The sequence below is a fragment of the Labrys okinawensis genome, from assembly GCF_002982075.1.
GTDB classification, from domain to species: domain Bacteria; phylum Pseudomonadota; class Alphaproteobacteria; order Rhizobiales; family Labraceae; genus Labrys; species Labrys okinawensis_A.
On record NZ_PUEJ01000003.1, the window covers coordinates 393,476 to 508,818 of the forward strand.

At 63.6% G+C, this 115,343-nt stretch carries 101 protein-coding genes (1 of these 101 cut by a window edge); 71 read left to right on the forward strand and 30 right to left on the reverse strand.

Features of this window, described 5'->3' with window-relative positions; translation table 11 throughout:
* The 10 genes from tssI to C5L14_RS08950 form a co-directional block, all read left to right on the forward strand.
* On the forward strand, window positions 1–316 hold the end of the coding sequence (tssI, locus tag C5L14_RS08915; RefSeq protein WP_105861677.1) for a type VI secretion system tip protein TssI/VgrG. The gene continues 2,042 nt to the left of window position 1, outside the view; the window shows 316 of its 2,358 coding nt (coding positions 2,043–2,358); its start codon lies off the left edge, out of view; the stop codon is at window positions 314–316.
* A 5-nt stretch (window positions 317–321) separates the two neighbouring features.
* On the forward strand, window positions 322–1,443 hold the full coding sequence (locus tag C5L14_RS08920; RefSeq protein WP_105861678.1) for a DUF2169 family type VI secretion system accessory protein: 1,122 nt from the start codon (window positions 322–324) through the stop codon (window positions 1,441–1,443).
* Window positions 1,440–2,879 (forward strand): PAAR-like domain-containing protein, encoded by a 1,440-nt coding sequence (locus tag C5L14_RS08925; protein WP_105861679.1) that lies wholly within the window; start codon window positions 1,440–1,442, stop codon window positions 2,877–2,879. The genes C5L14_RS08920 and C5L14_RS08925 overlap by 4 nt, the downstream gene beginning before the upstream one ends.
* A 19-nt stretch (window positions 2,880–2,898) precedes the next feature.
* Window positions 2,899–3,597 (forward strand): GAD-like domain-containing protein, encoded by a 699-nt coding sequence (locus C5L14_RS08930; RefSeq protein WP_105861680.1) that lies wholly within the window; start codon window positions 2,899–2,901, stop codon window positions 3,595–3,597.
* A gap of 229 nt (window positions 3,598–3,826) precedes the next feature.
* Window positions 3,827–3,982 (forward strand): hypothetical protein, encoded by a 156-nt coding sequence (locus C5L14_RS30610; RefSeq protein ID WP_245443314.1) that lies wholly within the window; start codon window positions 3,827–3,829, stop codon window positions 3,980–3,982.
* A 228-nt stretch (window positions 3,983–4,210) separates the two neighbouring features.
* Window positions 4,211–4,483, forward strand: coding sequence for a hypothetical protein (locus C5L14_RS30615; RefSeq protein WP_245443315.1), 273 nt, complete (start codon window positions 4,211–4,213; stop codon window positions 4,481–4,483).
* Window positions 4,484–4,560: 77 nt separating this feature from the next.
* Window positions 4,561–5,640, forward strand: coding sequence for a hypothetical protein (locus tag C5L14_RS29940; RefSeq protein ID WP_146126868.1), 1,080 nt, complete (start codon window positions 4,561–4,563; stop codon window positions 5,638–5,640).
* Between the two features lie 431 nt (window positions 5,641–6,071).
* Window positions 6,072–6,344 (forward strand): hypothetical protein, encoded by a 273-nt coding sequence (locus C5L14_RS30620; RefSeq protein ID WP_245443316.1) that lies wholly within the window; start codon window positions 6,072–6,074, stop codon window positions 6,342–6,344.
* A 407-nt stretch (window positions 6,345–6,751) separates the two neighbouring features.
* The gene (locus C5L14_RS08945; RefSeq protein ID WP_105861681.1) at window positions 6,752–7,126 is read left to right on the forward strand and encodes a hypothetical protein; all 375 of its coding nucleotides are present in this window, start codon (window positions 6,752–6,754) and stop codon (window positions 7,124–7,126) included.
* Between the two features lie 206 nt (window positions 7,127–7,332).
* Window positions 7,333–8,997: a flavin monoamine oxidase family protein gene (locus C5L14_RS08950; RefSeq protein WP_105861682.1), complete on the forward strand. Its 1,665-nt coding sequence runs from the start codon at window positions 7,333–7,335 to the stop codon at window positions 8,995–8,997.
* A 282-nt stretch (window positions 8,998–9,279) separates the two neighbouring features.
* On the opposite strand, the gene C5L14_RS08955 is transcribed toward C5L14_RS08950, so the two are convergent.
* Window positions 9,280–10,185 carry a LysR family transcriptional regulator gene (locus tag C5L14_RS08955; protein ID WP_105861683.1) on the reverse strand — a complete coding sequence of 302 codons (906 nt, stop codon included), beginning with the start codon at window positions 10,183–10,185 and terminating at the stop codon, window positions 9,280–9,282.
* Between the two features lie 84 nt (window positions 10,186–10,269).
* Here C5L14_RS08955 and C5L14_RS08960 point away from each other — a divergent pair, with 84 nt between their 5' ends.
* On the forward strand, window positions 10,270–10,758 hold the full coding sequence (locus C5L14_RS08960) for a DMT family transporter (protein WP_105861684.1): 489 nt from the start codon (window positions 10,270–10,272) through the stop codon (window positions 10,756–10,758).
* Window positions 10,759–10,920: 162 nt separating this feature from the next.
* On the opposite strand, the gene C5L14_RS08965 is transcribed toward C5L14_RS08960, so the two are convergent.
* Complete coding sequence (locus C5L14_RS08965; protein WP_105861971.1) at window positions 10,921–12,195, reverse strand: hemolysin family protein; 1,275 nt, start codon at window positions 12,193–12,195, stop codon at window positions 10,921–10,923.
* Between the two features lie 387 nt (window positions 12,196–12,582).
* Here C5L14_RS08965 and C5L14_RS08970 point away from each other — a divergent pair, with 387 nt between their 5' ends.
* Entirely contained in the window at window positions 12,583–12,717 is a 135-nt protein-coding gene (locus tag C5L14_RS08970; RefSeq protein ID WP_068288645.1) for an entericidin A/B family lipoprotein, read from the forward strand.
* Window positions 12,718–12,846: 129 nt separating this feature from the next.
* On the opposite strand, the gene C5L14_RS08975 is transcribed toward C5L14_RS08970, so the two are convergent.
* The 4 genes from C5L14_RS08975 to hutI form a co-directional block, all read right to left on the reverse strand.
* Entirely contained in the window at window positions 12,847–13,419 is a 573-nt protein-coding gene (locus tag C5L14_RS08975) for a HutD/Ves family protein (RefSeq protein ID WP_105861685.1), read from the reverse strand.
* Between the two features lie 99 nt (window positions 13,420–13,518).
* Window positions 13,519–14,346 carry an N-formylglutamate deformylase gene (gene hutG, locus C5L14_RS08980; protein WP_105861686.1) on the reverse strand — a complete coding sequence of 276 codons (828 nt, stop codon included), beginning with the start codon at window positions 14,344–14,346 and terminating at the stop codon, window positions 13,519–13,521.
* A complete protein-coding gene (gene hutH / locus C5L14_RS08985) occupies window positions 14,343–15,890 on the reverse strand; it encodes a histidine ammonia-lyase (RefSeq protein WP_105861687.1) in 1,548 nt (515 codons plus the stop codon). Before hutH ends, hutG begins: the two co-directional genes overlap by 4 nt.
* Complete coding sequence (gene hutI / locus C5L14_RS08990) at window positions 15,887–17,104, reverse strand: imidazolonepropionase (RefSeq protein WP_105861688.1); 1,218 nt, start codon at window positions 17,102–17,104, stop codon at window positions 15,887–15,889. The genes hutH and hutI overlap by 4 nt, the downstream gene beginning before the upstream one ends.
* 182 nt (window positions 17,105–17,286) lie before the next feature.
* Here hutI and hutC point away from each other — a divergent pair, with 182 nt between their 5' ends.
* The 9 genes from hutC to C5L14_RS09035 all read left to right on the forward strand — a co-directional run bounded on the left by hutC (window position 17,287) and on the right by C5L14_RS09035 (window position 25,523).
* On the forward strand, window positions 17,287–18,024 hold the full coding sequence (gene hutC, locus C5L14_RS08995) for a histidine utilization repressor (protein ID WP_105861689.1): 738 nt from the start codon (window positions 17,287–17,289) through the stop codon (window positions 18,022–18,024).
* Window positions 18,025–18,158: 134 nt separating this feature from the next.
* Complete coding sequence (locus tag C5L14_RS09000; RefSeq protein WP_105861690.1) at window positions 18,159–18,947, forward strand: ABC transporter ATP-binding protein; 789 nt, start codon at window positions 18,159–18,161, stop codon at window positions 18,945–18,947.
* 93 nt (window positions 18,948–19,040) lie between these two features.
* On the forward strand, window positions 19,041–19,811 hold the full coding sequence (locus tag C5L14_RS09005) for an ABC transporter permease (protein ID WP_105861691.1): 771 nt from the start codon (window positions 19,041–19,043) through the stop codon (window positions 19,809–19,811).
* A 32-nt stretch (window positions 19,812–19,843) separates the two neighbouring features.
* Entirely contained in the window at window positions 19,844–20,875 is a 1,032-nt protein-coding gene (locus C5L14_RS09010) for an ABC transporter substrate-binding protein (RefSeq protein ID WP_105861692.1), read from the forward strand.
* Between the two features lie 250 nt (window positions 20,876–21,125).
* Window positions 21,126–21,293: a DUF3311 domain-containing protein gene (locus C5L14_RS09015; protein ID WP_082979752.1), complete on the forward strand. Its 168-nt coding sequence runs from the start codon at window positions 21,126–21,128 to the stop codon at window positions 21,291–21,293.
* Window positions 21,293–22,843 (forward strand): monocarboxylate uptake permease MctP, encoded by a 1,551-nt coding sequence (gene mctP / locus C5L14_RS09020; protein WP_105861693.1) that lies wholly within the window; start codon window positions 21,293–21,295, stop codon window positions 22,841–22,843. Before C5L14_RS09015 ends, mctP begins: the two co-directional genes overlap by 1 nt.
* A gap of 162 nt (window positions 22,844–23,005) precedes the next feature.
* Window positions 23,006–24,040 carry an L-glyceraldehyde 3-phosphate reductase gene (gene mgrA / locus C5L14_RS09025; RefSeq protein ID WP_105861694.1) on the forward strand — a complete coding sequence of 345 codons (1,035 nt, stop codon included), beginning with the start codon at window positions 23,006–23,008 and terminating at the stop codon, window positions 24,038–24,040.
* A 354-nt stretch (window positions 24,041–24,394) separates the two neighbouring features.
* On the forward strand, window positions 24,395–25,084 hold the full coding sequence (locus C5L14_RS09030) for an outer membrane protein (protein ID WP_105861695.1): 690 nt from the start codon (window positions 24,395–24,397) through the stop codon (window positions 25,082–25,084).
* 109 nt (window positions 25,085–25,193) lie between these two features.
* Window positions 25,194–25,523 carry a YnfA family protein gene (locus C5L14_RS09035; protein ID WP_105861696.1) on the forward strand — a complete coding sequence of 110 codons (330 nt, stop codon included), beginning with the start codon at window positions 25,194–25,196 and terminating at the stop codon, window positions 25,521–25,523.
* 8 nt (window positions 25,524–25,531) lie between these two features.
* Here C5L14_RS09035 and nagA read toward each other — a convergent pair whose 3' ends face one another.
* Together nagA and C5L14_RS09045 are read right to left on the reverse strand one after the other, a co-directional pair.
* Window positions 25,532–26,683 carry an N-acetylglucosamine-6-phosphate deacetylase gene (gene nagA, locus C5L14_RS09040; RefSeq protein ID WP_105861697.1) on the reverse strand — a complete coding sequence of 384 codons (1,152 nt, stop codon included), beginning with the start codon at window positions 26,681–26,683 and terminating at the stop codon, window positions 25,532–25,534.
* On the reverse strand, window positions 26,683–27,546 hold the full coding sequence (locus C5L14_RS09045; protein ID WP_105861698.1) for a BadF/BadG/BcrA/BcrD ATPase family protein: 864 nt from the start codon (window positions 27,544–27,546) through the stop codon (window positions 26,683–26,685). Before C5L14_RS09045 ends, nagA begins: the two co-directional genes overlap by 1 nt.
* A gap of 387 nt (window positions 27,547–27,933) precedes the next feature.
* On the opposite strand from C5L14_RS09045, the gene C5L14_RS09050 reads away from it, so the two are divergent.
* The 5 genes from C5L14_RS09050 (at window position 27,934) to C5L14_RS09070 (ending at window position 37,713) form a co-directional block, all read left to right on the forward strand.
* Complete coding sequence (locus C5L14_RS09050; RefSeq protein WP_105861699.1) at window positions 27,934–30,447, forward strand: glycogen/starch/alpha-glucan phosphorylase; 2,514 nt, start codon at window positions 27,934–27,936, stop codon at window positions 30,445–30,447.
* Window positions 30,448–30,872: 425 nt separating this feature from the next.
* The gene (gene glgB / locus C5L14_RS09055; protein ID WP_105861972.1) at window positions 30,873–33,089 is read left to right on the forward strand and encodes a 1,4-alpha-glucan branching protein GlgB; all 2,217 of its coding nucleotides are present in this window, start codon (window positions 30,873–30,875) and stop codon (window positions 33,087–33,089) included.
* A 110-nt stretch (window positions 33,090–33,199) separates the two neighbouring features.
* The gene (glgC, locus tag C5L14_RS09060; RefSeq protein WP_105861700.1) at window positions 33,200–34,471 is read left to right on the forward strand and encodes a glucose-1-phosphate adenylyltransferase; all 1,272 of its coding nucleotides are present in this window, start codon (window positions 33,200–33,202) and stop codon (window positions 34,469–34,471) included.
* Window positions 34,472–34,555: 84 nt separating this feature from the next.
* Entirely contained in the window at window positions 34,556–35,989 is a 1,434-nt protein-coding gene (glgA, locus tag C5L14_RS09065; protein WP_105861973.1) for a glycogen synthase GlgA, read from the forward strand.
* Between the two features lie 95 nt (window positions 35,990–36,084).
* Window positions 36,085–37,713, forward strand: coding sequence for an alpha-D-glucose phosphate-specific phosphoglucomutase (locus C5L14_RS09070; protein WP_105861701.1), 1,629 nt, complete (start codon window positions 36,085–36,087; stop codon window positions 37,711–37,713).
* A 39-nt stretch (window positions 37,714–37,752) separates the two neighbouring features.
* Here C5L14_RS09070 and C5L14_RS09075 read toward each other — a convergent pair whose 3' ends face one another.
* Window positions 37,753–38,688, reverse strand: a complete 936-nt coding sequence (locus C5L14_RS09075) for a lysophospholipid acyltransferase family protein (RefSeq protein WP_181161092.1) — start codon at window positions 38,686–38,688, stop codon at window positions 37,753–37,755.
* Window positions 38,689–38,982: 294 nt separating this feature from the next.
* Between C5L14_RS09075 and glgX the strand changes: the two genes are divergently transcribed.
* Window positions 38,983–42,819: a glycogen debranching protein GlgX gene (gene glgX, locus C5L14_RS09080; RefSeq protein ID WP_245443317.1), complete on the forward strand. Its 3,837-nt coding sequence runs from the start codon at window positions 38,983–38,985 to the stop codon at window positions 42,817–42,819.
* A 192-nt stretch (window positions 42,820–43,011) separates the two neighbouring features.
* Window positions 43,012–43,962, forward strand: a complete 951-nt coding sequence (locus C5L14_RS09085) for a LysR family transcriptional regulator (RefSeq protein WP_105861704.1) — start codon at window positions 43,012–43,014, stop codon at window positions 43,960–43,962.
* Here C5L14_RS09085 and C5L14_RS09090 read toward each other — a convergent pair.
* A complete protein-coding gene (locus C5L14_RS09090; RefSeq protein ID WP_105861974.1) occupies window positions 43,913–44,641 on the reverse strand; it encodes an SDR family oxidoreductase in 729 nt (242 codons plus the stop codon). The two genes, C5L14_RS09085 and C5L14_RS09090, sit on opposite strands and share 50 nt — an antisense overlap.
* 266 nt (window positions 44,642–44,907) lie before the next feature.
* On the opposite strand from C5L14_RS09090, the gene C5L14_RS09095 reads away from it, so the two are divergent.
* The 8 genes from C5L14_RS09095 to C5L14_RS09130 all read left to right on the forward strand — a co-directional run bounded on the left by C5L14_RS09095 (window position 44,908) and on the right by C5L14_RS09130 (window position 52,533).
* Entirely contained in the window at window positions 44,908–45,540 is a 633-nt protein-coding gene (locus C5L14_RS09095) for a CDP-alcohol phosphatidyltransferase family protein (protein ID WP_105861975.1), read from the forward strand.
* Complete coding sequence (locus C5L14_RS09100) at window positions 45,537–47,297, forward strand: bifunctional alpha/beta hydrolase/class I SAM-dependent methyltransferase (protein ID WP_428832612.1); 1,761 nt, start codon at window positions 45,537–45,539, stop codon at window positions 47,295–47,297. The genes C5L14_RS09095 and C5L14_RS09100 overlap by 4 nt, the downstream gene beginning before the upstream one ends.
* The gene (locus tag C5L14_RS09105) at window positions 47,294–48,706 is read left to right on the forward strand and encodes a phosphatase PAP2/dual specificity phosphatase family protein (RefSeq protein ID WP_105861976.1); all 1,413 of its coding nucleotides are present in this window, start codon (window positions 47,294–47,296) and stop codon (window positions 48,704–48,706) included. Before C5L14_RS09100 ends, C5L14_RS09105 begins: the two co-directional genes overlap by 4 nt.
* The gene (locus C5L14_RS09110; protein ID WP_105861706.1) at window positions 48,699–49,142 is read left to right on the forward strand and encodes a hypothetical protein; all 444 of its coding nucleotides are present in this window, start codon (window positions 48,699–48,701) and stop codon (window positions 49,140–49,142) included. The genes C5L14_RS09105 and C5L14_RS09110 overlap by 8 nt, the downstream gene beginning before the upstream one ends.
* A 5-nt stretch (window positions 49,143–49,147) precedes the next feature.
* Window positions 49,148–49,798 (forward strand): lysophospholipid acyltransferase family protein, encoded by a 651-nt coding sequence (locus C5L14_RS09115; protein ID WP_281062569.1) that lies wholly within the window; start codon window positions 49,148–49,150, stop codon window positions 49,796–49,798.
* Between the two features lie 6 nt (window positions 49,799–49,804).
* On the forward strand, window positions 49,805–50,743 hold the full coding sequence (locus C5L14_RS09120) for a phosphatidate cytidylyltransferase (RefSeq protein WP_105861707.1): 939 nt from the start codon (window positions 49,805–49,807) through the stop codon (window positions 50,741–50,743).
* Window positions 50,744–50,895: 152 nt separating this feature from the next.
* On the forward strand, window positions 50,896–51,912 hold the full coding sequence (locus tag C5L14_RS09125; RefSeq protein WP_105861708.1) for an aldose epimerase family protein: 1,017 nt from the start codon (window positions 50,896–50,898) through the stop codon (window positions 51,910–51,912).
* A 123-nt stretch (window positions 51,913–52,035) separates the two neighbouring features.
* Window positions 52,036–52,533: a hypothetical protein gene (locus tag C5L14_RS09130; RefSeq protein WP_105861709.1), complete on the forward strand. Its 498-nt coding sequence runs from the start codon at window positions 52,036–52,038 to the stop codon at window positions 52,531–52,533.
* A gap of 95 nt (window positions 52,534–52,628) precedes the next feature.
* On the opposite strand, the gene C5L14_RS09135 is transcribed toward C5L14_RS09130, so the two are convergent.
* A complete protein-coding gene (locus tag C5L14_RS09135; protein WP_105861710.1) occupies window positions 52,629–53,633 on the reverse strand; it encodes an asparaginase in 1,005 nt (334 codons plus the stop codon).
* A 151-nt stretch (window positions 53,634–53,784) separates the two neighbouring features.
* Here C5L14_RS09135 and C5L14_RS09140 point away from each other — a divergent pair, with 151 nt between their 5' ends.
* Both C5L14_RS09140 and C5L14_RS09145 read left to right on the forward strand, forming a co-directional pair.
* Window positions 53,785–55,248, forward strand: a complete 1,464-nt coding sequence (locus C5L14_RS09140; protein WP_105861711.1) for an NAD-dependent succinate-semialdehyde dehydrogenase — start codon at window positions 53,785–53,787, stop codon at window positions 55,246–55,248.
* 593 nt (window positions 55,249–55,841) lie between these two features.
* A complete protein-coding gene (locus C5L14_RS09145; RefSeq protein WP_105861712.1) occupies window positions 55,842–56,882 on the forward strand; it encodes an alpha/beta hydrolase in 1,041 nt (346 codons plus the stop codon).
* 37 nt (window positions 56,883–56,919) lie between these two features.
* Here C5L14_RS09145 and C5L14_RS09150 read toward each other — a convergent pair whose 3' ends face one another.
* Window positions 56,920–57,261 (reverse strand): cupin domain-containing protein, encoded by a 342-nt coding sequence (locus C5L14_RS09150; protein WP_105861713.1) that lies wholly within the window; start codon window positions 57,259–57,261, stop codon window positions 56,920–56,922.
* Between the two features lie 90 nt (window positions 57,262–57,351).
* Window positions 57,352–58,185, reverse strand: coding sequence for a FadR/GntR family transcriptional regulator (locus C5L14_RS09155; protein WP_245443318.1), 834 nt, complete (start codon window positions 58,183–58,185; stop codon window positions 57,352–57,354).
* 170 nt (window positions 58,186–58,355) lie between these two features.
* Between C5L14_RS09155 and C5L14_RS09160 the strand changes: the two genes are divergently transcribed.
* The 6 genes from C5L14_RS09160 to C5L14_RS09185 all read left to right on the forward strand — a co-directional run bounded on the left by C5L14_RS09160 (window position 58,356) and on the right by C5L14_RS09185 (window position 66,050).
* A complete protein-coding gene (locus tag C5L14_RS09160) occupies window positions 58,356–59,435 on the forward strand; it encodes an ABC transporter ATP-binding protein (protein ID WP_105861714.1) in 1,080 nt (359 codons plus the stop codon).
* Between the two features lie 9 nt (window positions 59,436–59,444).
* Window positions 59,445–60,374 carry a carbohydrate ABC transporter permease gene (locus C5L14_RS09165; RefSeq protein ID WP_105861715.1) on the forward strand — a complete coding sequence of 310 codons (930 nt, stop codon included), beginning with the start codon at window positions 59,445–59,447 and terminating at the stop codon, window positions 60,372–60,374.
* Window positions 60,375–60,376: 2 nt separating this feature from the next.
* Window positions 60,377–61,222 (forward strand): carbohydrate ABC transporter permease, encoded by an 846-nt coding sequence (locus C5L14_RS09170; protein WP_105861716.1) that lies wholly within the window; start codon window positions 60,377–60,379, stop codon window positions 61,220–61,222.
* A 78-nt stretch (window positions 61,223–61,300) separates the two neighbouring features.
* On the forward strand, window positions 61,301–62,623 hold the full coding sequence (locus C5L14_RS09175; protein ID WP_105861717.1) for an extracellular solute-binding protein: 1,323 nt from the start codon (window positions 61,301–61,303) through the stop codon (window positions 62,621–62,623).
* A 197-nt stretch (window positions 62,624–62,820) separates the two neighbouring features.
* Window positions 62,821–64,332: an alpha-N-arabinofuranosidase gene (locus C5L14_RS09180; RefSeq protein ID WP_105861718.1), complete on the forward strand. Its 1,512-nt coding sequence runs from the start codon at window positions 62,821–62,823 to the stop codon at window positions 64,330–64,332.
* A 134-nt stretch (window positions 64,333–64,466) separates the two neighbouring features.
* Window positions 64,467–66,050, forward strand: a complete 1,584-nt coding sequence (locus tag C5L14_RS09185) for a Na+/H+ antiporter (RefSeq protein ID WP_105861719.1) — start codon at window positions 64,467–64,469, stop codon at window positions 66,048–66,050.
* Window positions 66,051–66,054: 4 nt separating this feature from the next.
* Here the strand turns inward: C5L14_RS09185 and C5L14_RS09190 are convergent, their stop codons facing one another.
* Genes C5L14_RS09190 through C5L14_RS09205 form a run of 4 tightly spaced genes read right to left on the reverse strand, consistent with a single transcriptional unit; the run spans window position 66,055 to window position 70,599 of the window.
* Complete coding sequence (locus C5L14_RS09190) at window positions 66,055–66,690, reverse strand: demethoxyubiquinone hydroxylase family protein (RefSeq protein ID WP_105861720.1); 636 nt, start codon at window positions 66,688–66,690, stop codon at window positions 66,055–66,057.
* A gap of 4 nt (window positions 66,691–66,694) precedes the next feature.
* Window positions 66,695–68,842 carry a methylmalonyl-CoA mutase gene (scpA, locus tag C5L14_RS09195; RefSeq protein ID WP_105861721.1) on the reverse strand — a complete coding sequence of 716 codons (2,148 nt, stop codon included), beginning with the start codon at window positions 68,840–68,842 and terminating at the stop codon, window positions 66,695–66,697.
* A complete protein-coding gene (locus tag C5L14_RS09200; RefSeq protein ID WP_105861722.1) occupies window positions 68,839–70,203 on the reverse strand; it encodes a methylmalonyl-CoA mutase family protein in 1,365 nt (454 codons plus the stop codon). Before C5L14_RS09200 ends, scpA begins: the two co-directional genes overlap by 4 nt.
* 3 nt (window positions 70,204–70,206) lie before the next feature.
* Window positions 70,207–70,599: a DUF2780 domain-containing protein gene (locus tag C5L14_RS09205; RefSeq protein ID WP_105861723.1), complete on the reverse strand. Its 393-nt coding sequence runs from the start codon at window positions 70,597–70,599 to the stop codon at window positions 70,207–70,209.
* 201 nt (window positions 70,600–70,800) lie between these two features.
* Between C5L14_RS09205 and C5L14_RS09210 the strand changes: the two genes are divergently transcribed.
* From C5L14_RS09210 to C5L14_RS09225, 4 genes are all read left to right on the forward strand, one after another.
* On the forward strand, window positions 70,801–72,303 hold the full coding sequence (locus tag C5L14_RS09210; RefSeq protein WP_105861724.1) for a helicase HerA-like domain-containing protein: 1,503 nt from the start codon (window positions 70,801–70,803) through the stop codon (window positions 72,301–72,303).
* A 320-nt stretch (window positions 72,304–72,623) separates the two neighbouring features.
* A complete protein-coding gene (locus tag C5L14_RS09215; RefSeq protein ID WP_146126869.1) occupies window positions 72,624–72,956 on the forward strand; it encodes a response regulator transcription factor in 333 nt (110 codons plus the stop codon).
* Between the two features lie 140 nt (window positions 72,957–73,096).
* On the forward strand, window positions 73,097–74,482 hold the full coding sequence (locus C5L14_RS09220; RefSeq protein ID WP_105861726.1) for a M20/M25/M40 family metallo-hydrolase: 1,386 nt from the start codon (window positions 73,097–73,099) through the stop codon (window positions 74,480–74,482).
* A 66-nt stretch (window positions 74,483–74,548) separates the two neighbouring features.
* On the forward strand, window positions 74,549–75,589 hold the full coding sequence (locus tag C5L14_RS09225; RefSeq protein WP_105861727.1) for a zinc-dependent alcohol dehydrogenase family protein: 1,041 nt from the start codon (window positions 74,549–74,551) through the stop codon (window positions 75,587–75,589).
* Here C5L14_RS09225 and murJ read toward each other — a convergent pair.
* The 4 genes from murJ to msrB all read right to left on the reverse strand — a co-directional run bounded on the left by murJ (window position 75,567) and on the right by msrB (window position 81,245).
* Entirely contained in the window at window positions 75,567–77,096 is a 1,530-nt protein-coding gene (gene murJ, locus C5L14_RS09230; protein WP_105861728.1) for a murein biosynthesis integral membrane protein MurJ, read from the reverse strand. The genes C5L14_RS09225 and murJ overlap by 23 nt on opposite strands.
* Before the next feature lie 702 nt (window positions 77,097–77,798).
* Window positions 77,799–78,398: a superoxide dismutase gene (locus C5L14_RS09235; protein ID WP_105861729.1), complete on the reverse strand. Its 600-nt coding sequence runs from the start codon at window positions 78,396–78,398 to the stop codon at window positions 77,799–77,801.
* A gap of 317 nt (window positions 78,399–78,715) precedes the next feature.
* Window positions 78,716–80,833: a S9 family peptidase gene (locus C5L14_RS09240; RefSeq protein ID WP_105861730.1), complete on the reverse strand. Its 2,118-nt coding sequence runs from the start codon at window positions 80,831–80,833 to the stop codon at window positions 78,716–78,718.
* Between the two features lie 4 nt (window positions 80,834–80,837).
* On the reverse strand, window positions 80,838–81,245 hold the full coding sequence (gene msrB, locus C5L14_RS09245) for a peptide-methionine (R)-S-oxide reductase MsrB (RefSeq protein ID WP_245443319.1): 408 nt from the start codon (window positions 81,243–81,245) through the stop codon (window positions 80,838–80,840).
* A 656-nt stretch (window positions 81,246–81,901) separates the two neighbouring features.
* Here msrB and C5L14_RS09250 point away from each other — a divergent pair.
* The gene (locus tag C5L14_RS09250) at window positions 81,902–82,321 is read left to right on the forward strand and encodes a MucR family transcriptional regulator (RefSeq protein ID WP_068288823.1); all 420 of its coding nucleotides are present in this window, start codon (window positions 81,902–81,904) and stop codon (window positions 82,319–82,321) included.
* A 123-nt stretch (window positions 82,322–82,444) separates the two neighbouring features.
* Here C5L14_RS09250 and C5L14_RS09255 read toward each other — a convergent pair whose 3' ends face one another.
* Together C5L14_RS09255 and C5L14_RS09260 are read right to left on the reverse strand one after the other, a co-directional pair.
* Complete coding sequence (locus tag C5L14_RS09255) at window positions 82,445–82,864, reverse strand: SufE family protein (RefSeq protein WP_105861732.1); 420 nt, start codon at window positions 82,862–82,864, stop codon at window positions 82,445–82,447.
* A gap of 41 nt (window positions 82,865–82,905) precedes the next feature.
* Entirely contained in the window at window positions 82,906–83,205 is a 300-nt protein-coding gene (locus C5L14_RS09260; RefSeq protein ID WP_105861733.1) for a hypothetical protein, read from the reverse strand.
* A 353-nt stretch (window positions 83,206–83,558) separates the two neighbouring features.
* Here C5L14_RS09260 and C5L14_RS09265 point away from each other — a divergent pair, with 353 nt between their 5' ends.
* The 5 genes from C5L14_RS09265 to C5L14_RS09285 all read left to right on the forward strand — a co-directional run bounded on the left by C5L14_RS09265 (window position 83,559) and on the right by C5L14_RS09285 (window position 87,231).
* Window positions 83,559–85,307, forward strand: coding sequence for a PAS domain-containing sensor histidine kinase (locus tag C5L14_RS09265; RefSeq protein WP_105861734.1), 1,749 nt, complete (start codon window positions 83,559–83,561; stop codon window positions 85,305–85,307).
* On the forward strand, window positions 85,300–86,088 hold the full coding sequence (locus C5L14_RS09270; RefSeq protein WP_105861735.1) for a peptidoglycan-binding domain-containing protein: 789 nt from the start codon (window positions 85,300–85,302) through the stop codon (window positions 86,086–86,088). The genes C5L14_RS09265 and C5L14_RS09270 overlap by 8 nt, the downstream gene beginning before the upstream one ends.
* Window positions 86,085–86,435 carry a DUF1491 family protein gene (locus C5L14_RS09275; RefSeq protein WP_105861736.1) on the forward strand — a complete coding sequence of 117 codons (351 nt, stop codon included), beginning with the start codon at window positions 86,085–86,087 and terminating at the stop codon, window positions 86,433–86,435. Before C5L14_RS09270 ends, C5L14_RS09275 begins: the two co-directional genes overlap by 4 nt.
* A gap of 342 nt (window positions 86,436–86,777) precedes the next feature.
* Window positions 86,778–86,969 carry a hypothetical protein gene (locus C5L14_RS09280; RefSeq protein ID WP_105861737.1) on the forward strand — a complete coding sequence of 64 codons (192 nt, stop codon included), beginning with the start codon at window positions 86,778–86,780 and terminating at the stop codon, window positions 86,967–86,969.
* Window positions 86,970–87,084: 115 nt separating this feature from the next.
* Window positions 87,085–87,231, forward strand: coding sequence for an ADP-ribosylglycohydrolase family protein (locus C5L14_RS09285; protein WP_245443337.1), 147 nt, complete (start codon window positions 87,085–87,087; stop codon window positions 87,229–87,231).
* A gap of 109 nt (window positions 87,232–87,340) precedes the next feature.
* Here the strand turns inward: C5L14_RS09285 and C5L14_RS09290 are convergent, their stop codons facing one another.
* Genes C5L14_RS09290 through C5L14_RS09300 form a run of 3 tightly spaced genes read right to left on the reverse strand, consistent with a single transcriptional unit; the run spans window position 87,341 to window position 90,665 of the window.
* The gene (locus C5L14_RS09290) at window positions 87,341–87,868 is read right to left on the reverse strand and encodes a DUF1254 domain-containing protein (protein ID WP_181161093.1); all 528 of its coding nucleotides are present in this window, start codon (window positions 87,866–87,868) and stop codon (window positions 87,341–87,343) included.
* A complete protein-coding gene (locus C5L14_RS09295) occupies window positions 87,865–88,476 on the reverse strand; it encodes a DUF1214 domain-containing protein (RefSeq protein WP_105861739.1) in 612 nt (203 codons plus the stop codon). Before C5L14_RS09295 ends, C5L14_RS09290 begins: the two co-directional genes overlap by 4 nt.
* On the reverse strand, window positions 88,473–90,665 hold the full coding sequence (locus tag C5L14_RS09300) for a transglycosylase domain-containing protein (protein WP_105861740.1): 2,193 nt from the start codon (window positions 90,663–90,665) through the stop codon (window positions 88,473–88,475). Before C5L14_RS09300 ends, C5L14_RS09295 begins: the two co-directional genes overlap by 4 nt.
* A gap of 215 nt (window positions 90,666–90,880) precedes the next feature.
* Here C5L14_RS09300 and C5L14_RS09305 point away from each other — a divergent pair, with 215 nt between their 5' ends.
* The 3 genes from C5L14_RS09305 to C5L14_RS30310 all read left to right on the forward strand — a co-directional run bounded on the left by C5L14_RS09305 (window position 90,881) and on the right by C5L14_RS30310 (window position 92,463).
* Window positions 90,881–91,336, forward strand: coding sequence for a VOC family protein (locus C5L14_RS09305; RefSeq protein WP_105861741.1), 456 nt, complete (start codon window positions 90,881–90,883; stop codon window positions 91,334–91,336).
* A gap of 72 nt (window positions 91,337–91,408) precedes the next feature.
* Entirely contained in the window at window positions 91,409–91,888 is a 480-nt protein-coding gene (locus C5L14_RS09310; RefSeq protein WP_105861742.1) for a YcgN family cysteine cluster protein, read from the forward strand.
* Between the two features lie 416 nt (window positions 91,889–92,304).
* Window positions 92,305–92,463 carry a hypothetical protein gene (locus tag C5L14_RS30310; RefSeq protein WP_181161094.1) on the forward strand — a complete coding sequence of 53 codons (159 nt, stop codon included), beginning with the start codon at window positions 92,305–92,307 and terminating at the stop codon, window positions 92,461–92,463.
* Window positions 92,464–92,677: 214 nt separating this feature from the next.
* Here the strand turns inward: C5L14_RS30310 and C5L14_RS09315 are convergent, their stop codons facing one another.
* Both C5L14_RS09315 and C5L14_RS09320 read right to left on the reverse strand, forming a co-directional pair.
* Window positions 92,678–93,466 (reverse strand): S1 family peptidase, encoded by a 789-nt coding sequence (locus C5L14_RS09315; RefSeq protein WP_181161095.1) that lies wholly within the window; start codon window positions 93,464–93,466, stop codon window positions 92,678–92,680.
* A 102-nt stretch (window positions 93,467–93,568) separates the two neighbouring features.
* Window positions 93,569–94,423 (reverse strand): S1 family peptidase, encoded by an 855-nt coding sequence (locus C5L14_RS09320; RefSeq protein ID WP_105861744.1) that lies wholly within the window; start codon window positions 94,421–94,423, stop codon window positions 93,569–93,571.
* A 195-nt stretch (window positions 94,424–94,618) separates the two neighbouring features.
* Between C5L14_RS09320 and C5L14_RS09325 the strand changes: the two genes are divergently transcribed.
* The 14 genes from C5L14_RS09325 to C5L14_RS09390 all read left to right on the forward strand — a co-directional run bounded on the left by C5L14_RS09325 (window position 94,619) and on the right by C5L14_RS09390 (window position 109,915).
* Window positions 94,619–94,909, forward strand: coding sequence for a PepSY domain-containing protein (locus C5L14_RS09325; protein WP_146126870.1), 291 nt, complete (start codon window positions 94,619–94,621; stop codon window positions 94,907–94,909).
* Between the two features lie 10 nt (window positions 94,910–94,919).
* The gene (locus C5L14_RS09330) at window positions 94,920–95,594 is read left to right on the forward strand and encodes a response regulator transcription factor (protein ID WP_105861746.1); all 675 of its coding nucleotides are present in this window, start codon (window positions 94,920–94,922) and stop codon (window positions 95,592–95,594) included.
* Window positions 95,591–97,015, forward strand: a complete 1,425-nt coding sequence (locus C5L14_RS09335; protein ID WP_105861747.1) for a sensor histidine kinase — start codon at window positions 95,591–95,593, stop codon at window positions 97,013–97,015. The genes C5L14_RS09330 and C5L14_RS09335 overlap by 4 nt, the downstream gene beginning before the upstream one ends.
* A 272-nt stretch (window positions 97,016–97,287) precedes the next feature.
* Window positions 97,288–97,686, forward strand: a complete 399-nt coding sequence (locus tag C5L14_RS09340; RefSeq protein WP_105861748.1) for a hypothetical protein — start codon at window positions 97,288–97,290, stop codon at window positions 97,684–97,686.
* A gap of 209 nt (window positions 97,687–97,895) precedes the next feature.
* The gene (gene ccmI / locus C5L14_RS09345; protein ID WP_105861749.1) at window positions 97,896–99,023 is read left to right on the forward strand and encodes a c-type cytochrome biogenesis protein CcmI; all 1,128 of its coding nucleotides are present in this window, start codon (window positions 97,896–97,898) and stop codon (window positions 99,021–99,023) included.
* Window positions 99,020–99,475 (forward strand): cytochrome c maturation protein CcmE, encoded by a 456-nt coding sequence (ccmE, locus tag C5L14_RS09350; protein ID WP_105861750.1) that lies wholly within the window; start codon window positions 99,020–99,022, stop codon window positions 99,473–99,475. Before ccmI ends, ccmE begins: the two co-directional genes overlap by 4 nt.
* Window positions 99,472–101,457, forward strand: coding sequence for a heme lyase CcmF/NrfE family subunit (locus C5L14_RS09355; protein ID WP_105861751.1), 1,986 nt, complete (start codon window positions 99,472–99,474; stop codon window positions 101,455–101,457). Before ccmE ends, C5L14_RS09355 begins: the two co-directional genes overlap by 4 nt.
* 3 nt (window positions 101,458–101,460) lie before the next feature.
* Window positions 101,461–101,919: a cytochrome c-type biogenesis protein gene (locus C5L14_RS09360; RefSeq protein WP_105861752.1), complete on the forward strand. Its 459-nt coding sequence runs from the start codon at window positions 101,461–101,463 to the stop codon at window positions 101,917–101,919.
* A 237-nt stretch (window positions 101,920–102,156) separates the two neighbouring features.
* Window positions 102,157–103,677, forward strand: a complete 1,521-nt coding sequence (locus C5L14_RS09365) for a Do family serine endopeptidase (RefSeq protein WP_245196629.1) — start codon at window positions 102,157–102,159, stop codon at window positions 103,675–103,677.
* A gap of 245 nt (window positions 103,678–103,922) precedes the next feature.
* Window positions 103,923–104,603: a response regulator transcription factor gene (locus tag C5L14_RS09370; protein ID WP_105861754.1), complete on the forward strand. Its 681-nt coding sequence runs from the start codon at window positions 103,923–103,925 to the stop codon at window positions 104,601–104,603.
* 174 nt (window positions 104,604–104,777) lie between these two features.
* Window positions 104,778–106,226: a HAMP domain-containing sensor histidine kinase gene (locus C5L14_RS09375; protein WP_105861979.1), complete on the forward strand. Its 1,449-nt coding sequence runs from the start codon at window positions 104,778–104,780 to the stop codon at window positions 106,224–106,226.
* 138 nt (window positions 106,227–106,364) lie between these two features.
* On the forward strand, window positions 106,365–109,262 hold the full coding sequence (locus tag C5L14_RS09380) for a bifunctional [glutamine synthetase] adenylyltransferase/[glutamine synthetase]-adenylyl-L-tyrosine phosphorylase (protein ID WP_105861755.1): 2,898 nt from the start codon (window positions 106,365–106,367) through the stop codon (window positions 109,260–109,262).
* Between the two features lie 132 nt (window positions 109,263–109,394).
* Entirely contained in the window at window positions 109,395–109,700 is a 306-nt protein-coding gene (gene clpS / locus C5L14_RS09385; protein WP_105861756.1) for an ATP-dependent Clp protease adapter ClpS, read from the forward strand.
* Window positions 109,697–109,915, forward strand: a complete 219-nt coding sequence (locus C5L14_RS09390) for a hypothetical protein (RefSeq protein ID WP_105861757.1) — start codon at window positions 109,697–109,699, stop codon at window positions 109,913–109,915. The genes clpS and C5L14_RS09390 overlap by 4 nt, the downstream gene beginning before the upstream one ends.
* 37 nt (window positions 109,916–109,952) lie before the next feature.
* On the opposite strand, the gene C5L14_RS09395 is transcribed toward C5L14_RS09390, so the two are convergent.
* Together C5L14_RS09395 and pepN are read right to left on the reverse strand one after the other, a co-directional pair.
* Window positions 109,953–112,154 (reverse strand): PAS domain-containing sensor histidine kinase, encoded by a 2,202-nt coding sequence (locus C5L14_RS09395; protein WP_342588403.1) that lies wholly within the window; start codon window positions 112,152–112,154, stop codon window positions 109,953–109,955.
* A 450-nt stretch (window positions 112,155–112,604) separates the two neighbouring features.
* A complete protein-coding gene (pepN, locus tag C5L14_RS09400) occupies window positions 112,605–115,226 on the reverse strand; it encodes an aminopeptidase N (RefSeq protein WP_105861758.1) in 2,622 nt (873 codons plus the stop codon).
* Window positions 115,227–115,343 lie beyond the last annotated feature (117 nt).

The window sequence follows — 115,343 nt, forward strand, 5'->3', positions numbered from 1 at the left end:
GCTCGGCACGCTCGGCTCGCTCGTCCCCGGCGGAGTTTACAGCCAGCTCGTCGGAGCGATCAAAAACACCAACGTTGGGGCGGTGGCTACCGAGCAGGTGGGAATGGCCAAAGTTACAACGGTTGGTAAGGTCGCCATGGAGAAGGTCGGACACACCAAGACTATCGAGGTGGGTGAGCAGTTCATCATCCAGTGCGGGGCGTCAAAGCTTGTAATGAACAAGAATGGTCATGTCGTTATTCTGGGCACGCAGTTTCATTTTGAAGCGAGCGGGCACGTGCAGGTGATAGGCCATCCGATCGACCATAATCGGTGAACCTCATGCTCGGAGAAAATAATAGCCCCTTTGCGGCAATCGCTTTTGAGCAAATCCACCGAGATGGCGATCCCATGGCAGTAATCGCTATCCGTGGCTCATTTAAGCTCGATAGCGACGGCTCGCTGCACATTGCCGACAAACAAGCCATCGTACTGGCGGATGAATATGAGGGGCCGGCCCAGACGTCCCAACTTGTGAAAGTCTCCGACCTCGTTCCGTTCAAACCGGCGACCGATATCACAGTTCTCGGGCATGCCTATGCCCCCGAGCAATATGATACGGCTTGGCAATTTGGCGTGACAATAGCCAACAAGAGTTATTTGCTGCACTGCCATGGAGAACGCGAATGGATTGCGACAAAGCGGGATTGGCAGGGGATTTCTCGCGGTGCCGATCCTCACGCCGCATCAGGCCATCACTGGCAATTGACGACGACAGCTTCTCTCGCGCAGGTCCCGCTTGATTATGCATTGGCCGCTGGCGGCGAAGTGATCGGGGCACGGCGGCATGAGGTGGATTTACGCAATCCACGTGGGTGTGGCCTGCTGCATCCGGATCTGCGCACCCATGGTGAGAGTTTTCCTGCTCCCGCGATTGACAGCGAGAGTGCCCCTGTCGAATCTCCTTTCAAAGCGCCCGAACCTCAGGGCACTGCTCCTGTGCCACCCTGGTGGGCCTGGCGCCAGCGTTATGTGGGGACTTACGACGAGATCTGGAAGCGAGAGAGACACCCCCGCTTGCCTGAGGACTTTGACTATCATTTCTATCAATGTGCCCATCCGAACCTGATCTGGGATGGATATCTCAACGGCGCGGAACGAGTGCAATTGCATAGACTCACGGCGGATCAGCCTTCACTCACATTCGTCTTGCCAGATGTCGTTCCGGTGGCACGCTTCCTATGGCGCGATGAACGAGAGGTTGTCGCACGGCTTAATCTCGATGGCGTCTATATCGACATGCGTGGGGAGCCTCCCTGGCAAGTCGACCTCACTTGGCGGGGTTGGATTGTCACCTGTCCCCAATTCTTGAGGATCGACATCAAACTGGTGCGCCTTGGTCACCCGGTGCTGCCTGATTTGCCGTCGATTGGCGAGGCCGGCTTGGAAGAGGCCTCAACATGAGCATTGATCCATCTTCGGAGAAGCCTCAGAAGGCCATCCAGGGTCTGGAAGCCCTGCACCTCAAGACAGCAGACATTCCTCTAGAAGGCAGTCGGGTTACGGGCGAGGGGCTCCTCATCTCGATCTATCCGGATGTCTGTTTGACGCCGGTCGGAAGCGCCTCAGTTCCGGTTCCCTACAACATCTACGCGTATCAGTCCGACGACGCCAACACCACCACCAGCGTCTTCCAAACCAGCATGCGTTCCCACACCGCCAAATCGCTCATCACCAAGTGTTACGGGGACGAAAAGGGCACCGACGGAGGCATTCTCTCCCGAACACACAATAGTATTTGTGAACCCAAGACCTGGTCAGAAACTGTTCGTTTCGAAGGGCATGGCGTGGTCCGCCATACTGACGAATGGTGGATGAACAAGCGCAATACCATCGGTAAGCTCAGCTATGTCGACGATCCCAATGCGTACCGACCGGCCAGCGCTTCGGTACTGCCGCCAACGCCAACCGACACGCCGGGTGTCTACAGTGATGCGCTGCCAGACCCCGTTCGACCAGGTCAGCAATATGCACAGGCGGTGACTCCCTTCCTGTTCGGCCAAAGCGGAACGATGGTGCTGCCGGGCGGTGGAGGCGGTATGGGAACACTCGGTCGGGTTGCGCCTCTTGGTGAGAGCCTTGGTAACATGGGACGCCGGATTGGTCCGGGGCCTGTTGATATTGCTCCTTTTCAACCTCTAAATCCGGAAGACGTCGAGAACATGTTACCGGATTACCTACGGCCCCTTCGCCCCTCGGGAACCGTAGTGCCGGAACACGACAACCCCCCCGAACCGGATCCGGATCCCAGACCCCAACCGGATCCGCGCCCTCCTTTTCCAACGCCAAACGTCAGAACTAGCAGGAAATGCTATACTAAGAGAATATGCTTCGATCGGAAGCATTATGACTGGGAAGAATACAATCACCAATTAAAATTGCAGCAAGATGCTCTCAATGGGAAGACTGCCGCTGACGCTTATAATGATATCGACCGGTTCGATCAGCTGAGTGCCGCTGACAAAAAAGCATTGCGGGCGAGCGCGAAGTCGTATCAAGCGGCGGCCAAGTTGGCCTATATCAGAGCAAATCAGGCTCGTTACACGCAACAATATGGCGCTACGAAATGGATTGAGCACATTAATAGTTTGGCCGCACTTCACCGTTTGGATATGGTAGCTGGTGGTGATCCCACCGACATTGCAGATATGGGAAATACCAATATCAACTCATCTATTGGGTCCGCCTGGAACCAAAGTGATAGTTGGATGCCATTTTCGTCCAGTCGTCAGCAGGAGCTAAAGGCTTACGCAGCGGAGATGAGAGAAAATCGTTGTAAGATGGACGTGCGTTTGTCGACGTGCGATGGTAATCCTGCCCTGAACTCGAACTATACATAAAGAAAAATTGGAGATTTAGATGTCGAAATCAGATATGCTCTCCTACCTATTAGATAATTTCGGGAGCCCCGAGCAGGCTACAAAAGTCTCTGATAAAGAAATTTCTAAGTTTGTTGATAAAGTTCCGGAAACAATTCTTAAATTTTGGCGCGATCACGGTAGAGGATCCTATTTGAATGGCTTCTTTTGGTTCTGCGACCCAGCGCTCTTACAGCCTATACTAAGAACGCTCTTTGAGGGAGATCCAGAGTATAATGCAGAAGATATGACCACAGTTGGTTATTCCGCGTTCGGCTCTCTGGAGGTATGGGATAAGACAAGGCGGATTATAGGAATAGATTTTCTTACTTCCACAATTTATTCTCCTCCAGATGAATATTATTTGGATTTAAGTACAGGAGAGAGGTTGGATGATAATATACTTGTGCAAACCCCGATGACATCTTTTATAAATTCGGATAGAGATGATTTTGATGAAGCGCTCGCGACTCTGGGTAAGTTAGAGCCTGGCGAGATTTATGGTTACGCTCCGGTCCTTCAATTAGGTGGATCTCAAGACGTAGAGCACTTACATCGGACCAAGATCGTCGAACATCTTGCAATGATCTGCGGGCTGTCTCGGTTTAATCTTACTCGCTTGACTCCCCCAGATCCCCCAGCCTTCCCGTTTGGACGTCTTGAAGTTATTCGCCCTGTTGGTCCATTGACGCGCCAGTGACAGGCTGGTGGCTTCTGAAGGACATCAGGACTAAATTACAGGCTTGGGGTGGACGGAACTTTTTACAGCATCTGGTTCACTGCGTGCTCTACATCGTGAGGGTTTTCGTCGACGACTGCCCCTGGATTGGCGCGAGTTCATCTCCCGGTTAGGAAGATGGGATCAGCAATCTTAGCTGTTACACAGTTCACTCTATTGCCTGCACCAAGTTCGGCTCCATCCTACCTTGATGGCTCAGCTTTTACGTATCGTGGTTCCCGGTCTGCCTTATCATGTCACCCAGTGGGGCAATGGATGGTGGCGCACTTTCTTTGGTGTCGAGGATTATGTCTTCTACCGCGACTGCCATACGGTCCATTGCCAGGCTGCCGGCGTCGAGGTGTGAGTTTGGTGTTTGATGCCCAACCACGTGCATCTCATTCTCGTGCCGCCTGATCCGGATGGCCTGCGGCGGGCCTTCGCCAACCCATCGGCGCTATGCCGGCCATGTCCATGCGCGTGAGAAGCGGACGGGGCATTTTTGGCAGGGGCGCTATGGCGCGGTTGCCATGGATGAGGAGCATCTCCTGCACGCGGTGCGCTATGTCTGTCTCAATCCGGTTCGGGTCGGCCTTTGGAACGAGCTCGGGATTGGCGCTGGGCCAGCACGCGGGCCCATCTTCTGGGACAGGAAGACGGTATCACCAGCCTTGCGCCGGTTCGCCAGCGTGTCGCCGATTTCTCCGATCTGCTCGATAATGTGGATGAGGCGATGTTCAACCGTGTCCGCCGGGCGCAGAGTGTTGGGCGCCCGCTTGGCGACGATGCCTTCATCGACCGCATCAGGGTATTGACGGGCCGCGAGGTGAGATCGGGGAAACGCGGGCCTAAACCCAAGGAAGGGTAGTTGGCACCGGTCGGGTGGGCGGGTCAGAATAGAATGCACTGTCACCGTAATCCAGACATTGATGCGAGGGTATCTACATGATCGCAACAGCTTCCTCACCCCCGCTGACTTTCTCGCGAATGCGCGCTGTATCTAAGGATATTCTTTATATCGCAGCTGTGCCGGATGGGAATGAAGTTGGTTCGGCTTTTACGCGGCTTTGTCAATATAACAACGGAGATTGGTCGTTTAGAAATTATGATTTCTCGACTGAGAGCCTCGCCTTGTTCAAAGCTCCATCGGTTGAATTCCGAGTCATGTATATTCTCTCCGGTTCGGGTGAAGTCCGAAATGTCGACGATGAATATGCTCGCGAGTACACTGTAACCCCCGAACAGGTGTCTGACTTCAAAAGAAAATACCGCATGGGGCGATCGCTCAATATGCGGCAGATCGGAGATCGACTCTATGTCGTCGGGGATGGCGGGCAGAATTTCAGAAGGGAAGCTGACGGGTTATGGAGTCCGCTAGATACGTCGATTTTTGATCCCTATGCTTCGTCAGATTGGGCGGAAGAGGCCCTCGATCCCGCTGGAGGCTGGGACAAGTTGTTCAAGTTATTTGAGGAAAATACATCTGAAGCCACGGAGTTCAGACGGAAGGGAGAACTCCGAGCCCGAAATACCATGCTTACCCGTGTCTATGGACTGTCGGAGGATGATATTTATCTTTGCGGAGCAAAAGGGGCCTTTTTCCATTGGAACGGCTCGGTAATGCGGAAGATCGCAGGTGATTTCTCAGAATCACTGACAGGAATTGTCGCTGAAAGCCATAGTAAGGTATGGGTCTGTGGACGCGGCGGTTTACTTATGGTGGGAAATGCCGATGAAGGATTTCGTATTATATCGAACGCCGGTATACATGCATTCTCTTCCATAGCTATATTTGATAGAATAATATACTTAAGCAGTATCTCTCAACCTCGCGATTTGTTTATGTACGATGGTAAACATTTCCAGCGTGTTCATTCGAGTTTAACGCCTGGCATCGAAGATGTAAGTCAAATTGATGCTGTGGATGGTGCTTTGTGGGTGATGGGGCAGAAGGATATTCTACGCTTTGATGGCACTCAGTGGGAAAGAATTCAACATCCTGAAAATCCACCAATTGGGCGGTAAAGGGGCTTTAGGTGTTTAGTCCCAGCATGTCATGGGTTGGTGAACGAACGAACAGTTCGGGTTTTTGGCGCTAATGTGTTTGAGTGCCTCGATCGGTGTCCTGAAGTGTAGCGCCCTGAGTTGCTTGGCGTAGTTATAGGCGAGCAGCCAATCGCGGACGTGGCAGCTACATCCATTGCCAAGTTGCAGGCGTCGAGGTGTGGGCCTGGTGCCTGATGCCCAACCACGTGCATCTCATTCTCGTGCCGCCTGATCCGGATGGCCTGCGGCGGGCCTTCGCCAACCCATCGGTGCTATGCCGGCCATGTCCATGCGCGTGAGAAGCGGACGGGGCATTTTTGGCAGGGGCGCTATGGCGCGGTTGCCATGGATGAGGCGCATCTCCTGCACGCGGTGCGCTATGTCTGTCTCAATCCGGTTCGGGTCGGCCTTTGGAACGAGCTCGGGATTGGCGCTGGGCCAGCACGCGGGCCCATCTTCTGGGACAGGAAGACGGTATCACCAGCCTTGCGCCGGTTCGCCAGCGTGTCGCCGATTTCTCCGATCTGCTCGATAATGTGGATGAGGCGATGTTCAACCGTGTCCGCCGGGCGCAGAGTGTTGGGCGCCCGCTTGGCGACGATGCCTTCATCGATCGCATCAGGGTATTGACGGGCCGCGAGGTGAGATTGGGGAAACGCGGGCCTAAGCCCAAGGAAGGGTAGTTGGCGTCAGTCGGGTGGGCGGGTCAGAATAGAATGCACTGTCACCGTAATTGCTAGGGCTTGCGGGCCGCTTTCCAGCAAATGCGGCAACAATAATAGCTGCATCTCAGCTTCCAGATCGAAATATGTTTACAAAGGCAGGGCGCGCCTATCAAAAGCACAATTCTCGAAATGAGCCGAAGTGGGGTCCTCTCGATCCAGATCGCAATAAGCCGACTTGTGCTAACGTAAAAGGTCTCGCTCTTGTTACATCTATTGTTGGAAATCCTCAATCGACATGGAAATCATACGTAAACCCGAGGTGTGTAAATGTTGTAGGCGTATTCGATCCCGGCGGAAGATGTCTTCGCTACAACGAGAATACTGGAGAGTTCATGGAGTTCTTGTAACTTCAAGGGAATTTAAAGATGAAAAATGAGATAGTATATAATCTGGAATTCCTAGATGAGTCAGACGTAATATATTCAATTTTGATTAAGAATTACGAGAAGAATGATTTTATCAAAGAAATAATTGAATTCGAATGCGTTGACTCCATTTATTCAGATGATTCTGAGCAAATTTTTTTTAAAATAAAAGATATTATCTATATATTGGATTTATTTGAGGTGGAATTTTTGGAGGTTTCTGTATCTTATTCTGATGTTAATAAATTAAGGGAGTCGGTATGTGATTTTTTGAATTGCGTTTTTCGTAATAATCAAAAATCTGTCGTAGAATTTTTCTTCGATGTGCAAAGAGATCATTTGCTTGGGAAATTCCAAGGTGCCTTCCTTAGTTGAAGGCAAGAGGTTATTGGATCACGCTTCACGGGTGAGGCGCAAAAATCAAGATGACAGTGCTGGAGCGCGTTCTAACCACGCGGCCTTGAACTTGGAGCGCTGGGCACACCACCCCTCCCCAAATCACCCTACTTCCCCTATTCCCCTGCCTCGCGCATGATGGCGCGCGCCTTTCCGGCGCCCATCATGCCAGCAGGGAAACAACCATGCCGAACGACCCCTCCGATGCCATCAGCGCCTTCGGGCCGGATTTTCCGTTTGCCTATGACGCGTGGCTGGCCCATCCGGCCGGGCTCGGCGCCGTGCCGGCCGACAAGCATGGCAAGCGCGTCGCCATCATCGGGGCGGGAGCGGCCGGGCTGGTGGCGGGCTATGAGCTGATGCGCCTGGGCTTGCGGCCGGTGCTCTATGAATCGGCTCGGCTCGGCGGGCGGCTGCGCTCGCAGCGTTTCGAGGGCGCGGACGGCATCATCGCCGAGCTCGGCGGCATGCGTTTCCCGGTCTCTTCGCGCGGCTTCTATCATTATGTCGACAAGCTCGGCCTGGAGACGCGGCCCTTTCCCAATCCGCTCACGCCGGCGGCCGGCTCCACCGTGATCGATCTGGAGGGCGAGACCCTCTATGCCCGCACGCTGGACGACCTGCCCCCGCTCTACCGCGAGGTCGCCGACGCCTATCACCAGGCCCTGGAGGAGGGGGCCCAGTTCTCCGCGCTGCAAGCGGCGATGCAGGCGCGCGATGCCAGGCGCATCAAGGAGCTGTGGGATCCGATCGTGCGCGATTGGGACGAGCGCACCTTCTATGATTTCGTGGTGTCGTCGCAGGCCTTCCGCAAGCTCTCCTTCCGCCATCGCGAGGTGTTCGGGCAGGTCGGCTTCGGCACCGGCGGCTGGGATTCGGATTTCCCCAATTCGATGCTGGAGATCCTGCGCGTCAATCTCGGCGCCTTCGACGACGAGCAGCGCTATGTCGTCGGCGGGGTCGAGCAGGTGGCGCAGGGCATCTGGTCCAAGGCGCCGGAAAAGCTGGCGCATTGGCCGGCCGGCACCACGCTGGCCGGGCTCAACGCCGGCGCCACCAGGGGGCGGGCGCAGGCGATCGCCCATAACGGCAAGGGCGGCTTTGCCGTGACGGATCAATGGGGCAATCGCGACGATTACGAGGCGGTGGTCGTCACCTGCCAGAGCCATCTGCTCACCACCTCGATCGCCGCCGAGGAGAGCCTGTTCGATCAGAAATTATGGATGGCGCTCGACCGCACCCGCTACATGCAGGCGGCCAAGACCTTCATCATGGTCGACCGCCCCTTCTGGAAGGACAAGGACCCGGCCACCGGCCGCGATTTGATGTCGATGACGCTGACCGACCGCATCACCCGCGGCACCTATCTGTTCGACAATGGCGACGACAGGCCGGGCGTGATCTGCCTGTCCTATTCCTGGATGACGGATGCGCTGAAGGTGCTGCCGCTGCCGGCCGAGCGGCGGGTGGAGCTCGCCCTCTCCGCCCTCGGCAAGATCTATCCCGGGCTCGATATCGCCAGCCACATCATCGGCTCGCCGATCTGCGTGAGCTGGGAAGCGGACGAGAACTTCCTCGGCGCCTTCAAGGGCGCGCTGCCGGGGCATTATCGCTACAATCACCGCATGTACGGCCATTTCATGCAGGCAGACCTGCCTGAGAGCCAGCGCGGCATCTTCATGGCCGGCGATGGCGTGAGCTGGACGCCGGCCTGGGTCGAAGGCGCGGTGCAGACGGCGCTCAATGCGGTGTGGGGCGTGATGACCCATCTCGGCGGCCGCTCTCCGGCTGAAAATCCAGGCCCCGGCGATCTCTATCCCACACTGAAGCCGATCGATCTCGGGGATTGAGGGGAAAGGGAGGCAAGCGGCCGGCAGGGCGCATTCCCATGTGCCAGCCTGGTTGGAACGGGCGATCGAACGCGGTGTGCCGATCTCCAGATCAGCATTTTTCTAAAGCGTTTTGCGATTTGGCGGAGTCGCCAAGAATCGCAAAGACGCGTGGAACCAAAGAGTCAGAGCAAACAAGTGCTTCCGTCTAAACGCGCTTTGCTCTGGTCGCGGCGGTGTCGCTTCCCAGAGGAAGACGCAGAAACGCTCTGAAATGCGGATCCGGAGATCGGCACACCAATGTCACCCCGCCCGGAAAAATCCTCCGATGCGTTCGCGCAGCCACTGATGGGCCGGATCGCCCTGGCGGCGCGGGTGCCAGATCTGGGTGAAGGGCACGGGAGGCAGGGCGAAGGGCGGTTCGAACAGGCGAAGGCCGTCAGCCTCGATCGAGGGCGGCAGGATGCCGCGCGCCACGGTGAGAATGATGTTCGTGCCGCTGATCAGGCGCGGCGCCACGCCCCAATGCGGCAGGGTCAGGCAGATCCGCCGCCTGTGGCCGAGCGCGACGAGAGCGCGGTCGATCTCGTTCTCGACATCGGCACGCAGCGCCACCAGGGCATGCGGGCGGGCGAGATAGGCAGCAAGGTCGAGCCCGCCGGAAGGCGGCTGGCCTGCCGCGTCGGCGAGGCAGACATAGCGGTCCTCGAACAGGAGGCTGCGGGCCAGCTGCTTGCCGAGATCGGGAAACACGGCCAGGGCCAGGTCGATTTCGCCATCGAGGATCTGGGCCTCCATCGCCTCCCGGCTCGCCTGGGTGACGAGCAGGTCGCTGTGGGGCGCCTCGGTGCGCAGGAGCGGCACGAGCTTCGGCAGCAGCACGGCGGCGCCATAGTCCGACATCGCCAGGCGGAAGGTGCGACGCTCGCTCGAGGGATCGAAGCCGGCCGGGGCGAGCAGATGCCGCATGCGGTCGAGCGCCTCGCCGAGATGAGGCTGGATCTCGAGCGCCCGTGCCGTCGGGCCGAGGCCGCCGCCCTGGCGCACCAGCAGGGGATCGTCGAACAGCAGGCGCAGCCGCGCCAGGGCATGGCTGACGGCCGGCTGGCTCCTGTTCAGGCGCAAGGCCGCGCGCGAGACGTGGCGCTCCGCCAGCAGGGCCTCGAGCACGGTGAGCAGGTTGAGGTCGATACCGGCAAGGTTATTCATGTGATGCATATTAGGAATAGGAAATCGGAATTTCCATCTGATTACGGAATGGCATAGCTCTTCCGCGACTGAAGGAGAGCGCCGATGACCAACCCCGCTTCCATTCTTTTGCTGCTGCCGGCCCTGATCGCAGGCGCGGTCGTGCCGTTCCAGGCGGGCGCCAATGCCACGCTCGGCCGCCTGCTCGGCCATCCGCTCTGGGCCACCCTGGTTTCACTGGCGGTGAGCATCGCGGTGATCCTGCCGGTGATGGCGGCCTTCCGCGTATCGGCCCCCAGCATCGACGCCGCATCGAAGGGGCCGTGGTGGATCTGGACGGGCGGTCTGGCCGGCGTGATCTACATCACCGCCGCGCTTCTGCTGGCCCCCCGGCTCGGTGCCGCCAATTTCATGGTGGCGGTGATCGCCGGTCAGATGATCGCCTCGTTGGCGATCGATCATTTCGGCCTGATGGGTTTTGCGGCAAGGCCGGTCAATCCGGCCCGCCTCGCCGGCGTCCTGCTCATCCTCGGCGGCATGGCGGTGACGCAATGGGCCAACGCCGCTCCGCTTGCCGCCGCCGAGGCACGGTGAAGGGCTGGCGGGAAGGGGGGCGAGTACCCTTCTCCCCTTGCGGGAGAAGGTGCCCTGAAGGGGCGGATGAGGGGTGTTAGCACTCCCTTTGCCAGGTTGCGTTTCTCCCCTCATCCGGCGCTGCGCGCCACCTTCTCCCGCAAGGGGAGAAGGATTACGGTGCTACGCGTCCTTCGATACCAGGATCTTGTCGATGCGCCTGCCGTCGAGGTCGACCACCTCGAAGCGCCAGCCGTCTCGCACGAAGCTCTCGCCGGTCTGCGGCAAGCGGTTGAGTTCGGCCAGGATGAAACCCGCCGCCGTCTCGTAGTCGCCGCGCTCGATCGGCATCGACAGGGTTTCGGCCAGTTCGTCGGCCTGCATCCAGCCTGACACCAGATAGGAGCCGTCCGAGCGCATGGTGATGGCCGGCTCGTCCTCGTCGTCGTCCTGGAAGGCGCCGGTGATCGCCTCCAGCACGTCATTGGCGGTGATCACGCCCTCGAAATGGCCGTATTCGTCGAAAACCAGCGCCATATGCGCCCTGGCGGAGCGCAGGGATTGCAGCACGCTCAGCGCCTCGTTGGTGTCCATCACGATGGGCGCAGCCTGAATATGGTCGCGCACATTGAGGGCCCGGCCGTCGAGCTGGCTCTGGAACAGGTCCTTGACCATGACGACGCCGACGATGTTGTCGTCCTCGCCGTCCTGCACGGGCAGGCGCGAGCGGCTGGTGGCGCGCAATTGCGCCATGATCGTCTTGGCGGAATCGGAAAGGTCGATCACCTCCACGTCGCGTCGCGGCGTCATCAGCGAGCGGGCGCTGCGATCCCCCAGGCGCATGACGCCGGAGATCATGTCGCGCTCTGCCGTCTCCAGCACGCCGGCGCTCTCGGCTTCCTTGAGGATGGTGCGCACTTCCTCTTCCGTCACCTTTTCCTCGCTCTTGCCGCCCTGGCCGAGCAGCCTCAGCACGGCGCGTCCGGAGATGTCGAGCAGGAAGACCAGCGGCGCCGCGCATTTCGACAGGAGCCGCATGGCCGGCGCCACCCGGGCCGCCATGCGCTCGGGATCGCGCAAAGCGATCTGCTTGGGCACGAGTTCGCCGATGATCAGCGACAGATAGGTGATCGCCACCACCACGATGCCGACGCCGAGCGTGTCGGCGGCATTGACGGACAAGCCCTGGGCCTGCAGCCAGCCGGCAAGGCGCGTGCCGAGCGTCGCGCCCGAGAAGGCGCCGGAGAGCACGCCCACCAGCGTGATGCCGATCTGGACGGTGGAGAGGAAGCGTCCGGGGTTTTCCAGAAGCTCCAGCGCCGTCGCCGCGCCTCGCTTCTTGCGATCGGCGAGCGCACGCAGCCTGGCTGGGCGGGAGGAGACAATCGCGAGTTCCGACATGGCGAGGACGCCGTTGAGAAGCGTCAGGAAGACGATGATGGCAATGTCGAGGAACAAGGTGCCTTTGAGGGGGTTGCATGCCCGCGACGAATGTCGGGCCGCTTCGAGGGGGCGGAGCATAACGGCATCGGCGGGCTTGGGATAGGGGGCCGGCCAGGCCCGCTATAGCGTTTTGCGATTGGACGGGGTCACCAGGAATCGAAAAGATGCGTCAGGACAATGCGTTAGAGCAAATAAGCGTTAACGCTTGAACGCGCTTTGCTCTAGGGATCGCAGCCATTCAGGGGGGGCGCCGCCTGTCTCATGGGAGCGTCAGGATAGGCAAGTAGAGGACGGATATTCCCTTTGGGAAGGAAAAGTCCGGCTGTGCAAAGCCGGCGAATATGGCATAACGATTCCTGTCTTGTTGCCATTGTCGGCACAGCCAATTCGGGGAATGTACGAATGTCAAAAATTTCCTTCGCGATCGTTGCTCTCGTGGTGTCCGCCCTCACCCTGACCGCCTGCGCCAACACGGTGACCGGCGTCGGCCGGGACGTGAAGGCCACCGGCCGCGCCGTCAAGCACGCGGTGCAGTGAGTTTCGCGCCGGCATCAGCCGGCCGTAGCGGGCAGTAATACCAAGTTGCGAAATCCCTGACCCTCATCCCCTTCCCGGAGTTCTTCGACCGGGCCAGGGATGACAGAGCGTATCGCACAAACCAGCAAGTCATTTGGCGAGCTGGGACAAGCCGATCAACAAGACGGGCAGCGCTCCTTCGATGCTGCCCGTATCGCCCGCCTCGAAGGCGACGACGTCGGCAAAGCCGAGGTCGAGGCTCGCCGCGCCGATCCGCACCGGGCCGGCGCCGAGCGCTGCCACCAGCTGAAGGCCGTCCTGCGGCAGCGTCAGCAGTCCGGATGCCAGATCATGCCGGGTCACCCGATGGCTGAACCGCCCGCGCCGGGTCATCACGTTGAAGTCGCGGATGGGGCCGTCGACCAGGCTGGCCGTGACGGGTACGTCGCCGGGGAAGGCCAGGGGAGCGGAGGCCGGGGTCAGCCTCACCGCCTCACGCCCTTCGATCGACATGTCGAGGCCCTGGCCCTCGATCAGGGTCAAAGTGCGGTCGATCTGTGGGAACAGCGAGAAGGGGCCGTCGCTCGCCACCTCCGCCACCGACAGGCGCCAGTCGAAATCCTCGAAGCCGGCGCCCTCCGGCGAGGCCGCGATCTCGGTGGTGGTGCCGCCGCCGTTCTTCCAGGGCTTGCGAGCGAGATCGGCGAAACGGATCAGCTTCATGGCGGGTCCCTAGGAGCGCGGTTTCGAAATCATGCTGTTTCGGCGAGGTGAGGGGCGGCACAGCGCGTGCCAGCGGCTTCCCCAAGCTTCGAAAACGCCCTATTTCAATGCCCTGGCGAACACCAGGCAGGCATTGAGGATGCTGCCGAGCGTTTCGCGCAGGGGCTGGGCATAGGCGGCATTGAAGGCGACGGGCCAGTTGGCTTCCCCGACCGGGCCGAGCGGCTCGTCGATATAGGAGCGGCAGGCCAGTTCCATCTGCACGGCATGCACACCCTTGTCGGGCTGGCCCAGGCTGCGTGTGATGAAGCCGCCCTTGAAGCGTCCGTTCATCACGGTCTCGCGCCCGCTGGAGCGGCAGAGCGCCTCGATCGTCTCGGCCAGGGCGGGATGACAGGTCACGCCGCCATTGGTGCCGATGTTGAACTGCGGCAGCGTGCCCTCGAACAAGCGCGGAATCACCGAGCGGATCGAATGGCAGTCATAGACGACGATGTTGCGATGGCGTCCCCTAAGCCTGGCGACTTCGTCGGCCAGGGCCTGGTGATAGGGATCGAACCAGAGGGCGCGCCGTTCGGCGACCTCGGCCGCGCCGGGGGCCTCGCCGTCCTTGTAGAGCGGCTCGCCGTCGAAGCTGGTGGTCGGGCACAGCTCCGTGGTGGCCTGGCCGGGATAGAGCGAAACCCCGGACGGGTCGCGGTTGACATCGACGACTGTGCGCGACATCGGCGTGCGCACGATGGTGGCGTCGAGCCCGGCCGCAAAATCATAGAGCGTCTCGATCCACCAGTCGGTGTCCTTGCGGGCGAGCCAGGGCGAGACCAGCCGCGCTTCGATCGCGGCCGGGATCTCAGTGCCCGTATGCGGCAGCGAGACGAGCAGCGGTGCCTGCCCCTGCCGGATCTCAAGCCAATCGGGCCGGCTCATGCCGTGCCCTCCACCACGCTTGCCAGCGTCTTGAGGCCGGCCGCCCTCTGTGCCGCACCGCTCCAGATCAGCGCGGTGGCGGTGGCAATGTCGGGCGCGAAGTGCCGGTCGTCGGAAAGATGCGGCACCTCGGCGCGCAACGCCGCCCGGGCCTGCTCGAGCGCTTCGCTCGATTTCAGCGGCGCGTGGAAGTCGCAGCCCTGCACGGCGGCGAGATATTCGATGCCGATGACATTGGCGGTGTTGCGGCTCATCTCCAGGAGACGGCGGGCGCCGTGGGCGGCCATGGAGACATGGTCCTCCTGATTGGCGGAGGTCGGAATCGAATCGACGCTGGCCGGGAAGGCCCGCTGCTTGTTCTCCGATACCAGAGCGGCGGCGGTGACCTGCGGGATCATGAAGCCGGAGTTGAGGCCGGGCTTGGGCGTGAGGAAGGCGGGCATGCCGGAAAGCGCCGGATCGACCAGCATGGCGATGCGCCGTTCACTGATGGAGCCGATCTCGCACAGCGCCATGGCGATCATGTCGGCGGCGAAGGCGACGGGTTCGGCGTGGAAATTGCCGCCGGAGATCACCTCGCCCGTATCGGTGAAGACCAGCGGGTTGTCGGTGACGCCATTGGCTTCGATCGTCAGCGTCGCGGCGGCTTGGCGCAAGAGGTCGAGGCAGGCGCCCATCACCTGGGGCTGGCAGCGCAGGCAATAGGGATCCTGCACGCGCTCGTCCCCGGTAAGGTGCGAGGCGCGGATGGCGCTGCCCGCCATCAGGGCGCGCAACGTGTCGGCGACCTCGGCCTGGCCGCGATGGCCGCGGACCTTGTGGATGCGCGGATCGAAGGGACCGTCCGAGCCGCGGGCCGCATCGGTCGAGAGCGCCCCGGTCACCAGCGCGCCCTGGAACACGCGTTCGGCCTGGAACAGGCCGGCCAGCGCCAGGCCGGTGGAAACCTGCGTGCCATTGAGCAGCGCGAGGCCTTCCTTCGGACCGAGCACGAGCGGTGACAGCCCGACATGCTTGAGCGCCTCCGTGGCCTCCACCTTCTCGCCCTTGACGAAGAAGGCGCCGACGCCGGTCAGCGCAGCGGTCATGTGCGAGAGTGGCGCCAGGTCGCCCGAGGCGCCCACGGAGCCCTGGCCGGGGACGACTGGGATAAGATCGCGGGCGAGGCAGTCGCGCAGCGTGGTGATGGTCGACCATTGCACGCCGGAGGAGCCCTGGGCCAGGCTGCCGAGCTTGAGGGCCATGATCAGCCGGACGACCTCGACCGGCAGGGGATCGCCGACGCCGGCGGCATGCGAGAGCACGATGTTACGCTGGAGGATGGCGAGATCGGCATTCTCGATGCGCACGCTCGCCAGCTTGCCGAAGCCGGTATTGATGCCATAGACCGGCTCGCCCTTGGCGATGATGTCGGCGACGGCCCGGGCGCTCGCCTCGACCAGCGGGCGGCAGCCTTCGTCCAAGCTGACGGGCGCGCCGTCATAGATGGCGCGCCATTGTGCGAGCGAGACGCTGCCGGGACGCAGCAAAACGGGATTGGTCACTGGCCTCTCCAGATGCGTTGATGTAGCGGATTGAAACCTAGGCGGTAGACGAGTTCGGCCGGGCGCTCGATATCCCAGATGGCAAGATCGCATCGCTTGCCGGCTTCGAGCGTTCCGATGTCCTGGGCCTTGCCGAGCGCCTTGGCGGCATTGCGGGTAACGCCGGCGATGCATTCGTCGACGGTCATGCGAAACAGGGTCGCCGCCATGTTCATGGTCATCAGCAGCGAGGTCAGCGGCGAGGTGCCGGGATTGCAGTCGGTGGCCACGGCCATCGGCACCTTGTGGGACCGGAATGCGGCGATGGGCGGCTGCTTGGTCTCGCGAATGAAGTAGTAGGCGCCGGGCAGGATCACGGCGACCGTACCGGCCGCCTGCATGGCGGCGGCGCCTTCATCATCGGTATATTCGAGATGATCGGCCGACAGCGCGCCGTAATCGGCCGCAAGCTTGGCGCCGTGCAGATTGGAAAGCTGGTCGGCATGCAGCTTGACCGGCAGGCCGGCCTTCTTCGCCGCCTCGAAGACCTTGCTGATATGCTCGGGCAGGAAGGCGATGCCCTCGCAAAAGCCGTCCACGGCGTCGGCGAGGCCTTCGGCGGCCACGACGGGCAGCATCTCCCGGCAGACGAGGTCGATATAGGCGTCCTTGTCGCCCTTGGCCTCGACGGGCAGGGCATGGGCGCCGAGAAAGGTGGTCGAGACATTGACCCTGCGCGCCTCGCCGAGGCGGCGGGCGGCGCGCAGCATGGCGAGTTCGGTGCGGGTTTCCAGGCCGTAGCCCGATTTCACCTCGACCGTGGTGACGCCTTCGGCAATCAGATGGTCGAGACGGGGCAGGGCACTGGCGAGCAGCTCGTCCTCGCTGGCAGCGCGCGTGGCGTTGACCGAGGAAACGATGCCGCCGCCCGCCCGAGCGATCTCCTCATAGCTGGCCCCCTTGAGACGCAGCTCGAATTCATGCGCCCGGTCGCCGCCGAAGACCAAATGGGTATGACAGTCGATCAGGCCAGGGGTGATCCAGCGGCCTTCAAGGTCGACGGTCTCGGCCCTGTCGCGCATGCCGGCCGGCAGGTCGCTCTCGGGGCCGGCGAAAGCAATACGCTCGCCCTCGGAAAGCACGGCTCCCTGCTCCACGATACCGAGGTCATCCCCGACCAGGGTGGCCAGGCGCGCATTGCGCCACAAACGGAGCCTTTGGCTGTTTGTCGACATCGAGTCCTCCACCCTGCTGTTATGCGGAAACATGTATAGACATATTAATTGACGCGCAAGTGGAATGATGGGAGTTTAGTACCGTTTGGCGCGGGGGGAAAAGCGACGATGATCAAGCAGGCAAAGGCCTCCGGGATTGCGGTATCCGTCAGGACCGGCCAACCTCGCAGCGGGAGCCGTTGATGAACGGCGTCGCCCCCCCCGAGCTGGATGCCAAGGCGCAGACGCTCCATCAGCGCATCCTCGGCGATATCGAGCGCCGCATCGTTTCGGGCGAATGGCCGCCCGGCTACCGCATCCCGTTCGAAACCGAGCTGACGGAGATCTATGGCTGCTCGCGCATGACCGTGAACAAGGTGCTGACCCAGCTTGCCGCCGCCGGCCTGATCGAGCGCCGGCGCAAGGCTGGCAGTTTCGTATCGCAGCCGCGCAGCGAGGCCGCCGTGCTGGCCATTCACGGCATCGAGGCGGAGGTGACCGCGCTTGGCCTGCCTTATCGCTTCGAATTGATGCATCGTCGCCAGCGCCGTCCGACGGCCGCCGAGCGCCTGACATTCGCGCTGGAAGGTTCCGGGCCATTGCTGGCGCTGACCTGCCGCCATTTCGCCGGCGATGGCCCGTTCTGCCTGGAGGAGCGCCTGATCGATCTGGAGGCGGTACCGCAGGCCGGGAAAGCCGATTTCACGCGGGAACCCCCGGGTGTATGGCTCCTGGGCCACGTGCCCTGGACGGTGGCCGAACACCACATCAAGGCAGCGGCGGCACGGGGGGAGGAGGCGGCCTTGCTGAAGCTCGAGCCTGGCAGCGCCTGCCTGGTGGTGGAGCGGCGCACCTGGCGCGGCGATCAGTTCGTCACGGCAGTGCGCTTCACCTATCCGGGAGACCGCCACCAGTTGGTCGCACGCTTCTCGCCCTCCTGAGAGCAGCTGGCACTTTGCCGCAATGAGCCCAATCCCAGGGCTGGCCGCCCTTTGTCATCGCGGTATAGACTGCGCGCAAAGCCGACTCGTAGGACCAATCCGGGAGGACCGCAGATGAGAAGGGCCGAGGCCGCATGAGCGCAGCGCAAGCCGTTGCGCTGAAGGGCGTTTCGATTTCATTCGCAACCAGGGATTCCCGTTTTGATGCCGTCGCCAACGTCGACCTCACGGTCGGGGACCACGAATTCGTCGCGATTGTCGGGCCGACGGGCTGCGGCAAGTCCACATTGCTCAATGCCACGGCGGGGCTGCTCGCCCCGGTGGCCGGCTCGGTCGAGGTGTTCGGCAAGCCGCTCAAGGGCCTGAACGGGCAGGCCGGCTACCTCTTCCAGCAGGAATCGCTGATGCCCTGGAAGACCGTCCTGCAGAATGTCGCCATCGGCCTGGAGGTCGCGGGGACGCCTGCCGAAAAAGCCAGGCAGGCGGCGCAGACCTGGCTGGAGCGGGTCGGTCTTGCCCGTTTCGGCGACCGCTATCCCCGCATGCTGTCCGGCGGGCAGCGCAAGCGCGTGGGCTTGGCGCAGGTGCTCATCCGCAATCCCAAGCTGTTGCTGATGGACGAGCCCTTCGGGCCGCTCGACGCCCAGACCCGGTTGGTCATGGGGGACCTGCTCCTGAAGCTCTGGTCGGAGGATCGCAAGGCGGTGATGTTCGTCACCCACGACCTCGATGAAGCGATAGCCTTGGCCGATCGCATCGTCATCATGTCGGCCGGCCCGAAAGCCGGTATCATCGGGGAGTTCAGCGTGCCTCTGCCCCGGCCCCGCGCCATTGCCGAAATCCGCCACGATCCTGCTTTCATCCGCCTGCATCGCGACATCTGGGACGCGCTGCGCGACGAGGTGATGAAGGCCTACAGCTAGTTCGGCGGTTTTTACATGAATTCGAGCGATCATTCGTCGTCATCGCGAGCGCAGCCAAGCAATCATCTGAAGACGGCCGTCATGGGGAACCTAATGAACAACAAGATCGTCTTGCTCATCCTGCAGGTGCTCGTCGCGGTCATCGGCATCGCCCTGTGGCATCTGGCCTCGACGACCACGCTGTTCGGCTCCCCCAAGACGGTGGCGTTCTTCTTTGGCGAGCCACTCAGCGTGTGGAGGCGGATCGTGGAGTGGTTCACCGACGGCTCCATCTGGTACCATCTGTGGATCACCCTGGCTGAATCGGCGCTTGCCTTCCTGTCCGGCGCACTGGGCGGCGTCATTCTCGGTTTCTGGTTCGCCCGCCAGCCCGTGGTCGCCGCGATTTTCGACCCTTATGTCAAGGCCGCCAATGCGCTGCCCCGTGTGGTGCTGGCGCCCATCTTCGCGCTGTGGTTCGGCCTCGGCATCTGGTCGAAGGTGGCTCTCGGCTTCACGCTGGTGTTCTTCATCGTCTTCTTCAACGTCTATCAGGGCGTCAAGGAAGTGAGCCCGGCCGTGCTCTCCAATGCGCGCATGCTCGGCATGAACGAGCGCCAGCTCCTGCGCCATGTCTATCTGCCGTCGGCGATGTCCTGGGTGTTTTCCAGCCTGCACACTTCGGTCGGCTTTGCCGTGGTCGGCGCGGTGGTCGGCGAATATCTCGGCTCCTCTGCGGGTCTGGGCTATCTCATCCAGCAGGCCGAGGGCGTATTCGACGTCACCGGCGTCTTCGCCGGCATGTTCGTGCTGATGGCCTTCGTTCTCATCGTCGACTGGCTGATGACGGCCGTGGAGCGCCGCCTGCTGGTCTGGCGTGGGTAAGCAATATTGGCGACTTATTGGGAGGAAGAATGATGAAACGCAGGACTTTCCTGATCGGTGCTACCGGCATGGCCTTCGGCGCCTCGCTCGGCGGGACGCTGCCGGCCTTCGCCGAAGACGCCAAGCCCGAGAAAACGGATCTCGCCATCGGCGTCGGCGGCAAGCCGCTGCTCTATTATTTGCCGCTGACCGTGGCCGAACAGAAGGGCTTCTTCAAGGAGGAGGGGCTCAACGTCACCATCAACGATTTCGCCGGCGGCTCCAAATCGCTGCAGGCTCTGGTCGGCGGCTCGGTGGACGTGGTGACTGGTGCCTATGAGCATACCATCCGCATGCAGAACAAGGGGCAGGACATCATCGCCGTCTGCGACCTCGGCCGCTTTCCGGGCATCGTCATCGCGGTGCGCAAGAGCCTTGCCGGCGAGATCAAGACCATTGCCGATCTCAAGGGCCGCAAAGTGGGCGTCACCGCCCCGGGGTCTTCCACGGCTCTGCTCCTGCAATATGCCCTGCAGAAGAACGGGCTGACCTCGGCCGACGTGGCGCAGATCGGCATCGGAGGCGGCGCCAGCGCCGTCGCGGCCATCAAGAACGGCGGCATCGACGGCCTCTCGCATCTCGATCCGGTGATCAGCCAGCTGCAGCATGACGACGACATCGCCATCCTGCTCGATACGCGCACGGAAGAGGGCACCAAGGCCCTGTTCGGCGGCACCAATCCGGCCGCGACGGTCTATCTCAAGCAGTCCTTCGCGAAGGACAATCCGGTCACCACGCAGCGCGTCGTCAATGCCATGATGAAGGCCCTGAAATGGATCGGCGCGGCCAAGCCCGAGGATGTCGCCGATCTCGTGCCGAAGGAATATCTGCTCGGCAATCGCGAGCTCTACATGCAGGCGTTCCAGAATTCGCGGCAGATGTATTCGCCGGACGGCATGGTCACCAAGGACGGCTACGAGTCGATGATGAACGCGCTCAAGGCGCTCGACCCGGAACTCGCCAACGCGAACGTTCCCTACGAGAAGACCTTCGAACCGGCTTTCGTGAAGGCTGCCAAGATCTGACGGCGCGGCCGGGCAGGCGAGAGCTTCGTCGTTGGGCTTGGCCCGGCGATCCAACCTCTGATGGTGTCGAGCGGGGCTTTTGGATAGCCGGGCCGAGCCTGGCTATCCAAATCACACCCTTTCCCGTTGAGCGACCCGCATTGCCGCTGGACTCAATCTTTCTCCAAGGGAATAAGAATCTGCCCAAAGAGTTTGCGGCGGGCGAGGATTCGGCTGCCGCCACGTTCTCAGAGTGTCCGGGGGAAATGCCATGAAATACCTGCTTCTGCTGGTACCTTGCGTACTGGCATTGCTGACACCGCTTTATAACAGCATCGATCCCGTGCTGTTCGGTCTGCCCTTCTTCTATTTCTATCTGCTCGTGCTGGTGCCGATTTCGTCGCTGTTCGTCTATCTCGCCTGGAAGGTTGAACGCTGATGCTGGACAATCTCAATTGGACGGCGGCGATGGTCTTCGTCTTCTTCTTCCTTCTCGTCACCGTGGTGGGCTTCGTGGCGTCGCGCTGGAAGGCGGGGGATCTCGACCAGTTGCATGAATGGGGTCTCGGCGGCCGGCGCTTCGGCGCCTGGATCACCTGGTTCCTGCTGGGCGGGGACCTCTACACCGCCTATACCGTGATTGCCGTGCCCGGCCTGATGTATGCGGTGGGCGCCTATGGCTTCTTCGCCGTGCCCTATACCATCCTGATCTATCCCCTGATCTTCCTGATCATGCCGCGGCTGTGGAACGCCACCCACAAGCATGGCTATCTCACCGGGGCCGATTTCATCGCCGGGCGTTACGGCAATCGCTGGCTGGAACTGGCGGTGGCCTTCACCGGCATCCTCGCCACCATGCCCTATATCGCCCTGCAGCTCGTCGGCATGGAAAAGGTGATCCAGGCCCTCGGCTTCTCGGCGACGGGCTTCGCTTCGCATCTTCCCCTGACGATCGCCTTCATCATCCTGGCGCTCTACACCTATAAGAGCGGCCTGCGCGCCCCGGCCATGATCGCCTTCGTCAAGGATATTATGATCTATGTCTTCGTGATCGCCGCCGTGGTCATCATTCCCTATCAGCTCGGCGGTTTCGGTTCGATCTTCGAGAAGGCAAAGGTCGTCTATGATGCCAAGGCAGCGGCGCTCGCCGCGGCCGGCAAGCCTGCCAATGTCGGCCTGACGCTGACTTCGGCCCAGATCTGGCCGTTCATCACGCTCTCCATCGGCTCGGCCATGGCGCTGTTCATGTATCCGCATGCGCTTACCGGCACGCTCTCGGCCACCGGCCCCAATGCCATCCGCCGCAATGCGGTAGCGCTTCCGGCCTATTCGCTGATCCTCGGCCTCATCGCCTTGCTGGGCGTGATGGCGGTTGCTGCCGGCATCGAGACGCCCAATGGCGATGCCTCGATGGCGATCCCGCTCCTGATCAACAAGATGTTCCCCGACTGGTTCGCGGGCTTCTGCTTTGCGGCGATCGCCATCGGTGCGCTGGTACCGGCCGCCGTGATGTCGATCGGCGCGGCGAACACTTTCACGCGCAATATCTGGAAGCCCTTCATCGAGCCGGATCTTTCGGCGCAGAAGGAATCCTATCTTGCCAAGCTGATGAGCCTGATCGTCAAGGTCGGCGCGCTGGCGGTGATCTTCTGGTTGCCGACCAAGTTCGCCATCGACCTGCAGCTCCTTGGCGGCGTGTGGATGATCCAGATCTTCCCCGCGCTGGTCGCCGGGCTCTACACGCGCTGGTTCAATGGCTGGGCCCTCCTGATCGGGTGGGCCGTGGGAATGCTGGCAGGCTCCTATATGGCCATGGCCTCGGGTGCAGTGGCGCCGACCTATGCCCTGTTCGGCACCTCCTTCTATATCGGCCTGATCGCCGTGGTGCTGAACTTCGTGGTGTCCGTGGTGCTGACCATGGTGCTGGGCTCCACGACGCAGGACGAGACGTCGTCGGCCGACTACGAGGACGCCGTCACCACCTCCTGACACACCCATAATTGAAATCGGAAAGGCCGGCGGCGACGCCGGCCTTTTCATGTGCGGCGGGTTGCAAGGGCGGCGCAGGGGTGGTTGAACAATCGACCGGGGCCGGTCAGTTTGTCTGATGAATTGTTGCGGATTCGCATTCCCTCACCTTTGGAGCCACCAATGACCTATGTCGCGGATGATGCGCGCTACGACGCCATGCAATATCGCCGTTCCGGCCGTTCGGGCCTTCAGCTTCCAGCCCTTTCGCTCGGCCTGTGGCATAATTTCGGTGGCGACATTCCCTTCGAGAATGCCAGGGCGCTCTGCCGCAAGGCCTTCGACCTCGGCATCACCCATTTCGATCTCGCCAATAATTACGGGCCGCCGCCCGGCTCGGCCGAAGAGACCTTCGGGCGCATCCTGAAGACGGATTTCGCCCGTCATCGCGACGAATTGGTGATCTCGACCAAGGCCGGCTATCGTATGTGGCCTGGACCCTATGGCGAATGGGGCAGCCGCAAATATCTGCTCTCCAGCCTGGACGCCAGCCTCAAGCGCATGGGCATCGAGACGGTCGATATCTTCTATTCACACCGTTTCGATCCCAACACGCCGCTGGAAGAGACCATGACGGCGCTGCATGACGCGGTGCGCCAGGGCAAGGCCCATTATGCCGGCATTTCCTCCTACGGCACCGAGCGCACCAAGGAGGCGGCAGCGATCCTGCGCCGCCTGGGTACGCCATTGCTCATCCACCAGCCGAGCTATTCCATGCTCAACCGCTGGATCGAGAAGGACAGCCTGCTCGACCAACTCGAGGCCGATGGTGCGGGCTGCATCGCCTTCACGCCGCTGGCGCAGGGTCTGCTCACCAACAAATATCTCGGCGCCGGCGGCATCCCGGCGGACAGCCGCGCCGCAGCCGGCAAGTCGCTCTCGCCCGACCAGCTCTCCGAGGCGAATCTGGCAAGACTGCACGCGCTCGATGCGATCGCCCGCCGCCGCGGCCAGTCCCTGGCGCAGATGGCGATCGCCTGGGTGCTCAGGGATAGCCGCATGACCTCGGCGCTGATCGGTGCCAGCCGGCCGGGCCAGATCGAGGACTGTGTCGGTGCCTTGAAGAATCTCGATTTTTCGCCCGAGGAACTGGCCGAGATCGACCGCTCTGCCGAGGACGGCAACGTCAATCTCTGGGCGGCATCCAGCAAGGGATGAGCCGAGCCCTCGATCGGCAGGACGATCACCTGCCGTGAGTACTTGAACACGAATTGCTCCAGTTGCCTGTTGTTGGCGCCTTGCGTTCCGGCGGTTTCGCCGGGACGCAAGGTTTTTGGCCGCCTTCTGCATGGGAGGGGTTACCAAGGAGATATGGCTCTGCTTCCCTAATGTCTTGAATAGATCTCGTTTGGTTAGAAAATAAAGAATTCATTTCTGTATTTTCAGTCTAAAGTATATATTGTGATAAATTTATAGTTCGTTTTTCGGTCTATATAATTCGAAAATCTGGACAATATAGAGGAATTGTGACAGTGATTTCTTGCCGATCAACGTCGTGATGAGGTGGGGATCATGAGAAGAATCGTTCTGGCGGCACTCTTTCTTGCGCCGATGCCGGCACTCTCGGCAGACCTTGCACCCGCTCCCGTGGAGCCTATCGTACCGGTGACGCCCTTCAGCTGGACCGGCTTCTATGTCGGCGCCCATATCGGCTATGGCTGGGGGCGGGAAAAGGATGATTTGAGCAGGTCGGCGCCCGTGCCGGCCGACAGCTTCAACGTCGATGGCGTGCTTGGTGGTCTGCATGCCGGCTACAACGAACAGTTCTCCAACAATATCGTCGTCGGTTTGGAAGGCGACATCGACCTCAGCAGCATCAAGGGCAGCCATACGGTCATCGATGCCCAGAACGGCAACAGTCGGCTGCATATGACCAATCGCTGGCAGGGCTCGGTCCGCGCACGTCTTGGTTATGCCTTCGATCGGATTCTGGTTTATGCCACCAGCGGTGTTGCCTTCGGCGATATTCGCGAGCGCTGGAACCTCTTCGACGGCGATGTCGTGGGTTCTTCCACCAAGACCAAGGTGGGGTGGACTGTCGGCGGCGGGGTCGAATATGCCTTCACCGACAATTGGATCGGCCGCGTCGAGGTGCGCTATACCGATTTCGGCAAGTCGCGCTTCCGCGTGGCGCCCGATACCCGCTTCAAGGCCGGCTTCCACGAGACGGTCGCACTGGTCGGCATCAGCTACAAATTCTGAGCAGGGCGGGCAGGGGCGCAGCGACCTCCTGCCGCTGTCTCGTCTCCGCCGCCTTCCGCCGTCTGCCACAGCCCGTTAAGCTGAGGCGGAAGCGGAGTTCACGGCCGGCATGAAATCGATTCTGTTCTATGCGTTGGCGGCCGTCGGCGAGATCGGCGGCTGCTATGCTTTCTGGAGTTGGCTTCGCCTGGGCAAGCCGGCCTGGTGGCTGGTGCCGGGCACAGCCGCGCTCATCGCCTTTGCCTTTTTGCTGACGCAGATCGAGACGGAGGCGGCGGGTCGGGCCTATGCCGCCTATGGCGGCATCTATATCGGCGCCTCGCTCCTGTGGCTGTGGGCCGTCGAAGGGATCAGGCCCGATCGCTGGGACCTGATCGGGGCGGTTCTGTGCCTTGCGGGCATGGCCGTCATCCTGTTCGCGCCCCACCGTACTGCTTGACGGTCGCTTCACCCGGCCAGCTTGCGACCGCCCACCCACACGCCGCGTGCGGTCAGGTTTTCGTCGAGATGCACCAGATCGGCGCGATAGCGCGGCGCCAGCCGCCCGCGACGGTTGTCGAGGCGCAGGAACTGGGCGGGATAGAGGCTGGCCATACGCAGGGCTTCGCCGAGACCGACGCCGAGATGGCCGATGCTGTAGCGCAGCGCCGCATCCATGGTCAGGTCGGAGCCGGCGAGCGTGCCGTCTTCCAGTGTCAGGGCGCCGTTGCGCCTTGTGACCTTGCGCCCGTTGAGATGGAAGACATCGTTGGCATCGCCGGCGGTCGGCATGGCATCGGTGACGAGGAACAGCCGCCCCGGCGCCTTCTTTGCCCGCAGGGCCAGCGAGAGCGAGCCTGGATGGACATGGAGGCCATCGGCGATGATGCCGGCCCACAGGCCGCCATGGTCGAGGGCGGCGCCGGTGACGCCGGGATGGCGGCCCTGCAGGGGCGACATCGCGTTGAAGAGATGGGTGATGCCGGTGGCGCCGGCATCCGCCGCCGCCATCACCGCTTCATAGCTGGTGTCGGTATGGCCGAGGCTGACGATCACACCCCCGTCTACCAGGCGCCGGATCAGGTGAAGCGGCGCATTTTCCGGCGCCACCGTGAGCAGGACGGTTTCGATGCCGCTGCCGAGGATGAGTTCGACATCCGCGTCCGTCAGGGGCCGGATCAGGGCGGGGTCGTGGGCGCCCTTGCGCGGTACCGAGAGGAAAGGGCCTTCGAGATGAATGCCGGCCATGCCCGGTACCCCGTCGGCAATCGCCTGGCGGGCGGCCGCGATAGCTCTCTTCATGCCCTCGGCCGTATCGGTGATATAGGTCGGCAGCAGGGCGGTGCTGCCATGCCGCCGATGCGCCGCGACCATGCCCTCGAGTGTCGCCACGTCGGGCGACTGGTTGAACAGAAAGCCGCCGCCGCCATTGACCTGGGCGTCGACGAAGCCGGGGGCCAGCACGCCGGAGGGCAGGGTAGTCACGGCGGCATGGGAGGGAATGTCGGCCCGTGGCACCAGGCCGACGATGATATCGGCCTCCACCAACACGGCGTGGCCCTCGACAAAAGTCTCGCCATTGAACAGGCGGGGAGCGACAAGAGCATCGAGCGACATCATCAGTGGCCCCTCTTCGCCAGCGCCAAGGCACCCGCGAGGGCATCGCCTTTGGGTGGAACCAGGATCTCGTCGTAACGTACCGGCAGATAGGGCCGATAGGGTTCGGCGAGCCCGCCCATCAGGGCGATCCTGGGGGCGCCGAGGTCTGTCAGGCGATCGATCATGGCGACGATGGAGCCCGTGGCCCCGGCGATCAGGTGATCCGCCACCACGTCGCCGCCCGCGGCCTCGAACACCAGAGGCGCGAAGCGGCCGTAATCCCGCGGCGTGGCGGTCCTGGCCCAGATCACGGCTTCGTTCGGATCATCGTGAAAATGCGCCAGCAGGCGGCGGGTCAGGTCGCTCACCGGGCCGAGCTGGTCGACACTGAGCATGGCCGCCCTGAGTGCGGCCCGTCCGAGCACGGCGCCGGAGGCGTCGTCGCCCAGGGCGAACCCCCAGCCGCCGACCGAGGTCTCCTTGCCGTCCACCAGGGCCAGACCCTGCGAGCCCGTGCCGAGGATGAAGATGCCGCCATCCTGGCCGGCATGGGCGCCGAGGCAGGCGGTGACGGCATCCGAGGTGACGGTCAAGGCTCCATACCCGAAGGGAAAGGCGGCGATACCGTCGGCAAGGGCCGGAATATTGCCGCCCGAAAGCCCGAGGCCGGCCCGGATTTGGACCTTGGCGCCGGGCGCCAATCCGGCAGCGGCCATCGCGGCGTCGCCGGCTGCCGCGATGGCAGGGCCGGCAATCTCGGTGCCGAGGGTCAGGTTGGAGGAGCCCGACAGGCCTTCGCCGATCAGCCTGTCGTTCGCGTCGTAGAGGCGCGCTCGCGTATTGGTGCCGCCGCCGTCGACCGCGAGAAAATATATAGCCGTCATGCCTGTCTCCCAGGGCCGGGCGCCTGAGCGCTCACTGCCCTAACTCCTTGTTTCGGCGCGGTTTTGCGATTCCTGACCATCCCCATGAAATCGCGCGGCCCCATCGCGGTGGCATATCACCATCCCCCGAGGAATTCAGCCAGGATTCCATCGGGAGCACACGCTCTCCACGACCATCGGCAACAGCATCGGGACTTTTGTGCGCACCACGCACAAGCCGCCGGAGCTATGCAGGACGAACATATGAGATGATCATGGCGGCAGTTCCGACTTAAATCACAAGATATCAGTGTTTTTGCCTACATCTTATGCAAAAAGGGCACTCGTAACCAGGCGGCACTTGGGTTAAGGAGCACCGTCCTGGGATCAATGATCGAGAAGCGACACATGACTTCAACGTTGCACGACAAGCTCTATTCGGCCGAGGCGGCGATGGCTGTCGGTGATGACGCGGCCAAGCTGCCGGAAGCGACCGGCGAGGCACGCGCCTTCCGTGACCTGATCCTCGCCAAGCTGACCTATGCCGTCGGCAAGGACCCGATCGTGGCGCGCGACCATGACTGGCTGCGGGCCGTGAGCTTGGCACTGCGCGACCACATTGTCGACCGCTGGATGGCAACCACGCGCGGCGTCTACCGCATGGGCGGCAAGCGCGTCTATTATCTTTCGCTCGAATTCCTGATCGGCCGCCTGCTCAAGGACGGCCTCAACAATCTCGGCCTCGTCGCCACGGCCCGCGAGGCGCTGGCTTCCGTCGGCGTCGATCTCGACATGATCGCCGAGATGGAACCCGATGCCGCGCTCGGCAATGGCGGTCTCGGGCGCCTTGCCGCCTGCTTCATGGAGAGCATGGCCACCGTCGGCATCGCCGCCTATGGCTATGGCATCCGCTACGAGAACGGCCTGTTCCGCCAGAACATCGTCGATGGCTGGCAGACGGAATCGCCCGAGAACTGGCTGCAGAACGGCAATCCCTGGGAGTTCCCGCGCCGGGAAGTCGCCTATGAGGTCGGCTTCGGCGGCGCCGTCGAAGCGACGGATGGCTGGGACGGTTCGGCCGTGCACAGCTGGAAGCCGGCGGAGACCGTGCTCGCCGTTGCCCATGACACGCCGGCCGTCGGCTGGCGCGGCAACCGCGTCAATACGCTGCGCCTGTGGTCCGCCCGTTCGCTCGACCCGATTTCGCTCGACGCCTTCAATGCCGGCGACCATATCGGCGCCCTGAACGACCGGACCAAGGTCGAATCCATTTCGCGCGTGCTCTATCCGGCCGATTCAACCCCGGCCGGCCAGGAACTTCGGCTGCGCCAGGAATATTTCTTCACGTCCTCCTCGCTGCAGGACATCGTGCGCCGCCACCTGCAGCAGCACCGCGACATCAAGACCCTGCCGTCCAAGGCGGCGATCCAGCTCAACGATACGCATCCGGCCATCGCGGTGGCCGAGCTGATGCGCATTCTGATCGACATTCACGGGCTGAACTGGGCCGATGCCTTCGCCATCACCCGCGAGACGATCTCCTACACCAACCACACTCTGTTGCCGGAAGCGCTGGAAACCTGGCCGGTGCCGCTGATCGAGCGGCTGCTGCCGCGGCACATGCAGATCATCTACGCCATCAATGCCCGCGTGCTGACCGAGGCGCGCGAGAGCGGCGCCTCCGATGCCATGATCGCCACCGTCTCGATCATCGACGAGAGCCACGGCCGGCGCGTGCGCATGGGCAATCTCGCTTTCGTCGGCTCGCACAAGGTCAATGGCGTGTCCGCCCTGCATTCGGAACTGATGAAGGAAACGGTGTTCCGTGACCTCAACACGCTGTTCCCCGGCCGCATCACCAACAAGACCAACGGCATCACGCCACGGCGCTGGCTGATGACCGCCAATCCGGGGCTGACCACGCTGCTGCGCGAAACCATCGGCGATGCCTATCTCGACGATGCCGAAAAGCTGGTGGCGCTGGAGCCCTACGCCCGGGATAGCGCCTTCCAGGAGGCCTTCGCGGCCGTCAAGCATGCCAACAAGGCGCGCCTGGCCAAGGTGCTGCAGCAGACCGTGGGCCTGCGCGTCGACCCCTCCGCGATGTTCGACGTCCAGATCAAGCGCATCCACGAATATAAGCGCCAGCTGCTCAACATTCTCGAGACCATCGCGCTCTACAATGCCATTCGCGCCCATCCAGAGCGCGACTGGGCTCCGCGCGTGAAGATCTTTGCCGGCAAAGCGGCGGCGAGCTACACGGCTGCCAAATATGTGATCAAGCTGATCAACGACGTCGCCAAGGTGGTGAATTCGGATCCGGCCGTGCGCAACCTGCTGAAGGTCGTGTTCATGCCGAACTACAATGTCAGCCTTGCCGAAGTCATCATCCCTGCGGCCGATCTTTCCGAGCAGATCTCGACCGCAGGGCTGGAAGCCTCCGGCACGGGCAACATGAAGTTCGGGCTCAACGGCGCCCTCACCATCGGCACGCTGGACGGCGCCAATGTCGAGATGAAGGAGCATGTCGGCAACGACAACATCTTCATCTTCGGCCTGAAGGCGCATGAGGTCGAGGAGCGCAAGCGCCAGGGCCGCAATCCGGCTGACGCCATCGCGGCTTCGCCGGCCCTGGCCGAGGTGCTCGATGCGGTGGAAGGCGGCGTGTTCTCGCCGACCGACCGCGAACGGCATCGCGGCACGGTGCAGTCGCTGCGCTCCAGCGACTGGTTCTTCGTCACCGACGATTTCGACGCCTACGCCGCCATGCAGCGCAATGTCGATACGCTCTGGGCTACCAAGCCCGCCTGGCGGGAAAAGTCGATCCTCAACGTCGCGCGCATGGGCTGGTTCTCCTCCGACCGCACCATTCGCGAATATGCCGACGAGATCTGGGGCGTGCAGACGACGGCGACGGAATAGGCGGCGCTATCGTCGCAAGACCAGCAGGACTTGCATCCCGCGAGGCATGAAGCCTGGTTTCGCGGGATGTCGTTTTTGGTAAGCCCGTGTCTCGACCCATGGCCCGTGGAGCGGCGGCATCAGGCCGGCCCGGGCCATGAAACGTCTCGGTTTTTTTCGGTGGGATCGTCTGTCCCATTGCCGTCAAAGGCCGAAACCTCCAAATTTTTCACCCTGCGGCGCTCGCGGCATAACCCATTTGGGCAGGCTGCGTTTAATCGTTGACCGGTGTAGCAAAAGCCCTAGCTTGTGTTCGAGAGGATCACAGGAAGACGCCTGATCGCGTAAAGACCAGGCGTTTCGATCCGGTTCGAAAAGGGGCGTAGCGCTTGGCAAAGACAACGAAGACGAACGCTCCCGTCGCCAGGGCCGAAAAGCCGGCACCCCTGGCCAAGCGGCCGGCCAGCCGCGGCAAGACGGCGGATTGGCGTTTGTCCGATGTGGAAGTCGCGGCGCTTGCGGCGGGACGTCATGCCGATCCTTTTGCCGTGCTCGGCCCGCATGAGACGCCGGCGGGTCTTGTCGTCCGCGCTTTCATCCCCAATGCCGAGACGCTGTCGGTGCTCGCGCCCAATCTGGCCGGGCCGGTCGCCCTGGAGCGGCGGCATGACGATGGCGTCTTCGAAGGCCTGGTGCCCGACAGCGTCGGGATCTACCGTCTGCGTGCCGTCAATGCGGGCGGGCAGTGGGAGGTCGAGGACCCCTATCGTTTCGGGCCGCTGCTGGGGCAGGTCGACGATTATCTGCTGACGGAAGGCACCCATCTCAGGCTCTGGGACAAGCTCGGGGCCCGCCCCTTGTGGCACGGCGACATGGAGGGCGTGCATTTCGCCGTGTGGGCTCCGCATGCCAGGCGGGTATCGATCGTCGGCGATTTCAACGACTGGGACGGCCGTCGCCATCCGATGCGCAAGCGCGTCGATACCGGCGTGTGGGAAATCTTCCTGCCGGGCGTCAAGGTCGGCGCCTATTATAAATACGAGATCATCGGGCCGAACGGCGCCCTGCTGCCGCTGAAGAGCGATCCGTTCGCCTTCGCCAGCGAATTGCGTCCGGGCACGGCCTCCCGGGTCGCCTCATCCGAAGCCTTCGCCTGGACGGATCAGCAATGGCTCGAGGAGCGGGCGCATCGCGATGCGCGGCGGGCGCCGATGTCGATCTATGAGGTGCATCTCGGCTCCTGGAAGCGCGGCGAGCATCAGCGCTTTCTCAGCTATGAACAGCTTGCCGACGAGCTGATCGCCTATGTGCAGCATATGGGCTACACCCATATCGAGTTGCTGCCGGTGACGGAGCATCCCCTCGATGCATCCTGGGGCTATCAGCCGACCGGCATGTTCGCACCGACAAGCCGCTTTGGCTCGCCCGAGGGATTTGCCCGTTTCGTCGACCGCGCCCATGCCGCCGGGATCGGCGTGATCCTCGACTGGGTGCCCGCGCATTTTCCGACCGACTCGCATGGCCTTGCCTGGTTCGATGGCAGCGCGCTCTATGAGCACCCCGACCCGCGGCGCGGCTTCCATCCCGACTGGAACACCGCGATCTACGATTTCGGCCGGCGCGAGGTTGCCAATTTCCTGATTGCGAATGCCCTGTTCTGGCTGGAGCGCTACCATATCGACGGGCTGCGCGTGGATGCCGTCGCTTCCATGCTCTATCTCGACTATTCGCGCCGAGACGGGGAGTGGCTGCCCAATATCCATGGCGGACGGGAGAATCTCGACGCCATCGCCTTCCTGCAGCGCATGAACAAGGAAGTCTATGCCGCCCATCCCGGCGTGATGACCATCGCCGAGGAATCCACCGCCTGGCCGGGCGTGTCCAAGCCTGTGCATGACGGTGGGCTCGGTTTCGGTTTCAAGTGGAACATGGGCTTCATGCACGACACGCTGAGCTACATGCAGCGCGAGCCGGTCTATCGCCAATATCACCATGACGACCTGACCTTCGGCCTCATCTACGCCTTTGCCGAGAATTTCGTGCTGCCGCTTTCCCATGACGAGGTGGTTCACGGCAAGAATTCCATCGTCAACAAGATGTCGGGCCTGGAAGGGGACAAGTTCGCGACCTTGCGGGCTTATTACGCGCTGATGTGGGCCTATCCGGGCAAGAAACTGCTGTTCATGGGCCAGGATTTCGGCCAACGCCGCGAATGGAACGAGAATGTCGGCCTGGACTGGGACCTGATGCAATATGGCCCGCACAAGGGGCTGAGCGATCTCGTCCGCGACCTCAATCATCTCTATCGCGGCCGTGCGGCGCTGCATCAGCGCGATTGCGAGGGTGACGGCTTCGAGTGGATGGTCGTCGACGACAATGCCAATTCGGTGTTCGCCTGGGCGCGCTATGCCACCGATGCCATGCCGATCGTGGTGGTGGCCAATCTCACCCCCGTCGCGCGCGACGGCTATCTGCTGCCCCTGCCGCTGGCGGGGCAGTGGTGGGAAATTCTCAACACCGATTCCGAGCGTTATTTCGGGCTGAATCGAGGCAATGCCGGCGGAGTCTATGCCTATGCGGGCGATTGGAAGGGCAAACCGGCGTCCGCGCGTATCAATCTGCCGCCCCTGACGGCCATCATGCTGGAATGGGCGGGGAACTAGGCTGGGGAGTAGGCGTTGCATGTCTTTGGAGAGTCGCGGCCCTGCCATGGGAGCCGAGGCTGAAAAAGAAGGCAGCAGCGTCATCCCGGATTATCAGTGGGAGGAACTGTATGACGGAACCGAGGCATTCGAAGGGTGGGCCGCTGGCACGTTCGGCGATGGCTTATGTGCTGGCCGGAGGCCGCGGCAGCCGCCTGATGGAACTGACCGACCGGCGCGCCAAGCCCGCGGTCTATTTCGGAGGTAAGAGCCGTATCATCGATTTCGCCCTTTCGAATGCGATCAACTCGGGCATTCGTCGCATCGGTGTGGCTACCCAGTACAAGGCGCATTCGCTGATCCGCCATCTCAACCGCGGATGGAACTTTCTGCGGCCGGAGCGCAACGAGAGCTTCGACATCCTGCCGGCCAGCCAGCGTATTTCCGAGGACATGTGGTATCGAGGCACGGCGGACGCGGTCTACCAGAACCTCGACATCATCGACGGCACCGGCGTGGAATACATGGTCATCCTGGCGGGCGACCATATCTACAAGATGGACTACGAGCTGATGCTCAAGCAGCATGTCGAGCAGAATGCCGATGTCACCATCGGCTGTCTCGAAGTGCCGCGCATGGAGGCCACCGGCTTTGGCGTCATGCATGTCGATGAGCAGGACCGCATCGTCGCCTTCGTGGAAAAGCCCAAGGATCCGCCCGGCATCCCCGGCAATCCGGAAATGGCTCTGGCATCGATGGGCATCTACGTCTTCTCGATGAAGTTCCTCACCGAGGAACTCAACCGGGATGCCAACGATCCCAATTCGAGCCGCGACTTCGGCAAGGACATCATTCCCCATATCGTCAAGCATGGCAAAGCGGTGGCGCACCGCTTCCCGGCGAGCTGCGTGCGTTCCGAGCATGAGAAGGAGTCCTATTGGCGTGACGTCGGCACGGTGGACGCCTATTGGGAAGCCAATATCGATCTGACCGACGTGGTGCCCGCGCTCGATCTCTACGACCAGGAATGGCCGATCTGGACCTTCGCCGAAATTACGCCGCCGGCTAAATTCGTGCATGACGCCGAGGGAAGGCGCGGTACGGCTATCTCCTCGCTGGTATCGGGCGGTTGCGTCGTCTCGGGGGCAACGGCCAAGCACTCGCTGCTCTATACCGGTGTGCGCATCAACTCCTATTCCAGCGTGGAAAACGCCGTGATCCTGCCCTATGTCGAGGTTGGGCGTTCGGCGCAACTCAAGAATGTGGTGATCGATCGCGGCGTGATCATCCCAGAGGGCCTCGTCGTCGGCGAAGATCCCGAACTGGATGCCAAACGCTTCCGACGGACGGACAAGGGTATCTGCCTGATCACGCAGCCCATGATCGACAAGCTGAAGCTCTGACGACGCGATCCGCAGCATTTTCTGGAAAAGTCACAAGCTTTTCGGCTAGGAAAATGCGTCAACAAGAAGTTTGCGCTTTCGATGATCAAAGTTCTCGCGGTTGCGTCCGAAATCCATCCGCTGATCAAGACGGGGGGGCTCGCCGACGTCGTCGGCGCGCTGCCTGCCGCCTTGAAAGGCCATGACGTGGCGGTGACGACAGTCATTCCCGGCTATCCCGCCGTGATGGCGGCAAGCGATTCCTGGCAGACGGTGGCCAAGCTGCCGGGATTTTTCGGCGGCCGCACCGCCATCAAGCGCGCCTCGATCGGCGAGCTCGACCTCTTGGCCGTGGATGCGCCGCATCTGTTCGACCGGCCGGGAAATCCTTATGTCGACGCCGACGGGCGCGACTGGCTCGACAATCCCCAGCGCTATTGCGCCCTGTCGAGCGCGGCTGCGGAGATCTGCCACGGCCTGGTCAAGGCTTACAGGCCCGACATCGTCCATGTGCATGACTGGCAGGCAGCGATGACGCTTGCCTATCTCAATTATGCCGAGGCTGTCAGGCCGAAATCGGTAATCACGGTGCATAATCTGGCCTTCCAGGGCCAATATCCCCGCTCCATCCTCGGCAGTCTCGGCCTGCCTCAGCGGGCCTTTGCCCTGGACGGGGTCGAGTATTACGGCATGATCGGTTTCCTGAAGGCCGGACTGCATTTTGCCGACCGCATCACCACCGTCTCGCCGCGCTATGCCGCCGAAATCAAGACGGCGGAGGCCGGCATGGGGCTGGAAGGGCTGCTGGCCGGCCGCGCCGACGTGCTCTCCGGCATCGTCAACGGTATCGACGAGCGCGTGTGGAATCCCCAGACCGATCCGAACCTGGTCGTCAATTACGACGCCAAGTCACTGGCCAGGCGCGCGGGCAATCGCAAGGCTCTGGAAGAGCGTTTCGGCCTCGACCACGACAACTCGCCGCTGTTTTGCCTGGTCAGTCGCATGACCTGGCAGAAAGGCATCGACATTCTCGCCGAAGCGTTGCCGCATCTGGTCTCTTCGGGGGCGCGGCTCGCCTTGCTCGGCTCCGGCGATCGGGAGTTGGAGGGCATCTTCAGGCAGGCCAGTCTCCAGCATCGCGGACGCGTCGGAGCGGTGTTCGGTTTCGACGAGGCGCTCTCGCATCTGATGTTCGGTGGCTCGGACATGACGCTGGTGCCGTCGCGCTTCGAGCCTTGTGGCCTCACCCAGCTTTACGGCCTGCGCTATGGCTGCATTCCCGTGGTGGCGCGCGTCGGGGGACTCTCCGACACCATCGTCGATGCCAACGATGCGGCGTTGACCCTCAAGGCCGCGACCGGCGTGCAGTTCCAGCCGATCACGCCGGACATGCTGCGTGATGCGATTTCGAGAGCCATCGCGCTCTACAACGACAAGCCCGTCTGGCAGGCGATGCAGCGCCGCGGCATGGGGCTGGACCAATCCTGGGACCTCAGGGCCGCCAGCTATGCCAAGCTCTATCGCGAGTTGTTGGCATGAAGGGGGCTTGTCGGCAGCTTTTCGAGGGCGTGGGGATGCGCTCCTCTCGCTTTTGACCGATAGAACTTCCGATAAACCAAAACCGGAACCTCGCTATGATCCGTACCGTCCCGACCCAACCCTTCGATGGCCAGAAGCCCGGCACGTCCGGCTTGCGCAAGAAGGTGCCGGTGTTCCAGCAGCCGCATTATGTCGAGAATTTCGTCCAGTCGATTTTCGACACGCTGGAGGGATTTGCCGGCAAAACATTGGTGGTGGGCGGCGATGGGCGCTTCTACAACCGCGAGGTCGTTCAGAAGATCCTCAAAATGGCGGCTGCCGCCGGCTTCGGACGCATCAAGGTGGGGCAGGGAGGCCTGATGTCGACGCCTGCCGTCTCGGCCGTCATCCGCAAATATGGGGCCTTTGGCGGCATCGTGCTGTCTGCTTCCCATAATCCCGGCGGGCCGGAGGGGGATTTCGGCATCAAGTACAATATCGGCAATGGCGGTCCGGCGCCCGAGAAGATCACCGATGCCATCTTTGCCCGCACCAAGTCGATCAGCGAGTTCAAGATCGCCGACGTACCCGACATCGATATCGATCAGCTCGGCGAGACGAAGATTGGCGACACCGTGGTCGAGGTGGTCGATCCGGTTGCCGACTATGCCGAACTGATGGGCAAGCTCTTCGACTTCGATGCCATCCGGGACCTGTTCAAGTCCGGCTTCACCATGCGCTTCGACGCGATGTCGGCCATCACCGGCCCCTATGCCCGCCGCATCCTCGAGGATCAGCTGGGTGCGGCTGCCGGCACGGTGGTCAACTCGACCCCGCTGCCCGATTTCGGCGGCCATCACCCGGACCCCAATCCCGTCAACGCCAAGGATCTCTACGATCTCATGATGGGCCCGAACGCACCCGATTTCGGGGCGGCGTCGGATGGCGACGGCGACCGCAATCTCATCATCGGCCGCGGCATCTTTGTCACGCCGTCGGACAGCCTGGCCATTCTGGCTGCCCATGCCCATCTGGCGCCGGGCTATGCCAAGGGCATTTCCGGCATCGCCCGTTCGATGCCAACCAGCCTTGCGGCCGACCAGGTCGCCAAGGCGATGGGCGTCGGCATCTACGAGACGCCGACCGGCTGGAAATTCTTCGGCAATCTGCTCGATGCCGATCGCGTCACCATCTGCGGCGAGGAAAGCGCCGGCACCGGCTCGAACCACGTCCGCGAGAAGGACGGGCTGTGGGCGGTATTGCTCTGGCTCACTTTGCTGGCCAAGCGCCGCCAGCCTACGCTCGACATCGTGCGAGAGCATTGGGCCAAATATGGCCGGAACTATTATTCGCGCCACGATTACGAGGCCGTGCCCACGGAGGCCGCCAATGCGGTGATGGAGGCGGTCCGCTCGCAGATCACCAGCCTGCCCGGCAAGAGCTTCGGCGCGCTCAAGGTCAAGTCGGCCGATGATTTCGCCTATCACGATCCCGTCGATGGATCGGATTCGAAGAACCAGGGTCTACGCGTCCTGTTCGAAAACGGCTCGCGCATCGTCTACCGCCTGTCCGGGACGGGGACGGAAGGGGCGACCTTGCGCGTCTATCTCGAGCGCTACGAAGCCGATCCTGCCCATCACGGCATCGAGACGCAGGCCGCCCTCGCCGATGTGATCGCCGTCGCCCGCCAGCTCAGCGGCATCGCCGAGAAGACCGGCATGGCCGAACCGAGTGTGGTGACGTAAAGGGCGGCCGCCCTTCTCCCCTTGCGGGAGAAGGAAATCCTACACCCGCGGGGCGCAGAGCTTCGGCTGGTTCAGCACCACCGGTTCGAGATGGCCGGCGGCGATGCGCTTGGCGGTGCGGTCGTCCGTCAGCTGGCCCGCCAGGGCATAGGTGCGCCGCATCAGCTCCAGCGCGACCGCCTTGCGGTCGGTGGCGGCCGCAAAAGCGGCGCCATCGATGGGATCGCCGATCGCGATCGGCAGGTTCGTGCCGATGCGATCGCGCACCTCCTTGAAGATCAGGGACAAGCGCAGGGTCTGGTTGAGATGGCTGGCGATCTGGAACAGGCGGCTGTTCTGGCCGCCGAAGAAGATCGGCACCACCGTGGCCTTGGAGCGCTGGATCAACTGCACCGTGAAGGGCTGCCAGGGGGCGTCCATGGCGGGGCGTCGTCCGAGCTTGTCGGGCGAGGTCGAGACGCCGCCGGCGGGAAACACGATCACGCAGCCGCCGCGGTCGAGCAGCCGGCGCGCTTCGGCGCGGGTGCGCAGATTGGTCTGCATTGCCTCTGCGGTCTCCGCGAAATCGACCGGCAGCAGATAGCCCTGCGCCTCCGGCGCGTGCAGCAGCACGGCGTTGGTGAGGATGACGAAATCCTGGCGGACCAGGCCGATCAGCCAGGCGATGGTGATGCCGTCGAGCACGCCATAGGGATGATTGGCGACGATGACGCAGGGCCCGGTCTTCGGAATCTTGTCGAGCTGGGCCCTGTCGAACTGCACATCGAGCCGCAGCTGGCGCACGGCGGCGGCGAAAAAACTCTCGCCGGCCACCGGATTGCGGTGGTTCTCGAGATAGAGCCGCTTCAGCCGGGGCTGCCCGGTCACCTTCTCGATGGCGCGGATCAGGGCTCGTTTCGGTTTGGAAAAGGTCGGATCCGCATAGGTGAACTGGACGGCTTCGGTCCCGGCGGGGTGGGCGGTGTGGCGAACCATGGATTTCCCTAAAGCGTTCTGCGATTTGGCGGCTACGCCGGGAATCGCAAAGACGCATCCAATCAAAAATGCGAGCAACGCTTCTGTCTCAACGGGCATTGCTCCGGAGCGCTCTCCTCGCCCCGGACGTTCCTACAGCAAAACGCCCAGCAAGGACATTGGCCGGCTACAATTCACGCTCAATCCATATGTGGCAGAAATTTTCGCCGGATCCTGTCATCTAGCCTTTGCGTTTTGATCGTCCAAGATGCCAGGAAAGTACGACAGGCATTCGACAGTCGAGGCAAGGACCGTATGGCACGTTCAAGCATGGCGAATCCCGGTGCGGCAGCTCCGCTCGGAGCAAGCTGGATTGGGGAAGAGGTCAATTTCGCCGTCCACGCTGCCGAGGCCGAGCACATCGAGCTTTGCCTGTTCGATGCCGATGGCACCGAGAGCCAAAGGATCCTGCTCCCGGGCCGCAGCGGCGCCGTGCATCATGGTCGCATCGGCGGCCTTGCCGAGGGGCAGCTTTACGGGTTGCGCGCCCATGGTCCCTGGCGCCCGGAGGAGGGGCTGCGCTTCAATCCGGCGCGTCTCCTGATCGATCCCCATGCCACCCGCCTCGTCCTGCCGGAGGGCATGACGTCGGCCCTGCCGGTGAAAGGCGCCCAGGGCGTGGACGACCTTGTTCTGGACGGCACGGATACCGCCGCGATCATGCCGAAGGCCGTGCTGGAGCGGCCGGCGCCGGACAAGACCCGTCCTGCCGGCGTGAAGCCGCAAACCCGCATCATCTATGAAGTCCATGTGAAGGGCTTCAGCCAGACCCATCCCGACATCCCGCCCGATCTGCGCGGGACCGTCGCCGCCCTGGCCCATCCGGCGGCGATCGCTCATTTCACCGAACTCGGCATCACCACGCTCGAATTGATGCCGCTCGCCGCCGCGATCGACGAACGGCATCTCGAGCCGCTCGGTCTGAGGAACTATTGGGGCTACAATCCCGCCTGCTTCCTGGCGCCCGATCCGCGCCTTGCCCCCGGCGGCATGGCCGAGATTGCGCAGACGGTGGACCGGCTGCACGAGGCCGGTTTCGAGGTGCTGCTCGACGTCGTCTACAACCACACCTCCGAAAGCGACGAGCGCGGCGGCACCCATTCGCTGCGTGGGTTCGACAATCGTTCCTACTACCGGCTTGCCGACAATCCTCGCTTTTATGCCAATGACACTGGCTGCGGAAACACGCTGGCTCTCGATCGTGAGCCCGGTCTCGGCCTCACCCTCGCGGCTCTCCGGCATTGGGCGGAGATCGGCGGCTTCGACGGCTTCCGCTTCGATCTCGCTCCGGTGCTGGGCCGCCGGCCCGGTGGTTTCGATCGGCAGGCACCCCTGTTCGCCGCCATTGCCGCCGACCCTGTCCTGAGCGGCCGGCTGATGATCGCCGAACCCTGGGATATCGGTCTGGGGGGCTATCAGCTCGGTCATTTTCCGCAAGGGTGGGCGGAATGGAACGATCGCTACCGCGACGATGTCAGGCGGTTCTGGCGCGGCGATGGCGGCATCGGCGCTCTGGCGACGCGCCTGGCCGGTTCCTCGGACCTGTTCGATCCCGCCAGTCGCCGCCCGATCGACAGCATCAATTTCGTCGCGGCCCATGACGGTTTCACGCTAGCCGATACGGTGAGCTTCGCCGGCAAGCACAACGAAGCCAATGGCGAGGGCAACCGCGACGGGCATTCGGGCGAGGTGAGCTGGAACGACGGCGCGGAGGGGCCCAGCACGGCCCCCGAGATCGTGTCGCTCAGGCGCAGCCATGTCCGGGCCTTGCTGGCCAGCCTTCTGTTGTCGCGGGGCACGCCGATGATCGCCATGGGCGACGAACTCGGCCGCAGCCAGCGCGGCAACAACAACGCCTATGCGCAGGACAATGCGATTACCTGGATCGACTGGGCCAATGCCGACCGCTCCCTGATTCAGTTCGTGGCGAGCCTGACGCGCCTGCGCAAGTCGCTGCCATTGGTGACGGCGGATCGGTTCCTGACCGGCAAGCCCCATTCCGGCCACGGGGCCGATGGGGTGCCCGACGTGATCTGGCTCGGCCCGAGCGGCCAGCCTTTGCAGGACAATGAATGGGGCAATCCGGCCCTGCGCAGCCTCGGCATGGCGCTTACCGGACAGGATGGCTCGAAAGCGCTGATCTGGTTCCATGCCGGCGCCGAGCCGCTGCATGCCCGGCTGCCGGATCTCGCACCCGGGCTGGTCTGGCGGCTTGCTCATGTCAGCGACGAATACCAGGCCTTCGCGCCGCCGACCCTCTACGGCGCCTTCGACATCATGGAGCTTGCGCCGCGTTCCGTCGGCGTATTCATCGCCGAGCCGGGGCGTGCACCGAGGCGCGACGGCGATGCGCCGCCCGAAATGCTCGAGCTGTTGGCCAAGGCTGCCGGCATCGCACCGGAATGGTGGGAGGTTTCGGGGCGGCACACCCTGGTGTCGGAGGAGACCAAGCGTGCTCTGCTCACCGCCATGGGCCTGCCGCATCATTCGCTCGCCCAGGCGCGCGAGAGCCTCGAGCATCTGCGCTCACTCGGTGCAGTGGTCGAACGCCAAAGATCCAAGGCCTTCCTGCCGGCAGCGCTTGCCGATGGCGGCAAGCGTTTCGGCCTCTCCGCCCAGCTCTATACACTGCGGCGGGAGGCGGACCAGGGTGTCGGAGACTTCCGCACGCTGGAGGCTTTTGCCAGGGACGCGGCCGGCAAGGGCGCCAGCCTGATCGCCCTCAATCCCTTCCACGCCATGTTCCCCTCCGACCGGCAGCGGGCCAGTCCCTACCAGCCTTCCGACCGGCGCTTCCTCGATCCGGCCCTGATCGCCCTCGATGCCGTGCCTGAACTCGAGGCCCAGCTGTCGGCGCCGCCGCCAGCCGGGCGCCTCATCGACTGGCCCGAAGTCTGGCGCCACAAACGTGCGGCGCTGGCTCAAGCCTTTGCCATCCTGCCTGAACGGCCCGCGCGCCTGGCGGCCTTTCGCGCCTTCCAAACGTCAGGCGGCGAGGCTTTGGCCCGCTTCTGCCTGTTCCAGGCGCTCGAAGAGCAGGCCGGATCGACCGCGATCCCGGCGATGTCGACGGCGGCCTTGCCCGCGGACCTGCAGCATGCCGCCGATTTTGCCTGCTATCTGCAATTCCTGGCGGAGGAACAGCTTGCGGCCGCCAGCCGCAGCGGTCTTGCCATCGGCTTTTGCCGCGATCTCGCCGTAGGAGCGGCGCCGGATGGCGCCGAGGTCTGGACGGCGCCCGATGCCTTCCTGAAAGGGGTCTCGGCCGGTGCGCCGCCCGATCCCTTCTCCGCCAGTGGCCAGGTCTGGCACATACCTCCCCTCGATCCTGTCGCCCTCCGCCAGAGCGGTTATGCCCATTACCGCGAGCTGCTCGCCGCCAATATGCGCCACGCGGGGGCGCTGCGCATCGACCATGTCATGGCACTGACCCGCCTCTTCGTGGTGCCCTACGGCGCGCCGGCGAGCGAGGGTGCGTATCTGAGCTATCCGCTCGAAGGAATGTTGGAGGTGCTGGCCGAGGAGAGCGTGCGCAATCGCTGCATGGTGGTGGGGGAGGATCTGGGCACCGTGCCGGAGGGCCTGCGCGAGCGGCTGTCCGAAGCCGCGCTCTATTCCTATCGCGTGCTGTTCTTCGAGCGCGACGGTGCGGTCTTCCGCCGCCCGGAACTCTATCCGGCAGGGTCGCTGGCCTGCGTCGCCACGCATGATCTGCCGACGCTGCGCGGCTGGTGGAACGGCGCCGATATCGCGCTGGAGCGCTCGCTCGGCCGGCCGGTCGCCGCGGATGCGGAAGCGGCACGCGCCGAGGACAGGCAGGCGCTGCTCCAGGCCATCGGCAGCGAGGAGACTGCGTTGACGCCGGCCCTCGTCGGCGCCATTCACGGCTTCCTGGCCTCCGCTTCCTCCGGCCTCGTCGCCGCGCAGGTCGAGGATCTCGCCGGGGAGGCAGAGCCGGTCAACCTGCCGGGGACCGATCGCGAATATCCCAACTGGCGCCGCCGCCTCGACCTCGATGTCCATGCCATGCTGGAAACCGAGGAGGCCAAGGCGGTGTTCGAGGCGATGCGGCAGGCGGGGCGGAGGGAGTAGTCATACGAGGGGTTGGGCCGCTGGAAGGGAGGCCTGGGCAACGACTGGAGCCCGAGGGCCTGTTGCTATCATCGCGGCATATGCCCCGATTTCCGGTATTATCTTGTGCCTCGTAACGGGCGTGCGTCTCTTGCCCTATTGAAACATGCTCGGGACCCTACTGACCTATTCGAGACCGAGGTCTGAAGAACCATGCATCCCAGATTGCTCAAGACCTTTCTCGCCGTTGCCCGCCATCGCAATGTCACCCGGGCAGCCGAGGCGGTGCATCTGGCTCAATCGAGCGTGAGTGACCAGATCCAGGCGCTGGAGGCCGAACTCGGAACGCCCTTGTTCGCGCGTTCGCGGTCCGGCTTGCAGCTGACGGCTGCCGGAGCGGCGCTGCAGCCCTATGCCGAAGAGATCTTGACGCTGACGGATGAGGCGCGCGGCGCCGTGGCCATGACCGCCGGGCAGGAGCGGGGAGCGGTTTCGATCGGCGCTTTGGAGACGATCGCGGCGGTCCGTCTGCCGGCCTGGCTCTCGCGCTTCGGCCAGGCCCATCCGGAAATCGCGCTTCGCTTGTCGGTCGCGGGCACGGGTGACCTCCTGCGCAAGCTGGAGGATGGCGAGGTGGATGTCGTCTTCTGCTTCGACAGAGGGGACTTCGACGAACGTTTCGCCACGCGCAGCATTTCCAGGGAACCGCTGGTCCTGATAGCGCCGGCCGGCGAGCCGCCGCTGCCACCTGGCGAAGGACTGGCCATTCTTGCCGCGAAGCGGTTCGTGGTGACTGAAGCGGGCTGCGTCTACCGCCATTTGTTCGATGCGGCCTTTGCCCGCGCGGGGCTTGCTGCGCCGAACCTGGCAGCCGAAGCCGGCAGCATCGGTGCGATAGTCCGGCTGGTGGCTGCGGGAACGGGCCTCGGCCTGGTGCCGCGCCTGGCGGTTGCCGACGCACTCGCGCGGGGCGAAGTGACCGAACTTCCCTGGCCGGGCCCGGCCCAAACTGCCGCTCTGGCCGCAGACCTGGTGATGATCTGGCGCCGGCGGCGGGTGCAGCCGCCGGCCCTGAAGCTGCTGCTCGCCTCGGCGAGCACCGGGCTCGATGGGCTCAGACCAGGCGATGCCCGCCCTCGACATGCAGAACCGCTCCCGTCGTGAAGCCGTTTCCCATCACGAAGGCCAGGGCATCGGCGATATCGTCGGGGCGGCCGACCCTGCCGACCGGCAGTTTTGCCGCCATGGCTGCCAGGGTCTCGTCCTTCCTGTCGCCGGCGACGAAGGTCCAGATCGGGGTATCCACCCAGCCCGGCGAAACGGCATTGACCCTCAGCGGCGCGAGTTCCACGGCGAGCGCCTTGACCAGCCCTTCCAGCGCGGCATTGACGGCGGCGACCGCCGCGCCCCGTGCCAGGGGGCGATAGGCCGCGATACCGGAGACGAAAGTCAGGGAACCGGCGGGCCTCAGTTTCCCCGCGCCATGCTTGGCCAGGAGGAGAGGGCCGTAGACCTTGCTCTCCACGACCCGCTGGACAGCCTTCAGGTCGAGCGAAGGCAAAAGCGCATAGGCGCCCTCGATATCGGCAGCGGTGCTGACGATGTGATCGAGCCGGCCGGTGCGCTCGAACAGTGCCGCGACCTGATGCTCCCGGGTGATGTCGGCGCAGACGGTATCGAGCGTGCCGGGCCCTCCCAGGCTCGAGCGGGCATCCGCCAATCTCTCCTCGCTCCGGCCGACGATGATGACACGCGCGCCGGCATCGAGGCAGCGCCGCGCCAGCGCAAGACCCATGCCGGAACTGCCGCCGGCGATGAGAACTCTCGAATCTGCAAGACTCATGATGAAGCGTTTCCTTTCGATCCCGATGGAACTGCGCATGGGCATCTCAGATCGGCGGCGGCCTGGAAAACGGAAGAAACCGATAGCATCATCGGCGTTTCCGATGGTTGCGCCGCGCCTGCCGGATAGGAGAGGCGGACGTCTCGTCCGCTCTTGAAACCGCCATGCATGCCATGCACCAGTACGCGCCGGCGGGTCCGTCGGGTTGCATGAGGCCCGCCGGCTGAGCCATGATCGCCGGCTGCATCGCGAATCTGGACAGTCCCGTGAGTCTGTATGCTCTCAAGCCCCGTTTTCAGGCTCTTTTGCGGCCGCGCGTCACACGCATGGCCGAGCGGGGCACGACCGCGAACCAGGTCACGCTAGCGGCGGCAGCGGGCTCTCTCGTGGTCGGCCTCGGCGTCGCCTGGCTCTCGGACCTGCGCATCCTTTTCCTGCTTTTGCCGGTCTGGCTCGCCATCCGCATGGCTCTCAACGCCATCGATGGCATGCTCGCGCGCGAATTCGGCCAGAAAAGCCTGCTCGGGGCCTATCTCAACGAGATTGCCGATGTCGTCTCCGATGCCGCGCTGATCCTGCCTTTTGCCACCCTGCCGGTCTTCGGTCCGTTCTGGACCGGCGCAGTGATCGTGCTTGCGGTGATCAGCGAGTTCGCGGGTGTAATGGGGCCGCTGGTGGGAGCATCCCGGCGCTATGACGGCCCGCTCGGCAAGAGCGACCGCGCTTTCGTGTTCGGCGCGCTTGGACTGTGGATCGGCCTCGGCCTGCCTTTGCCGGGCTGGTTCGCCTGGCTGATGCCGCTTGCCGTGCTTTTTCTCACACTGACCATCGTCAATCGTGTGCATAAGGGCCTTCGTGAAGCGCGCGCCGAGCAAGCCCAACAATGGCAGGAGCCATGATGCGTCCCTCTGAGACCGGTTTTTTCCGCAGCCATGACGGTATCGAGTTGTTCTACCGCCACTGGCCGGCGCTTAATGCGCCCGCAAAGGGGGCGGTCGTGCTGTTCCATCGCGGCCATGAGCATTCGGGACGCATGGCGCATCTGCCCGACGAACTCGCCATGCCCGATTATGAGTTCTTCGCCTGGGATGCCCGGGGCCACGGCGACTCGCCCGGGGAACGCGGCGATGCCCCGAGCTTCGGCGCCCTGGTGCGCGACGTGCAGAGCTTCATCGACCATATCGGCGCCGTGCATGGTTTTGCGCCCGCCGATATCGCCGTGCTTGCCCAGAGTGTCGGTGCCGTGGTCGCCTCGGCCTGGGTGCATGACTATGCCCCGAAGATCCGCGCCCTCGTAGTGGCTTCGCCCGCCTTCAAGGTGAAGCTCTACGTGCCCTTTGCCCGGCCGGGCCTGAAGCTCTGGCAGGCTTATAAGGGGAACTTCTTCGTCCAATCCTATGTGAAGGCCAAGTTCCTCACCCATGATGTCGAGCGCCAGGCCTCCTTCGATGCCGATGCCAAGATCACCCGGGCGATCTCGGTGCGCATCCTCCTCGGGCTCTATGAGGCGGCGCGACGGGTGGTCGAGGATGCCCGGGCCATCACGGTGCCGACGCAATTGCTCGTCTCGGGCTCCGACTGGGTGGTGCATCACGCACCCCAGCACCGTTTCTACGAAAATCTGGGATCGGCGATCAAGGAACGGCATGTGCTGCCCGGCTTCTACCATGACACGCTCGGCGAGAAGGACAGGGCGCTGGCGATCGGCCATGTCCGGCGTTTCCTCGGCGAGCGCTTCGCCGCGCCTCTGGAGCGCACCATTCTTACCGAGGCCGACCGGCTGGGCTTCACCCGCGACGAGGCCGACAGGCTTGCCTCGCCCTTGCCGCTCGCCTCGCCGAAAGGGCTCTACTGGGCCGGTACGCGGCTGGGGCTGAAGGCGACCGGGCTGATCTCCGACGGCATCAGGCTCGGCCATGAGACCGGCTTCGATTCCGGCTCCACCCTCGATTACGTCTACCGCAACACGCCGTCGGGACGTTCGGCTCTCGGACGGCTGGCCGACAGGAACTATCTCGAAGCGATCGGCTGGCGCGGCATCCGCCAGCGCAAACTCCATGTCGAGGAATTGTTGCGTGTCGCCATCGCCCGGCTGCGGGAAGAGGGGCAGCCGGTCTCCATCGTCGACATCGCCGCCGGCCACGGCCGCTATGTGCTCGAGGCCTTGGAGGCGGAAGGCGTGTCGCGGCCCGACTCGATCCTGCTGCGCGACTACAGCGACATCAATGTCGAGGCGGGCGGGCGGCTGATCGCCGAGAAGGGCCTGTCCGACATAGCGCGCTTCGTCAAGGGCGACGCTTTCGATGCCGCGAGCCTTGCCGGCATCGAGCCCAAGCCCACGCTGGGGCTCGTCTCCGGCCTTTATGAGCTCTTCGCCGACAACAACCTGATCAAATGGTCGCTTGGAGGCCTCGCGGCCGCTATCCCGGCCGGGGGCTATCTGATCTATACCGGCCAGCCCTGGCATCCGCAGCTCGAATTCATCGCGCGGGCCCTCACCAGCCACCGCCAGGGGCAGGCCTGGGTGATGCGCCGGCGGACGCAGGCGGAGATGGACCAGCTCGTCGAGGCCGCCGGTTTCGAGAAGCTCGAACAGCGTATCGACGAATGGGGCATCTTCTCGGTGTCGCTCGCCCGCCGCAAGGCTGCGCCATGACCATGGCGGTACCGGCCAGGCCTGTCGATGGCGGCCGCCGGGAAAGGCGTCCCTGGGGCAGGGCGCTTGTCTGGCTCGCGGGGCTCGGCATCTTCTTCTATTCGAGCTATGGCCTCGCCAATTATCTGGCCGAGCAGCGCCCCTTCGTGCCGTCGATCGTGTTCGGCTGGGAACGCGGCATTCCGTTCCTGCCCTGGACGATCATTCCCTATTGGTCGGTCAACCTGTTCTATGCCGCCTCGCTGTTCGTCTGCACCAGCCGCGCGGAGCTGGATACGCTGGGCCGCCGGCTGCTGACCGCGCAGGTCATCGCCGTTGCCTGTTTCCTCGCCTTTCCGCTGCGCTTCAGCTTTGCCAAGCCGGAGATCGGCGGCGGTCTGCCCGGCTTCATGTTCGATGCCCTGCTCAGTTTCGACAAGCCCTACAACCAGGCGCCTTCTCTGCATATCGCGCTGCTGGTGATCCTGTGGGTGCATTACATCAGCCATCTGCCGTCATGGGCCCGCTGGCTGCTTCATCCATGGTTCGCTCTGATCGGCCTCTCCGTCCTCACCACCTACCAGCATCATTTCTTCGACATACCGACCGGCGCCTTGCTCGGCCTGTTCTGCCTGTGGCTGTGGCCGGATGAAGAATTCCGGGTGCGCGGACGTCTCGTCCGCTCTTCCGAGCCTGCAAACGCGGCGTTTCCCAGAGCGGACGAGACGTCCGCGCACCCGGGAAACAAGGCCAAACGTCACAAACTCGCAGCCTTCTATGGCCTTGGCGCGCTCAGCTGCGTATTTGTCGGCCTCTGGGTCGGCGGCTGGGGGTTGTGGCTGTGCTATCCCGCGGTATCGCTCGCCCTCGTCGCGGCCAATTATCTCTGGCGGGGGGCCGCCGGCTTCCAGAAGCGTGCCGACGGTTCGATGCCGCTATCAGCCCGGTTCCTTTTCGCGCCCTACCACCTTGGCGCCTTTCTCAATTCGCGCTGGTGGACGCGCCGGGCGCCTTCCGCCGGCGCGGTCAGGCCGGGGGTCTATCTCGGCCGTATCCCCTCGCGTTTCGATCGGACGCCGGCAGACTATGGCGCCGTCATCGATCTTGCCGCCGAACTCCCGGCCCTGCGGGGCTTGCCGACTCAGGCGGTGCCGATGCTCGACCTGATCGCGCCGGAGGCGGCCAGCCTCGTGGCCGCGGCGAAGGCAATTGAAGCGGCGCGCGGGCAGGGCAGGGTCTTGGTGTGCTGTGCGCTCGGCTATTCGCGCAGCGCCGCCGCCGTTGCGACCTGGCTGCTCGCCAGTGGCGAGGCTGGGACGGTGGACGAGGCCATTGCGATCATACGTGCCATCAGGCCTCGAATCGTGCTGGGATCGGATGCGCGCGCCGCCATTGCGGCGGCTGGAAGGATGGTCGGCGTCGATGGCTGAGGCACAGGAGAATCCGGCGGTGATTGCCGCCATCGCCGCTTCCTATCTGCGGCAGGGCAGGGCGCTCGACTGGATTTCGCGAGGACTCACCTTGCTCGGCGCCGGAGGTATCCTGGCCGCTGCCTATGCCTCGGCGCCCCTGTGGGTGAGCGTCCCCGTTCTGCTTGTTCTGCTTTTCGGCCTGGTGCAGAGCTATTTCGCCCTGCGCGCGGGTTTCGACGCCGAGATATTCGGCCATTTGGCGGGCAATGCCTTCAGCACCACCAATTTCGACGGAGCGATGAAGCGTCTCGGCCTGTTCGCGCAGGACCGTCCTTCGCGTCCGATGTCAGAGCGGGCCCGTGGCGCCATGATCCTGGTCCGCCGCCAGGCCATTTTCCTGGCTCTGCAGGTCCTGTGTTTGCTGGCCCTGCCACTGCTCGGAGCCGTGCTGTGAGCGACATCGTGGTGCAGGATGGCCGTTCCCTGCTCGGCCGGCTGGTGGGGATCGCCACCATCGGTTTTGCCCGGCTCGTCACCGGTGTACGCGGCAACTGGCAGGGCTGCCTGCCGGTGCGCAAGCCGCGCATCTATTTTGCCAACCATGCCAGCCATGGCGATTTCATCCTGGTCTGGACGGTCTTTCCATCGGCCTTGCGTGCGGCGGCACGCCCGGTGGCGGCACGCGATTATTGGAGCGCCGGCGCGACGCGGCGCTTCCTCGCCCATAATGTCTTCGATGCCGTACTGATCGATCGTGAAAGCGCCACCCGCAGCGTCGACCCGATCGGCCAGATGGCCTCGGCGCTGGAAGCGGGGTCCTCGCTGATCCTGTTCCCTGAGGGGACACGCAATATGAGCGAGGAGCCGCTGCTGCCCTTCAAATCCGGCCTGTTCTGGCTCGCCAAGCGCCAGCCGGAGATCGAAATGGTGCCGGTCTGGATCGAGAACCTCAACCGGGTGATGCCCAAGGGCGAGTTCCTGCCGGTGCCGTTCCTGTGCACCGTCACCTTCGGGGCGCCGCTGCGCCTGGGTCCCGGGGAGGAGAAGCAGGCCTTCCTCGATCGCAGCCGCAATGCCCTGCTGGCCCTCAGGCCGCATGAGGGGGACTGAGGGTCGATGTTCGAGAACCATACCCTGGCCTTGTTTACGGGCATCGTCGCCTTCCTGGTCGTCGCCTCGCTGGTCGGCTGGCAGCTCGACCGCCGGGCCGGGCCGCAAGGCAATGCCGCCATCGACAATCTCAATGCGCGCATCCGGGCCTGGTGGGTGATGGTGGCGCTGATGGGCGGCGCATTCCTCATCGGCAAGGCCGGGGTAATAGCGCTGTTCGCCTTCGCCTCCTTTGCCGCCCTGCGCGAATTCCTGACGCTGACGCCCACGCGCCGGGCCGACCACCGCACTCTGTTCGCCATGTTCTTCGTGGTGCTGCCGGTGCAGTATTACCTGATCTGGATCGAGTGGTACGGGCTCTATTCGATCTTCATTCCCGTCTATGTCTTCCTGCTCCTGCCGATCCTGATCGCGCTCAGGGGCGATACGGCCAAATTCATGACCCGCATCGCCGAGATGCAGTGGGGCGTGATGATCGCGATCTTCTGCCTGTCCCACGTCCCGGCGCTGCTGACGCTGGACATCCCGGGTTTTGAGGGCCGCAAGCTCCTGCTTATCGCCTTCCTGGTCATCGTCGTGCAGATGAGCGACGTGCTGCAATATGTCTGGGGCAAGCTGTTCGGCCGGCACAAAGTCGCGCCGAAACTGTCGCCGTCCAAGACCTGGGAAGGCCTGATCGGAGGGGTGGCAAGCGCCACGCTGCTCGGAGCCGGCCTGTGGTGGATCACGCCCTTCTCCTTCTGGCAGGCCGGACTGGTGGCCCTGGTGATCACCCTGATGGGGTTCTTCGGCGGGCTGGTGATGTCGGCGATCAAGCGCGATCGCGGCGTCAAGGATTGGGGCCATCTGATCGAAGGACATGGCGGCATGCTCGACAGGCTCGATTCCGTCGTGTTCGCTGCGCCGATCTTCTTCCATGTGGTCCGCTATTGGTGGACTGTATGATGCTATGTCGCATGAATATTGTTTTGCATTGTCATTGCGAGCGGAGCGAAGCAATCCAGCTGGCGCCGTGTGTGTGAAAGACTGGATTGCTTCGCTCGGCTCGCAATGACACTTTGCTGCTCCGCACGCATTCTTCCCACCAAGGAAATCCCATGTCCAAGCCTGTCCTGTTCGGAACCTTCAACGGCGCCGATGTGCTCGAGGTCACCCTGCGCTCCGATGCCGGTGCCGAAGCCCGGATCATCACCTATGGCGGCGTGATACGCGATCTCCTGGTGCCCTCGAAGAACGGGCCGCAGCGCGTGGTGCTCGGCTTCGAGACTTTCGAGGACTATCCCAAATATTCCCCGCATTTCGGCGCCAATCCCGGCCGGGTCGCCAATCGCATCGGCTTCGGGCGCTTTGCTCTCGATGGTGTGACCTACGATCTCTCCAAGAGCCATGGCGGGCCGCACACGCTGCATGGTGGCGCCACCGGCTTCGGCAAGCGTGTCTGGTCCCTGGTGCAATCGGACCAGCGCTCGGCCACTTTGGTACTGGTCTCCGAGGATGGCGACATGGGCTTTCCGGGCCGCGTGGTGACGACCTGCACCTACCGCCTGCTGGAGCCGGCGACGCTGCAGGTGATCTTCACCGCCACCACCGACAAGGCGACGCCGATCAATCTCGCCCAGCATTCCTATTTCAATCTCGATGGTTCGGCCGACGTGCTCGACCATCGCATCGAGATCGCGGCCGATTTTTACACGCCGACGGATGGCGATCTCATCCCCACCGGCGAGATCCTCTCGGTTGCCGGCACGCCCTATGATTTTCGCACGCCGCGTCCGCTGCGTTTCGACACGCCGGAGGGGCCATTCAAATATGACATCAATTTCGTGCTACGCAGCGCCGGCACGCTGACACGGGCGGCGCATGCCTGGTCGCCCAAGAGCGGCGTCAGCCTGGAAACCTGGACGACGCAGCCCGGCGTGCAGCTTTACGACGCCGCCAAACTCGACGTGCCGGTGCCCGGTCTCGGCGGCGCCAAATATGGTGGCTTCGCCGGCTTCTGCCTGGAGACCCAGAACCTGCCGGACGCCGTGAACAAGGCGCATTTCCCGTCCTCGATCATCCGGCCGGGCGAGATCTACAACGAAGAAACGCAGTATCGCTTCGGGCAGGTGTGAGCGGGATAATGCGCTTTTCGTTCGGATGCGCGGGCATCATGGCCGCGCACCCGGAACGGAGCTGCGCCATGGTTGATCTGTCTGGTACTTTCTGCGCCGCAGGAGCAAGTCGGACCTTACCCGATGGCGAATTCGATCACCTATGAGGCGCGGCCTGATCTGCCATTTCTGCAGATGAACAATTCGCTGACGTCGGTGTTCATCGGCGTATTGGCGTTGGCTGCCTCGTCATTGGCTGCGACCCGTCGGCACTGCCAGCTTGCATCCTGGATCGCCGCAAGGGACCAGGGCGTCTATGGCCTCGGAACCGTGGGCTTCGATGTCTCGGAGATGCCCTGGGAAATCGAAAATTTCGTCGAAGACCGCTCCTTCCTCCTGCGCGCGATTGCTACTGCGAAAGCGAAAGACGGCTGGCGCGGGCTCGGCTACGAGCCGAAGGAAGAATGGCTCACGCCATGCCTGGATAAATTCCAGGTGCTGCTGGCGGCGTTCGCGCCGGCGGATATTCGCGCCGGAGCGACGAACCGGGAAGGGCTGTGGTCAGCGCCCCAATTCGAGCGCTGCCGGGCACACGGCCTGATCAGGCATGCGCATGGCTGCCCGATCTGCAACGGAGCGTGACGACAAGGCATCGGCAGCCAGCAAGAGCGACGCGATGCCGGCAGCGCTTTGCGGACAGCCTGAAAACGCCTTGGTTCGAGCAGGTTGTCGTTATCTCAGGCCAGCACTCCGGCCAGCCTCAGCCTGCCCACCTCGATGCCGTTCCAGTTCTTCTGCACCGGCTCGAGGAAGCGCTTCAACGCTTCGGTCTCGTCCTCCGACAGCGGCAGCAGCTTGGCGATCACGCCGGCCATCATCAGCTCGGCCGCCCTTGTGCCGCCATCGTCGCATTTGAGGGCGATGCCGTAGCCGAGTTCGGGGAAGGCCGCACAGAACACACCCTCGGCGCCGGTCTTCACGAAGACGCGCTCGCCGAAGATCGTCATGATGTCGGTGCAGAAGCGCTTGGTACCGGCGACCAGGAAAGGCTCGGCTGCCGCGGCGCGACGGATGCGGGCGGCCGCCTTCGCCCGTTCGGGGCCGAGATAGGCACCGGTGCCGAAGCGGGCAAAGCCCCGTGCCACGCCCGCAAGCGGTGCGGCCTGGGTGGGGATGGAGCAGCCGTCGATGCCGACGCCATCGCCGGTGAGGGCGGCCCCGCTCATCTCGTTCACAGCCCCCATCACCTCGCGCATCACCGGATGTGTGGCCTCGATGTAGCGGTGCGGGTCGCGGTCGGTGGCGCAGGCCAGGCAGACGAAGCCGGCATGCTTGCCGGAGCAGTTGTTGTGCAGGGCGCAGGGCTCCTCGCCGGCGCGGAGCAGGGCCCAGGCCGCCGGACGGAAGCTCGGGGCATGGACGCCGCATTCGAGCGTGCCGGCATCGCGGCCGGCCTTGGCCAGCATGGCGGCTGCCGTCTCGACATGGCGCGGCTCGCCGCCATGGGAGGAGACGGCGAGGGCGATTTCCGCGTCGGTGAGATCGAGCTTGTCGGCTGCCCCGGATTCCAGCAAGGGCAGGGCCTGGAATGCCTTCACGGCCGAGCGGGGAAAGACGGGCCTGGTGACGTCGCCCAGCGAAAGCACAATCCGACCTTCGGGGTCGCTCACGGCAATGGCACCGCTATGGCGGCTTTCGACGATACCGCCGCGGATGAGTTCGGCCAGGATGGGATTGGACATGCGAGCGGACTTTCCCTATGTGCAGGCGGGCCTCCATCGCAGGCTTCGCGAGCCGAGGCAACACCCGAATATGTGATCACATTTCGACATTGATCCGCGCGCGCTGAACGCCTATCTAAGCGCCAGCGAGAGACACAACGGAGGAAGGCGCATGTTGGAAAAATTGGCTCAGCAGCTCGAATTCAAGCGTGAGGCCGCCTACGTCAACGGTCAATGGATCGCCGCCGACAGCGGCAAGACCGTCCCGGTCACCAATCCCGCCACCGGCGAGCTCATCGGCAGCGTGCCCGATTGCGGGAAGGACGAAACGGCGCGCGCTATTGCCGCCGCCGATGCCGCTTTTCCGGCCTGGCGTGCCAAGACCGCCAAGGAGCGGGCCAAGATCCTGCACAAGCTCGCCGATCTCATCGAGGCCAATGCCGAGGCGCTCGGCGTGCTGCTCACCGTCGAGCAGGGCAAGTCGCTCACCGAGGCGCGCGGCGAGGTGGTGTTCTCGGCCGCCTATGTGCGCTGGTTCGCCGAGGAAGCCCAGCGTGTCTATGGCGACGTGATCCCTTCCCCCTGGCCGGGCCGCCGCATCCTGGTCACCAAGGAGCCGGTGGGTGTCGTCGGCGCCATCACGCCCTGGAACTTCCCCTCCTCGATGATCGCCCGCAAGCTCGGCCCGGCCCTGGCCGCCGGCTGCACCATCGTGATCAAGCCTGCCATGCAGACACCCTATTCGGGTCTGGCCTGGGGCGCTCTGGCCGAGATGGCCGGCATTCCGGCCGGTGTCGTCAACGTCCTCACCGGCTCGGCCAGCGCCATCGGCGGCGAGCTCACCTCGAACCCACTGGTGCGCAAGATCACCTTCACCGGTTCCACGCCGATCGGCAAGCTGCTGGTCGAGCAGTCGGCCAAGACGCTCAAGAAGGTTTCGATGGAGCTCGGCGGCAACGCCCCCTTCATCGTGTTCGACGATGCCGACGTCGACAGGGCGATCGAGGGTGCGATGATCGCCAAATACCGCAATTCCGGCCAGACCTGCGTGTGCACCAACCGTTTCCTGGTGCAGGCCGGCATTCACGACAAATTCGTCGAGAAGCTGATCGCTGCCTCCAACGCGCTCAAGGTCGGCAATGGCCTCGAGGCCGGCGTGCAGCAGGGCCCGCTGATCGACGAGAAGGCGGTTGCAAAGGTCGAGGAGCACATCAACGATGCCCTTGCCAAGGGCGGCAAGGTGGTGGCGGGCGGCAAGCGCCATGCGCTCGGCCATACCTTCTTCGAGCCGACGGTGGTGACCGGCGTGACCCCGGACATGCTGGTGGCACGCGACGAGACCTTCGGGCCGCTCGCCCCGGTGTTCAAGTTCGAGACCGAGGAGCAGGCCATCCAGATGGCCAACGATACCGAGTTCGGATTGGCTTCATACTTCTACACCAAGGATCTCGGCCGGGCCTTCCGGGTCGCCGAGGCGCTGAAATACGGCATGGTCGGCATCAATGAAGGCCTGATCACCACCGAGGTCGCGCCCTTCGGCGGTGTCAAGGAATCCGGCATGGGCAAGGAAGGCTCCAAATACGGCATCGAGGATTATATCGACGCCAAATATGTCTGCGTAGGCGGTCTCGGCTGAGGCCCGAACCCATCGCCTTCCCGCATTGAAGGGCTGCAAGCTCTGCTCCGCGCCCCGGACCGATCCAGGTTCCGGGGCGTCGGCTTTTCGGGGGAAGCCTCAGTCGGCGCCCTGCCGCCAGATTGCCTCCGATAATCCCGCAAGCAAGAGGCCGAGCAGGGCGTAGAGCACGATCTCCCGCTTCAGGCAGAAGAAAAGCGCGTTTGAACGGAAACACTTGTTTGCTCGAACGTTTTGATTGACGCGTCTTTGCGATTCTTGGCGATTACGCCAAATCGCAAAACGCTTTAGGCCGAAGCCGAACCGGCTGGGGTTGCCGACACGGGATGTCTCGCCTCGGACGGACGCCGGTTGCCCTGCCCAGGCATGCGGCCGATCGATGCATTCTGCCTCTCATACTTCCCTATGGTAAATCTCCGGACAACTCGAAGGCACCCCGGAATCCGTGACATTTTTGTCGGTGTTGTCCAGAAAAATGCAGAATTCCGGCCAAATCATTACTTTCGCTTGCCTCTGCCTCATTTTCGCCCGTTCACTGACTATTCACCCCTTCTGCTGCATTGAAGGCAGCTCAGCAACAGGATTGGGTTTCGATGCGGGTCGCCTCGCTCTTCGCTTTGATCGCTTCGGCATTGGTCCTGACGGGTTGCGTCGGCTTCGATGACGATTCCGGCGATGCAACCTCATCTCTCAAGCCCGTGCTGACCAACACGGCTTCGAACGATCAGGCGGCCAACACGGCTCCGCTCGGCATCTGGCGCGGCGGCATGACCATGCTGGTGATGACCACCCGCAACGCCACCGGCAACAAGGAGCCCTGGTTCGGTGCCAAGCGCGCTTCCGACCCGACGGCGGCGCGCCTCGTGATGTATCCGCCGTCCAAGTCACTGCTGGCCTCGGTCAACCCCGTCAGTACGCCTGGCTGGTCGGTGGCGGGGGTGAGTGCCTTGCCGGGGGACGAGCCCGCCACGTCCCTGGCGGCGCAGGCCGAGGGGCGCGACGTCATCGTCTATGTCCACGGCTATAACGAGACCTTCGACAGCGCGGCGACGAGCTATGCCAAGCTGGTCGACGGCATCAAGTTTTCGGGCGTGCCCGTGCTGTTCTCCTGGCCCTCGCGTGCGGCGCTCTTGGATTACGTCACCGACAAGGACAGCGCGATGTGGTCGCGCGATGCCCTCGAAGACACGCTCACGGCGCTCGCCAACGATCCCAAGGTCGGGCGCATCAACCTGATCGCCCATTCCATGGGCAGCATGGTGATGATGGAAGCTCTGCGTTCGATGTCGGATCGCATGGGAGCCTCGCTCCCGAACCATTTCGGTGCCATCGTGCTGGCCAATCCCGATGTCGACCTCGACCTCTTCCGTCGCCAGATGAAGCGGCTGTCGTCGCTGTCGTCGAAAATGACGGTGATCGTCTCCAAGAACGATCGCGCTCTGGAGATCTCAACCAAGCTCGCCGGCGGCGTGCCGCGCGTCGGCTCTGGCGACAGCGAGGAACTGCAGAAGACTGGCGTGAAGGTCGTCGACGCCTCCGATTTCGGCTCCGGTTTCATCAACCACGATATCTTCATGAGCCGTGAGGAAGTGCGCGCCGTGGTTGCGCGCGCGATCGAGAACGCCGATCAGTAACCCTTCGGAGCAGGCCGGGGGAAACGGCGCAACCCAATCATGCCAGGAAATCGGCGCGGTGCGGGGTGAAGCAATCGACCAGCCGGCCTTTCTCCAGAGCCTTGACGCCATGTTCGAGGCCGGATGGCACGATGAAGCTGTCGCCGGCGGCGAGCGTTTCGGTTCTGCCCGCGATGGTGACCTCGAACCGCCCCTCGGCGACGTAGCTGGACTGTATGTGGGGATGGGAATGCAGCCAGCCCACGCCATCCTTCTCGAAAGCGAATTCGACCAGCATCAGTTCGTCGGTGTAGACAAGGACGCGTCGCCGGTTGCCGTCCGGCGTCGACTGCCATTCGGCATCACCGGACCGGACGAATAGTTCCTCGCTGCGGATCATCGGACCTCACCTCGCTGTCCAGCCACGGAGGGAAGATAAGCACAGGTTTGCAGCATTGTCCCGCGCATGCCGACCCGGCCGGAGCGGCTCCTATTCGCCGGCCGTCTTCTCGACGGCACGCGGGGCATTGCGCAGGGCCTCCAGCATGCGGGCCCGCGAAATTTCCAGCAACTGGCTCATGGCCCGGGAGGCCTCGTCAGCCTTGCGGGCGAGGATGGCCGAGACCACGGCCTGATAGGGCTGCAGGTCCATCGCCTGGCCGTTGGCGCTGCGCTGCGTCAGGCCGAAGGAAACCTTCAGGGCCGTCTTGACCGCCCGCCCGATGGTGACGAACAGGCCGTTATGGGTGGCCGTCATGATGGCGAGGTGGAATTCCGTCTCGGCGCCCGCCGCCAGAGCCGGCTGCCCGAGCATGGAGACGAGGTCGGAGAAGCGCATGCGGATGCGTTCGAGGTCATCCGCCGAGCCGTCCCGCGCCGCCAGGAAGCAGGCGCGCGGCTCGAAGCAGTTCCGCATTTCGTAGAGATCCTCGATGATGCGCTCGTCGAACTGGGCGTTCAGGCGCCAGGAGAGCACATCCTGGTCGAGCAGGTTCCAGTCGGCGAAGGGCAGCACGCGTGTGCCGGTCTTGGGGGAAACCTCGACCAGTCCCTTGGCCGCCAGGTTCTTCACGGCCTCGCGCACCGTCGAGCGGCTGACGCCATAGGCCTGGCAGAGTTCGTTCTCGATCGGCAGGGTGTCGCCGGGGCGAAATTCTCCCGAAGTGATGCGGGTGCCGATGATGCGCGCGACCTGCGCGCTCATCGTGCTGATGGCGGTATCCCGCTCGAACATACTCATCTCCAAACCAGCCCGTTGCTGGATGCGGGCGGCACCGTGCTCTTCGCGCCGGCTGGTGCCGCCGCGATCTGAGAGGGTTCCCACCTCTTAACACTGCTATCGGGAAGGAACAAAGCGCCCAGCAACCCTCCTGCCAATGGGAAATCCTCCTACAAATTGCCGTTCTTCACGTCGGCGGCGATTGACACCGGATCGCGATTGCCTCTATCTTATCATCAGATGATAATAAGAAAAGATGGTAGGAGGAAGAGGCCTTGAGTGCCATCGACATCGACAGGGTGTCCAAGACCTTTGGCGCCGTGAACGTCATCGCAGACCTCTCTTTGAAGATCCGCTCGGGCGAGTTCATTGCCTTCCTCGGGCCGTCGGGCTGCGGAAAGTCCACTTTGCTGCGCATGATTGCGGGGTTGGAGCGTGTTGATGGCGGCTCGATCTCGATCGGCGGCCAGCGGGTCGACCGGCTGCCGCCGGGCGCGCGCGGCGTCGCCATGGTGTTCCAGCACTACGCGCTCTATCCGCATATGACGATCTACGAGAACATGGCGTTCGGCCTGCGCAACATCGCCATGCCCGGCCAGGAGATCGACCGCCGGGTGAAGGAAGCGGCGCGCATCCTGGAGATCGAGCCGCTCCTCGCCCGCAAGCCCGGCCAGCTCTCCGGCGGCCAGCGCCAGCGCGTCGCCATCGGCCGCGCCCTGGTGAAAAGCCCCAAGGCCTATCTGTTCGACGAGCCGCTTTCCAATCTCGATGCGGCGCTGCGCGTACGCACCCGTGTCGAGCTGGCCCGCCTGCACCAGCAGGTCCAGGCCACCACCATCTTCGTCACCCATGATCAGGTCGAGGCGATGACGCTGGCCGAGCGCATCGTGGTGATGAACGCCCGCAAGATCGAGCAGGTGGGCACGCCGATGGAAGTCTATTCACGGCCGGCCACGGAATTCGTGGCGCGTTTCGTCGGTTCTCCCGCCATGAACTTCCTGCCCGTGACGATCGCCGAGCAGGGCGGTCTGGCAGTCGCCACTCTGGCGGATGGCACCGCCATCACCACCCGCGTGCCCGCCGCCACCCTGCCGCGAGGCACCAATCTGCGCCTGGGGGTGAGGGCGGAAGCCGTGCGGGCCGATCCGGCAGGTGCCTTGGCCGGCCGGATCGAGGTGGTCGAGCGCCTCGGCGATCGCACCCATCTTTATGTGCGCCTGCCGGATGGCACCTCGCTGGTTGCCGAAGACAAGGGCGCCTCGACCGCCGTCGCCGGGGGCGAGGCCCGCTTTTCGGTGGATTCGCAGGCCGCGCATCTGTTCGATGATGGCGGCCTTGCCTTCCATGCCGCGTGAGGAGGGCCCATGTCCACGCAAAGCCTTCCCGCCGCAGCGGCTGCGTCGCCCGTACCCCGCTATGCCGGCGCCTCGATCGGGCCGAGCTGGCGCAATCTCCTGTTCGTCCTGCCTTTCCTTGCCATCTACGGCGTCCTCTTGGTCTACCCGCTGTTTCGTGGCATCTGGATCAGCCTGCAGGAATACGACATGTTCGACCAGACGGCTTCCTTTGCCGGCCTGGCGAATTTCCGGCGCCTGTTCGCCGACAAGGTCTTCCTGGGCACGGTGAGCAACACTTTTGTCTTCGTGCTGATGACGGTGCCGGTTTTCGTCGGCATCGGCCTTGGCCTCGCTCTCGCGCTCAACCGGGAGAGCAAGGGCAGCGCCGCGCTGCGGGCGATCTTCTTCGGCACCTCGGTCCTGTCGGTGACCATCGTCACCATCATCTGGAAGATGATGTATCTGCCCGATCGGGGCCTGATCGCCGGCATACTCGCGATCTTCGGCCTGCCGCCGATCCAGTTCCTGACCAGCCAGGAACTTGCTTTGCCGGCCATTGCGCTGTGCACGCTGTGGTGGGTGATTGGCCTGCCGATGATGCTGTTCCTCGCCGCCCTGCAGCAGATACCGGGCGAGCTTTATGAGGCGGCCGCCCTGGACAATGCCGGGCGCTGGCGATCCTTCTGGTCGATCACGCTGCCCTCGATCCGGCGCAGCGTCGTCGTCGTGGCGATCTATGAGATCGTGGCGCAGTTCCAGCTGTTCGGCCAGGCCCAGCTTCTCACGCGGGGAGGCCCAAACAACGCCTCGCGCCCCATCGTGCAGTTCATCTATGAGGAAGGCTTCCAGCGCTGGAATGTCGGCTATGCCGCCGCGGCCTCGGAGGTGCTCTTCCTGTTGATGGCGATTGCCGCGATCCTGCAATATGTCGCCGCCCGCCGGCGGACGGAGGGCTAGCCATGGCGAGCGCACAGCAATTCGTCGGCCGCACCGCCGGAGACCGGGTGATCCTGGCTGGCGTGCTGGTCCTCGCCGTCGCCTGGCTGATCCCCGTCGCCTGGGTGATCGTGCTCTCGTTCAAGCCCAATTCGGAGCTGATGTTCTCGACCGCGACGGTCCTGCATCCGCCCTATACATTCAAGAACTACACCGACATCATCGCCTCGTCCGGCGTGTTCCGCTGGCTCGTCAACAGCATGATCGTGGCCGGCGGCATGACCATCGGCACGCTGGTGCTGTCGTCCCTGGCCGGCTACGGCTTTGCCCGCACCGAGTTTCCGGGGCGGGACATCCTGTTCGTGCTGGTGCTGCTCGGCCTGGCCATTCCCGAGCAGGCGGTGATCATCGCCCGCCATCAGATGTTCACCGACTGGAAGATGCACAATGGCTATCCGGCGCTGATCCTGCCAGGGCTCTCCCATGCCTTCGGCGTCTTCCTGATGACGCAATATTTCAAGGCCATCCCGCGCGACATCGACGAGGCGGCGATGCTCGACAATGCCTCCCGCTTCAAGATCTTCTGGAAGGTGGTGCTGCCGCTGACCATCCCGGCCCAGGCCACGCTCGGAATCTTCACCTTCCTTTCGGCGTGGAACGACTATCTGTGGCCGCTGATCTCGGCGACCAAGCCCGACATGTTCACCCTCACCGTCGGGATGGCCTCGACGCAGACCAATTTCGCCCAGTCGGAGGGGCTCGGCTTCCTGATGGCGCAGGCCGTTTTCGCCGGGCTGCCGGTCTTCATCGTCTACCTGTTTTTCCAGAAATACATCGTTCGCGCCGTGGCCGGCGCCGCGATCCGCTGAAGGCAACGAGATCTCCTGGTTCCGCGTCCCGGCCGCGCGCTCGACCTTGAACAAAATCGGCCGAAACGGAGGAAATGCATGATCGGTTTGAAACGATTGCTCTATGCCGGGGCCGTGCTTCTACTGTCGTCGCAGGCCGGCCTCGCCCAGGACAAGACCGAAATCTCGGTGTCGCGCTTCTTCGGCGCCTGTGAGGCCGACTACGGCAAGGTGACGGATGTCGCCAAGGCCAATGGCGAGTGCGGCATCATCACGGCGCTGATCAACAAGTTCAATGCCGAGAGCAAGGATACCCGCGTCAATGTCGATATCGTCGAATGGCCGGGCTATGACCAGCTCACCGCGCGCATCCGCTCGGGCGAGCCGCCGACCATCTCGGTGATGCACGAGGCCGTCATCAGCGACTATTCCTCGCGCGGCCTGCTCGAACCCCTCGACGAGGGCCTGAAGGCGGCGGGTGTCGATACCGCCGACTTCACCGATGCCGCCAAGGCCGGCGTCACCAAGGACGGCAAGACCTTTGCCCTGCCGTTCGACACCCATACCTGGCTTTGGCACATCAATCTGAACCTGTTCAAACAGGCCGGGCTGGTCGATGCCGCCGGCAAGCCGATCCTGCCCAAGAACAGCGAGGAACTGCTGGCCCAGGCCAAGCAGTTCAAGGAAAAGACGGGCAAGCCCTATTTCGTCTGGACCATCGCCAATGAGCGGGCCTTCTTCACCCGTACCTTCGACACGCTGCTCTACCAGCAGAACTCGGAGTTCTTCGCCGATCCGACCAAGGTCAATTTCACCACGCCCGAGGCCAAGAATGCCGCGACGTTGCTGAAGACGCTCTACCAGAATGGCGACACGACCAGGGGGCAGGACTATGCCGCCTCGGTTGCCAGCTTCGCGGCCGGGGATGCAGGCGTGTTCATCTGCGGCACCTGGCTGGTCGATACCTACGACCAGGAATCCAAGAAGAGCGGCGCACCCTTGTCCAACGGCTATGCGGTAGTGCCTTTCCCGCAGCTCTATCCCGGCAGTCCGCGCGTCTGGGCCGATGGGCATAGCTGGGTAATCCTCAAGGCCGATCTTTCCGATGCGCAGCGCAAATCGGCCTACGCATTCCTGAAATTCCTGTGGGACAATGATTTCCAGTGGTCGCGCACCGGGCATCTGCCCATCCGCAAATCCGTGGCCGATAGCGCCGAATTCAAGGCCCTGCCGCATCGGGCCGATCTCGCGCCGCTGACCACAAATGGCGCTGCCCGCCCGGCGGCGGTGAAGCGCCAGTTCGCGATCCAGGAGATCGAGAATGACGAGGTCACCGCCGGCGTGACCGGAGACAAGGAGATCGACGCCGCGCTCGCCGATGCCCAGTCCCGCATCAACGAACTGCTGGCGAACGCGAAGTAAGGCCGCGTTTCGTCACGCCCAGAGCAAAGCGCGCTCAAGTGTGAACGCTCATTCGCTCCAACTCTTTGAGTCGACGCGTCTTTGCGGTTCGTGGTGACCCCGCCTCATCGCAAAACGCCATAGGACCCACGGCTCTCCTCCCGCCGTGGGTCCCTTTCCCGCCAAATCTCTTCCAGGTTCAAAGGTCAGTTTTTGCCATGCCGTCCGCCCGCCTGATCGTCGATCACGATTTCATCATCTCCGAGCTCGACCGCCGCATCTTCGGTACCTTCGTCGAGCATATGGGACGGTGCGTCTACACCGGTATCTTCGAGCCCGGCCATCCCACTGCGGATGAGCAGGGGTTCCGCCAGGATGTCGCCGAGCTGACCCGCGAACTCGGCACCACCATCGTGCGCTATCCCGGCGGCAATTTCCTGTCCGGCTACAATTGGGAAGACGGCGTCGGCCCGGTGGAGAAGCGGCCGCGCCGGCTCGACCTTGCCTGGTTCTCGACGGAAACCAACGCCTTCGGCACCAATGAATTCATCGACTGGTCCCGGAAGGTCGGGGTGGAGCCGATGTTTGGCGTCAATCTCGGCACCCGCGACCATGACGAGGCACGCCGCTTCATCGAATATTGCAACCATCCCGGCGGCACGGAGCTCTCGGAGCTGCGCAAGAGCCACGGCTATGAAAAGCCGCACGACATCAAGTTCTGGTGCCTGGGCAACGAGATGGACGGTCCCTGGCAGATTGGTGCCAAGACGGCGGGCGAATATGGCCGCATCGCCCATGAGACGGCCAAGGTGATGCGCTGGGTCGATCCCTCGATCGAGCTGGCGGCCTGCGGCTCGTCCAACCGCGACATGGCTACCTATGCCCGCTGGGAGTACGAGGTTCTCGACCATTGCTTCGACTATGTCGACTTCATCTCCCTGCACACCTATTTCCAGAACCCGCATGACAGCACCGAGGAGTTCCTCGGCAATATCGAGCTCCTGGAAGCCTTCATCCGGGAGGTGGTGGCCATCGCCGACGCCGTGGCCGCCACGCGCCGCTCGCCCAAGCGGATCATGCTATCTCTCGACGAGTGGAACGTCTGGTACAAGGCCCGCACGCATGAGCATCTGCGCAAGCCGGGCTGGCCCGAGCACCCGCCGCTGATCGAGGAAGTCTACAATACCGAGGATGCGCTCCTGGTGGGTGGTGCGCTGATCACGCTGCTCAACAATGCCGACCGCGTGAAATGCGCCTGCATCGCCCAGCTGGTCAACATCATCGGGCCGATCATGACGGAGCCGGGCGGGGCGGCCTGGCGCCAGACCATCTTCCATCCCTTCGCTCTCACGGCACGCCATGCCCATGGCCGCGTGCTGCGTTCGCTGATCTCTTCACCCTCCTATGCCGGCAAGACGGCGCCGGAAATTCCCTACCTCCATGCCTGCGTCACCGAGGACGAGACGACCGGCCAGGTCACCATCTTCGCCCTGAACCGACATCTCGGCGAACCGATGGACCTCGAAGTCCTGCTGCGCGGCTTCGGCGGCAACCGACAGGTGGTGGAGGCGTTGCAGATCCATCATCCCAACATGAAGGCGGTCAATACCAAGGACGCTCAGGATACCGTCGCCCCGGCGCCGATCGAAAAAGTGAGCCTGGAGGGAGACCGCCTGCAGGCCAGGCTCATGCCGGGCTCCTGGAACGTGATCGTCACCGCTCCGCGCTGAGCGGAGGAGGGCGCCTTTCGACGTGGAGGAAGATGTGTGTAGCCCACCACCCGCTGGATCGGTGCTCGAACGCCAGCTTTCATTTCCGACGTGACGTTATAGGGTCTGCAAAAGCCAAATCGGGGCAGAGGCGGATGGACCCAATTCAGCTGTTCGAACTGGTGATCGCGATGTTTCTCGCGATCATCGTCCTGCATTACGCCGCGGGCAAGCTCGACCTGCCGCCATCCGTGGCCCTGCTAGTCGGCGGAGCGTCGCTTGCCTTTCTGCCGGGCCTGCCCGCCATCGCGCTCGATCCCAACCTGGTGCTCGTGATCTTCCTGCCGCCGCTCCTGATGGATGGGGCCTGGTTCATCGCGCTCGGGCGATTGCGACGTCACATGATCGGCATTGCCTCGCTGGCGGTCGGGGCGGTGGTCTTCACCTGCGTCGTCGTGGCCGTGGTCACCCATCTGCTCTTTCCATCGTTGCCCTGGGCCGCTTGTGCGGCGCTCGGCGCGATCGTCTCGCCGCCCGATGCCGTCTCCGCCCGTGCCGTGCTGCAGCGGGTGAAACTGCCTCGGCGCCTGCAGATTCTACTCGAGGGCGAAAGCCTGCTCAACGATGCGAGCGGGCTTGTGCTGTTTCGCTTTGCCATCGCGGCGGGGATCACCGGTACTTTCAGCGCGGTGGATGCCGTCGGCGAGTTCTTTCTGCTGGCATTGGGCGGCGTCCTCGTCGGTGTCGCCGCCGGCGGTACATGGGTCCTGCTCGCACGCCGCCTCGGCGACGAATATCTGATCATCGCCGCCACATGCCTGTTGTCCTGGTCATCCTACCTGCTCGGCGAGATGATCCATGTCTCCGGCGTGATCGCCACGGTCACCACGGGCCTGATTGCCGGCTGGTATCAGCACACCGTGTTTTCGGCCTCGATACGCATGCGCGGTACGGCGTTCTGGACCGTGATGATCTTTCTGATGGAGGCGGCGGTCTTCATCCTGATCGGCTTCACCCTGCGGGGCGTGGTGGAACGTGGTGGCGGCTTCGGCGTCGTGGCCGACACCATGCTCGTCCCCATTCTCGTGATCCTGCTGGCGCTCACCCTCGCACGCTTTGCCTGGGTGTTCGGCTCCGATCTGGTGATCCGGCTCTGCGTGGCTGTGGGGTTCAAGCGCTACACCCCGCTCGGCCTTGCAAACGCCACCATCCTGAGCTGGGCCGGCGTACGCGGTGTCGTCACCCTGGCCCTGGCACTGAGCGTGCCGGAAGGATTCCCCGGCCGCGACTTCATCCTGGTGACCTCGTTCGCCGTGATTCTGGGAACGGTGCTCGTCCAGGGCACCACCCTGGGGCAGATGATCGGCTGGGTAAAGCCGGTCGAGCCGGAATCGGAAAGGGCGCGCCTCACCATGGCCCAGGCCGAAGCCGCCATGGCGCAGAAGCAATTGGTGACCATCCAAAAGCTGGCCTACGACAGCGAGGGCAATCTCATTCATCCCCGGCTGCTGGAGCGCTACCAGCGCAGGGCCACGATGATCATCGACTATGCCGAGCGCACCGAAGAATATCAGCCGGGCCTTCATGCGCATTTCGACGTCGTCCTGGCCGCGATCGCCACCGGGCGCGACGAGCTGATCAGGCTTCACCGGGCCGGGAAGATCGACAATGAGACGCTGCACGAGCTGGAACGCGACCTCGATCTGGAAGAATTGAGCGCGATTTCCGCGAAGTCGTGACGAGCTATTTCCGGCCTGTATCCTGGGCCTGCTCGGCCAGTGCGCGCGCCATACGAACGGAATCGCCCCATGTCGACAGGAAGATCATCATGTCGGTCAGCGCGGTGATCACACCATGGAGAACGCGTTTCGGCAGTCCCGGCTCGGTCAACTGGCTTTGCGCGGTGGTTAAATGGGCGACCTCCTCCTCGTTGATATCGAGAATGATGGTTCTTGCGCCCTCGTCGCGGCCCGCCAGGAAGTGAAGCTGGTCGCCGAGATGGCGATGCACCGCCGCCTCCACGGCCGCCGTGCAGACCCAGATTGCCTGCCGGCCAGCCAAGGCGGTGAGGAAGCCGAGGACGAAACCGCCCAGGCTCCATAGCTGCATGATGCGGCAGGGGCGCGATTGTCGGGTCGGCATCGCTGCCCGGAACAGGGCGCAATGTCGGATTTCGTCGGCGAGCATGCCGGACAGATGCGGTACCATGTCGGGCCACACCAGTTTTGAGACAGCAATCTGGGCGCCATAGATCCGGATGGCGCCATATTCGCCGGCGTGATTGACGCGCAGAATCCGCGCGATTGTCAGGCGATCACGAGCGGATGTGGCGAGGCTGGGGGGGTGCCGGATGGCCTCGCCGAGAGGATCCGCCGCCATCGCATCAACGCCGGTTGTGATGGCGGTGACGCAATTGGTTCAGCAATTCGTCGAGCAGGCCACTGGCCGCCTCTGTGATCACCGTGCCGGGCGGGAAGATTGCCTGGGCACCAGCCGCATAAAGCGCCTCGAAATCCTGTTCGGGTACCACGCCGCCCACCACGATCATGATATCGGGCCGCCCCTCGGCTACCAGGGCCTTGCGCAAGGCGGGGACCAAAGTGAGATGGCCGGCGGTGAGGGACGAAACGCCGACGATATGGACATCGCTGTCGGCCGCCTGCCTGGCGACTTCGGCAGGCGTGGCGAAGAGGGGGCCGATCTCGACCTCGAAACCGAGATCGCCGAAGGCGGAGGCGATGACCTTCTGGCCCCGGTCATGCCCGTCCTGCCCCATCTTGGCGACGAGGATCTTGGGTGGACGCCCTTCCTCCTCGCGGAAGAGGGCAGTCTGGCGCTGCACCTTCTCGATGCCGTCCCCGCTCATCGCAGCCTTGTAGATACCAGAGGTGGCGCGGATCTCCGCCTTGTGGCGGCTGAACACCTTTTCGAGCGCCGAGGAGATCTCGCCGACGGTCGCCTTGGCCCGGGCGGCATCGACGGCGAGGGCCAGGAGATTGGCATCGCCTTCCGCGCCCTTGCTCAAGGCATCCAGGGCCTGCTCCAGGGCAGCCGGATCGCGCTCGGCCTTCAACTGCCCGAGCTTGGCGATCTGGGCCGCACGCACGGCCGAATTGTCGACCTTGAGCAGGTCGAGCGGCGGCTCCGAAGGGGGCTTGTAGATATTGACGCCGATCACCGCCTGTTCGCCGGCATCGATGCGGGCCTGGGTCCGGCTGGCAGCTTCCTCGATGCGCAACTTGGGCAGGCCGGCTTCAATTGCCTTGGCCATGCCGCCCATCGCCTCGACTTCCTCGATATGCTGCCAGGCCTTGGCTGCGAGGTCGGCGGTGAGGCTTTCGATGGCGTGGGCCCCGCCCCACGGATCGATCAGCCTCGTGGTGCCGCTCTCCTGCTGCAGCACGAGCTGGGTGTTTCGCGCGATGCGGGCCGAAAAATCCGTCGGCAGCGCCAGGGCCTCGTCGAGGGCGTTGGTATGCAGGGATTGGGTGCCGCCTTGCGTGGCCGCCATCGCCTCGATCAAGGTGCGGGTGACGTTGTTGTAGACATCCTGCGCGGTCAGCGACCAGCCGGAAGTCTGGCAATGCGTGCGCAAGACCAGGGATTTGGCCGATTTCGGATGGAACTGCTCTACCAGGCGCGTCCACAGCAAGCGGGCGGCGCGCAGCTTGGCCACCTCCATGTAGAAATTCATGCCGATGGCGAAGAAGAAGGACAGGCGCGGAGCGAAATGGTCGATGTCGAGCCCGGCCTTCAGCCCGGCCTTGATGTATTCGACCCCGTCGGCCAGGGTGTAGCCGAGCTCCAGGTCCTGCGTCGCGCCGGCTTCCTGCATGTGGTAGCCGGAAATCGAGATCGCGTTGAATTTCGGCATTTTCTGCGCGGTATAGGCGATGATGTCGCCGACGATGCGCATGGAGGGGCCCGGCGGGTAGATATAGGTGTTGCGGACCATGAACTCCTTCAGAATGTCGTTCTGAATGGTCCCTGCCAGCTTGTCGGGCGAGACGCCTTGCTCTTCGGCCGCGACGATATAGAGCGCCAGGATCGGCAGCACGGCGCCGTTCATGGTCATCGATACCGACATCTCATCGAGCGGAATGCCCTGGAACAGGGTGCGCATGTCGATGATGGAATCGATGGCGACGCCGGCCATGCCGACATCGCCGGTCACACGGGGATGGTCGGAATCATAGCCGCGATGAGTGGCGAGGTCGAAGGCGATCGACAGCCCCTTCTGGCCGGCCGCGAGGTTGCGGCGATAGAAGGCGTTGGATTCCTCGGCGGTGGAGAAGCCGGCATATTGGCGGATGGTCCAGGGCTGCTGGACATACATGGTCGGGTAGGGGCCGCGCAGGAAGGGCGGCAGGCCCGGCCAGGAATCGACGGCCTGCAGGCCGATCAGGTCGCTCTCCCCATGCACGGCCTTGATGTCGATACCTTCAGGCGTTTGCCAGACCTCGCCGGTCAGGAGCGGGCCTGGCGAAAGCCGGCGCAGGGGAAGGTTCGAGAAATCGGGGATGCGGCTCATGCGGCGCCTCCTGGCGCGCTTTCGGGCGCACTCTCGAACGGGACTGCATCGCGCCTGCGGCTCAGGGCCAGGGCGGCAGGCGACGCGGTGTCGGCGGGGGCCGGCCGCAGCACTGAAACGGCCGGTTCTTTGGCCAGGGCGTATTTATTGGCGCCGATGATGGTGCCGACAGGCTGGCGCAGCCGCTCGATCTCTTCCTGCAGCCAGCCTGACTGGATCACATTGATGATGCCACCCTGGCGCTCGATGGCTTGGAACTGGGCCCAGCCCGCCTCACGAAGGGCATCGGTCATCGCCTCCAGCCCGCCGGAGCCGGCTGCCGGGTCTGCGATGCGGTGCAGATTGGCTTCGCTGATCAGGACGTGCTGGCAATTGCGGGCGACGCGCCGGGCATGGGCGTCGGCGAGCCCATTGGCGGCCGTATGAGGGAGAATGGCGATGCTGTCGGCGCCGCCCAGCCCGGCGGCGGCGGCGGCCAGCCCGTTACGCAGCATGTTGGTGGCCGGGTCGCGCCGGCTCAGCATGCGCCAGGCGGTTTCCGCGTGGATATGGATCGGACTGGCGGCGAGGTCGCAGGCGTCCTCGATCTCGAGCCAAAGCAGGCGCAGGGCCCGGAGCTTGGCGATGGTGGTGAACACGTCCTGGTCGGCGGCGATCGCAAATCCGACGCAATGGCGCGCCTCCTCGAGGCGCAAGCCGGTCGCCTCCAGGACGCGCAGATAGGACAGGGCCGCACTGAGCATGCCGGCAAGCTCCAGCCCCGGCGTGGCGCCCGCTTCGTGAAGGGGGCGCCCGTCCGCCGTCAGAACGGTGCCGCCCTGGCGGTGATTGGCCAGGACCGAGGCGGTGGAGGGCCAGCCCGTCGGCAGGTTGCCGGTGGTGGCGAGCAGGCCGATCGGGTCGTAGCCATAATGAAGAGTGCCGCCGTCGATCTCGCTGAGCCAGCGTGCCACTTCGAGAGTTTGCGGCCCTGCCTCGAGCCGGATCTCGATTGCATTGCGCAAGACGCCGGCCAAAAGGCCGTCCAGGTTGCCGGGCGTGGAAATCGCAACGCCGAAGCCGCGCGCGAACGGGCTTTGCGTGGTCACCAGCGCGACGCCGCCGGCGCCGCCTTCGAGATCTTCCAGAAGCTGGCCGTTCGCCGGCGCGACATCGGGATGATCGGCGCGCTGGATGATGGTCCAGGGCGAGGCCGGCGGGCGCCCGGGAATGGGCAGGGCGCCGGCCTTGCGGGCATAGATGGGCTGCAGGCGCGCACCGTCCGGCAACAGGCTGGTCAGCCTGTCCTCGAAGGAGGCTCCCTTGAGTACGCCGGCGACGGCATCGCGCCAACGGGCCTCATCCGCACCCGCCTCCGCCATGGTTCAGACGAACTGGCCGAGTTCGGGAATCTCGGCGACGATCTTGCCGACCACTTCCGGCCCGGCTTCCTTCTCGGCATAGGCGAAGAGTTCCTTGCCGATCGCCTGGATCTGGTTGAGGTCGAGGCCGAGAGCCATCAACTGGCCCCCAAGGCCGGCAATGCCGCCGCCGACATGGCCGACCATGCCGGCCAGCATGCCCATGAAGCCGCCGCTCTGGGCATTCATGGCCTCATTGGTGACTTCACGCGCGCCACTGATCGAATCGACGAGCTTCGATACCGCGTCGGCAGGGCCTTCCCGCTCCAGGAAGGCAAGCACGGCACCGATGGCCTGAGTCGCAACGTCGGGGCTCACGCCAATTTTAGCGCCCAATTGGGCGACCAGCTCTTCCATTTTTCTTCTCCCTGACGTGACGTGGATGCTACCAAAGATTCACGATAGGCAAACCGCTCTTCTCTGTTTCCCATTTTGCCATGGAGATCAAGGCCGTGGCTTTAAATACTTGTAACGCTTCATCAAGCCGTTGCCCGTAGCGATATGTTGCGTGGGCGGGTATGGTTCGCCTCGCGATTTGACCGTTCAGGACAGGAAGAGATGACCGATCAGAGCCGGATTTTCGTCGCCAAGAGCGCAGAGCCCCAATATCTCGCGCTGGCCTTCGGCAATCGGCACGGGCTGATCACCGGGGCGACGGGAACCGGCAAGACGGTGACGCTGCAGGTGCTGGCCGAGGGATTCTCCGCCCGCGGCGTGCCGGTCTTCGCGGCGGACATCAAGGGCGATCTGTCCGGCGTTTCCCAGCGTGGCGAAGCCAAGGACTTCATCGTCAAGCGCGCCACCGAGGTCGGCATCACCTATCAGCCCGACCAGTTTCCGGTGCAGTTCTGGGACGTCTTCGGCGAGCAGGGGACACCGATCCGCGCGACCGTCTCCGATGTCGGACCGCTCCTGCTGGCCCGGATGCTGCAGCTCAACGACGTCCAGGAGGGCGTGCTCAACGCCGCCTTCAAGCTTGCCGACGATCAGGGCCTGCTGCTGCTCGATCTCAAGGACCTGCAGGCCCTGCTGTCCGACATGGCCGACAAGGCCGCCGAACTGATCAAGAGCTATGGCAATGTCTCCAAGGCGACGGTGGGGGCGATCCAGCGCCAGCTGCTGGCGCTGGAACAGCAGGGTGGCGATAAATTTTTCGGCGAGCCTGCCCTGTCGCTCGCCGATATCGGCCTGCTCGATGCCAAGGGGCGCGGTACCATCAATATCCTGGCGGCCGACAAGCTGATGATGGCGCCCCAGCTCTACGCCACTTTCCTGCTTTGGCTGCTGTCCGAACTCTTCGAGCAATTGCCCGAGGTCGGTGACCTCGACAAGCCCAAGCTGGTGTTCTTCTTCGACGAGGCGCATCTTCTCTTCGACGATGCCCCGCCCGCATTGCTGCAGAAGATCGAGCAGGTGGTGCGCCTGATCCGCTCCAAGGGGATCGGCGTCTATTTTGTCACCCAGAACCCGCTCGATGTGCCCGACACCGTGCTCGGCCAGCTCGGGAATCGCGTGCAGCATGCGCTGCGCGCCTTTACCCCCCGCGACCAGAAGGCGGTCAAGGCGGCTGCCGAGACCTTCCGCCCCAATCCTGAGCTCGACACGGCCAAGGTCATCTCGGAACTCGGCAAGGGGGAGGCCCTGGTCTCCTTCCTCGAAGGCAATGGCGTGCCGTCCATCGTGCAGCGTGCCCTCATCCTGCCGCCGGCAGCGCGGGTGGGTGCCATCACGCCCGCCGAACGCCAGGCGATCCAGCAGGCGTCCCCACTGCGCGGCAAATATGAAACCGTGGTCGATCGCGAATCGGCCTTCGAAATGCTTCAGCGCCGGGTCAGCGGCGAGGCCGCACCGGCCGAGCAGGCGGAGGAGGGCGGCGGTTTCCTTGGCAGCGTGCTGGGAAGCGTATTCGGTTCGGGCAGCAGCGGGGGGCGCTCCTCCGGCCGCATGACGACGTCGCAAGCCGTGATCCGCTCGGTAACCCGCACGATCGCGACGACGGCGGGCCGCGAGATTACCCAAGCGATTTTGAGAGGAGTCCTCGGGGGGCGTTCGCGGCGCTAGGGTTGTCGTTTTACAACCCATAGCTGAAGAGTCAGTATATAATTACTACCAGTTTGCCGTTATTCGGCCCGCCTACGTCAAATTTCCCGTATTGCGTTCTTAGGCCTCCTGGTGAGGTATTGGGATCAGCATATACGTTTGGGTACCCTTGGCGTATGAGCTTTTTGAGCGCGATTGCTGGAGGCGCTTGGGCGATGGATGGCACAGCTATACTGAATGATCGGGCGAATAGAAAAGTAATACAATCTGCCGATGTTTTGCTAGTCAATCCAAACCGGGAAGTTGCCGAGTTTTGGCGCGAGAACCTCCTGGATTTCGGCATGACGAAAGTCAGACTTGCTTCGGGCATCGTGGATGCTTTGGAGATGGCGCGCCGGGACCCGCCATTGGGCGTGGTGATCGCGTTGCCGGTGCTTGCCGATGCTTTTGCGTTGTTGGGAGCATTGAGCCAGGACGAGGGGGGCGAGCTGCGCGAAGTCCCGATTCTGCTGATCGCAAACCAGCCGAACCGCGCCGCGCTTCTCACCGCGACCCAGGCTGGGTTCGATGCCGTGCTCACCGAACCGGTCTCGCCGCGGCAGATCTATCGACGGGTGGGGTCGATGATCCAGCGCACGCGACTCACCGCCCGGATGCGGAGCCTCGCGAGCTGACCAACCTTGTTTTCGCCCTTCCCGCTGAGGGGAGGGTGGAATGACGGGCAGCGAAAATACCATCGGGAGGCAAGTCGGCCCTACCCAGAGCGGGCAAGGCGGGTTAGCTTGGCGCTTTCTCACCCGCATCGTTAGGGACCATGTCTGACATCAATAAAGCGCTCGATGCTGCCGATAAGGCACTCGATGCCAGCCTCGACCGGCTGTTCGAATTTCTCCGCATTCCTTCGATCTCCGCCGACAGCGCCTATGTCGGCGATTGCCAGAAGGCCGCCGAATGGGCTGCCGCGGCCTTGAGAGACATTGGCTTCGACGCCTCCCCGCGCAAGACCATCGGCCATCCCATGGTGGTGGGGCATCGCCGCACCGGCAAGCCGGGCGTCCCGCATGTCCTGTTCTACGGTCATTATGACGTGCAGCCGCCGGATCCGCTCAATCTGTGGCACACCAAGCCGTTCGAGCCGGTGCGCAAGCCCGGTCCCCACGGCGACATCATCGTGGCCAGGGGCGCTTCCGACGACAAGGGCCAGGTGATGACCTTCATCGAGGCCTGCCGTGCCCTGATCGAGACGCAGGGAGAACTGCCGATCGACGTGACCGTGTTCCTGGAGGGCGAGGAAGAATCGTCCTCGCGCAGCCTCATTCCCTTCCTCAAGGAGAACAAGGACGAGCTGAAGGCCGATTTCTGCCTGGTCTGCGATACCGATATGTGGGATCGCGAAACGCCGGCGATCACCACCATGCTGCGGGGCATGGTCTATGAGGAAGTCACCATCAAGGCCGCCAGTCGCGACCTGCATTCGGGCATGTATGGCGGCGCTGCCCAGAACCCGATTCGGGTCCTGTCGAAGATCCTGGCCGCCCTGCATGACGACGATGGCCGCGTCACCCTGCCGGGCTTCTACGACGGCGTGAAGGAATTGCCCGATGCGGTGAAGGCCGAGTGGGCCGCGCTCGATTTCGACGGCGAAGCCTATCTTGCCGAAGTCGGCCTGAAAGTGCCGGCCGGCGAGAAGGATCGCACGGTGCTCGAGCAGATCACCGTGCGCCCGACCTGCGACGTCAACGGTATCAGCGGCGGCTATGAGGGCGAGGGTGCCAAGACGGTGATCGCCGCGCAGGCCTCCGCCAAGGTGTCCTTCCGCCTCGTGGCGGGCCAGGAGCCCGAAAAGGTGCAGGCTGCCTTCCGTAAATTCGTGACCGATCGCCTGCCGGCGGACTGCCGGGCGGAGTTCCTCTCCCACGGCCTCGGCCCGGCCATCGCCGTGCCGGCCGACAGCGAGCCTCTCGCCAAGGCGCGCGCGGCCCTGGCCGAGGAATGGGGACGCACCGCGCCGGTGATCGGATCGGGCGGCTCGATTCCGGTGGTGGGCGACATGCAGCGCATTCTCGGCATCGATTCGCTGCTGATCGGCTTTGCCCTGGAAGACGATCAGATCCATTCGCCCAACGAGAAATATGATGTTCGCAGCTTCCACAGGGGCATCCGCTCCTGGGTGCGTATTCTCGATGCGCTTGCCAAATAAGAAGAGCCCTGAGCGGGGTCGGTGCCGGCACCGGCCCTCTCTTCAAGGGCGCGATACGGATCCATCATGAAAGCCGTGGTCTTCGAACAGTTCGGGCAGCCGCCGACACTTCAGGGCGTTCCCGACCCGACGCCCTCGCCGGAGGGGGTGGTCGTCAAGGTCGAGGCCACGGGCCTGTGCCGCAGCGACTGGCATGGCTGGATGGGGCACGACCCAGACATCGTGCTGCCCCATGTGCCCGGGCATGAATTGGCGGGCACCATCGTGGCGGTCGGCAGCCAGGTCCGGCGCTGGCGTGCGGGTCAGCGCGTCACCGTGCCTTTCGTCGCCGGCTGCGGTCATTGCCGGGAATGTGCGGGCGGCAACCAGCAGGTCTGCGAGCAGCAGTTCCAGCCGGGCTTCACGGCCTGGGGCTCCTTTGCCGAGTTCGTGGCGCTCGATTTCGCCGACGCCAATCTGGTCGAATTGCCCGAAACGCTCGACTCGGCGACGGCGGCGAGCCTTGGCTGCCGCTTTGCCACCTCCTTCAGGGCCGTGGTCGACCAGGGGCGGGTCCGGGCGGGGGACTGGGTTGCCGTGCATGGCTGCGGCGGCGTCGGTCTGTCGGCGATCATGATCGCCAGTGCCGTTGGTGCCAATGTCGTGGCCATCGACCTGACCGATGAAAAACTGGATTTCGCCCGCCAGCTCGGTGCGGTGGCGACCATCAATGCGGCGCGGACCGAGGATGTCGTGGCCGCTGTCCGCGATCTCACCGGCGGCGGCGCCCAAGTGTCGCTGGATGCGCTGGGCCACCCCGTCACCAGCGCCAACTCCATCGGCAATCTGCGCCGGCGCGGCCGCCACGTCCAGGTTGGCCTGATGCTGGGCGACCACGCCCGGCCGCCGATACCGATGGATCGGGTGATCGCCTATGAGCTCGAGATCCTCGGCAGCCACGGCATGCAGGCTTTCCGCTACCAGGCGATGTTCGACATGATCGCCGCCGGCAAGTTGATGCCTCAGAAGCTGATCGGCAGCCGCATCGGCCTCGAGGAAGCGCCGGAAGCCCTGATGCGCATGGACCGCTTCGATGGCATCGGCATCAGCGTCGTAACGCGCTTTTGAGATCCATGCCGGCTGTGCCGAACGCACAGTAGACGGTGGCGCCGTAAAACGCGGCGCCGACGAGGCCGACGAAAACCAGGCCTATGATGTCGCCGATATGGGCGAGCCCGGCCAAGAGCGGCGCGAGGGCGGTCGCGGCGGCATACATGGCCAGGCCGGCAGTCATGGTCGCTAGGGCGACACAAGCCAGCATGGCATAGAGGCGCCGGTCGAGATGCATGAAGCCGCGGCGGCTCGCCAGGATCGTCAGTAGGCCGAGATTGACCCAGGCGCCGAGGGAGGTCGCCAGGGCGAGGCCCGCCTGCTGCAGCGGACCCATCAGGACGATCTTCAGCACGATATTGACGGCGATGCCGGTGAGGGAGGCCCAAAGGGGCGTCGCGGTATCGCCGCGGGCATAGAAGCTGGCGACGGCCGAGCGGATCAGCACCACGGCCGGCAAGCCAGCGCCATAGGCGAGAAGGGCGCTGGAAGCGGCCTCCGCGTCAGCCGCCGTGAAGGCGCCGCGCATGAACAGCGCGCGCATGATGAGGTCGGGAACGGCGAGAAAACCGGCAAGGAAAGGCGCGGCCAGCAACCAGGTCAGGAAGATAGTGCGGCGCTGCGCGGCATGCGCTTCCTCGACCTGACCGGCCGCCAGCAGGCGGCTCATCTGCGGCAGAATCACCGTGCCGGCGGCGATGCCGATGATGCCGAGCGGCAATTGATTGATGCGGTCGGCGTAATAGAGGGCTGCCACCGCGCCGGCCGATAGCAGCGAGGCGATGATGGTGTCGGCAAAGATGGCGATCTGGGTGCCCATCGAGCCGATGGTGGCGGGTCCCAGCGCCCTGAAGAAGGCTCTCACCGGCGTATCCAGCTTGATCGGCTCGGGCTTGGCGAGCACGCGGGCCCGGTGCGCCGCCCACAGCATGAAGCCGAGCTGCAGGACACCGGAGATGGTGAGGCCCCAGGCTGCCGCGTGGGCGGTGGTCGGAAACCAATGATGCGCCAGCAAGGTGGCGATCATCGCCACGTTGAGCAGGATCGGCGCGGCCGCCGCCGCCGTGAAGCGCCCGACGGCGTTGAGCACGCCGCCATAGAGCGTGGCAAGGGTGATCAGGATGAGATAGGGAAAGGTGATGCGGGTGAGCGTGACGGCGAGATCGAAGCGCTCGCCCTCGAAGCCCGGCGCATTCAAGCCGACGAATTGAGGCGTGAAGATCAGCACCAATCCCAGCAGGATGACCTGCGAGATCAGCAATATCGATACGATCCGCCCCTGGAACAGCCGCGCGGCTTCGTCTCCTTCCTGCTGATGGACCTTGGTATAGGCCGGCACGAAGGAGGCGTTGAAAGCCCCTTCGCCGAAGATGGCGCGGAAATTGTTCGGCAGGCGGAAGGCGACGATGAAGGCCTCGGCCGCCGGGCCGCTTCCCATCAGGGCGGCCATCAGGGCGTCCCGGACAAAGCCGGTCACGCGCGACACCATAGTCCAGGCGCCGATGGAAAGAATGTTCTTCAGCAAGGATAGGGCCTATCGTGATGTCAGCTCCGCCCTATACGCGGCTTTGGCTGGCGGGAACAGGCACTATCGCCCTCAAAAGGTTGCTGGCGGGTGACGGAGGCGTGGATTTGCGGTGGAGAAGCTGCCGTTCGGGCTGGATGCGCTCATATGGAGCGCTGGCTTGTCCCGATGCCGCCGTTTCCATGGGCCTTGCGATTCTCGGCGATTGCGTCAGAGTGCGGCGGACCCTGGAAAAGAAAGAGGCCGCAGCTTGCGCTGCGGCCCAAGTCTAGGGAGGAAACGCCCAAGGAGGGCTATCAAACGGGGAAATGTTCCGCGCCGTTTGATGAGGATTAGTTTAGTGTGCGCCGCACAATAAACAATTGCTGAGTTTGCATGGCTGCTAGGCGAGCCATGCGTGGCGCTTGCAGGTGCCTGGCTACCGATTTCTCGAAAAGCACAACCATATCAGCGGCTTGAATAGCCTTTCCAAGATTCGTCCTTCGAGATTTGTGCCAAAAATCGGACAAGGCCTGTCGTCGGACGAACCAAAGGCCGGAGAAATCTCCTAAAATGCAAAGGGCGGAGAAAGCTCCGCCCTTCCAACTTCTCGCCGAATGATCGAAAACGGCCTTGCAGCCCGAGGGATCGCCGGATGCCCAGGCGATGTTTTCGAGGAGAGCGCCATTCGATCCGGATGGCGGAATGACGCTCCGGGATGGCTTACTTCACGGCCGCTTCGTAGAGCTCGGCGACATATTCCCAGTTCACGAGATTGTCGACGAAAGCCTTGAGGTAGTCGGGGCGGCGGTTGCGGTAGTCGATATAATAGGAGTGCTCCCAGACGTCGACGCCCAGGATCGGCGTGGCGCCGTGCACCAGCGGGCTCTCGCCGTTCGGGGTCTTGGTGACGATGACCTTGCCGTCCTTGACGGCGAGCCAGGCCCAGCCGGAGCCGAACTGGGTGACGCCGGCCTGGATGAAGTCTTCCTTGGCCTTCTCGACCGAGCCGAGGCCATCGACGATGGCTTTCTCGATATTGCCGGGAATCGCACCGCCGCCATTCGGCTTCAGCCACTTCCAGAAGTGCAGATGGTTGTAGTGCTGGCCGGCATTGTTGAACAGGCCGGCATTCTTTCCGAAGGAGCCCTTGACGATGTCCTCGAGGCTCTTGCCTTCCCACTCCGTGCCCTTGAGCAGGTTGTTGCCGTTGTTCACATAGGCAAGATGATGCTTGTCGTGATGGAACTCCAGCGTCTCGCGGGACATGTAGGGCGCGAGGGCGTCATAGGAGTAGGTCAGGTCGGGAAGCGTGAAGGACATGGCGTTCCTCATGAAGTGACATGGTGGCGATGGGCATGGCTACGAAACGCAGCCCGCCCGTCCAGTGTTCCCGAACGGTTGCCGCGAGATCGCAGATCTTGCAGCCATCCGGGCGGGAGCCGAATGACGGGGTGGCGGCTAGCGGCCTCGATGCCCGCCGGAGCAGGCTGCAAGGCCGATGCACCGTCGGCGCGCAAACTTAAGCGCGAAGGCGCTGGAAGGGAACAGGTTTGGGTGAATGCCTGGCATGATTTTATGCAAGCCGGATCGAGCCGCCCGGGCCCGGCAAAATCGTGCTTGCCGGGCCCGGCGCCAGATCACGCCGCTCCCATCTTCTGGAGGGCGAAGGCCTGGACCAGGGCCACTTCCTTCAGCCGTTCGAAGCGCCCGGAAGCCCCACCATGGCCCGAATCCATATTGACCTTGAAGATCACCGGGTTGCCCTGCGGGTTCATCTCGCGTAGCCGCGCCACCCACTTGGCCGGTTCCCAATAGGTCACGCGCGGATCGGTCAGGCCGGCGAGGGCCAGAATCGGCGGATAGGGGCGGGTGGCCACGTTGTCGACCGGACTGTAGGAAAGAATGGTCCGGAAGGCGGCCTCGTCTTCGATCGGATTGCCCCATTCGGGCCATTCCGGCGGGGTGAGGGGCAGGCTGTCATCGAGCATGGTAGTGAGCACGTCGACGAAGGGAACCTCCGCGACGATGGCGCCGAACAGGTCGGGGGCGAGATTGGCGACGGCGCCCATCAGCATGCCGCCGGCCGAGCCGCCATGGGCGACGATCCTTTTGCGGGCGGTGAAGCCACGCTCGGCCAGGTAGCTGCCGGCCGCGATGAAGTCCTGGAAGGTGTTGGGCTTCTTGGCAAGCTTGCCTTCGCGATACCAGCGCCAGCCCTTCTCGGTGCCGCCGCGGATATGAGCGATGGCATAGACGAAGCCGCGATCCACCAACGACAGCGCATTGGTGGAAAATTGGGCCGGCATCGACAGGCCATAGGCACCATAGCCGTAGAGCAGCAGGGGAGCCGAACCGTCCAGGGCCGTTTCCTTGCGGTAGAGCAGGCTGATCGGCACGCTTTCACCATCGGCCGTCGGAGCGAAGACCCGGCGGGTGACATAGAGCGCCGGGTCGTGCCCGGACGGCACCTCCTGGCGCTTGCGCAGGACCCTCTCGCGGGAGCGCATGTCATAGTCATAGGTTTCGGCCGGCGTGGTCATCGAAGAATAGACGAAGCGGATCCGGTCGGTTTGGAATTCCATGCCGCCGTCGAGCGAGAGCGAATAGGCTTCCTCGGCAAAGTCGATGGCGTGTTCCTCGCCGCTCGACAAGGATCGGATCACGATGCGCGGCAGGCCGTCCTCGCGCTCCAGCCGGACCAGCCAGTCGGCCAGCAGCACGATGTCGAGGATATAGCGGCCCGGCTTGTGCGGAATGAGATCGCGCCAGGACATCTGAGCCGCAGTCGTCTGCACCGGCGTCGCCAGAGGCGCGGTCATGATGCGAAAATCCTCGGCGTCGTCGAAATTGGTCAGGATCAGCAGCTGATCCCTCCCGTCCGGTAGCGGGCGATGCTCGATCTCATATTGCACGCCTTCCTGGCGCGTGGCGACCAGATGCACGTGGCTGTCGGCATCGTCGAGATAGATCACCCGCACTTCCGAGGTTTCATGGTCATGGATGTCGATGATCGCCAGGCGGCGCGACTGGGTCTGCGACAGGCCGACGAACATGCCGGCGTCGGCCTCTTCATAGATCAGGCGGTCGGCACTGGCCGGAGTTCCCAGAAGATGCAGCCATACACTGGAGGCGCGATGGTTCTCGTCCAGCCTTACATAGTAGAAACCCGAACCGTCCGAGAGCCAGACGGCCCCACCTTCCGTATCGGAAATGGTATCGTCCAGCATTACGCCTTTCGAGGTATCGAGCAGGCGTGTCGTATGGAACTCCGAGCCGTTCTCGTCGCAGCTCCAGGCGATCAGTCGATGGTCGGGCGAGGGGGCAAAGCCGCCAAAGGCGAAGAAGCTCTTGCCCTTTGCCAGGGCGTCGCCGTCCAGAAGCAGCGCTTCCTCGCCGCCGTCTCGCGGGCGCCGGCAGAACAGACGGTGCTGCCCGCCCTGTCGGAAACGCGAATAGTACTCGAACGGCCCGTCCGGTGAAGGCACCGAGGAATCGTCAGCCTTGATTCTCCCTTTGAGCTCTTCGAACAGCACCGCCCGCAATTGCTCGCCACCAGCGAGCTGGGCGTCGGCGTAGCGATTTTCCTGCTCGAGATGGGCCCTGATGTCGGCAGGCAACGCCGAGCCGTCGCGCAGCACCTCCTGCCAATTGTCTGCCCGCAGCCAGGCATAGTCATCCTGTAACGAAATACCATGGACGACGCGTTTGACTGGCCGCTTTTCGGCGATAGGCGGCAGAATCGAAGGTGTAGTCACCGTGTCATGCCTTCTGGTCGGGTGTGAACTTCATGGCATGGCCATTGATGCAATAGCGCAGGCCCGTGGGAGGCGGGCCGTCCGGGAAGACATGGCCGAGATGGGCATCGCAGGCGGCACAGCGGATCTCGATACGGCGCATGCCGTAGGACCGGTCCTCCAACTCGACTACGGCATCCGCGCGCACGGGCTCGAAATAGCTTGGCCAACCACAACCCGAATCGAACTTCGTGTCGGACCGGAACAATTCCTCACCGCAACAGACGCAGGAATAGGTGCCCTTTTCTTTGGAGTTCCAGAACGGTCCGGTAAAAGCGCGTTCCGTGCCGCGTTCGCGGGTAATGTGGTATTGTTCTGGAGAGAGAAGCGTCCGCCATTCCGCCTCTGTTTTGTTAACTTTCTTGTTTGGCACAATTGTCTCCCAATATTTTGCCGCAAAGGGATGCTATCGAAACGATAGACATACTTTGCGACTGATTCGACGAGCCGAGCGTTTGAAGACTATTCAGTTCGTCGTAAATAGGGGGTGGGGCGACAGTTCGCAATTCAGTGTCGTGTTGAATTCCGCGGCGAGCTTGCAAATTTGCATTTGCTGTTTGTCGGGGGTGCCAATTGTCGCAAGGGAAGTCGGCCCACTTCTAGACCTTTCTCAGGGGCGCCGGATCGGTGGCCGCCGCAGCAATGCTGCGTAATGGCCTGATCATGCGTGCCTTTCTACAATTGCAGTCTGTGGTCATGCCTGAGGTGACCTATCCGCTCGTCAGTGCAGATCAGATAGTCCGATCGGGTGTTGCAGTACCCATTTGTGATAGGGGCGCGTCTTACGTAGGCGGTTGCATGTTTTCACGGCAATAATCAAATGCGGCATAGTGCAAAATTCATGCTTGTCTTGCAAAAGATCTTGATTGATAAGATTTGAGAGTTTACATCAGTGCGCAATTCGAAATTCGCGATTCCAATGTTGCGAAGCGGATGTATGGCCTGCACTGCTGTTAATGAATGGCGCGGCAGTGTAGCCGGTGGTGAACATTTAGTTAAATCAGACCAAAAAAAGAAAGTCGATTTACCATGAGCGACGGATCCAACAACACCAACTTCATCGAGCTTGCGGCGGACATCGTCTCGGCCTATGTCAGCAACAATTCGGTTGCTGCGTCGGACCTGCCCGGCTTGATCAATGAGGTCCATGGTGCTCTTCAGCGCATCACCAGCGGCGTACAGGAAGTGCCGGCCGAAGCTCCCAAGCCGGCGGTTCCGATCAAGAAGTCGGTGACGGCTGACTACATCATCTGCCTCGAGGACGGTAAGAAGTTCAAGTCCCTGAAGCGTCATCTGCGCACGCAATACAATATCTCGCCGGAGGAATACCGCGAGAAGTGGGCTCTGCCGGCCGATTATCCGATGGTCGCCCCCAACTATGCTCAGGCCCGTTCCAACCTGGCCAAGCAGATGGGCCTCGGCCAGCAGCGCCGCCGCAAGGGTCGGTAATTTCGCCACGGCGATGCCGGAACGACAACAAGAGCCGGATGCCGCGCATCCGGCTCTTGTTGTTTGAAGTATCCAGGATGTGTCGCCGGTTAAGCTTGGAGCAGGATGTTCGCGGCAGGAACGTCAGGTGGTGACCAGGACCTGGCGGGCATCGCTGCGAATGCGCTCGACGAAAGATTTCAGCCCGTTGGAACGCTGCGGCGTGAGATGTTCCTCGAGCTGCAGGTTGCGGAAGACATCGAGCGCGTCGATGGCCAGAATCTCCGAGGCGGTATGGCCGGAATAGACGGCGACCAGGATCGCCAGGAGGCCGCGCACGATGAATGCGTCGCTGTCGCACTGAAAACTGGCGTGCCCTTCTTTCCAATGGGTCACGAGCCAGACTTGGCTGACGCAGCCCTGCACCTTGTTGGCCGTCGTCCGCGCCTCGTCGGGCAGCGGCTCGAGCGTCTTGCCGAGCTCGATCAGGTACCGATAGCGGTCTTCCCAATCGTCCAGGATCTCGAAATTCTCGATGATGGCGGCGATGTCTTGCGTGCTCATCCCTCTCATATAGGGGAGATGCCGGCGAAGACAAAGCCTTCTCAGGGAATGACCGGGCGTGGCGGCGGCAGCGCGGTGAAACGCTGGGTCGCAGGTGCTGGAGCGGCGGCGCCGTCATTCGGGCCGGCCAGCAGGCCGGTGAGCTGCCTTGCGCCGGCCAGGCCGGCCGCGCATTGCTGGGGACTTGCGGCACAATAGGACAAGGCGGCGCCGACGGCCCTGTCGGCCAAGGCGCCCGCCGACAGACCTGCCGAGGCCTGTTTGTCGTGCTGGGCCGGCGGCGCCGGCAGCAGCAGGGCGACCACGGCAAGCCAGAACATCATGCGCAGGATGAAGAACACGTCATCGGCTCCCGATCGATGGCTAATTCTAGCATGGGCACCAGCGACAGGAGCGTGACGGACCGCACAGCAGGCGGCAAAGTGAAGGGATGGTTAACGCCTGAGCGGGTCTTGGTGAGGAATTGTTCACCATGTTTGGCACTTGCCCCGCCAAGAGGCCTTTCCGGGCGCAGGAACGGCCTGCCAAGCCCATTCTCTTAGGGTTCGTTTAAAGGACGCCCTGCCATGGTCGACGGGTCATGTAGGGAGCGCGGCCGCAGGGCCGTGCCGGGGCGTTGCGTCAGTTTGATTGGTTCATATCCGCCAAGGCATCCGTCGACCGCTTGGTCCACGGGTCGGCGAAACACGATCCCTTGACAGCGGCCCGCCATGGTGCCTTCGTCGCCATGCTGCTCGGCGCGGCGCTGTTCGGCCTGACGCTGGTGCCGCCTTTCCTGGCTTTCTCAGGAGGACCGAGCCTCGGTGTCGGCGGTGTCATGGTTCTGGTCGCCGCCCTGCTCGCCATCGTCTGGCGCCTGTCCGTCACCGGTCGTCTCGACGTTGCGGCTCTGCTGACTGTCCTTGCCGTATGCGGTTTCGCCGGCATTGTCGCCCGCCACAGCGGAGGACACAGCGCCAGCGCCTATGCGCTTCTCGCCGTCGCGCCTGCCCTCGCCCTGCTGACGGGCGCACGCAACATCGTGATCCGCGCCATCGTGCTGGCCGGTGTTACCGCCATGGCGATCGCCCTGGCCGGAACGAAAATGGCGCCGCCCCCCAGCCTTGGCGCGCGCTTCCTGGACGGACTGGGCGTGGTGCTCGCCCTCGCGGCGGTCGGCGGCATCGTGCTGATGGAATTGCGGCTGCGGCGCTACGACCGTCAGCTCGTCAAGTCTGGCGAAGCTCGTTATACCCTGCTGGCGGAGAACATCAGCGACCTCGTGACCCGGCACGGCAAGCGCGGCCAGGTCGTCTACGCTTCGCCCGCCTCCCAGGCCCTGTTCGGCGCCGAACCCTCCGAGCTGCTCGGCCAGGGCCTGTTCGATTATGTGCATATCGCCGACCGGCCTGCTTATCTCTCCGCCCTCTCCAGCGCCGAGATGGATGGCCTTGCCTCGACGGTGGAATTCCGGCTGCGCCGCAAGGGGGAGGGGGCTCCCGTCTTCCTGTGGGTGGAAATGCGCTGCCGGCCGCTGGGCGAGGACGAGGATCGCCAGACTGTCGCCGTCATGCAGGACATCACCGATCGCAAGGCCTATGAGCACCAGCTCATCGACGCCAAGATCGAGGCCGAGAAGGCCAATGCCGCCAAGAGCCGCTTCCTGGCCACGATGAGCCATGAGTTGCGCACGCCCCTCAATGCCATCATCGGTTTTTCGGAGCTGATGCTGAACGAGGAAATGATGAAGCTGTCGGCGGAGCGGCGGCATGAATATGCCGGCCTGATCCATGACAGCGGCCATCATCTCCTGTCGATGGTCAACGGCATCCTCGACATGTCGAAGATCGAGAGCGGCAGCTTCGAGCTGGTGCCCGAATCCTTCCAGCTCCGCGATCTCATCGAGAATTGCCGCAATATTCTGCTGCTTAAGGCGCAGGAGCTCGGCATCTCCCTGGAGACCGCCATCGCACCCGACATGCCACCGATCATCGCGGACAAGCGCGCCTGCCGCCAGATCTATCTCAACCTGATGTCCAACGCGCTCAAATTCACCAAGCGCGGCGGCCATGTCACCATCGGCGCGCGCCAGGAGAAATATGGCGTCGCCCTCTTCGTCGCCGATGACGGCGTGGGCGTGGCGCGCGAAGACGTGCCGCGCCTCGGCGAAGCTTTCTTCCAGTCCACGGCCGGCAAGCCGTCCAAGGATTACGAACGAACTTATGAGGGGACGGGCCTCGGCCTCTCCGTCGTCAAGGGCCTTGCCCAGCTCCATGGCGGGCGCATGGAGGTCGACAGTCTGATCGGTCACGGCACCACCGTGACGGTGCAGCTGCCCTCCGATTGCGAGAGCGAAGCCTCGCGCCGGGCCTTTGCCAGCGGTGCCACCATTGAAACGCTGCCGGTACGGCCGGCGGTCCAAGATCATTTCATCGAAGAAGAATTGGGGAAGAAGCGTGCGTGAAGCGTTAGCCCGTTCCGATCGCGATTTTCTGCTGTCGGATAAGGTCGAAGAGGCCCCCTCGCGTTATGTCGGTATCGTCAGGGTGATCCTGCAGCGGCCTGCCGAAGTCGCGGGACTGGCGGTCATGGGCGGCCTGAGCCTTGCGATCCTGGTCAATGCCCTGGTTCTGCAGAACGGCACGCATACCTCCCCCTTCATCGCCCAGCGCGGTTCGGCTTCCTCGGCTCCTGCCGTTTCGGCGGCGCCTGGGGCGGACGTGCGCGGGGCCGGCGATAGCCCGTCCCAGGATGCGGTTGCCGTGCTGCGCGACGTTCAGCTCGCCTTGGCCGAGCGCGGGCTTTATGACGGCCTGGCCGACGGTGTCCTCGGGCCCAAGACCACCGCGGCGATCCGCTCCTTCCAGCAGCATAATGGCATGCCGGTCGACGGCCAGCCCAGCGCGGCGCTGCTCACCAAGATCATCGCCAGTTCCAGTCCGCTGCTCACCACCGATCCCAATGCTGCCGAAGCGCCTCCGGCTCCCCCCGTCGACCAGATCGCCGCGCTGATCAATGGCGAGCAGCCGGCCCCGGCCGGCCCACAGCCCGACAAGCGCGTGCTCGGGGTCGAAAAAGCCCTGGCCAAACAGGGCTATGGTCCCTTGAAGGTCGACGGCTTCATGGCGAGCGACACGCGAAACGCCATCTCTCGCTTCGAGAAGGATCGCGGATTGCCGGTAACCGGTCAGATCTCGACGAGGCTGCTGCAGGAATTAGCCCGTTCCGGTACCAAGGTGGAATGAGCGCCCGGCTCAAATCCAGCCTGTTCGTGGCGGCCTATCTCCGCCGTGCCATGGCGGAAGGCGCCTTCGCCGCGCTGCGCCAGCGCGGCTCGGAGGAGGCCGGGGCCATTTTCGTCAAGATCGACCATCTCGACGGCACCGCCGCGCTATACGGCCCGGCGCCGCAATCGCTCATCACCGAGGATGACGGTGTGCGCCGTTTTGTCCGGATCACCCCGCCGGGCGCCACGCCGCTGGATGCGGAGACGCGGCTGCAGCGCGAATTCCGCTTCGATCCCGACCTTTGGGTTATCGAGGCGGAAGACCGTCAGGGCCGGCATTTTCTAGACCTCGCCGAGGAAAGCTGAACCGGGCATTGTTCGAATTGCCATTCGGCAATGTATCAAAACGTGATTCCGCAACGGGGGCCTTTGGGTGCATAGTCTGGCCCGGACGGGCGATGGTACCTTGCCGGGCGACCATACCCGAAAGACCTACGCCTATTTTGTTGGGCGCGTTTTGCCCCAAAAGGGCCAATTGGCCGTATTATCGCGGCCGGATGTGCAAAATCGCACACCGAAGTCACGCCGCAGCGACGGCGGCCGGCGTTTAGTGCGTATGTACACAGACTGTTAACTTTCCTTACCTGCTAATGACCGCAAAACGAACGGAGTTCCGATTTCTGGTGCAATCTGCTGATAGGTCCCGCCATGAGCATCGTCCTGCATTTTCCCAAAGAGCCCAAAGCCCCGCGCCCTCCGAGTGAACAGGAGGCCCGGGAGCATAGTGCAGAAATCCTGTTCTTCACCGGCGTGCGCATCGAGCGCCACGTGGAAGATGATCGTCAGTCGCCCCAGCCGCGTCGTGGCGCCGGTGGTGGCAAGCGCCATCGCAAGGCGTGAGTTTCAGCGACGAAATCGGCTGAGCCGAGGGCGTTCTCCTCGGACTTGCCATCGGTGATGCGTTGAGCATCACGCTCGAATTTTCAGGCCGCGACAGCCAGAGCCCCTGCCCGATATCGTCGGCGGCCGGCCATTAGCCCTTCCGGCCGGAGCCTGGACCGACGACACCTCCATGGCGCTTTGCTTGGCGGCGAGCCTTCAGCAGCATAAACAATTCGATCCCCGGGATTGCATGAACCGTTTCGTCAATGGCTGGCGATAGGGTGTCCGGGCGCGACCGGCGAGCGCTTCGGGATTGGGGTGACCGGGGGCGCGCTCGCGCTGTGACCTGTCCGGCAACGCCGCCATCCTGCGGGTGCTGGCCGACAGCCTCAGCGGCAGCTCGCTGGTTCCAGCCCTCGTTCCACATCGGCTTGCTGCGTCGGCTCAGGCACGAGCGCGCGCACCACGATCAGGCCCGTCGGCTCGGGGGCCTGGAGACGCAGGGCGACCGGCAGGTCCGGACCTTGCTTGGCCCTGATCTCGGCAAGTTGCGCCAGTGTGAACAAGGTCATGTCCAGAGCGCCGCTCGCGCCCGCCCGATCGGTCAACGTGTAGAAATTGAGGCCTGCCGGCGTATAGAAGGACACTGAGAGAAAGCCGGCATTCAGCGGCACATGCACATGGACCGGCCCACCGGCCAGGTCGTAACGGCAGAAGGCCGTGACGATGGCCGGGTCGGGCAAGGGCAGAGGGGTCTTGTCGGCGGTCAGAATGACGAAACGCCCGAGCGGGGCGATGGCGCTCGCACGCTGGAAGCCGGTCTGCCCGCTGAGGCGGGGCAGGGCGACGATCGTGGTCAGATGCACCACAAGGCCGACGAGCAGACCCGCAAGCGTCCATAACAGCCAGCGGATCACGGTGCGCCTCCAGCCGTGCAGTCCAGCCGTTCGACCGCGGGGACGGCGATGGTCCGGCCGGCGCCGAATTCCGTGGCGAGGCCCGTCGAGACAGGGCTGTCATAAAGGCGCAGGACCAGGCTCATCGGTCCAGGGGTACTCGGCAGCCAATTGCCGGGCTGACTGTCGGGCGCCACGGTGACGCTTACCCGGCCTTCCCAGCCCCTCAGAACGGAGGAACTGGTGAAGCCGGCCCGGTTGCTGGGATTGCTTACCAGCCGGTCGGCTCGATCATAGAGGGTAAGAGTCCACCAGCGCGCTTGGGGCAGCATGGCCGAAAGGCGATAGCGGCAGGCGCCATCGAGGGCTCGGCCGGTCGAATCTTTCCGGGCGGTGAAGGCAAGGCCCTCGCCGGGGCCGAGAGGCAGGTCGCCGCTACGGGCGATCCGGGCGAGGCTGTAGCGATCGGCTCCGAGAGGATCTGCAAGGGGCCAAGCCGTCCAGGGCCCGAAGCGCAGGGCGCCCAGCTGAAAATCGGACCCTGTCGCCCACCAGGTGACACCGAGCCCCAGCGCGCCCCCGAGGCCTAGGGCATAGACCAGCCCCACGATCGAGGAGAAGCCTTTCATTCGATCGCCGACACCGGCGCGAGGTGGCGCATCTGGGCCGCCTGCTTGGCAGGGGGGCGATCGGCCTGCTCGATCAAGGTGGCGACATCCCGCAGGATCTGCGTGGCGTTGCGGGTGAGGACAGGCGGCGCCGCAGGAGCCGGCTGGGCCGGGTCCGCGACACCGGGCTCCGGCGGTTCCGCCTTGCCGGGCTGTTGCTGTCCCGGCGGGAAGGGGGCAACCCCGGGGATCGGCCGGATCTCCACGCCCTGATGAGCGACGGCCATCACCTGCTGCCAGGTCATGGCCGGAAGCGAACCGCCGGTCATCTCCTCGGTGGGCTGGAAATTGTCATTGCCGTACCAGACACCGCCGACAAAGTTGCCGGTGAAGCCCATGAACCAGGCGTCGCGATAGGAATTGGTGGTGCCCGTCTTGCCGGCCACCTTGATGCCGGGCAATTGGGCCCGCTTGGCCGTGCCGTTTTCGACGACGCTGTTGAGCATGCCGTTCATGTCGGCGATGACCTTGGGGTCGATGACGACCGGATCCTCGCGGGCGGGATCGAATTTCCGGAGAAGGTCGCCCTTGGCATTGCGGATCTCCAGCGCCGCATGAGGAGGCGCCTTGTGCCCGCCGGACGAGAAGACGCCATAGGCGCCGGTCATCTCCAGGAGATTGACGGCCTCCACTCCGATCGGCAAGGCCCAGGACTCCTTGAGATCCGTCTCGATGCCCATGGTTTTGGCCGTCTCGATGATCATGCGCCGGCCATCGGCGGCGCTCTTGCTGAGGGCCAGGGAAATCTTGACCGGGATGACGTTGACCGAGCGGGTGATGGCCTGTGTCAATGTGATCGGGCCGGAGAATTTGTGACCGAAATTCTGGGGGCACCAGTTTCGGATGCAGACCGGCGAATCCACCACGATGGATTTGGGCGTGAAGCCGTTCATCAGGGCGGTGGCATAGACGAAGGGCTTGAAGGAGGAGCCGGGTTGGCGCAGGGCGTCCGTGGCCCGGTTGAACTGGCTCTGGCTGTAGTCGCGCCCGCCTACCATGGCGCGCACCGCTCCGTCCGGCTCCATGATCACGATGGCGCCCTGATGCACGTTATAGTCTTTGCCGTATTGGCGCAGATTCGATTCCAGGACGATTTCCGCGCTCGCCTGGATGACGGGATCCAGCGCCGTGCGCACCACGAACACGGATTCGTTGCCCAGGACGCCGTCATCGGCGAGATCGGCGATCTCGCCATAGGCCCAATCGAGATAGTAGTCGGGCGCCTTCTCGCGGGCCCGGTCGACCGGCGTGGCCGGGTTGCGGCGGGCACCGGAAACCTGGCCCTCGGTCATGAAGCCGGCGTCGACCAGATTGCTGAGAACCTGATTGGCGCGCCCGCGCGCTGCCGCGAGGTTGTTGGTTGGCGCGTATTTGGTCGGCGCCTTGAACAGGCCGGCCAGCATGGCGGCTTCCGCAAGGGAAACGTCGCGCACCGATTTGCCGAAATAATATTGCGCGGCCGCCTCGATGCCGAACGCGCCCCCGCCCATATAGGCGCGGTCGAGATAGAGCTTGAGAATCTCGTCCTTGCTCAAATGCCCCTCGAGCCAGAGCGCCAGATAGGCTTCGCGGATCTTGCGTTCGAGCGTGCGCTGGTTGGAGAGGAAGAGATTCTTGGCAAGCTGCTGGGTGATCGAGGAGCCCCCCTGTACCACGCCGCTCGCCTGGCTGTTGACGGTGAGGGCGCGCAGGGTGCCGATGACATCGATGCCGAAATGATCGTAAAAGCGCCGGTCCTCGGTGGCGAGCACGGCCTTGATGACGTAATCGGGCATGTCGGCCAGCGCCACGCTGTCATTGCTGCGGATGCCGCGTTGGCCGACGAAATTGCCATAGCGATCTTCGAAGGTGACGGCGATGTCGGCGCGGCGCAGCCAGTCGTCGCCGATCTGGCGGATCGCGGGCTGCATCAGCATCAGGCCGAAGATCATACCGGCCGTGCCCAGCGTCAGTCCCTCGCAGCCGACTTCTACCAGCAGCCGGCGCCAGCCCGAGACCTGAAATCTGTTCGAGATGTCGGAGCCGCGCTCGATTCCGGCCCGTACCTTCTGCCACGACGCGTAGACGGCGTTGTCGAGCCACGAGTCCAGCCGAAGGGCGGCGCGGCTCAGGCGCTTTCGAAAGGACGGCTCTGGCTTGCGTTCAGGCACGATGAAACCAACCGATACGCGAAAGACGTCAGTACGGTCAGTCTAACCCCCGGTTGCCGATCCTGAAAGACCTGCAATTTCCCCCTCATGATTTTCCATCCGCATGGCAAACAACATTGCTTCCGGAATTAATTTCTCGTCCCTGTCGGATCCGGTCGTGCTGCATCGTCCTTGGGGCAGGTCCACGAAACGTGCCCCATGAGGAGGAAGAGACCATGGCTGAAATCGTCCCACACGGCATGAACGTCCTGTCGCCGCACCTGATCTGCGACGGCGCCGCCGCCGCCATCGAATTCTACAAGAAGGCTTTTGGCGCCGAAGAGATGATCCGCCTGCCCGGACCCGACGGCAAGCTGATGCATGCCTCGATCAAGGTCTGCGGCAGTTCGGTCATGCTGGTCGACGCGAACAAGCAATGGGGCCTGCTATCGCCCAAGATGCTCAACGGCACCCCCGTGACCATCCATCTCTTCGTCGCCGATGTCGATGCGTTCGTCGCCCGCGCGGTCGACGCGGGAGCCGAGGTGGCGATGCCGGTGCAGGACATGTTCTGGGGCGACCGCTACGGCGTGATCAAGGATCCCTTCGGGCATCATTGGTCGATCGCAACCCATCAGCGCGATCTCACCGTCGAGGAAATCCAGGAAGGCATGCGCAAGATGGGCGGCTGAAGGGCCTGGCTCCGGCGGCGCAGGCCTTCACGAAGGGTGACTCGGGCCGGCTGTTCCGCTATTGCAACGGCGATGGAACAGCCCTCGAAGCCCTTCTGGAAAACCAAGCCGCTGGAGGCACTCTCGCCGGAGGAGTGGGAGAGCCTTTGCGACGGGTGCGGGCGCTGCTGTCTGGTCAAGTTGGAGGAAGAGGAAACCGGCGATACCTATTTTACCGATGTCGCCTGTTTCATGCTCGAATGCCACAGCTGCCAATGCTCCGACTACGAGCATCGCAAGCGTCATGTTCCCGATTGCGTCACGCTGACGCCCGAACTGGTGCGCACCATCGATTGGCTGCCGCCGACCTGTGCCTATCGCTTGGTCGCTGACGGCGAGGATCTCTATTGGTGGCATCCTTTGGTTTCGGGCGACCCCGATACCGTGCACCAGGCCAAGGTCTCGGTTCGCGGCAAGGTCAAGGCTGACGACAAACAGGTGGGCGAGGGCGAGTGGGAAGAGCATGTGGTGCGCTGGCCCGCGCGCGTCCCCAAGGCGGCCCGCAGACGCTGAAGCCGGTATAGTCGCCGACGTCGCGCTGCCGAGCCTGAAAGTGGGGTGAGCCAGCGCCGATCACTTGCGGCGCGGCAGGCTGACCCATTGCCGAACATCGCTGTGAAGACATTCCGGGAATTGCCCTACTCGGGCAGCATTCCAGCAACACAGCGCGATTATCTTCACGTCACTCGAAAGGAGTTGTGGGATGGAAACGCTTGTCGACATCGGCTCTGCTGCCGTGCTCATGATCCTGGCGGGCATGATCTTGCATGTTGCCCTGTCCATGCCGGTTTGAGGCTGCACAAATACTAAGTTTACTCTTTGGTAAACATGTTTTGCGGCGAGAAGGCGCCTGTGCGTTTTCGCACAGAATGGATGCGTGCCTCTGTTCGAAATAGAACGTGTTGAACATCAGATTCGGGGGAAGATTGATGACACGCGCGCAACTGGTTCTCGATCGTCCCGAGCGGCTGGCTGGCTTCGGCCGGGTGAATCCCTCGGCGGCTGGCCGGCATCTCAGTTTTGCGATCTCGACTCTCTCCTTCGTCGTGATCGCCTCCTCGGCCTTGTTTCTCGCCTCGTTCTTCTAAAGCGTTTTGCGATTTGGCAGAATTGCCAGGAAGCGCAAAGACGCGTCGAACCAAAAAGTTGGAGCAAACAGGCCTTTCGGTCTAAACGGGCTTTGCTCGGGAGAGTGCAATTTCTCCGAAGGCGTTTTCTTGATCGAAGAGGTATCAACTTTTCCGGAAAACGCTCCAAGCATCGCGGCGCGTTTTCTCTTTGGATGCCGAGAGCCGCCTGATTCTACTGAAAGCGCACGGGCGAGCCGGCCCTGTCGGCCATGGTCTCGATGAAGGAGCGATAGGCCGAGACTGCTGTGACGGCGGTGATCGTGCCGCAATCGCGCCCCTTGCCGCCCATCACGGCCGAGATCACCCCGACCAGCACATAGTTTCCGCCCTGGCGCTGGAACACCGGTCCGCCCGAATCCCCCCGGCAGATGCCATTGTTGTTGATGGTGCGGCGGGTCGCCTTGTGGTCGATCAGAAAGAGCTGGTGGGATTTGCTGTCGATCTGGTCCAGCATGTCGAAGCGCCGTTCGCGCAGCTTGCCGGCGCTGCTGACGACGCGATCGCGGCTCATGCCGAAACCAGCAACCTGCACGTCGACGAAGCTGCCGTCATCGGCGATGCGCGAGGCCAGCGGCACCGGCACCAGCCAATCCGGAAATTCGTGCTCCACCCGGATCAGGGCGATGTCGTTGATCGCCGCCGAGGTGCCGAGCGCCGTCACATCGAATTGGGGATGGATCGCCACCTGCGTTGCCTCGGCAAAGCGGAAGCGGAACTGGGTGTCGAGGGCTCGGATGCGATAGTCGCCATGGCCGCTCAGGAAGCAGTGGGCGGCCGTGAGCACCAGCTTGCGGGAAATTACCGTGCCGCTGCATTTGGTACCGCTCGGCCCCGTGATCTGCACGACATGGCTGCGGACGCCGGTGGGATCGGTGACATCGCGGCCGCCCTTGATCGCCAAGGCTGGCATGGTGAGGGCCACGAAGGACATGACAGCAACGGCGAGGCGGATTTTCATCATGGCTAAGCTGTAGAGCATTTCCAACCAAAACCAAATTGTTGCACGCCCTCGCCGATTCTCGGGCTTCATTGCAGGAATTTGCCGGGTTTCGAGTTTTCCAGGTCACGGCAAGGACGCGCCCATCCGTGCCGCATTGCTGCGAATCCAGGGCAGGGCGGTGCCGAGCAGGGCGACGCCCGTCATGCCGCCGCAGCCTCGCCCGCTATTGGCTCCTACGGCCGAGGCCAGCACACCCACAAGCATGCCCTCGCGCAGCACCGGACCACCCGAATCGCCCTGGCAGGCGCCGCCGACGCCGCTGCTCTCGCGCAGGCGCAATTGCACCTTCGAGATGGGTGGGGCTCCCTCCAGCGCGATCTCGCGGAGGACGCCGCCGCTCTTGCCGGCGTTCTGGGCGGTCAGGCCGAAACCGGCGACGCGGTAAACTCCTCCCGCAATCCCTGCTTCGGCGACAAGGGGAAGGGGAGCGTAGCCGGCCAGCGGCGCATCGAGCTTCACCAGAGCAAGGTCGATGGTGAAATGCCGCCTGTCATAGGCCTTGGCATCGAATTGAGGGTGGATCGCCACGCTGCCGAGCTGCGACAGCACCGGCTTGCCGGCCTGATACGTCAGCAGGCGGTAATTGGCTCCCTTGCGTACGCAATGGCCCGCCGTCAGCAGAAGGTCGGAGGCGATGACGCTGGCCGAGCAGAAACTGCCGCGATCGGAGACGATCATCACGACATGGCGGGCCATATCGGCGGCTGCCGGCGCGCCGCCGACGATGGCACGGGCCGGTTGCGCGGATAAGAGAGCCATGGCCAGTGCGAAAAGGCCGGCGACGAACGAGCGCAAGGCCCGGCGCGACGTCGGTGTCAGCATGAGCGACCGGTCGGACGCATGCGCGAGCCAGCCGCGGTCTGCCACATTGATGTGGCGCTTCTTCTGGCGAAAGGCGGGATTGAGCATTACGTTCATGCCGTGTTCAGTGGCTCTGCAGAATGATGATGGGCCGAATCGAGGGGAATTGCGGCGAAATCTAGAGCAAGGCGCGTCGGGCGGAAATGCTGCCTTGTTCCAACACCTTGTTTCGGCGCGTTTTTGGATTTTTGCAGGAGGCGAGCTATCGCAGAACGCTATAGCAAAAGGATGAGAATGGGGCGGATATCCTCCTTGGCCATGGCCGTTGCTCTGGGACTTGGGTGGTTTGGCGCAGTGCAGCCGGCTATGGCTGCCTGCGTCAGCCTCAGCGAGGCGCGCCCGCTTGTGAAGGCTGGTACCATAGTGCCTCTTATTTCAGCATTGGGAGCGGCGCGACGTGCTGTAAAGGGAGAGATGATTGACGGGAATTTGTGTGGAGATCCGGGCAATTACCGCTATGTCGTCACATTTCTGGGGACCGATGGGCGGGTGATAAGAGCGACGATCAACGCCAAGACCGGCGAAGTCGTTGGTGTGAAGTAAAGGAATACCGATGCGACTTCTCGTGGTCGAGGACGATCAGGATCTCAACCGCCAACTCGTCAAGGCGCTTGAGGAGGCCGGCTACGCCGTTGACCGGGCTTTCGACGGTGAGGAAGGCCACTTTCTCGGCGATACCGAGCCCTATGATGCCGTGGTGCTCGATGTGGGCCTGCCCAAGCTTGACGGTATCACCGTTCTCGATCGCTGGCGCCGTTCCGGCAAGGTGATGCCGGTGCTGATCCTCACCGCCCGGGACCGCTGGTCCGACAAGGTGATGGGCTTCGATTCGGGCGCGGACGACTACGTGGCCAAGCCCTTCCACATGGAGGAAGTGCTGGCCCGCCTGCGCGCTCTGATCCGTCGCACCACCGGCCATGCCACCAACGAACTCGTCTGCGGCCCCGTTCGCCTCGACGCCCGTGCCGGCCGCGTGGTGGTCGATGGCAATCCGATCAAGCTCACCTCGCATGAATATCGGCTGCTGGCCTATCTGATGCACTATACCGGACGCGTCGTGTCGCGCACCGAACTGGTCGAACATCTCTACGACCAGGATTTCGATCGTGATTCAAACACGATCGAGGTGTTCGTCGGTCGCCTGCGCAAGAAATTGGGTGTGGACGTGATCCAGACCGTGCGCGGCATGGGCTATATCCTCACGCCGCCGGACTCCATGCGCGTATGACCACGCGTTCGCTGGCCTTCCGCCTCTTCGTCGCCGCCGCGGCCTGGGTGGTGGTGGTGCTGGTGGTGGCGGGCGTGGTGCTTTCGTCCGTCTACCAGCATGCGACCGAACGCTCCTTCGACGAACGCCTCCACGTCTATCTCAAGACCCTGGTGGCCGATATCGCCGGCGCGGATGTGGGGGATCGCACGGCGCCCGGCGCCATGGGCGAGCCGCGGTTCGAGCTGCCGCTGTCAGGCTGGTACTGGCAGATCAGTCGCCTCGACAAGCCGGCGTCCAACGGGTCCAAATCCCTGTTCGAGGCCACCCTGCCGAGCCTCGAAGACCAGAGCACGCCCGGCGAGCCCAGCGGCGTACGCGAGGGCTATATCAAGGGCCCGGACGATCGCCGGCTGCGTGCGGTCGAGCGCCTGATCGATCTCGGGGAGGACGGGCGCTACAGGGTGACCCTGGCGGGCCCCGCCGACGAGATCGACAGTGCTATTTCCGACTTTCAATATTCGCTGCTGTGGACCTTTACCGCTCTTGGCGTCGGGCTGCTCGCCGCCATCCTGCTGCAGGTGCGCTTCGGCCTCAGGCCGCTTTCGCGCATCAGCGGCGCGCTGGCCCGCATGCGTACCGGCGAGGCAGCCAAGCTGCCGCCCGACCTGCCGGACGAGATCGTGCCTCTCGCGCGCGAGCTGGATGCGCTGGTCGATGCCAACAGGGAGGTGGTCGAGCGCGCCCGCACCCATGTCGGCAACCTCGCCCATGCCCTGAAGACGCCGCTGTCGGTCATCGCCAACGAGGCGGGCACGGCGCCGGCGAACCCCTTGGCCGAACAGGTGAGCCGGCAGGTCGCCGTGATGCGCAAGCAGATCGATCATCACCTCCAGCGTGCGCGCATCGCCGCCGCCGTCAGCGTGGTCGGAACGGTGACCGAGATCGTGCCGGTGATCGAAGGACTGGTGCGGGCCATGGAGAAGATCCATGCCGCCAAGCGCCTGAAGATCAAGGTGCAGCTCGATCCCGCGCTACGCTTTCGCGGTGAAAAGCAGGATATCGAGGAGATGACGGGTAATCTCATCGACAATGCCTGCAAATGGGCGATCGGCGAGGTGATGATCAAGGCCGAAGTGTTTCATCTCGACGGCGTCCTGTTCGCCCGCATCATCATCGACGATGACGGCCCGGGCCTGTCACCCGAGAAGCGTGCCGAGGCGGTGCAGCGTGGCAAGCGGCTCGACGAAACCAAGCCCGGCACCGGCCTCGGCCTTGCCATCGTACAGGATCTCGTCTCGCTCTATGGCGGTCGCTTCAGTCTCGACGAGGCGCCGATCGGCGGTCTGCGGGCCATTCTCGATATTCCCGCTCTGCAGGGGGCCACGCCTTCCTCGCGTGCCCGGCCCCCCTCGCGGAGCGGAGAAGGGGCGACGGTATAGACGCCCGGCGATTCAAAGCCGGGCATCGAGGCGGGATCACTTTCTCGTAACGCGTGGAACAGCAGTGCCTTGCGACACCGTGAGACGGTTGGCGCGCGGCATTTTTGCGTGTAAGGCTGCCCGCGGCACCCGCTCAAAGCGTTTTGCGATTTGACGGGAGCATCTAGAATCGCAAAGACGCTCAGGCCAATCGGTTGGATCGGCCTGAAACAGGGAGTTGGAGCAAACAGGCGTTCGTTCATGAATGCTTCTTGCTTTGGGTCAGGGGTCCTATGACAAAATCGATCGTCAAGCTGTTCGGCCTGGCTGTGGTGGCGTTGCCGCTGGCAGGATGCGGACTTACCGGCTCGACCACCCAGCCGACTGTTGCTGCCGCGCCGCCCACGCCGGCCACCAGCAATTCGCCGATCCTCGACGGCCTCGATCCGGCCGATCGTGCCCGGGCCGAGCAGGCTCGCCGCACGGCCCTGGACGGCAAGGCCAAGGTCAGCGTCGATTGGAAGAGCGACAGCAACGCCACCACTCACGGCAGCGTCGTCGCCGGCCCGCTGCAGAACCAGGGCGCGGCCCCGTGCCGGCAATATTCCCAGACCGTCTACAAGGACGGCGTGCCGGCCGTCGCCCGTTCGACGGCGTGCCGGCAGCCCGATGGCGTTTGGGTCAACAGCTGAGGCGTTTTGCGGCGGGGTGCGACGGCCAGAAATCGCGGTGACACGTCGAGACGACAAACCGGAGCAAAGAGGTGTTCGGTCATGAACCCACCGTGCTCCGGCGGGATTTGGGCGGACAGGGGCGCTGTCCGCGACAAATCGGTGACAATGCGTCGCTGCGCGCCTGAAACGCCCAAATTAGGCCTTATGGCCAGCGCAAGAGACCTCGAATGCTCCTTTGGATAGCCCTGGCCGCCATGACCGGCCTCGCAGCACTGGCATTGCTGTGGCCGCTGGCGCAGCGCGGCAGCGCCGCGACGCCGCAGGCATCCGATGTCGCCATCTACAAGGACCAACTGGCCGAGATCGATCGCGATCTGGAGCGCGGGCTGATCGCCAGGAGCGAGGCACAGGCCGCCCGCATCGAGGTCTCCCGCCGCCTCATCGAGGCCGATGAGGGAGAGAAGGCGGAGAAGGGCCGGCAACCGGCCGGGCAGGCCTCCATCGGGCGGCGCAGGCTTGCCGCGGCTATCGTCCTGGTCGCAGTTCCCCTGCTCAGCCTCGGGCTCTATGCCTATCTCGGCTCGCCCTCGAGCCCCGACCAGCCTCTGGCGGCCCGCCTGGACGGCAATATCGAGAACGCCTCCCTCGATGAATTGGTGGCTCGGGTGGAAGCCAAGCTGGCGGAGAATCCGGAAGATGGCCGCGGCTGGGACTTGATGGCCCAGATCTATCTGCGCCAGCAGCGTTTCGAGGATGCCAAGCAGGCCTATGCCAATGCGCTGCGGCTGCTGGGATCGACTGCCGAGCGCGAAGCCAATTTCGGCGTCGCCATCGTCGCCGCCGCCGACCGCATGGTGACGGCGGACGCCAAGGCCGCCTTCCAGCGGGCCCTCAAGCTCGATCCCAAGGAATTCCGCTCGGCCTATTTCCTCGGCCTCGCCAAGGAGCAGGACGGCGACAAGAAGGGCGCGGTCGAGGCCTGGCAGGCCCTGATCCCCGATAATCCGAATGCCGCGGACTTTCTGAGGCAGGAAATCGCCAGGGTCGGCGGGCAGCCGCAGGCAGCCCCCGATATGGCTGCGCGCGGCCCTTCGCAGGATGATGTCAAGGCCGCCCAGGCGATGACGCCGGAGGAGCGCGGCAAAATGATCCAGGGCATGGTGTCCGGGCTGTCCGAGCGGTTAAAATCACAAGGGGGCAGCCCCGAGGAATGGATGAAGCTGATCAAGGCCTATAGCGTGCTCGGACAGGCGGACAATGCCCGTACTGCCCTTGCCGATGCCCGCAAGGCCCTGGCCAATTCGCCCGACGCCATCAGGCAGATGGACGAGCTTTCGAAGGCACTGGGTTTATGACGCGCAAGGGCAGACGTCTGGCGATGATCGGCGCGGCCGGTATGGTCCTCGCGGTTGCGGTGGGCCTGGTGCTGTTCAGCCTGGGCGGCACCATGTCTTATTTCGCCGGCCCGAGCGACATCGTCGGCAAGCAGACCACGCCGGGCCAGCGCTGGCGGCTGGGCGGGCTGGTGGAGCAGGGCTCCCTGCAGCGTGGCAGCGCGTCCGAGATCTCCTTTACGGTGACCGACACCAACAAGTCGATCAAGGTCGTCTATTCGGGTATCGTGCCCGATCTCTTCCGCGAGGGGCAGGGCGTGGTGGCCGAGGGCGTGGTCGACAGCGCAGGCGTCTTCCAGGCCGATACGCTGCTGGCCAAGCATGACGAGAAATACATGCCCAAGGAAGTGGCGGACGCGCTGAAGGCGCAAGGCCATTGGGAAGAGGGCGGCGCCTACGGGAAGAAGCCATGATCGTCGAAGCCGGCCATTACGCACTCGTCCTCGCGCTGACGCTCGCCGTGATTCAGTCGGTGATTCCGCTGTGGGGCGCCCGCGCGGGCGATCTCGGCCTGATGCGCATCGGCACCAGTTCGGCCCTGTTCCAGCTTCTCTTCGTCGCCGTGGCGTTCGGCGTGTTGACCCATGCCTATATCAGCTCGGATTTCTCGCTCGCCAACGTGTTCGAGAATTCCCATTCGGCCAAGCCGCTGCTCTACAAGATCACCGGCGTGTGGGGAAACCATGAGGGCTCAATGCTGCTCTGGGTCCTCATCCTCGCCTTTTTCGGCGCATTGGTGGCGGCTTTCGGTCGAAACCTGCCGCCGACCATGAAGGCCACCGTGCTGGCGGTGCAGGCCTGGATCAGCACGGCCTTCCTGCTCTTCATCCTGCTGACCTCCAATCCCTTCAACCGCTTGGCGCCGGCGCCGATGCAGGGGCAGGATCTCAACCCGATCCTGCAGGATATCGGCCTCGCCATCCATCCGCCGCTGCTTTATCTCGGCTATGTCGGCTTCTCCATCGCCTTTGCCTTCGCCGCCGCGGCGCTGATCGAGGGGCGCATCGATGCCGCGTGGGCACGCTGGGTACGGCCCTGGATCCTGCTGGCCTGGATCTTCCTGACGCTGGGCATCGCCATGGGTTCCTACTGGGCCTATTACGAGCTGGGCTGGGGCGGCTGGTGGTTCTGGGATCCGGTCGAGAACGCCTCGCTGATGCCCTGGCTCGCCGGCACGGCCCTTCTCCACTCAGCCCTGGTGATGGAAAAGCGCAACGCCCTTAAGGTGTGGACGATCCTGCTGGCCATCCTCACCTTCTCGCTCTCCCTGCTCGGGACCTTCCTGGTGCGTTCGGGCGTGCTCACCTCCGTGCATGCTTTCGCCACCGATCCCCGGCGCGGCGTGTTCATGCTGGCGATCCTGGTGCTGTTCATCGGCGGCGGTCTCAGCCTGTTCGCCTGGCGGGCTTCCGCCTTGAAGCAGGGCGGCATCTTCGCGCCGATCTCGCGCGAGGGCGCGCTGATCCTCAACAATCTCCTGCTGACGGTGAGCTGCTTTGCCGTGTTCATCGGCACGCTCTACCCGCTGGCCCTGGAGGCACTGACGGGCGGCAAGGTGTCGGTCGGTCCGCCCTTCTTCGATCTCACCTTCGGGCCGCTGATGCTGGCGGTGCTGGTGGTGATGCCGTTCGGGCCGTTCCTGGCCTGGAAGCGCGGTGACCTGGCGGGCGCCATGCAGCGCCTGGGCGCTGCGATCGGCCTCGCCATCCTAGCCGCGCTGGTGACGTTGTGGCTCAAGCAGGGCGGGCCGGTGCTGGCGCCGATCGGTGCGGGCCTCGCCTTCTTCATCATGGCGGGGGCGGTGGTCGAGATCGCCGGGCGCATCAAGCTGTTCCGCGAGCCGCTGGGATCCAGCCTGCGCCGGGCGAAGGGCCTGCCGCGTTCGGCCTTTGGCACGGCCTTCGCCCATTTCGGCGTCGGCGTGACGTTGATGGGCATCGTCGCCGCCTCGGCCTGGCAGTCGGAAACCATCGTCGCGATGAAGCCGGGCGACACCGCCACCTTCGGGCGCTTCCAGGCCACCTATGTCGGCGCGGTGCCCAAGCGCGGCTCGAACTACACGGCCACAGAGGCGAAATTCGTGATCCGTCGCGACGGTGTCGAGATCGGCCGGATTTCGTCCTCCAAGCGCTTCTACCCGGCGCGCCAGATGCCGGTGACGGAAACGGGTATCAGCACCCATGGTTTCGACCAGATCTATATCGGTCTCGGCGACAATCTGCCTGACGGCGCCATTGCGGCGCGGCTCTACGACAAGCCTCTGATCACCTTGATCTGGCTCGGTTGCCTGATCATGGCGTTCGGCGGCCTGCTATCGCTGTCGGACCGCCGCTTGCGCGTCGGAGCACCCAAGCCGGCGCGCCGGCTTGGCCAGACCATGCAGCCGGCCGAGTAGGCCATGGTGAAACGCTTCCTCCTCGCCTGTCTTTTCGGCCTCATGGTGCTGCCGGCCCTGGCCGTGCAGCCGGACGAGGTTCTGCCCGACCCGGCCCTCGAGGCGCGTGCCCGCGCGCTGTCGGCACAGTTGCGCTGCATGGTCTGCCAGAATGAATCGATCGACGATTCGAACGCCTCGCTCGCCAAGGATCTGCGCATCCTCGTGCGCGAGCGCCTGAAGGCCGGCGACAGTGACGCTGAGGTCAAGGACTTCCTGGTTGCCCGCTATGGCGATTTCATCCTCTTGAAGCCACCTCTGGAATGGCGAACGCTCGCTCTGTGGTCGGGGCCACCGGCATTGTTGCTGCTGGGCGGTATCGCCATCTTCCTGTCGACGCGGCGTCGGCAGGCTGCCGCTCCCGCACCGCTCAGTTCGGATGAGCAGGCCAGGATCGACGATATTCTGGGGCGGGACGGCTGAGGCGTTTCGGATTCAGCGACGACAGCCGCTTGCCAAGGTATCGCCATGGCGTGGAACGAGCATCGAAACATGCTCCCATGCGGGAAAAGTGCGTCTTACTAAAGAGTAATCCGGCGGAAAAAGAGCCGTAATGTTGGTCAGGGCATTGTCACCGGCAACGGCGCTGAATGGGGGCGCTGAAGCAAAGGCGACCGGCCTTTCTCAAGGTAAGGCCGAGTCATTATGGAGCCTATCACGATGAATTCATCCGATCATGACATCAAGCCGAAGGCCGGCATTCTCGCCCGGCGCCGCACGCGCCTGCTGGCCGCCGTGTTCGGCCTCGGCGTCGCCGGCGCGGTTGCCGGCAACTTCGTGGTCATGCCATCCGTCACGCCGGCTTTCGCGCAGACGCAGAGCCAGGTCGCCCAACCGGGCTTTGCTGATATCGTGCAGAAGGTGCGGCCTGCCGTCGTTTCCATCAAGGTCAAGACCGAAACCAATGCCAGCGTTTCGGACGACGACAATGACGGGATGCCGGCCAATCCGTTCGAGTTCTTCTTCAATGGCCCTGGCGGCGGCAACATGCAGCCCGGCCGGCCTCGCAAGCAGTTCGGCATGGCGCTGGGCTCGGGCTTCTTCATCTCGGCTGACGGGTATGTCGTGACCAACAATCACGTCGTTGACCACGCCAAGGAAGTCGATGTCGTCACCGATGGCGGCAAGACCTATACGGCGAAGGTGATCGGCGTCGACCCGAAGACGGATCTGGCCCTGCTCAAGGTCCAGGACGATGCCGGCAAATTCCCCTTTGTCGAACTCGAAATGCAGAACGAGCCGCGCGTGGGTGATTGGGTCCTGGCGGTCGGCAATCCCTACGGCCTGGGCGGCACCGTGACCGCTGGCATCGTCTCGGCGCGTGGCCGCGATCTCAACAACTCGACCTATAACGACTTCCTGCAGATCGACGCTCCCGTCAATCGCGGCAATTCGGGCGGCCCGACCTTCGATCTCTCCGGCCGCGTGATTGGCGTGAACACGGCGATCTACTCGCCCTCCGGCGGTTCGATCGGCATCGGCTTTGCCATTCCGGCCGAGACCGTCTCGCGGGTGGTCTCGCAGCTCAAGGCGGATGGCCAGGTGACGCGTGGCTATATCGGCGTGCAGATCCAGCCGGTCACCCAGGATATCGCCGACTCGATCGGCCTGAAGAAGGCTTCGGGCGCCCTGATCGCCGACGTCACCAGGAACGGTCCTGCCGCCAAGGCCGGCCTGCAGTCGGGTGATGCCATCACGGCCGTCAACGGCAAGGAAGTCAGCGACTCCCGTGAGCTTGCCCGTGCCATCGCCGATGTGAAGCCAGGCGAGACCGCCGACCTGACCGTCTGGCGGGACGGCAAGGAGCAGAGCATCAAGGTGGAGACCAGCAAGCTGCCGGGCGACAAGCAACTTGCCGATGCGCGTTCACAGGGCGATGACGACACGGGCGGCAAGAGCTCGCTTGCGAATCTGGGCGTTGAGCTCGCGCCGGCCGCCGCCGTTGCTGGCGCCGGCAAGGCCGGTGTGGTCGTGACCGATGTCGATCCGGGTAGCCCTGCGGCCGAATCGCTGCGTCCGGGCGACGTCATCCTCGACATTGCCGGCAAGCCGGTCAGCAATGTGCGCGAGGTCCGGGAGATTCTCTCCAGTGCCAGAGCCGACTCCAAGCGTACCGTGCTGCTGCGCGTGAAGAACAATGACGGCCTGCACTTTGTCGCCCTGCCGATCGGCAAGGCCTGATCCGAGGTGAAGCACCGGTGCGGCTGCCCGTCACGGGCGGTCGCATCGGCCTTTTGGCTCGATCCTGGCCACTTCCGATCCTGTTCACTTCGGCCGGAGGGGATCGGGATTGGGGGTGCATTCTTGAAAACATCAGCGTGAATGCTGCGGGCGCGGATCATTGCGCCCTATGAGGTGACCTTGAAATGTGGCAAAGCTCGTCTCAGACGCCTTCAACTCAAAACGTGAATGAGTCTGAAACCAAAATGCGTATTCTGATCGTCGAGGACGACCGCGACGCAGCTGCCTACCTGGTCAAGGCCTTCTCGGAAGCGGGACATGTCGCGGATCATGCCGCCGATGGCTTGAGCGGCTATGCCATGGCCAAGGATGGCCCCTATGACGTGCTGATCGTTGATCGCATGCTGCCCAAGCTCGATGGCCTTTCGATGATCTCCCGCCTGCGCCTCGAAGGCACGCAGACACCGGCCCTGATCCTGTCCGCGCTGGGCGAGGTCGATGACAGGGTCAAGGGCCTGCGCGCCGGAGGCGACGACTATCTGCCCAAGCCCTATGCCTTCTCCGAACTCCTGGCTCGCGTCGAGGTGCTGTCGCGCCGGCGGCCTGGCAAAGGCGAGGAGACGGTCTATCGGGTCGGCGATCTCGAACTCGACCGCCTGTCCCATGTGGTCAAGCGGGCAGGGGAGGAGATCGACCTCCAGCCCCGCGAATTCCGGCTGCTCGAATATCTGATGAAGAATGCCGGCCAGGTGGTGACGCGCACCATGCTGCTCGAACATGTCTGGGACTACCATTTCGACCCCGGCACCAATGTCATCGACGTTCATGTGTCGCGCCTGCGCTCCAAGCTCGACAAGGGCTTCGACAAGCCGTTGCTGCACACCATTCGCGGGGCGGGGTATATGATCCGCGACAGTGCGAAATAAGTGGTCATCCCGGACAAGCGGCATCACAAGCGATGCGGCGCGGATCCGGGGCCGCAAGATTGTGATCCGGGACGGCAAGACTGTGATACGCAATATCAGCGCGATCCCGCGTCTGCGGAGCGGCATTGCATGCCGTAGCGCGCGCGGGATGACATCGTTTCGGAAAGATTGGCCGTGACCGGACTGCGGAAATTGATCCGAACCACGGCCTTCAAGCTGATGGCCGCCTATCTGCTGGTCTTCACGCTGTTCGCGGCCTCGCTGCTGGGCTATTTCTTCTGGAATGCGCAGCGTCTGCTCGGCTCGCAGATCAGCAATTCCATCAATGCCGAGATCAACAGCCTCAGTGACGAATATGCCCAGGGCGGCGTGATGCTGCTGGCCTCCACCATCGAGGCCCGTACCCGCCGGCCTGGCTCGCTGCTCTATCTGCTCACCACGCCGCAGGGGGAAGCGCTCGTCGGCAATGTCAGCGAACTGCCCGATGGCGTGCTCGACAAGCCGGGTCTCAGCAATATTCCCTACCGTCGCGACGACGGCGGCAAGGCAGGCCCGCGTACGGCGCTGGTGCGCGTTTTTGCCTTGCAGGACGGCTACAAGCTGCTGGTCGGCCTGGATCTCGACGAGCAGAGCCGCGTGCGTGCGATCATGTTCAACGCGGCGCTGTGGTCAGTCGGCCTGATCATGCTGCTGGGCGTGGCCGGCGGCTGGTTCGTGGCGCGGCGGGTGCTGCATCGCCTCGATGATATCAACGCGACCAGCCGCTCCATCATGGATGGCGACCTCGGCCGCCGCCTCAAGGTCGCCGGGACGGACGATGAATTCGACCGGCTGGCCTCGACGACCAATGCCATGCTGGATCGCATCCAGGAACTGATGGCGGGCCTCAAGGAAGTTTCCGACAACATCGCCCATGATCTCAAGACGCCGTTGACACGCCTGCGCAATCACGCCGAGGAAGCGTTGCGAACGGCGAAGGACGAGGATGCCTATCGCGCCGCGCTCGACCGTACCATCGAGGAGTCGGAGGGGCTCATCGGCACCTTCAACGCCCTCTTGATGATCGCGCGGGCAGAGGGCGGCCGTATCGACGGGGCGCTCAGCGAGTTCGACGTCGCCGAGGCCGTGCATGCGGTGGCGGAGCTCTACGAACCCGTTGCCGAGGAGAGCGGTGCCAGGATCGTGGTGGCGGCGAAGTCGCCCTTGCTGTTGCGCGGCAATCGGGAACTGGTCAGCCAGGCGCTGGCCAATCTCATCGACAATGCCCTCAAATACAGCCCCAAGGAGGAAGGCGGGCCGGCCGGCGACGTGACGATCGCGGCCGAGAAGCGCGAAGGACGCGTCATTCTCAGTGTGGCCGACCATGGCGCCGGTATTCCCCAGGCCGACCGGCAGAGGGTGCTGGAGCGCTTCGTGCGGCTGGAATCGAGCCGCACGCGCCCCGGGTCCGGCCTTGGCCTGGCGCTCGTCTCCGCCATGGTGAAGCTGCATGGCGGCACTATCCGTCTGGAGGACAACCAGCCGGGTTTGCGCGTGGTGCTGGAACTGCCCGACAGGCCTACCGAGGAGCCGACCCCATCCAAGCTCGCCCTGCGTCGCCCCGGTCTGCGTGTTCGCTCCTGAACCGAACACCCGTTTCGAGGCATGCAAGATCGTGATGCCGGCGTCCGAAGCCGGCCATTTGCGCATGCGGATCGTTTGGGCCAATGCTATCGCGAAGGAACGACACCAAGAGCGTGAAAGCAGGGCGAGGCGACGTCGATGATTCCCATTGAAGACAAACGTCGCGTCAAAGCCCGCTTCGCCGATCTGGCGCAGGCGCTGGATCCGGGGGCCCAACCGGCCGTGGCCACGGCGATGGAAGGGGGGGCGGGCCATGCCGTGCTGGCCGGGCTCGCCACCGCCTCGCCCTTCCTGTGGGGCCTGGCCCTGGCCGATCCCGCCCGCCTGGAACGCATTCTGGCAGGCACCCCCGCAGCCGTGCTCGAAGAGGCGATCGCCCGTGCCAGGGCGCAGTGCAGCGCTGCAGCCGATATGGCCGAGGCCATGCGGGCGCTGCGGCTGCTCAAGCAGGAAGCGGCCTTGCTGATCGGCATCGCCGATCTCGGCTGCGTCTGGCGCCTTGCCGAGGTCACGGCCGCCCTGACTCGCGTGGCGGATGAAAGTGCGACGCTGGCTTTGCGTTTCCTGCTGCGCGAGGCAACTGCCGCAGGCCGCTTCCTGCCGCCCGATCCTGAAAATCCCGACCGGGATTGCGGCCTCGTGGCATTGGCGATGGGCAAGCAGGGGGCGTTCGAGCTCAATTATTCATCCGATATCGACCTGATCGTTCTCTACGATCCCGAAACGGCGCCCCTGCGCGAGGGGCTGGAGCCGGCGCCCTTTTTCGTGCGTCTGACGCAGGGGCTGGTCAAGCTGTTGTCCGAGCGCACGGCCGATGGCTATGTCTTCCGGGTGGACCTGCGTCTGCGACCCGATCCTGGGGCCACCGCGATCGCGATCTCGCTTCCCGCCGCCTATGGCTATTATGAAAGCGTCGGGCAGAACTGGGAGCGGGCGGCGATGATTAAGGCGCGGCCCTGCGCCGGTGACATCGCGCTGGGCGAGCGCTTCCTCGCCGGGCTGGTGCCCTTCATCTGGCGGCGTCATCTCGATTATGCCGCCATTGCCGATGTGCATGCCATGAAGCGGCAGATCCACGCCCATAAGGGCCATGAGGCCATCGCCGTTGCCGGACATAATCTCAAGCTCGGTCGCGGCGGCATCCGGGAGATCGAGTTCTTCGTGCAGACCCAGCAACTCATCGCCGGCGGCCGCAATCCCGATCTGCGCGGACGCGGCACCGTCGCCATGCTCGCCGCCCTGCAGGAAGCTCGCTGGATCACGCCCGAGGCACGCGACGAACTGACGGAGGCCTATGACTTTCTGCGCGGGCTCGAGCATCGCCTACAAATGATGGCTGACGAGCAGACCCATAGCCTGCCGGCGGAGAAACAGGCGCTCGTGGAGTTTGCCCGCTTTGCCGGTTATGCCGATGTCGAAGCCCTTTCAAAGGCGCTGATCGCCCGCCTGGAGACTGTCCAGCGGCATTATGCCCGCCTGTTCGAGGCCTCGGCGCCGCTCGCCAGCGATGTCGGCAGCCTAGTTTTCACCGGCAAGGAGAATGATCCGGAGACGCTGAAGACCCTGGAGCGCCTGGGCTATGCCTCGCCGTCGCAGGTGGCGGAGATGATCCGTGGCTGGCATCATGGGCGCTACCCTGCCATGCGCTCGGCCAAGGCGCGCGAGGATCTCACCGAGCTCACGCCCGCCTTGCTGCAGGCGCTGGCCAAGGAGGGCCGGCCCGACAAGGCTCTGTTCGTGTTCGACGGGCTGCTCGCCCGCATGCCGTCGGGCTACCAGCTCTTTTCGATCCTGCGCAACAACGCCAAGCTGTTTTCCGTGCTTGCGCGCGTGCTCGGCGTAGCGCCGCGCCTCGCCGAGGTGCTGGTGCGGCGTCCCCACGCGCTGGACGGCCTGCTCGATCATGGCGCCGAGGGAGATGACGCTCAGGCCTGGATCGATTCTCGCCTCGCCAGCGCGCTGGCGACGGGCGAGAGCTACGAGGACAAGCTCGACCTGGTGCGGATCTTCGTACGCGAGCGCATTTTCGTGCTCGGCGCGCGCCTGCTGTCCGGGGAGCTCGATCCCCTGCTGGTCGGCGAGCAGATCACCGCCCTGGCACAGGCGGTGGTCAGGGCCTTGCTCGAGCTCGTCATCGCCGAGCTGAAGCAGGCCCATGGCAGCCCGCCTGGCGCCCGCGTCGGCGTCCTCGCCATGGGCAAGTTCGGCGGGCGGGAGCTGACATCATCCTCCGATCTCGATCTGATCGTGCTCTATGACCACGATTCCGATGCCATTGAAACGGACGGGCCGCGCGCGATCGCGCCTTCCGTTTGGTTCGCCAGGCTGACCCAGAGGCTGATCGCCGCGCTCTCGGCTCCGACGGGAGAAGGGACGGCCTTCTCCGTCGACATGCGGCTGCGCCCCTCCGGGCAGAAAGGGCCGGTCGCCATCCATATCGACGGGTTCAGGGAATACCAGCTCAAGGAAGCCTGGACCTGGGAGCATATGGCGATGACGCGGGCGCGCATCGTGGCGGGGGATGCCGAATTCGGGCGGCTGATCGAGGAAACGATCGCCGGGATCCTCGCCGTCGAGCGTGAGCCCCGCAAGATTCTCACGGACGTCGCGGAGATGCGGGGCTTGCTCGAAAGCGAGAAGGGCGGGCGCGGGCCCTGGGACCTGAAGAATGCGCCGGGCGGCTTGGTGGATATCGAATTCATCGCTCAGACCCTGCAGCTCCTGCATGCGGCCGAGCATCCGGGCATGCTCGATGTCAATACCGGCAGGGCCCTCGACAAGGCTTTGGAAGCCGGCGTGCTCACCAAGACGGCGCATCGGCGTCTCCTCGAAGCTTGGCGGCTCTATACCGCTCTCTCCCAGGTGATCCGTTTTTGCGTCGGCGGCACTCTCGATCCGGACAAGACCTCCGAGAGCGGCAAGATCCTGCTCAGCCGCGTGGCCGACTGCAGCGATTTCGACGAACTCAACGCCGTCATCGGCGTGACGCAGACGCAGGTGCGGAATGTCTTCAGACAGATCGTCGGCGGGACGTAGGCTTGCTGCCCGGGGGCGCCGCCCCTTCATCCCCGCCCTCCTCCGAGCGGGCTCGATTTTACCGCCAGGACGTGGAAGAATATCGTCGATCATCGCTCCCGCCTGGGAGCCGTCATTGGGAGATTTCTGCCAATGAGTGACACCGACCTTCGCCCTCGGACGAGGACCGACCGGAAGACCCAGCGGCCGCGGCTGCACAAGGTCATTCTGGTCAATGACGACTATACGCCCCGGGAATTCGTCGTGGTCGTGCTCAAGGCCGAATTTCGCATGAACGAGTCACAGGCTTACCGCGTTATGCTTACCGCCCATCAAAGAGGCGTCTGCGTGGTGGCCGTGTTCGCGCGCGACATTGCCGAGACGAAGGCTACCCGAGCGACGGAGATGGCGCGCAGCCAGGGCTATCCCCTGTTGTTCACGACGGAGCCGGAAGAATGAGCACGCCTCGCACGACACAGTCCTATGATGCCGAGATCGCGATCATCCGCGAGAACATCCGCCAGTTGATGGAGCAGGCGGCGGCATCTTCGGGAGCCGCCAACGAGGACCTCCTGGCCGACCGCATCGCGGCCCAGGAGGCCCGGCTGGCAGCGCTGCAGCAGCAGATGGATGGCGCGCGCGGAGCCGGTGAGGGAAGCAGCGGCCAAGCCTGACCGGGCAGAAGCTGGCCGAGGCGGTTGTGCAGCGACGTCAGTGCAGCAAGGCTGCCGATGCAGCCCGTCTCGGTACGGACCGCATCAGGACAGGCGTGGCCGGTTCGACCGCTGGACGCGTCGCTTCGACCGGCAGCACCACCATGACGACGGTGCCGACGCCCAGGGAGGAGCGAATACGGATTGAGCCGCCATGCAGCTCCGCCAGCGATTTTGCGATGGAAAGGCCGAGGCCCGATCCCTTATGCGTCTTGGTGAACTGGGTCTGGACCTGCTCGAAAGGCCGGCCCAGTTTGCCGATCGCCTCCGCCGGTATGCCGATGCCTGAATCCTCGACATAGAGGGCGATCCGCTCGCCGTGCTGACGGATGCGCACGCCGATCCTGCCCCCCTCCGGCGTGAACTTGATGGCATTGGACAGAAGGTTGTTCATGATCAGGCGCAGGGCGCGGCGATCGGCCTGCAGGTTGACGCCATTGCTCCAAGAGGGGTGGAGGCTGAGCTTCTTGGCTTCCGCCTCCGGGCGGATAGATCGCAGAAGGTCGCCGAGCAGCCTGTCGGCCGCCACCAGTTCGCGTTGCAGCGTGACCTCGCCCGCCTCGATCTTCGACATTTCGAGGATGTCATCCACGAAGTTCAGGAGATAGCGCCCGCTGTCGTTGATGTCCTTGCAATAGCCGACATAGCGCGGCTGGCCGAGCGCGCCGAAGGTGCCGTTTTCCATCAATTCGGAAAAGCCGATGATGGCATTGAGCGGCGTGCGCAGCTCATGGCTCATATTGGCGAGGAATTCCGACTTGGCCCGGTTGGCGGACTCGGCCTTGATCTTCTCCTCGGCATATTTTTCCGCGAGCTCGGCCAATTCCTGGGTCTGGCGTTCGAGGACCTGCCGGGAACGCTTGAGGTCGGCAATCATGCCGATCAGGCTGCGCTCGCTGTCCATCAGCCGGGTCTGCTGTTCCTTCAGCGAGGTGATGTCGGTGCCGACGGAGACATAACCACCGTCCTTGGTGCGCCGTTCGTTGATGGTGAGCCAGCGGCCATCCTGGAGCTGGGCTTCGAAGGTGCGCGCTCCCCGCTCGATCGGGGCGTTGGGGGACATGTTGGTGCGCACCACCGGTTGGGAGCCGGCCTCGACGATGGCGCTGTAATGGGTGCCGGGACGGACCAGGCCATCCGGCAGATTATGCAGGGCCTGGAATTTGGAATTGCAGATCACCAGGCGGTTGCCGGCGTCCCACAGGACGAAAGCTTCCGAGATGGTCTCGATGGCGTCCCGCAGGCGCAGATCCGCCCGCTTGGTGTGCTCTGCGAAGCGGCGCTCCTCGGTCTCGTCGACGACGATGCCGATCAGCCGCTTATTGCCCTGCGGGCCGTAGACCAGCTCGCCGCGCACGCGCACGAAGATCCATTCCCCATTGGCGCAGCGCATGCGGAAGCGCCTGTCGATGGCGAGCGGTGGGTCCTTGGCCAGCAACTCGGCGGAGAGGGAGCGCAAGCCGCCATCGTCGATATGAATGAGCCGATCGATGTCGCTGTGGACGAGAAGATCGTCCTGCGGCTCATAGCCGAGCAGATGGAACATCGAATCCGACCAGAACACGCGCCCGGCTTCGAGATCCCAGTCCCACAGGCCCGAACGCCCGCGGCTGAGCGCGGTTTCCAGGCGGTTGCGCACATTGTTGTAGATGTCGTCGGCCCGGCGCGCCCGCGAGGCCTGCCAGTAATAGGCGAAGCCCAGGATCAGCAGCACGCCGCCGGTCGTGGTGGTGAAGACGAGAAGACGACCGCTCAGGGCGTACCAGCCCTCCAGGATATCGTCGATCGGCCTGGCCGCGACGATGCGCAGGCTTTCGCTGGTGCCGATCGAGGCAAGCATGGCGGTGCCGCCGACCGTGACGGTCGACCGGCCGCTGACGCGATCGCCGATTGCACCGATCAGGCCGGCGACATCGCCATTGTCGTTGACCAGGCGCCCCTGCGGCGTGATCACCGCAAGAAGGGTGTGCTCGGGAGCGGTGATCGCGGCACGGGTCGGCACCCGGCCGCTCTGGGCGACGATTGCGCTCAGCTGCGCCGCGGCGGCCGAGACGATGAGATCGAGGTTGCGCCCGGCATCCTGCATGGCTTGCCGGCGGCTGTCCCGGGCCTGGATGAAGGCGGCGAGGGCAATGACGGTGAGAAAGGCGATGATCAGCAAGGGCACGGCCTTGCGCAGGATCGGTTCAAGTCCGATCAATCGCCGATAGGTTGGACAGACCAGTGTCTTCGCAAGGCCCCGGATCCCCGGCGCGCGCAAAGACGCATGTGTCGCGTTTGCACGCGCCATTGCTTAGCCCTTCCAGCCTTATCTGAGAATTTGCGATAGGGCAGATGGTCATCACCGCCCCCGAATCGATAAGGCTATAAGAATCAACCTTCACGTGATTTGTCTAGAGTCGCCGTGAACACTTTTTTAATTATTTGTGGCCGTTTGCGGCTGAAAAGCGAAGAATTCGCGCCCGATTCAAGACAAAATCTTGATCGTTCGGCTACATCTATGGGGATGAAAACTCACCGCCACAAGATATGGTGGGATGCGGCTGCTTTTCGTCGGATGCAGCCTATGAATGCTTCCCTAGAGGCACCAGTACTCTCGATTGCAACGGTCCGCAGGAGCCGAGCCGATCGCATAGTTGCAATGATTGCTTCATGCAAGTGATCTTTGCGCGATGTCGGCAACGTCGCGCGACAATCCCGGGCGCCTTGCGATATCGCGCAGGGTCGCGGCCGCCAGGGTGCGCCTGCCCTGCTCGAGGGAGCGCCAGGTCTTGAACGCGACGAGGAGCCGGGCTGCCAATTGCGGGTTCTTCGGGTCGATGGCCAGGATGATGTCGGCAACGAAGCGATAGCCTTCGCCGTCGGGGCGATTGAACTGCGTCTGATTGGCGGAACAGAACGTGCCGATCAAGGCCCTGACGCGATTGGGATTTTGCAGGGAGAAGGCAGGATCGTGCATGAGTTCCTTGACGCGGTCCAGTGTGGCTTCGAGCGGCAGCATTGCTTGCACGCCCATCCATTTGTCGATGACCAGCGGATCGTCGTCGTAGCGTTGGCGGAAATTGCGCAGGGCCCGCTCGCCGGCCGGCGTGGCGGAAAGGGCCAGCGTGGCCAGCGCCGCCATTTCGTCGGTCATGTTGTCGGCGTTGTCGAATTGCGCTGTGGCTGCGTCGAGCGCCTGCGATGTGCCGCCGGCGCAGACCAGATCGAGTGCTCCGTTACGCAGGGAGCGTCGTCCCGCATCGGCCGCCTGGGGCGAATAGGGGCCCGGCACCGTCATGATTTCGATCGTGTGCAGCAATTCGGCCTGCAGTTTGCGGGCCAGCGTCTGCCGCAGGATCGAGCGAGCCTGATAGACGGCCCGGGGATCGACATCACTGCCGATCTCGCGGGCGATGTCGGTCTCGCTGGGCAAAGCGAGGGAGAGTGCGGTGAAGGCCGGATCGGCGGCTCCCGCGGCAAGGAGGCCGCGGACGGCCGCGATGAAGCGCGGGTCGACCGGCGTGGCCGGGTTTTTGACCAGCCGCAGCAGCAGCTTGAGTGCGTAGCTCTGGGAGGCCTGCCAGCGATTGAAAGGGTCGCTGTCGGCCTTGAGCAAAGTGAGCAGGGCCTCCTCGTCGAGCGCAATCGTGAGCTTGACCGGAGCCGAGAAGCCGCGCAACAGCGAGGGAACGGGGGCTTGGCGTACATTGCCGAACACGTAATTGCGCTCGGATTCGGCCAGGGCCACCAGACCGTCGAAGGGCTTGCCGTCGAGCGTGACGGGAAGATCGCCCTCCTCGCCGACAAGGCCGAGGCGGATCGGAAACAGCATGGGCTGCTTGTTGGGCTGCCCCGGTGTCGGCGGCAGAATCTGCTTCAGGCTGAGGTGGTAGGTACCGGCCTGTTCGTCCCACCGTCCTTCGGCGCGGATCTCCGGCGTGCCCGACTGCTTGTACCAGAGCATGAACTGGCCGAGGTCACGGCGGCTTGCCTCGGCGAAGCAGGTCAGGAAATCCTCGATGGTGACCGCTTGCCCGTCATGGCGCTGGAAATAGAGGTCCATGCCGGCGGCGAAGGCCTCATCGCCGATCAGGGTCTTGAGCATGCGCACGACCTCGGCGCCCTTCTCATAGACCGTGGCGGTATAGAAGTTGTTGATCTCGTTGTAGATTTCGGGGCGGACCGGATGGGCGAGGGGGCCGCCGTCCTCGGAGAATTGCTGGCTGCGCAGGAGCTTGACGTCATTGATGCGCTTGACGGGGCGCGAGCGCTGGTCGGAAGAGAATTCCTGGTCACGGAAGACCGTCAGGCCCTCCTTGAGGCAGAGCTGGAACCAGTCGCGGCAGGTGATGCGGTTGCCGGTCCAGTTGTGGAAATATTCATGCGCGATAATGGCTTCAACGGCCGCGAAGTCGCTGTCCGTGGCCGTCTGGGGCAGGGCCAGCACGTATTTGTCGTTGAAGATATTGAGGCCCTTGTTCTCCATGGCGCCCATGTTGAAGTCGGACACGGCGACGATCATGAAGATATCGAGATCATATTCGCGGCCAAAGGCTTCCTCGTCCCAGCGCATGGAACGCTTGAGGGAATCCATGGCATAGGCGCAGCGATCTTCCTTGCCATGCTCGACATAGATCTCCAGCCGCACCTGTCGCCCGGAACGCGTGGTGAAGCTGTCCGCCATCATGGCGAGATCGCCGGCGACCATGGCGAAGAGATAGGAAGGTTTCGGGAAGGGGTCGTGCCAGACGGCGTAATGGCGCCCGCCCTCCAGCGTGCCATGCTCGATCCGGTTGCCGTTGGCGAGCAGGACCGGTGCCTCCTGGAACGAGGCTTCGATCCTCGTGGTGTAGACCGCCAGCACGTCCGGCCTGTCGAGGAAATAAGTGATGCGCCGGAAGCCTTCGGCCTCGCATTGGGTGCAATAGGCCGAATTGGAGCGGTAGAGCCCCATCAACTGGGTATTGGCGGACGGATCGAGGCGCGTCTCGATCGCCAGCGTGAAAGGCTCGGCGGGCGGCTGGTGAAGACTGAAACCATTGGGCGAAACCGAATAGGCTTCCGATGGCAGCGACACGCCGTCGAGCCAGGCCTCCTCGAAGACGAGGCTGTCGCCGTCGAGCTTCAAGGCTTCCGTTTCCGTGCTCTGCGGGTTACGCCGTAGCGTCAGGGCGGAAACGATGCGGGTCTGTGTCCGCTCGAGCCGGATGTCCAGATGCACCGTGTCGATCAGGAAGGCGGGGACCCGGTAGTCGGCGAGGCGAACGGGTTCCAGGGCAGCTTCGGTCATAGGGGCTTCATTCCGGCAGGGACAATCTGAATCGTCTGTGCCTGCCATCATGGCGGATGTCCGGCCCGCGCCGCAACCCGGGCATTTTCCCATGGCGCGATATGATCCTCCATGATG

Bases quoted from the DNA above. Each gene is read 5' to 3' on its own strand.
- C5L14_RS09085 (WP_105861704.1), top strand. From the start codon at position 43,012: ATGCATCCCAGATTGCTCAAGACCTTTCTCGCCGTTGCCCGCCATCGC.
- C5L14_RS09165 (WP_105861715.1), top strand. From the start codon at position 59,445: ATGTCCACGCAAAGCCTTCCCGCCGCAGCGGCTGCGTCGCCCGTACCC.
- C5L14_RS09295 (WP_105861739.1), bottom strand. From the start codon at position 88,476: ATGAAAGGCTTCTCCTCGATCGTGGGGCTGGTCTATGCCCTAGGCCTC.
- C5L14_RS09305 (WP_105861741.1), top strand. From the start codon at position 90,881: ATGGCTGAAATCGTCCCACACGGCATGAACGTCCTGTCGCCGCACCTG.
- hutI (WP_105861688.1), bottom strand. From the start codon at position 17,104: ATGTCGACAAACAGCCAAAGGCTCCGTTTGTGGCGCAATGCGCGCCTG.
- C5L14_RS09130 (WP_105861709.1), top strand. From the start codon at position 52,036: ATGGCGAATTCGATCACCTATGAGGCGCGGCCTGATCTGCCATTTCTG.
- C5L14_RS09145 (WP_105861712.1), top strand. From the start codon at position 55,842: ATGCGGGTCGCCTCGCTCTTCGCTTTGATCGCTTCGGCATTGGTCCTG.
- glgC (WP_105861700.1), top strand. From the start codon at position 33,200: ATGACGGAACCGAGGCATTCGAAGGGTGGGCCGCTGGCACGTTCGGCG.
- C5L14_RS09200 (WP_105861722.1), bottom strand. From the start codon at position 70,203: ATGGCGGAGGCGGGTGCGGATGAGGCCCGTTGGCGCGATGCCGTCGCC.
- C5L14_RS08950 (WP_105861682.1), top strand. From the start codon at position 7,333: ATGCCGAACGACCCCTCCGATGCCATCAGCGCCTTCGGGCCGGATTTT.
- ccmI (WP_105861749.1), top strand. From the start codon at position 97,896: ATGCTCCTTTGGATAGCCCTGGCCGCCATGACCGGCCTCGCAGCACTG.
- C5L14_RS09225 (WP_105861727.1), top strand. From the start codon at position 74,549: ATGAAAGCCGTGGTCTTCGAACAGTTCGGGCAGCCGCCGACACTTCAG.
- C5L14_RS09330 (WP_105861746.1), top strand. From the start codon at position 94,920: ATGCGACTTCTCGTGGTCGAGGACGATCAGGATCTCAACCGCCAACTC.
- C5L14_RS08920 (WP_105861678.1), top strand. From the start codon at position 322: ATGCTCGGAGAAAATAATAGCCCCTTTGCGGCAATCGCTTTTGAGCAA.
- C5L14_RS09250 (WP_068288823.1), top strand. From the start codon at position 81,902: ATGAGCGACGGATCCAACAACACCAACTTCATCGAGCTTGCGGCGGAC.
- C5L14_RS09075 (WP_181161092.1), bottom strand. From the start codon at position 38,688: ATGGTTCGCCACACCGCCCACCCCGCCGGGACCGAAGCCGTCCAGTTC.
- C5L14_RS08930 (WP_105861680.1), top strand. From the start codon at position 2,899: ATGTCGAAATCAGATATGCTCTCCTACCTATTAGATAATTTCGGGAGC.
- C5L14_RS09050 (WP_105861699.1), top strand. From the start codon at position 27,934: ATGACTTCAACGTTGCACGACAAGCTCTATTCGGCCGAGGCGGCGATG.
- C5L14_RS09320 (WP_105861744.1), bottom strand. From the start codon at position 94,423: ATGAACGTAATGCTCAATCCCGCCTTTCGCCAGAAGAAGCGCCACATC.
- ccmE (WP_105861750.1), top strand. From the start codon at position 99,020: ATGACGCGCAAGGGCAGACGTCTGGCGATGATCGGCGCGGCCGGTATG.
- nagA (WP_105861697.1), bottom strand. From the start codon at position 26,683: ATGATGTCGCTCGATGCTCTTGTCGCTCCCCGCCTGTTCAATGGCGAG.
- C5L14_RS09105 (WP_105861976.1), top strand. From the start codon at position 47,294: ATGACCATGGCGGTACCGGCCAGGCCTGTCGATGGCGGCCGCCGGGAA.
- C5L14_RS09170 (WP_105861716.1), top strand. From the start codon at position 60,377: ATGGCGAGCGCACAGCAATTCGTCGGCCGCACCGCCGGAGACCGGGTG.
- C5L14_RS09280 (WP_105861737.1), top strand. From the start codon at position 86,778: ATGAGCATCGTCCTGCATTTTCCCAAAGAGCCCAAAGCCCCGCGCCCT.
- glgX (WP_245443317.1), top strand. From the start codon at position 38,983: ATGGCACGTTCAAGCATGGCGAATCCCGGTGCGGCAGCTCCGCTCGGA.
- C5L14_RS08945 (WP_105861681.1), top strand. From the start codon at position 6,752: ATGAAAAATGAGATAGTATATAATCTGGAATTCCTAGATGAGTCAGAC.
- C5L14_RS09140 (WP_105861711.1), top strand. From the start codon at position 53,785: ATGTTGGAAAAATTGGCTCAGCAGCTCGAATTCAAGCGTGAGGCCGCC.
- pepN (WP_105861758.1), bottom strand. From the start codon at position 115,226: ATGACCGAAGCTGCCCTGGAACCCGTTCGCCTCGCCGACTACCGGGTC.
- mgrA (WP_105861694.1), top strand. From the start codon at position 23,006: ATGACCTATGTCGCGGATGATGCGCGCTACGACGCCATGCAATATCGC.
- C5L14_RS09175 (WP_105861717.1), top strand. From the start codon at position 61,301: ATGATCGGTTTGAAACGATTGCTCTATGCCGGGGCCGTGCTTCTACTG.
- C5L14_RS09005 (WP_105861691.1), top strand. From the start codon at position 19,041: ATGAACAACAAGATCGTCTTGCTCATCCTGCAGGTGCTCGTCGCGGTC.
- C5L14_RS09340 (WP_105861748.1), top strand. From the start codon at position 97,288: ATGACAAAATCGATCGTCAAGCTGTTCGGCCTGGCTGTGGTGGCGTTG.
- C5L14_RS09275 (WP_105861736.1), top strand. From the start codon at position 86,085: ATGAGCGCCCGGCTCAAATCCAGCCTGTTCGTGGCGGCCTATCTCCGC.
- C5L14_RS09315 (WP_181161095.1), bottom strand. From the start codon at position 93,466: ATGATGAAAATCCGCCTCGCCGTTGCTGTCATGTCCTTCGTGGCCCTC.
- C5L14_RS09235 (WP_105861729.1), bottom strand. From the start codon at position 78,398: ATGTCCTTCACGCTTCCCGACCTGACCTACTCCTATGACGCCCTCGCG.
- C5L14_RS09100 (WP_428832612.1), top strand. From the start codon at position 45,537: ATGATGCGTCCCTCTGAGACCGGTTTTTTCCGCAGCCATGACGGTATC.
- hutG (WP_105861686.1), bottom strand. From the start codon at position 14,346: ATGAGCCGGCCCGATTGGCTTGAGATCCGGCAGGGGCAGGCACCGCTG.
- C5L14_RS09185 (WP_105861719.1), top strand. From the start codon at position 64,467: ATGGACCCAATTCAGCTGTTCGAACTGGTGATCGCGATGTTTCTCGCG.
- C5L14_RS09110 (WP_105861706.1), top strand. From the start codon at position 48,699: ATGGCTGAGGCACAGGAGAATCCGGCGGTGATTGCCGCCATCGCCGCT.
- C5L14_RS09000 (WP_105861690.1), top strand. From the start codon at position 18,159: ATGAGCGCAGCGCAAGCCGTTGCGCTGAAGGGCGTTTCGATTTCATTC.
- C5L14_RS09380 (WP_105861755.1), top strand. From the start codon at position 106,365: ATGATTCCCATTGAAGACAAACGTCGCGTCAAAGCCCGCTTCGCCGAT.
- mctP (WP_105861693.1), top strand. From the start codon at position 21,293: ATGCTGGACAATCTCAATTGGACGGCGGCGATGGTCTTCGTCTTCTTC.
- C5L14_RS09220 (WP_105861726.1), top strand. From the start codon at position 73,097: ATGTCTGACATCAATAAAGCGCTCGATGCTGCCGATAAGGCACTCGAT.
- C5L14_RS29940 (WP_146126868.1), top strand. From the start codon at position 4,561: ATGATCGCAACAGCTTCCTCACCCCCGCTGACTTTCTCGCGAATGCGC.
- C5L14_RS09190 (WP_105861720.1), bottom strand. From the start codon at position 66,690: ATGGCGGCGGATCCTCTCGGCGAGGCCATCCGGCACCCCCCCAGCCTC.
- C5L14_RS09135 (WP_105861710.1), bottom strand. From the start codon at position 53,633: ATGTCCAATCCCATCCTGGCCGAACTCATCCGCGGCGGTATCGTCGAA.
- C5L14_RS09255 (WP_105861732.1), bottom strand. From the start codon at position 82,864: ATGAGCACGCAAGACATCGCCGCCATCATCGAGAATTTCGAGATCCTG.
- C5L14_RS09365 (WP_245196629.1), top strand. From the start codon at position 102,157: ATGAATTCATCCGATCATGACATCAAGCCGAAGGCCGGCATTCTCGCC.
- C5L14_RS09125 (WP_105861708.1), top strand. From the start codon at position 50,896: ATGTCCAAGCCTGTCCTGTTCGGAACCTTCAACGGCGCCGATGTGCTC.
- C5L14_RS08960 (WP_105861684.1), top strand. From the start codon at position 10,270: ATGACCAACCCCGCTTCCATTCTTTTGCTGCTGCCGGCCCTGATCGCA.
- C5L14_RS09210 (WP_105861724.1), top strand. From the start codon at position 70,801: ATGACCGATCAGAGCCGGATTTTCGTCGCCAAGAGCGCAGAGCCCCAA.
- C5L14_RS09015 (WP_082979752.1), top strand. From the start codon at position 21,126: ATGAAATACCTGCTTCTGCTGGTACCTTGCGTACTGGCATTGCTGACA.
- C5L14_RS09180 (WP_105861718.1), top strand. From the start codon at position 62,821: ATGCCGTCCGCCCGCCTGATCGTCGATCACGATTTCATCATCTCCGAG.
- C5L14_RS08955 (WP_105861683.1), bottom strand. From the start codon at position 10,185: ATGAATAACCTTGCCGGTATCGACCTCAACCTGCTCACCGTGCTCGAG.
- C5L14_RS09360 (WP_105861752.1), top strand. From the start codon at position 101,461: ATGGTGAAACGCTTCCTCCTCGCCTGTCTTTTCGGCCTCATGGTGCTG.
- C5L14_RS30610 (WP_245443314.1), top strand. From the start codon at position 3,827: ATGGCTCAGCTTTTACGTATCGTGGTTCCCGGTCTGCCTTATCATGTC.
- C5L14_RS08925 (WP_105861679.1), top strand. From the start codon at position 1,440: ATGAGCATTGATCCATCTTCGGAGAAGCCTCAGAAGGCCATCCAGGGT.
- C5L14_RS09045 (WP_105861698.1), bottom strand. From the start codon at position 27,546: ATGACGGCTATATATTTTCTCGCGGTCGACGGCGGCGGCACCAATACG.
- C5L14_RS09030 (WP_105861695.1), top strand. From the start codon at position 24,395: ATGAGAAGAATCGTTCTGGCGGCACTCTTTCTTGCGCCGATGCCGGCA.
- C5L14_RS09070 (WP_105861701.1), top strand. From the start codon at position 36,085: ATGATCCGTACCGTCCCGACCCAACCCTTCGATGGCCAGAAGCCCGGC.
- C5L14_RS09120 (WP_105861707.1), top strand. From the start codon at position 49,805: ATGTTCGAGAACCATACCCTGGCCTTGTTTACGGGCATCGTCGCCTTC.
- C5L14_RS09215 (WP_146126869.1), top strand. From the start codon at position 72,624: ATGACGAAAGTCAGACTTGCTTCGGGCATCGTGGATGCTTTGGAGATG.
- C5L14_RS08975 (WP_105861685.1), bottom strand. From the start codon at position 13,419: ATGAAGCTGATCCGTTTCGCCGATCTCGCTCGCAAGCCCTGGAAGAAC.
- C5L14_RS09205 (WP_105861723.1), bottom strand. From the start codon at position 70,599: ATGGAAGAGCTGGTCGCCCAATTGGGCGCTAAAATTGGCGTGAGCCCC.
- C5L14_RS09370 (WP_105861754.1), top strand. From the start codon at position 103,923: ATGCGTATTCTGATCGTCGAGGACGACCGCGACGCAGCTGCCTACCTG.
- C5L14_RS09310 (WP_105861742.1), top strand. From the start codon at position 91,409: ATGGAACAGCCCTCGAAGCCCTTCTGGAAAACCAAGCCGCTGGAGGCA.
- clpS (WP_105861756.1), top strand. From the start codon at position 109,395: ATGAGTGACACCGACCTTCGCCCTCGGACGAGGACCGACCGGAAGACC.
- C5L14_RS09335 (WP_105861747.1), top strand. From the start codon at position 95,591: ATGACCACGCGTTCGCTGGCCTTCCGCCTCTTCGTCGCCGCCGCGGCC.
- hutC (WP_105861689.1), top strand. From the start codon at position 17,287: ATGAACGGCGTCGCCCCCCCCGAGCTGGATGCCAAGGCGCAGACGCTC.
- C5L14_RS09035 (WP_105861696.1), top strand. From the start codon at position 25,194: ATGAAATCGATTCTGTTCTATGCGTTGGCGGCCGTCGGCGAGATCGGC.
- C5L14_RS09090 (WP_105861974.1), bottom strand. From the start codon at position 44,641: ATGAGTCTTGCAGATTCGAGAGTTCTCATCGCCGGCGGCAGTTCCGGC.
- C5L14_RS09355 (WP_105861751.1), top strand. From the start codon at position 99,472: ATGATCGTCGAAGCCGGCCATTACGCACTCGTCCTCGCGCTGACGCTC.
- C5L14_RS08970 (WP_068288645.1), top strand. From the start codon at position 12,583: ATGTCAAAAATTTCCTTCGCGATCGTTGCTCTCGTGGTGTCCGCCCTC.
- C5L14_RS09390 (WP_105861757.1), top strand. From the start codon at position 109,697: ATGAGCACGCCTCGCACGACACAGTCCTATGATGCCGAGATCGCGATC.
- C5L14_RS09010 (WP_105861692.1), top strand. From the start codon at position 19,844: ATGAAACGCAGGACTTTCCTGATCGGTGCTACCGGCATGGCCTTCGGC.
- C5L14_RS30310 (WP_181161094.1), top strand. From the start codon at position 92,305: ATGACACGCGCGCAACTGGTTCTCGATCGTCCCGAGCGGCTGGCTGGC.
- C5L14_RS09150 (WP_105861713.1), bottom strand. From the start codon at position 57,261: ATGATCCGCAGCGAGGAACTATTCGTCCGGTCCGGTGATGCCGAATGG.
- scpA (WP_105861721.1), bottom strand. From the start codon at position 68,842: ATGAGCCGCATCCCCGATTTCTCGAACCTTCCCCTGCGCCGGCTTTCG.